This is a genomic window from Planosporangium thailandense (genome assembly GCF_011947195.1).
Taxonomy (GTDB): Bacteria; Actinomycetota; Actinomycetes; order Mycobacteriales; family Micromonosporaceae; genus Planosporangium; species Planosporangium thailandense.
The window spans coordinates 113,749-226,658 of sequence record NZ_JAATVY010000003.1 but is presented as its reverse complement, the minus strand read 5'-3'; the positions used below and the strand labels follow the sequence as shown (position 1 = coordinate 226,658).

Genomic DNA, 112,910 nt, shown 5'->3' with positions numbered 1-112,910 from the left:
CACGGCCTCGGCGCAGCCGTCAGCCGTCAGCCCGAGCGCGGCGAGGTCGAGCCGCTGCCACGCCTCGACCCGGGCCGGCGTACGGATATGACGCTCGATGAAGCCGGCGCACGACGAGCAGAAGGCGCAGTCACCGTCGTAGACGAAGGTCGGTCGCACGGATCCATTGTGGGGCGGTTTAGCCGGTCGGGTGGGGGTACGGCTGACGTGACGATCCGCACGCTGAGGAATCACACCGACCAGACGGTTGTTGCCGATGAACAGACCCGCAGGACGCAGATCGGAGACGAGACAATGGCGACCGTAGCGCTCACCGCTGAAAACTTCGCCGAGACGGTATCGGGCGAGGGCATCGTGCTCGTCGACTTCTGGGCCAGCTGGTGTGGACCGTGCCGTACGTTCGCGCCGGTGTACGAGCGCGCCGCGGAGAAGCACCCCGACATCACCTTCGCGAAGGTCGATACGGAAGCCGAGCAGCTGCTCGCGAGCGAGTTCGAGATCCGTTCCATCCCGACGGTGATGGCGATCCGTGACGGAATCATGGTGTTCGCGCAGCCCGGCGCGCTGCCCGAGTCGGCGCTGGAGTCGCTCATCAGCCAGGTACGCGCGCTCGACATGGACGAGGTACGCCGCCAGGTCGCCGCGAACACCTCCGCGCCCTCGTCCTGACCCGCCCACGCTCCCGCCACCGGCGCGCCCACTGGACGCGCGCGTCGAACTGATGTTCGAATAGGCGGGTGCGTTGGGACAATCTTTCGACAGGCGAGGCCACCGAGGGAGCACCGGCACTGCCGATCCGGGTGGCCGGCGCCGTCGAGCGCACCTTCGACACCCCCGAGTTCCGGGGCATGACGTTCTACGAGGTGCGCGCCAAGTCCATCATCAACCGGGTGCCGGGCACCTCACGGGTGCCGTTCGAGTGGACGGTTAACCCGTACAGAGGGTGCAGTCACGCATGTAACTACTGTTATGCCCGCATAACGCACAAATACCTCGATTTGGACACCGGCCGGGACTTCGACACCCGCGTCGTCGTCAAGGTCAACGCCGGTGCGCTGCTGCGCAAGGAGTTGGCCTCCCCACGCTGGCGCGGCGACCAGATCGCGATGGGCACCAACGTCGACTGCTACCAGCGGGCCGAGGGCCGGTACCGGTTGATGCGTGACATCATCGCGGCCCTGCGGGACTTCGCGAACCCGTTCTCCATCCTCACCAAGGGCACCCTGATCCTGCGCGACCTCGACCTGCTCACGCAGGCCGCCGAGGTCACCCGGGTCGGCCTGTCCGTGTCGGTCGGCTTCGTCGACGAGGCGCTGTGGCGGTCGGTGGAGCCGGGCGCCCCGAGCCCGCGTCGGCGCCTGGACGCGGTGCGGCGCCTGTCCGACGCCGGGTTCGCCGTCGGGGTGCTGATGGCCCCGATCCTGCCGGGCATCACGGACACGGCCGAGTCCATCGACGAGACGGTCCACGCCATCGCGCAGGCGGGCGCGGCGAGCCTGGTCCCGCTGGGCCTGCATCTGCGACCGGGCGCCCGGGAGTGGTACCTGTCCTGGCTCGCCCGGGAGCGGCCGGACCTGCTGCCCCGCTATCGCGAGCTCTACGGGGACGGGTCCTACCTGGGCGCGGGCTACCAGCGGGAGCTGACCGCCCGGGTGCGCCAGGCGGCCCGCCGGTACGGACTGACCGCGGGCGGGGTCAACACCGCCCGGCAGGTGGTGGCCAGCCCGCAGGAGTCCCGGGTTCTCGGCACTCCCCCGGTGCGCAGCCGGCCGGCCGAGCCGGAGCAGCTTACGCTGCTGTAACCACCTATGACTCCATAGTGGAGCCTCGGCGATCGTGGGCGAATCGCGCTAACCTTTCCCTGGTGAGGAGCCCACGGCAGATTCTCGAGGAGTCGGTCACCATCGCGGTGGTCGGCGCCTCCCGCAACCCCGGCAAGCCGGCGCACAGCGTGCCGGCGCAGATGCTGCGACACGGCTGGCGTGTCATCCCGGTCAACCCCTACAGCGACGAACTCTGGGAGCAGCGCGCCTACCCGGTGCTCGCGGAGATTCCGGAGCCCGTCGACCTGGTCAATGTGTTCCGGCCGGCCGAGGAGGCCGCCGAGGTGGTCCGGGAGGCCGTCGAGATCGGCGCCCGGGCGGTGTGGCTGCAGTTGGGCATCGCCTCGCCGGAGGCGCGGGCGATCGCCGAGGAGGCCGGCATCGACTACGTGGAGGACGAGTGCATCGCCGTCGTCCGGGCCTCCGCCGGGCTGACCCGCAAGATCCAGGCGTCCTGATCAGGACTGCGGGCGGTGGTCAGCTCCGCCGCCCGCAGCCGCGACAAGCCGTTAACGCTGCTTGTACTCCTTGAGCAGCCCCCGCGAGATGATCGTCTTCTGGATCTCCGAGGTGCCCTCGCCGATGAGCAGGAACGGCGCCTCGCGCATGAGGCGCTCGATCTCGTACTCCTTGGAGTAGCCGTAACCGCCGTGGATGCGGAACGCCTCCTGCACCACCTCGGCGCAGTACTCGCTGGCCAGTAGCTTCGCCATGCCGGCCTCGACGTCGTTGCGCTTGCCCGAGTCCTTCAGGCGCGCGGCGTTGACCATGAGGGCGTGCGCCGCCTCGATCTTCGTACCCATCTCGGCGAGCTTGAAGGCGATGGCCTGGTGGCCGGTGAGCGGCTTGCCGAACGTCTGCCGCTGCTGCGCGTACGCCACGGCCAGTTCGAAGGCCCGGATCGAGATGCCGCAGGCGCGGGCGGCGACGTTGACCCGCCCGACCTCGATGCCGTCCATCATCTGGTAGAAGCCGCGCCCGAGACCGGCGTCCACGCCGCCGAGGACCGCCGAGGCCGGGACAGTGTGGCCCTCGAGCACCATCTCGGTCGTCTCGACGCCCTTGTACCCCATCTTTTCGATCTTGCCGGGGATGGTCAGGCCGGGCGCGGTCTCGCCGAAGCCGGGCTCCTTCTCCAGCAGGAACGTCGTCATGTTGCCGTACACGGTGTCGGCGCCGACGTCGGTCTTGACCAGCGTGGCAACGACCGACGAGTACCCGCCGTTGGTCAGCCACATCTTCTGGCCGTCGATGGTGAACTGGTCGCCGTTGCGGACGGCCTTCGTACGGATCGCCGAGACGTCCGATCCGCAGCCGGGCTCGGACATCGAGAAGGCGCCCCGGATGCTCCCCTCGGCCATCTTGGGCAGGAAGTGCTGCTTCTGCTCGGGCGAGCCGTGGTGGGAGATGAGGTAGGCGACGATGAAGTGCGTGTTGACGATCCCGGAGATCGACATCCAACCGCGCGAAAGCTCCTCGACGACCAGGGCGTACGTCAGCAGCGACTCGCCGAGACCGCCGTACTCCTCGCTGATCGTGAGCCCGAACAGGCCCATCTCCCGCATCCCGTCGACGATGTCGGCCGGGTACTCGTCGGCGTGCTCGAGGTGCTGAGCGTGCGGGATGACCTCCTTGTCCACGAACTCCCGGACGGTCTCCAGGATCGATTGCTGGACGTCGGTCAGGCCGGGCGTCTGGGCAAGGCGTGCCATGGTGACCTCCGAGGCGTTATAGGTAAACGCAGATTAAGTTACTGACGAGTACCCTGCGACCGCATGCGGTGTGAAAACCCTCACCGGAAAGACCGTCACCCGCAATGATGCGCCGCCACAGCGGTGCCGCTCAGCGGTACTGCGCCTCCTGCACGCTGTTGCCGCCGTCGACGACGAGCATCTGCCCGGTGATGTACGACGCGGCCGGCGAACACAGGAACGCGATGGTCGCGGCGACCTCGTCGGGAGTGCCCGGCCGCCCCATCGGGGTGCTGTACCCCTGCTTGAGCTCCACGAGCGTGGACGCCCCGGTATGGATGATCCCCGGAGCCACCGCGTTGACGGTGATCCCGTCGGCCACCAGTTCCATGGCCAGCGCCCGGGTGAGCCCCACGACGCCCGCCTTCGCGGCCGCGTAACCGGCCTCGGCCGGCAGCGCGTTCACCGGCCCGGCGGTCGCGGCGAGGTTGACGATGCGCCCCCAGCCGTGCTCGGCCATCCCACCGACGAAGGCGCGGCTGACCAGGAACGCCGTGCTGAGGTTGCGGTCGATCTCCGCGCGCCACTCGTCGTAGGTCAGCTGGGCCACCGGCCGCAGCACCTCCGGGCTCGCCTTGCTCGCGAGCCCGGCATTGTTGACGACGATGTCCACCGGGCCCAGCTGGTCACCGATGGCGTCGGCCAGCGCGCCGACCTCCGCCTCCACCGTGAGATCCGCGACGAACCCGGTGACGCCGAGCTCGCTCGCCCGCTCGTGGATACGGCGCGTGGTGGACACGATCGCGACGCTCGCGCCGAGCGCGCGCAGCCGCCGGGCCGTCGCGTATCCGATCCCGTCCGGGCTGCCGGCGCCGGTGACCAACGCGACCCTGCCGTCGAGGCGGTCGTCACTGAGCGGGGAGGACTGCTCGGACACGATCGGCTCACCGTCGGGTAGCTCGCCGCTCGGGACCGCCCGGAGGGTACGCCGGACGTGACCGGGTCGGCTCGTGTCTCGTCGACTGCTCTTCGCGCCGGCCGCGGCGCCGCGTCGCGACTCAGGTGCCATGCAAGCGATCCTGCCTGTTGGCGATGTGGCGGGCAACGACAACGCGAATGTTGGCCGGGAAATAGGTCCTGATTGCCGACACCGGAGCCGGACCTTGATCGCTACCCTGGTGAAGCCGTCGTCGACGGACGATGGGCCGCGGCCGTTCGCCGCGCCATGTGACCGTACGGAGCGCACACGATGACCAACCCGCCGCAGCAGCCAGACAGTTGGCAGCAGCCATCCTGGCCGCCGGCCGAGCAGCAGCCGCAGCAGCCGTCCTACCCGGATCCGTACGCGAGCACGTCCGCGCCTCCCGGCTACCCCGCGCCGCCCGGCTATCCGGTGCCCACCGGCTACACCGTCCCGCCCGGTAGCCAGGCCGGCTACCCCGGGTACGGCTACGGCACCCCGCCGCCGGCTGCCGCCCCCAACAACGGCATGGCCATCGCCTCGCTGGTCGTGTCGATCGTCGGCGCGCTCGGCCTGTGCGGGTACGGCCTCGGCGGCTACATCGGCATCGTCGGCGCGATCCTCGGCCACGTGGCGCGCCGGCAGATCAAGGAGCGGGGCGAGGCCGGCGCGGGCATGGCGCTCGCCGGCGTCATCGTCGGCTGGATCGCCGGCGCCATCGCCGTGATCGCCACGATCATCATCGTCATCGTCATCGTCGCCGCCGTCCAGCACAGCAACACGACGACGTTCTGACGCCCGCTTCGAAGACCAGCGAACGCCCGCCGGATCTTCCGGCGGGCGTTCGTCGTCCCCGAGTGGGATCAGCCCTTGTCGGGCGGAGTGAACGTGCTGGTGCGCGACATTCCGGCGGCCCGGCCCTTGCCGGCGACCACCAGCGCCATCTTGCGGGACGCCTCGTCGATCATCTCGTCGCCGAGCATCACCGCGCCGAGCTTGCCGCCGGCCTCCGAGGTGTAGTACTCGTACGCGTCGAGGATCAGCTCGGCGTGGTCGTAGTCGGCCTGACTCGGCGAGTAGACGTCGTTGGCCGCGTCGATCTGGCCGGGGTGCAGCACCCACTTGCCGTCGAAGCCGAGCGCCGCCGACCGCTTCGCGACCTCGGTGAACCCGTCGACGTCGCGGATCTGCAGGAACGGCCCGTCGATGGCCTGCAGGTCGTGCATCCGGGCGGCCATCAGGATGCGCATGAGGATGTAGTGGTACGGATCGGCCGGGTACTCGGGGATCAACTGCCCGACGACGAGGGACTTCATGTTGATCGAGGCCATGAAGTCGGCCGGCCCGAAGATGATGGTCTCCACGCGCGGCGAGGCGGCGGCGATTTCGTCCACATTGACCAGGCCGGCGGCGTTCTCGATCTGCGCCTCGATGCCGATACCGCCGACCGGCAGCCCGACGGTCTTCTCGATCTGGGTGAGCAGGAGATCCAACCAGTGCACCTGGGCCGCGTTCTGCACCTTCGGCAGCATGATCGCGTCGAGGTTGGCGCCCGCCCCCTCGACTACCTCGATCACGTCACGGTAGGTCCACGGCGTGGTGAGGTCGTTGACGCGTACGACCCGTACCTTGCCTTCCCAGCCCCCGTCGTTGAGTGCTGCCACCACGTTCTTGCGCGCGTCCGGCTTGGCCAGCGGGGCGACCGCGTCTTCGAGGTCGAGGAAGACCTGGTCGGCCGGTAGCCCCTGCGCTTTGCCCAGCATCTTGACGCTCGAGCCGGGTACGGCCAGGCAGGACCGCCGAGGCCGTCCGAGAGCACCCATACGAGGCTCCTTAGGAGTCGGTAAGTTGTTTACCCAACGGTAACTGCGCCGCCGGATCGGGGAGAACACAGCTGTGGAAGATCTCACCGTCGTTGTGACAGGTGCCAGTTCGGGTGTCGGCCTCGCGGCCGCGACGGCGTTCGCGCGGGGCGGCGCCCGGGTCGTCCTGGTCGGGCGCGATCCCGGCCGGCTCGACGCCGCGGTCGACCAGGTACGGGCGACCGGCGGCCCGGCGCCGGACAGCTTCCGGGCCGACTTCGCCCGCCTGGCCGAGGTACGGGCGCTGGCTTCCTACCTGCTCGACCGGTACCCGACGATCGACGTGCTGGCCAACAACGCCGGCGGCATCGTCTCGTCGTACGCGCGGACCGTCGACGGCTTCGAGATGACGATCCAGACCAACCACCTCGCTCCGTTCCTGCTGACCAACCTGCTCCGGGACCGGCTGCGGGGCGGTCGGGTCGTCAACACCGCCTCCGACGCCCACCGCCGGGGCCTGGTCGACCCCGACGACCTGGTCGGCGGAGCCGGACGTTACGACCGGTGGTCGGCGTACGGGGCCAGCAAGGGCGCCAACATCCTGTTCGCCGCCGAGGCGGGCCGCCGCTGGCCGGACGTGCTGTCGACCTCCTACCACCCGGGGGTCGTCCGTACCCGCTTCGGCTCGGACTCCCCACTGCTCGCGGCGTTCTACCGGGTCGCGCCGTTCCTCACCACGCCCGAGGGCGGCGCCGACACGATGGTCTGGCTCGCCACCGCTCCGGCCGCCGACATCGCCCAGGGCGGCTACTACGTGAAGCGGCGGCCGCGCCGGCCGGCCCCCAAGGTCGCGGACCCGCAGTTCGCCGCCCGCCTGTGGGAGGCGAGCGCCAAGGCCGTCGGTCTCTAGCGCGATCTTGGACAGTTGTGCGAGCTATAGGTCGCACAACTGTCCAAGATCGTTAGCGTTTCCGCACGCGGTGCAGCCGGAACGGCCGCCGCGGCGTCCGGGCCGCGGGCGTCGGCGGTGGCGGCGCGGCCAGCGACGCGTCGGGCAGGGTCGACCCCGCCTCGGTGGGCGCCCCGGCCGGCGCCAGGCGGCTCACCACACACTCGGCCGCCCACCGGGTCACGATCTCCTCGGTGGCACCCCTCGCGTTGAGCCGCTTGCCGGCCAGCTGAGTCGCTACGGCGTCCCACTCGTCCGTGCCGAACGTGATCCGGGAGACCTCCGCCGGCCAGGTGACGATCCGACCGCCGTGGTCACCGCGCGCCGTCACGTACGCGGTGGTCGCCTCGGCCAGCCCGGGCGCCACCTGCTCACCCGGTCCGCTGACGACGTACAGCGCGCCGTCGATCCACACGCACCAGACGGCGTAGGCCGGCCCGGCGCCCGGCACCGTCAGCCACGCCACGGCGGCCTTCTTCATCGCCTCGTCGACGAGCGGCACCTGCTCCATGCCTGAAATTATGCTGCCGCCGCGGCGTCCACCATCGCGAGCACCTCGGTCAGCGACCCGATCACCGGGCCGCTGAAGTCCGGATCGCCGCGGAAGACCAGGTGGCCGGCGAGGTCGGGGGCGGCCAGCCGGACGGCCGCCATGCCGACCGCGTGGGCGCCGGACAGCTCCCGGCTGCCGCCGTCGCCGACGTAGAGGCACTCGTCCGGGTCGACGCGCAGCTGCCGGCAGGCCTCCAGGTACATGGCCGGGTGCGGCTTGCACCTGCCGACCCGCACCGAGAACACGTGGGCGTCGAGGTACGGCGCGACCGCCAGCCGGGACAGGAACGCCGGCAGCTCGTACCAGCAGTCGCTCACCACGGCGACCGGCAGGCCCCGCCGGCGCAGGCCGGACAGGACGGGTACGGCTTCCGGGCGCAGCACGGTGTCGGCGTACACCGCCTCGATCCGCGCGGCCACCGCCTCGGTGAGCTGGCCGAGGGTCGGCCGGCCACCGGCGGCGTACGCCACCCGCCGCAGCCCGTCGAGCTCCGACCCGTACCCGCCGGCGGCGCGCAGGTAGAAGGTCCGGTCGAGCTCGGCGACGAAGGCGTCCGGGTCGCAGCCGAGCTGGCGCGCGATCTCGGCGTGCCGTGGGCCGCGCCGGACGGCGGCCGTGAGGGTACCGAAGAAGTCGAACACCACCGCGCGCATGAGCTGGTCTCCCGGGAGGAAACGGACCCGAAAGAGCGTAACGAGCCCGACACTGCGGGTAGGTCGGCCGATCGGCCACGCCCCGCATGGCAGCATGATCATCCGTGCGCACGCCAGGCCTACCGACCACCGCGGCACTCGCCGTCGCGCTGCTCGCCGTCTCCTCCTCGGCTCCGCTGATCGCGTACGCGGCGGCCCCGGCCCTGGCGATCGCCTTCTGGCGCAACGCCCTCGCCGTCGGGGCGCTGGCGCCGGTCGCGCTCACCCGGCGCCGCCACGAACTGCGCGGCCTCGACCGGCGTACCGCCGTGACGTGCGTACTGGCCGGCGTCGCGCTCGCCGCGCACTTCGCCACCTGGGTACCGAGCGCGAAACTGACCACGGCCGCCACGGCGACCGCGCTGGTCGCCACCCAGCCGGTGTGGGCCGCGCTGATCGCGGTCGCCACCCGCATCAAGGTCGCGGGCACCACCTGGGCCGGCATCCTCGTCGCGGTGGCCGGCGCGGCCCTTGCGACCGGCGCGGACCTGGCCGCCTCCCGCCGCGCCGTCACCGGCGACCTGCTGGCGATCGTCGGCGGGGCGGCGGCGGCCGTGTACACGACGCTGGGCGAGCGGGCCCGGGCGCGGGCGAGCACGACCGCGTACACGACGGTCTGCTACGCCGTCTGCGCGGTGCTGCTCGGCGCGGTCTGTCTGGTCGGGGGCGTACCCCTGCACGGGTTCGACGGGCGCACCTGGCTCGCGATCGCCGCGCTGACCGTGGGTGCGCAACTGCTCGGCCACTCGCTCGTCTCGTACGCGCTGCACCGGGTGTCGGCGACCACCGTCTCGGTGCTGTTGCTGATGGAGGTACCGGGCGCCGCGCTGCTGGCGTGGGGCTGGCTGGGGCAGACGCCGCCGGTGCGCAGCCTGCCCGGGTTGGCGCTGCTGGTCGCCGGGGTCTTCGTGGTCGTCATCGGCGCGGCCCGCCGCGGCGCGGCGACGACGGCGGCGGACGCCGCGGTCGGCCCCTGACTCCCACCTGAAGAAGCGCGCTCCCCCCGGAAGAAGCGCGGTCAGCCGACGAAGGGCGGGACGGCGATCTCGCCGGCCGCGACCGGAACGACGTGTCCGCTGACGGTCGCGGACACGGCCGCCCCCGCGGCAGCGGTCACCGTGCAGTCCATGCGCGACGGCCGGTGGATCTCGGCGCCCTGCAGCACCCGGTACGCCGATTCGCCGTCGCCGGGCAGCAGTCCCGCGGCGACCAGCCACACCCCCAGCCCGAGCGCGGCGGACCCGGTCGCGGGATCCTCGGGAATGCCCATACCGGGACCGAACATCCGGGCGTGCGCCGTCGCCGTGCCGGGATCCCAGGCGAAGACCTCCACGTCGGTGAAGCCGGCCGCCGCCAGCGCGCTCGCGTCACAGGCCGCCCGGGCGACCGCCGACGGCTTCACCGACAGGTACGGGAACTCCAGCCCGCAGCCCGCCACCCGGGGCGCCGGACCCGCGAAGTCGTCCGGCCCGAGCCCGACCGCCGCGAGTAGCGGCCCCGGATCGATCTCGGCGCCGATTGTCGGGGTGCCCCCGGTCACCATCGCGGCCCCGGTCGGCTCGACCACGATGGGCAGCAGGCCCGCGCCGCACTCCTGGACGACCGTGCCGGCCGCGTACCAGCCGGCGCGCTGGAGCGTGACCGCCGCGCCCACGCTGGGATGGCCGGCGAACGGGATCTCACCGCCGGGTGTGAAGATCCGTACCCGGTACGTCGCACCCTCGGCCGTCGGGGGCAGCACGAAGATCGTTTCCGACAGGTTGAACTCACGCGCGATGGTGTGCATCTGCTCGCCGGCGAGATCCTCCGCGCCGTACACTACGGCGAGCGGGTTGCCGGCAAATGGCCGGTCGGTGAACACATCGACAACCTCGTACCGCAACGTGGTCATGACCCTGAGCCTAGAACCGGCGACCGCGCTTTCGAAGGCACCGACTCGGCATGCGGACGATCGAACCCGACTACTCTGCTGTACGTGACAACCGCGACCAGGGTTTACGTCGCCCGCCTCGCCGGTCTGCCCATGTTCGATCCGAACGGCGACCAGGTCGGGCGGGTTCGCGATGCGGTCGTCCGGGTGCGCCCCGGCCAACTGCCGCCCCGGGTGGTGGGGCTGGTCGCGGAGATCCCCATGAGACGACGCATCTTCGTACCCATCACGCGGGTGACGGGTGTCGAGGCCGAAACCGTCATGCTCAACACCGGCACGCTCAACCTGCGGCGCTTCGAAAAGCGCCTGGGCGAGCTGCTCGTGCTGGAGGACCTGCTGGACCGGCGGGTCACGATCCAGCCCACCGGCCGGCAGGGCACCGTGGTGGACCTGGCCATGGAGAGCGACCGCACCGGCGAGTGGTCACTGGCCCGGGTCGCGGTCCGCGAGCTCACCGGCCGGCTGACCCGCCGCGGCCACCTGCATCAGCTCGACTGGAACGAGGTCCGCGGCCTGGTCGGCGCGCCCGACACCCAGGGCACCGCCGGCCTGCTTGCCGTCCTCGACAACATGCGCCCCGCCGACCTGGCCAACGCGCTCCAGGAGCTGTCGGACGCGCGCCGGGTGGAGGTCGCCACGGCCCTGGACGACGAGCGCCTCGCCGACGTGCTGGAGGAGCTGCCCGAGCACGACCAGGTCGAGATCATCGCGGCGCTGGGCCGGGAGCGCGCCGCGGACGTCCTCGAGGAGATGGACCCCGACGACGCCGCCGACCTGCTCGCCGAGCTGCCCAAGCCGGACCAGGAGGCGCTGCTCGACCTGATGGAGCCGGACGAGGCGTCGAAGGTCAGCCAGCTGCTCGACTACAAGCCCGGTACGGCGGGCAGCCTCATGACGTCCGAGCCGATCATTCTGACCCCGGACGCCACGGTCGCCGAGGCCCTGGCGCGCATCCGGGAGCCGCAGCTGTCCCCGGCCGTGGCCGCCGGGGTGTTCGTGACGCGGGCGCCCAACGCGACACCGACCGGGCGATACCTGGGCGTCGTGCACTTCCAGCGGCTGCTGCGCGAGATGCCCTCGGCGCTGCTGGGCGGCGTCGTCGACAACGACATCGACCCGCTCGACCCGGCCACGCCGCTGTCGGAGATCACCCGCCGGATGGCGACGTACAACCTGGTCTGCATGCCGGTCGTCGACAGCAACAACCGGCTGGTGGGCGCGGTCACCGTCGACGACGTGCTCGACCATCTGCTGCCGCCGGACTGGCGCGACCGCGACCAGGCGGAGCCGATCGCGGCCGGGTACGGCCTGTCGCGATCGGGCCAGCTGACCGGGCGGCCGGGCGCGACCACGAGGCGGGAGGGCCGTGGCCATGACTGAACCTCGCCGCGCCGGCCGGCTCGACCAGCCGCGCGAGCCGGGCCGGATCATCCTGCCGCGCCTGGACAAGGAGGCCTTCGGGCGCTTCGCCGAGACGTTCGCGCGGTTCATGGGCACGGCCCGGTTCATCGTGTACATGACGATCTTCGTCATCGTCTGGGTGGCCCTGAACCTGATCGGGCTCTTCGGCCTGCGCTGGGACCCTTACCCGTTCATCCTGCTCAACCTGTTCTTCAGTACCCAGGCGTCGTACGCCGCACCGCTGATCCTGCTCGCGCAGAACCGCCAGGCCGACCGCGACAGGGTGTCTCTGGATGAGGACCGGCGGCGGGCCCAGATGCAGAAGGCCGACACCGAGTACCTGTCCCGCGAGATCGCCTCGCTGCGCATCGCCCTCGGCGAGGTGGCCACCCGCGACTTCATCCGCTCGGAGCTGACCCGGCTCGTCGAGGAGGTCGACGAGGCGACGCACCGCCGCCTCAAGGCCGAACGCGCCGACCGCGCCGAACGCAAGGACGAGCGCAAGGAGCAGCGCAAGGACGCCAAACGCGCCGCCCGCCGGGCGGAGGAGGCCGGGTACGAGTACGAGCTCGAACCCGACGACCAGCCGGAGGCGATCGGCCCGGGTCCGGAGATGCAGGCGCCGCGCGCCTCAAGGGGCTAGGCGCGCGGCGTTACCTGCACCGATGTTCGCACCGGGAAACGCCCAACGTCCACCCCTGATCCGGGGACGACCGGGCAGGACCGTAGCCACCCGGGCACCCGGCCCGCCCGGCCGGCCGGCAGTGGCCAGCCCCACGCCCCCGGCCCCGGTGGGCAATATCGGGTCGGACGTAGCATTGGCACCATGTCTGCCCCCGCCACGACGAGTGAGGCCGCGCTCCAGTCGGCCCTCGCGACCGTCAACGATCCCGAGATCCGCCGCCCGATCACCGAGCTGGGCATGGTCAAGTCCGCGAGCGTGCGCGCCGACGGCATCGCCGAGATCGCGATCCTGCTGACGGTTGCCGGCTGTCCCCTGCGCGACAAGCTCCGCAGCGACATCACCGAAGCGGTGGCCCGGGTGCCCGGCGTACAGGGCGTCGAGATCGACTTTGGCGTGATGTCCGACGAGCAGCGCCGTAACCTCCAGACCAGCCTGCGTGGCGCGGGCGGCGCCGAGCCGGTCATCCCGTTCGCGCAGCCCGGGTCGCGCACCCGGGTGTACGCGGTGGCCAGCGGCAAGGGTGGCGTGGGCAAGTCGAGCGTCACGGTCAACCTGGCGGCGGCCCTCGCCGCCAAGGGGCTGTCGGTCGGCGTGGTCGACGCCGACATCTACGGGCACTCGGTGCCACGCATGCTCGGCGCCGACGGCCGCCCGACCCAGGTCGAGCAGATGATCATGCCGCCGCAGGCGCACGGCGTGAAGGTGATCTCGATCGGGATGTTCACCGCGGGCAACGCGGCGGTCGTGTGGCGCGGTCCGATGCTGCACCGCGCGCTGCAGCAGTTCCTCGCCGACGTGTACTGGGGCGACCTCGACGTGCTGCTGCTCGACCTGCCGCCCGGCACCGGTGACGTGGCGATCTCCCTGGCCCAGCTGCTGCCGAGCGCGGAGATCCTGGTCGTCACGACGCCGCAGGCGGCCGCCGCCGAGGTGGCCGAGCGGGCCGGCGCGATCTCGTTGCAGACGCACCAGCGGCTGGTCGGCGTCGTGGAGAACATGTCCTGGCTGGAGCTGCCGAACGGCGAGCGGATGGAGGTCTTCGGCGCCGGCGGTGGCCAGACGGTCGCCGACTCGCTGACCCGCCTCACCGGCGCCCAGGTGCCGCTGCTCGGGCAGATCCCGCTGGACACCCGGGTACGGGAGGCCGGCGACGCCGGGCATCCGATCGTCCTGGACGCGCCGGAGGCCCCGGCCGCGAAGGCGCTCACGGCGGTGGCGGACCGGCTCGCGGTCCGCCGGGAGAGCCTCGTCGGCAAGCCCCTCAACCTGCGCCCAGCGGGCCGCTGAACGCCCACGGAGCCACCTGGCCGGCCGGCAGCCGGCTCAGGTGGCTTCGTCGTACGTGTGCGGGCTGAGCGCGGGCTTGGCGGCGGGGGCCGCGGGGCCGGGCTGGTGCACGTCGAGGGTGGTCGCCGTCGCGCTCAGATCGCCCTTGATCTCGTCGGCGGTGCCGCGCAGGTCGTCGTAGATGCCCTGCAGCGGCTTGCGGAGGGCGGCCTCGTCCTCCTCGCTGAGCACGTGCTTGCGCAGGAACGTCTTGGGGTTGAGGTCTTCCAGCGCGATGTCGGTGCCCAGTTCGCGGCTGAGGTCACTGGTGGCGTTGCGCGCCATGGCGCGTAGCTGCCGCAGCACGCGGACGCCGTCGCTGATCGCCTTGGGCAGCTTGTCCGGGCCGAAAATGAACAGGCCGACCAGGATTATGACGATCAGCTCCCAGCCGCCGATGTTTTCCAGCCCCATGCCGTCCTCCCTGCGTCAGGGCCAGCGTACTTACCCGGCCGGACCGACCGGGAGGCCCGGCCGGCTGCTTCGTGCCGTCCGCTTGCCTGCCGTCCGGCTGCTTCGTGCCGTCCGCCTACTTGCCGTCCGCCTACTTGCCGTCCGCCGCGAGGACGACCTGCGCGTTCCGCTTGGCGCCGTCGCGCGTGTACTCGACGCTGACCCCGGCACCGGGGGCGTACTTGCGGACGAGGGCGATCAGATCTCCCGGGTCTTCGAGCTGGGCGCCGCCGAACCTGGTCAGCACGTCCCCCGGGCGCAGCCCGGCGTTGGCAGCCGGCCCGCCGTCGGCGACCGTCTGGAACCGGACGCCGCCGCTCGCGCCGTGGTACGTGGTGTCCAGCTCGGCACCGATCACCGTACGCCGTGCCTTGCCGGTACTGATGATGTCCTGGGCGACGCGCTTCGCCTGGTTGATCGGGATCGCGAAGGCGAGCCCCACGTTGCCCGCCTGCTCCTGGTCGGTGGCCAGCGACTTGATCACGGCGTTGATGCCGATGACCCGGCCGGCCGCGTCGACGAGCGGGCCGCCCGAGTTGCCGTGGTTGACCGCCGCGTCGGTCTGGATCGCGGCGTAGTACCTCGTCGGGCCGCCCGCCTCGCCGGCCGCGATCGGGCGGTCGACGGCGCTGACGATCCCGTAGGTCACGGTGTTGGCCAGCGCCAGCGGCGATCCGATCGCCAGCACCGGGTCACCGACCTGTGCGGAGTCGGAGTCGCCGAACTGGATCGGGGTCAGGTTGCCGGCGTCGAGCTTGAGCACCGCCACGTCCGACTCGGGATCGCTGCCGACGACCTTGGCCGACACGGTGTTCCCGTCGCTGAACGTCGCCAGCGCCGATCCGGACGACCCGGCCACGACGTGGTCGTTGGTGATGGCGTACCCGTCGGTGGAGACGATGAAGCCGGAGCCGAGGCTGGTGCCGCCGCTGGCCTGGACCTTGACCGTGATGACGCTGGGCAGCACCTTCTTGACGACACCGGCGAGGGAGTCGGGCGCGCGCTGGGTCAGCGGCGCCGGCTTGTCCGCCCCGAGCGCGGGCCCGCGACCGGCCCCGCTCCGGGTGGCGAAGACGAAGCCGAGCGTGCCGCCGAGCGCACCGGCCAGCAAGGCGGTGATCACCGATACGAGGACGACCAGCCCGAGTCCGCGCCGCACCCCGTCGCCGGCCGATGCGCCGACCTGTTCGAGCGGGGGCGCGCCGGAGGTCGGGGGCGTGATCACGACGGCGGCGGGCGCCGCCGGGTCGCGCCACGGATCGGCAAGCGCATCGGACCACCAGGGAGAACCGGCTCCGTTCACCGCGTTGACGGGGCCTCCCGCGCCCGGCGGAGGCGTCGGCGCGGCAGGTCCGGATTCGGGGCGGACCCACGAGCCGGACGCTCCGGCAGCGGGCGTCTGCCGCCGCGTGCCCCAGTCACTCACGATCGGCTCTCCTTCATTCATCCGTTCCCAAGGATTACACGGACCGACATCCCCCACACCGGCCCGCCGTTCCCTAGGCTCGTACAAGACTTGACATCGAACGCAAGGAGGTGCGCCATCGCCGCGTCCACAAGGATTCCCCAGCAACACGCCGCCCACGCCCACGAGTTCGCCGAGGCGTACGTGGCGGAGGACCCCGTCCTGGCCGTGGCCCGCGCACAGGCGAAGGAGGTAGGGCTCACCCCGGTCGGTCCGGCCGCCGGCGCCGCCCTGCGCTTCATCGCCGCGGCCAGCAACGCCCGCGCGGTGGTCGAGGTGGGGACCGGCACCGGGGTCAGCAGCGTGTGGCTGCTGCGTGGCATGCGGTCGGACGGCGTTCTGACCACGATCGACATCGAGGCCGAGCACCAGCGGGTCGCCCGCCGGATCTTCGCCGAGGCCGGGTTCGCGCCGTCGCGTACCCGCATCATCACCGGGCGCGCCCTCGACGTGCTCCCCCGGCTCGCGGACGGCGTCTACGACCTGGTCTTCGTCGACCATGAGGCCGCCGAGTACGCGTCCGCCGTCGACGCGGCGGCCCGACTGCTGCGCCCCGGCGGGGTCCTCGTGCTCGGCGCCGCGCTCGCCGACGGCAAGGTGGCCGACCCGGCCGCCCGGGACCATGGCACGGTGGCGCTGCGTGAGGTACTCAAGGCCATCCGTGACGCCGAGGAGTGGACACCCGCGCTGCTTCCGACCGGCGGCGGGCTCCTGTGCGCCGTGAAGCGAGGGTGAACCCCGACAGAAGATCGACGATGGGAATTGTCATACCCGGACACGAGGCTTGCCGGCATGACGAACTCCCTTCGCGAACGGCACCGCGCCGTGCTGACCGCCGCCGCTCCCTACGCGCTGTCCCGGACGCTGCGCGCCCTCACCGGCTTCGCCCCGTGCGCCGGCGACCAGACGATCACCGACGGGCGCGTGCGCAAGGCGCTCCTGCGGCCCGGCGCCCGGCCGGACGAGGCGGTCGTGGTCGAGGTCGGACCTCCCCCTGAAGGGCAGCCGGGTGTCAGCCTGATCGTGTACGCGGGGAGCCCGCTGACCCGGCAGGAGGAGGCCGGTGTGCGGCAGGCGGTCAGCCGCTGGCTCGGCCTCGACGACGACCTCAACGGCTTCCTCGCCGCCGCCCGCGCCGACCCGGCGATGGCGGCGGTGCTCGCCGTCACCACCGGCCTGCACCAGGTGCGGTTCGCGTCGCTGGCCGAGGGCGCCGCGTATTTCACACTTACCCAGCGCAGCACCCAGTGGTTCGCCGCCGCCCGCAAGCGCCGGATAGCCGCCGAACTGGGTGCGCGCGGCGAGCTCGACGGCCAGGTTCACGTCGCCTTCCCGTCGATGGCCACCCTGGTCGCGCTCGACGAGGACGCGCTGGTCCGCTTCGCCGGCAACCGCCAGCGGGCCGGGCGCCTGCATGAGGTGCTGACCGGGATCGCCGCGCTGGACGAGGAGTGGCTGCGCACGGCGCCTTACGAGGAGGCCAGGGCGGCGCTGCTGGCGGTGCGCGGCGTGGGGGCGTTCACCGCCGACGCGATCCTGCTGCGGGCGCTCGGCCGCCCCGACGACGTGCCGTTGGAGATGGCGCAGTTCACCCGGATCGCCGAGGCGCTCTACGGCGACCGGCCGCCGACCGCCGCGCAGCTACGCGAGCGCTACGGGCGCCACATCGGCTGGTGGTCCTACCTGAGCCGGATGGGCCTGAGCTGGATCGACAGCGACCGTCAGTCGGGTGAGGCCGCGGCGACGCGATCCAGCCAGCGCACCAGCGTGCGCACTCCCCAGCCGGTGGCTCCCTTCGCCAGCTCCCCGTCGGGCGAGTCCGACCACGCCGGCGCCGACATGTCCACGTGCGCCCAGCGGTCGCGGACGGCTCCGGCAAACTCGCGCAGGTACATCGCGGCCAGCACCGACCCCGCGCCGATCGACGTGGAGTTGACCAGGTCCGCCACCTCGCTGTCGAGCGCATCGCGGTAGTCGTCGGGCATCGGCATCCGCCAGACCCGCTCGCCGGCGGCGTTCGCCGCCTCGGCCAGCCCCCGGGCGAGCGCATCGCTGTCGCTGTAGAGGGCGGCGGTGCGCTTGCCCAGGGCGACGCCCTGGGCACCGGTCAGCGTGGCGAGGTCGACCAGGAGGTCCGGATCGAGCCGGCGCACCGCGTACGCCATGGCGTCCGCCAGCACCAGCCGCCCCTCGGCGTCGGTGTTGAGCACCTCGGTGGTCATCCCGCCGTAGTGCCGCACGACGTCGCCGGGCCGGTACGCGCTGCCGCTGGCCATGTTCTCGGCGAGCGGCGCCAGCGCGGTCACCCGCACCGGCAGGCGCAGCGCCGCGGCCGCGATCGTCGCCGCGGTCACCGCGGCTGCTCCGCCCATGTCCTTGCGCATCAGCTTCATGCCGCTCGTCGGCTTGATGCAGATGCCGCCGGTGTCGAACGTGATGCCCTTGCCGACCAGGACGATGTGGGTCCGCGCGTTCTCCGGCTGCCACGACAGCTCGACCAGCCTGGGTGGACGGGTCGAGCCCCCGCCGACCGCCAGGACGGCGCCGAACCCCTCGCCGGCCAACTCCTCCGGCTCCCGGATCGCGACGGTGAGGCCGGGGCGGCCGGCGGCGGCCTCCCGGATCCGCTCGGCCAGCCAGGCGGGCGACTTCTGGTCGCTCGGCATGTTCGTCAGGTCGCGGGCCAGGATGGTCGCCTCGGCAACGGTGCGGGCGACGTCGAGGCTCGCCGCGTACCGCTCGGGCGCGTCGACCACGATCGTGACGCTCGCCAGCCGGGGTGCCCGGTCGGAGTCGTCGGGGGCCAGCCGGAACCGGTACGCGGCCAGCCACAGCCCCTCGGCCAGGCCGCGGACCGCGTCCGGATCCGCGCCCGCGGGCAGCCCGACCGTCACGTCGCTCTGCATCCGGGCGGACCGGGCGATCGCTGCCCCCGCGGCGCGCCAGCCGGCCTCGTCGGCGGCGCCCACGCCGGCGAGGATCACCCGGCGCGGCGTGGCCAGTGGGCGGGTCAGTGTCTGCACGGCGCCAGCCGTCCCGCTGTGCTGGACGTCGGCGATGAAGGCGAGCGCCTCGTCGCGTACCGCCGCCTCGGCGGCGCATGCGGTCGGCAGCGGTTCGCCGACGGCGCCGCCGGGGCGCGTGCCGTTGCCGGTGGCGGCCCGGGCCGGTTCGGCGCCCGGGTCGGATCCGGCGGCGGGGGTCGGGGATACCAGCGGCAGCGCCAGCGTCTCCGGCGCCGCCCCGTCGACCGCGAGCCGGATCTCGATCACGGCCGCCTCCTCACGTCGTCACCACCCGCCCGCCGCACCGATCGGCGCGGGGCACCCACAGCCGGCTCCACGCGGGGCACGTGGAGCTCTTCACCTGAGGTGCCGAGGCGGGCGTCACCCACTGCCATGCGGGCGCCACCCCATGCTATGAAGGCCGCCAAGGTCGCCGTTCAGCAGCCCGCCGCACGGCTTCGTCGAGCGTGCGGCGGGCGTCGGTGACCCGAAACCGCGATCAGCCCGTGGCCGACTTCAGCGCTTCGCTCAGCGCGTTGGCCTCGTCGGGAGTCATCTCCACGACGAGCCGGCCACCACCCTCAAGCGGGACCCGCATGACGATGCCGCGGCCCTCCTTGGTGACCTCAAGCGGACCGTCACCCGTCCGCGGCTTCATGGCCGCCATGTTGTCTCCCCTCACACTTTATGGTCTTCAGATCCCGGGCACGCCGGCCGCGCCCGGGAGCTGCGCAGGCCCCGCCGGGGCGGCCGCTCGTGTGAACGGACGCCCTGAAACGGCGCCGACCAATGATTTTCCCTGATGATGGCCTCAAGACCCAAACTGGGGCTGATTTGTTGTGACAGCGTCTGGTGGCCGCCACGCAGAACCTGTCACAATATGCGGCCATGCAGGCACGGTCGGCGCTCTTCGACCTGTACGGCGACTACCTCCGGCCGAGAGGTGGGCGGGCGCCCGTTGCTGCGCTCGTACGCCTGCTCGCACCCCTCGGGATCGCCGCCCCGGCCGTACGTACCGCGGTGTCCCGGATGGTGCGGCAGGGCTGGCTGCACCCTCTGCGGCTGGCCGGCGGCCCGGGGTACCTGCTGACCCCCAAGGCCGCCCGCCGGCTCGACGAGGCGGCCAGCCGCATCTACCGCACCCGCACCAACGCCTGGGACGGCCGGTTCGACCTGATTGTGCTGGAGGCGCCGGCGCACCGCGCCGACCGGGGACGACTGTCGGCCAACCTGTCGTTTCTCGGGTACGGGGCGATCGACGCCACCACCTGGGTGGCCACCCGCCCCGCGGACGAGGCCGAGACGCTGCTGACCGAGGCCGGCATCCGGTTCGAGCGGTTCACCGCCAGCCACTCCGGGGGCATCGACGGCGCCGGCGCGATGGTGCGCCGCGCATGGAACCTGGCCGAGATCGGCGCGGCGTACGAGCAGTTCGTACGGGAACTGGAGCCGATCGTCTCGGCCGCCGGCCCCCACAGCGCCGACGAGCAGGCGTACGCGGCGCGCTTCATGCTCGTACACGCGTGGCGGACGTTCCTGTTCCGCGACCCGCAGCTACCCGCCCAGCTGCTGCCCGAGCCGTGGCCGGGCAGTGCCGCCGCGGACTTCTTCGACAGCCACGCCGCCCGGCTGCGCCCGGCCGCCGACCGGTTCGTGGACCGGTGCCTGGAGAGCTCCGCCGCCCGGGTGGCGGTCCCCACGCCCTGACCCGCGCGGCCGGTTGCCGTGCCCGCCCATCCCAGACCGAAAGAGGCCTACCGTGACGGATGTCCTGCTCGTCGAGCGTGTCGACGGGATCGCGACGCTGACCCTCAACCGGCCCGACTCACTCAACTCGCTCGACGTGGCCCTCAAGGTGGCGCTGCGCGAGACCCTCGGCGAGCTCGCCGCCGACCCGTCGTGCCGCGCGATCCTGCTCACCGGCGCCGGCCGGGCCTTCTGCGTCGGGCAGGACCTGCGCCAGCACGTCGAGACCCTCCAGTCCGGTACGAGCGACCCGCTCGGGACCGTGCGCGAGCACTACAACCCCGTCGCGACGCTGCTGGCCGAGATGCCCAAGCCGGTCGTGGCCGCGGTCCGCGGGATGGCGGCCGGCGCCGGCGCGTCGCTGGCGATGCTCGCCGACTTCCGCATCGGCGGCCCGGGCACCGGGTTCCTGATGGCGTTCGCCAACGTCGGCCTCGCCGGTGACACGGGCGCGTCCTGGGCGCTACCCCGGCTGGTCGGCCACGCCAGGGCCACCGAGCTGATGCTGCTCGCCGAGCCGGTGAGGGCCGAGGAGGCGCTGCGGCTCGGGCTGCTGACGAAGCTCGTCGAGGACGACGAGGAGGTGCTGCCGGCCGCGCGGGCGCTGGCCGCCCGGCTGGCCAGCGGCCCGACCGTCGCGTACGCCCAGATCAAGCGCCAGCTGCGGATCGGCGGCACCGGCACGCTGGCGGAGGCCCTGGAGGCCGAGTACGAGGCGCAGAAGGTCTCCGGCGCCACCGCCGACCACCGCAACGCCACGTACGCGTTCGTCAACAAGCAGCGGCCGGTCTTCGAAGGCCGGTAGACCCGCGCCGACGGCCAAGATCCGCACCGACGGCCAAGATCCACGCAATGTCGCGCACATTGCGGTCTCCGCGCGCTCGGAGGCCGCAATGTGCGCGACATTGCGGTCCAGGGAAGCCCTGGTCAGTCCTCGTCGTCGTCTTCCTCGGGGTCGAGGTTGGTGACCTCGCCCAGCACGTACGCCTGCATGGCCAGCTCGTCGCCGAGCGGTGACACGTACGCCGGCAGCTCGCGCGGGCCGAGCTGCTGCACGTAGGTCCAGAACGCCCGCACCGCCTCGCCGGGCGAGGCGGCCTCGATGGGCAGGTACACGCCGACCAGCCACTCCCGGTCGGCAACGGGCACCGCGCCCGCTTTCTCGACGAAGGCGGCGAACCGGTCGGGGTCGATCGGATGAGCTCCGGTCCGGGCGCCGGTTACGCCGTCGGCCGGCAGCGGCGCGTCGAACAGCCGGTGCGTGTACGCGATCTCGAGCGTCGTCCCGGCACCGCCGGCGCCGGGGTCGTCGGGATCCCGCGCGTCGGCGCCGACCGACACCACCCGGCCCAGCGCGAACACCACCGGCTCGGCCTCCGCCACCAGCGCGACCCGGTCGCCGACTGCCGGCAGCGGCTCGTCCAGCCCGGTCAGCTCGAGCGTGTCGTGCCGGAACAGCCGCTCCGCCTCGTACCGCTCGTCGGGTACCACCACAGCCCAGTGCGCCATGCCCTCATCACATCACGGCACCCGGCAGCCGGTACGCGGCCGGGTCAGCGCGGACGGCCGAAGGCGACGTGACAGTCCGTCAGGTGGTCGTCGACCATGCCGGTCGCCTGCATCAGGGCGTACGCGGTGGTGGGGCCGACGAACCGGAAGCCGCGCCGGCGCAGGTCCTTCGCCATCGCGGTCGACTCCGGGGTGACCGCCGGCACCTCGGCGAACGTCCGGGGACGCCGGCTGCGCGGCGGCGGCGCGTACGACCACAACAGGGCGCTCAGGCCCCCGGCGAGGTCGGCGGCGACCCGCGCGTTGTGCACGGCGGCTTCGATCTTCATCCGGTTGCGGACGATCCCCGGATCGGCCAGCAGTCGCGCGACATCCGACTCGTCGAACTCCGCGACCTCGGCGATCACGAAATCCTTGAACGCGGCCCGGAACGCGGGGCGCTTGCGCAGGATGGTCAGCCACGACAGCCCGGACTGGAACGCCTCGAGGGTCAGCCGCTCGTACAGGCCGTCGTCGTCGCGTACGGGCCGGCCCCACTCGTCGTCGTGGTAGGCCATGTAGTCGGGGGTCGTGCCGGCCCACCGGCAGCGGGCCAGGCCGTCGGGCCCGATGACGAGATCGGTCACGGCAGCGTCGGTCACGGGAGTTGCCCCGCTTCCACCAGCCGGGCGAAGCGGCGCAGCGCCTGGGTCAGGCTGACCTTCGAACCGGGCCAGAGCACCGGCCAAGCGATCTTGCCGGTCGCGCCGCCGGGCAGGTGGAACCATTCGTGCCAGACCACCTGGGTGCGCGCTCCGTCCAGCGGCGTGCAGCGCAGGACACCCGGGCCGCGCAGCATCTTGCCGTAGTGGACCACCCGGATCTCGTACGGCCGGTCCACCCTGATCACACGCATCTCGTCGCGCAGCATAGCCGGCCCGACCTGGGTGACGGCCTCGATGGAGCTGCCCTCCCCGCCGTCGCCGTCGACCAGCCGGACCCGCGTGAACGGGATCCAGTCGCTCTGCCGCTCCCAGGCCATGAGCGCGGCGAAGACCCGCGGGGCCGGTGCGTCGACGATGACGGTCGCGGTCACCTCGCCGGCGCCGGGCTGTACCGCGTCGCCCAGGCCCGCGTCGCCCAGGCCCGCCTCGGCCGCGCCCGGCTCTTCGAGCGGATCGGGCTGCGGGGGTGCCGTTTCGGCGGCCCGATCCCCCGGCGACCGGGGCTCCGGGACCGTCACGGCAGCCTCATCTCCTCGGCCCGGTGCGACCGCGTGCGGTCGCCGGTGTCGGCCCGCCCGGCGGCGTCCGGATCCGCCTGCGTCGGCTCCGCCGGCGTCACGGTCACCTCCGTAGCGGCGTCCTCCCGGTCGGGCGTTTCCCGGGCCACACCCGCCGTACCCGGGTCGGTGTCCGCCGCGGGTTCCCCGCTGGCGGCCGGCTGCGCGCCGGGTGAGGTGAGGTTCAGCGCCGCCGCCCGCGCGGCGCGCAGCTTGTCCGCGTCGCCGTGGCGGCCGGCGCGCAGCGCCTCGACCTCCGCCTCGAGTACGCCGACCAGCTCCCCTTTGTACCCGAGGTCGTACGCGGCCCGCCGGAGCGCCGCGTCGACCTGGTCCATCCGGTATCCCCGGACGGCGGTGTCGAAGCGCACGCGGGCGAGATCGCTCTCCACGAGCGGGCGGTCGGCGGGCAGCGGCAGCGCCCGGCCGTCCGGATCAACGGGCGTGAGGCCCGGGTCGGAGCCGGTGACGAGCACCGCGACGCCGAACCCGATCGCGCCGACAATGAGCGCGCCTATCGTCAGGAGCAGGAGCTGACCCATGCCCTGATCGTGGCACGACCGCCGGGACGAGGCGAGCCTGGCACCCCGGAGGCGGTGACAGCCTGCGCAGATGTCCGACCGGGCCGTACCCGGAGTCGATGGGCACGTCGGCGGGCGCGGTCAGCTCCAGCGGAGGACCCGCTTGCGCCACGCGTACAGCAGGCCGAGCGCGAGCAGGCCGATGAACACACCCATCTCGACCACGGTCGCCGCCCCGAAACCGGGCCGGTCGAAGATGACGGCCCACGGGAACAGGAAGACGCTCTCCACCGCGAACAGGACGTATAGGTACGCGTACACGTAGTAGCGGATCTGCGCCTGCGCCCAGTCGCCGCCGACCGGGTCGACCCCGCACTCGTAGCTCTCCCACTTGCCCGGCGCGTCGACGGGGTGTCGGGGCCGCAGCACCCGGTTGGCCCCGAAAGCCCCCACGAACAGCAGCGCGCCGCCGAGGAGGAGCAGCCCGAGCGTCGCGTACGAGCCGAGATAACCGGTCACGCCCGCAGCCTAGTCGCTCACGCTGCGCACGGGGCCCACCGTCGGCAGTGCACGCGTTGGCGGCCCGACCGATAATTGAGTGCCTTTGGCGAGCCTTCTCCTGCCGGCTCAACCAAGGGCGGCCGGCGTGCGTACCACTACATCGGGGACGCGTTACCGACCAGAAACGTGTCTTCACCCACTCATCGACACCAGACGAAGATCCATTACACCCGCCGACGTAGGCTCGGGGTGTATGTAGTAGCGGGTCCTCCAGGGCCCGTCGCCCGATGCTGCGCGACGGCGACTACCCCAACCCGCCGTCACCAAGGAGGTCAGCCACGTGACCAAACAGGTCCGTCAACTGGATCGAGTGGTCATTCGTTTCGCCGGGGACTCCGGGGACGGCATGCAGCTGACCGGCGACCGGTTCACATCGGAGACCGCTCAGCTGGGCAACGACATCTCCACCCTGCCCAACTTCCCGGCCGAGATCCGCGCGCCCGCCGGCACGCTGCCCGGCGTCTCCAGCTTCCAGGTCCACTTCGCGGATTACGACATCCTCACGCCCGGTGACACCCCGGACATCCTGGTGGCGATGAACCCCGCGGCGCTGAAGGCCAACCTGGGCGACCTACGCCCCGGCGCGGACATCATCGTCAACACCGACGAGTTCACCAAGCGCAACCTCACCAAAGTCGGCTACGACGCCAACCCGCTGGAGGACGGCTCGCTGGACGGGTACGTACTGCACCCCGTCGCGCTGACCTCCATGACCGTCCGGGCCCTCGAGAGCTTCGAGATCTCCAAGAAGGACGCCGAGCGGGCCAAGAACATGTTCGCCCTCGGCCTGCTCTCCTGGATGTACTCGCGGCCCAGCGAGTCGACGCTGCGGTTCCTGGAGCGCAAGTTCGCCGCCCGCCCCGAGGTCGCGGCCGCCAACATCGCCGCCTTCAAGGCGGGCTTCAACTTCGGCGAGACCACCGAGGACTTCGTGGTCCGGTACGAGGTGAGCCCGGCGAAGATGGCCCCCGGCGAGTACCGCAACGTCACCGGCAACACCGCCCTGGCGTACGGCGTCGTGGCGGCCGGGGTCCGCTCGGGCCTGCCGGTCTTCCTCGGCGCGTACCCGATCACGCCGGCGAGCGACATCCTGCACGAGCTGTCCAAGCACAAGAAGTTCGGCGTGACGACCGTGCAGGCCGAGGACGAGATCGCCGCCGTCGGGCTGGCGCTCGGCGCCTCGTACGGTGGGGCGCTCGGCGTGACCAGCACGAGCGGGCCCGGCGTAGCGCTCAAGAGCGAGACCATCAGCCTCGCGGTGGCCCTCGAGCTGCCGCTGCTGATCATCGACGTGCAGCGCGCCGGACCCTCCACGGGCATGCCCACCAAGACCGAGCAGGCCGACCTCAACCTGGCGCTGTTCGGCCGGCACGGTGAGGCGCCGGTCGCGGTCATCGCGCCGCGCTCGCCCGCCGACTGCTTCGACGCGGCCCTGGAGGCGGCGCGGATCGCGCTGACCTACCGGACCCCGGTGATCCTGCTCTCCGACGGGTACATCGCCAACGGCTCGGAGCCGTGGCGGCTGCCCGACGTGTCCACGCTGCCGGATCTGCGGGTGGAGTTCGCGTCCGAGCCCAACGGCCCGGACGGCCGGTTCCTGCCCTACCTGCGCGACCCCGAGACGCTCGCCCGGCCGTGGGCGGTGCCGGGCACCCCCGGGCTGGAGCACCGCATCGGCGGCCTGGAGAAGGCCGACAAGACCGGTGACATCTCGTACGACCCGGCCAACCACGACTACATGGTCCGCACCCGCGCCGCCCGCATCGAGGGCATCCAGGTGCCCGACCTCGAGGTGGACGATCCGGACGGCGACGCCCGGGTGCTGGTGCTGGGCTGGGGCTCCACGTACGGGCCGATCGGCGCCGCCTGCCGGGCGCTGCGCCAGCGGGGCCTGCCGGTCGCCCAGGCGCACCTGCGGTATCTCAACCCGATGCCGCGCAACCTCGGCGAGGTGCTGCGCCGCTACGACCGGGTGGTCATCCCCGAGATGAACCTCGGCCAGCTCGCCAGCGTCGTCCGCTCGAAGTACCTGATCGACGCGATCGCCTACAACCAGGTCCGCGGCCTGCCGTTCACGGCCGCCGAGCTGGAGAACATGCTCGAGGATGTGGTCAAGAATGCCTGAGGCAGGTCTCTCCGCTGGCGCGACGCCGCTCAAGCTGACCGCGAAGGACTTCAAGTCCGACCAGGAGGTGCGCTGGTGCCCGGGCTGTGGCGACTACGCGATCCTGGCCGCCATGCAGTCCTTCCTTCCGGACCTGGGCATCCCGCGTGAGCGGATCGCGTTCGTCTCCGGCATCGGCTGCTCGTCGCGCTTCCCGTACTACCTCAACACGTACGGCATGCACTCGATCCACGGGCGCGCGCCGGCGATCGCGACCGGCCTGTCGGTGTCGCGGCCGGACCTGTCCGTGTGGGTGGTCACCGGTGACGGCGACGCCCTCTCGATCGGCGGCAACCACCTCATCCACGCGTTGCGGCGCAACGTCAACCTGAAGATCCTGCTGTTCAACAACAAGATCTACGGGCTGACGAAGGGGCAGTACTCCCCGACCTCGGAGCTCGGCAAGATCACCAAGTCGACGCCGGTCGGGTCCACCGACTCCCCGTTCAACCCGCTGTCGCTGGCGCTGGGCGCGGAGGCGTCGTTCGTCGCCCGTACGATCGACTCCGACCGCAAGCACCTCCAGTCGGTGCTGCGGCAGGCCGCGGAGCACCAGGGCTCGGCGTTCGTGGAGATCTACCAGAACTGCAACATCTTCAACGACGGCGCGTTCGAGGTGCTCAAGGACCCGCAGACCCGGGACGAGTACGTCATCCGCCTCGAGCACGGCCAGCCGATCACGTTCGGCAAGGACGGCGAGTTCTGCGTGACCCACCCGCCGGGCGCGTTCGGCCTGCGGGTACGCCCGACCGCCGAGGTTTCTCCGGACGAGATCGTCGTACACGACGAGACCGTGGCCGAGCCGGCGTACGCGTTCGCCCTGTCCCGCCTGCCCGAGTCGGACCTGCGCCACACTCCGATCGGGGTGTTCCGCGACGTAGCGCGGCCGGTGTACGACGACCTCGTGCGCGCCCAGCTCGACAGCGCCAAGGAGAAGGTCACCCGCAGCGCCGACGAGGAGCTCGCCGCCCTGCTCGGCTCCGGCGACACCTGGACGATCCTGTAAAACGGTTCCGGACACGAGACGAGCCCCGGTGGGTCACCCACCGGGGCTCGTTTACATGTGATTACAAAGCGTCGCCGTTCACAGGGAATCCGTAGCTGGGGCATAGCTGGACGCGCCGGATCCATAGCCGGGGCCGCGACTGTTTAGGCACGGCAACGACGGCCGTACCCCGCGTCTCGCCTGGTAGCCATCGACTCGGCGCACCTGTCGTAACCCCGCCCCGACGCCCCGCAGCGCGTGGGTCGCACCGAACATGGGCCTGCCGATCAGCATCCACCCGCACGGCGCCGACCTCGACGGGTACGAGGCGCTGCCGGTCGCCCCCTGAACGGGTGGACCGATGGTGTGGACCGATGAGTCCTGCGTCCGGCGCGGGTCATGTCTGAGATGAGGACAGCGGAAAGGCAGCTCCGCAGTCACGATCTATATGTCTGACCTTCGATACCGAGCAGAGGACCGCAGATGCCGAAGAGCGTGACGTTCGAGACCACCGTGGCCGCCAACGGCAACAACACCGGGATCGTCGTACCGGACGAGGTCATCGAACAGTTGGCCGCGGGGCGGCGCCCACCAGTGATCGTCGACGTGAACGGTTACGAGTACCGCAACACCGTGGGCGTGATGGGCGGCAAGCACATGATCAGCATCAGCGCCGCCGTCCGGAACGCCACCGGACTGAAAGGCGGGGATCCGATCCGGGTGACGCTGACCGTCGCGGACGCCCCTAGGGAGGTCGACGTCCCGGCCGACTTCGCCGCCGCTCTCGCGGCCGACGAGCAGGTGGAAGCCTTCTTCCAGAAGCTGTCCAACAGCATGCGGCGGTACCACGTCGACAACGTCAACGGCGCCAAGAGCGCCGAGACGCGCCAGCGGCGCATCGAGAAGGCGATCTCCCTGTTCCGGGACGGCAAGCAGCGGTGACCACCGTCAGGACGAGTGGCTGAAGCGGTCCGAGCCGGCCACCAGGTCCGGGTGCTCCACGGTCAGCGCCACGGCCGCCGCGTCCTCCAGCGTCAGCGTCGCGCCCTCGGCGTACGCCGCGTCGAAGACCACGTCGCCGAGCACCGCCCGGGCGACGGCCTGCTGCTCGTGCCAGTAGGCACCGTTCAGGCCGGCCGCCAGCCGCAACCGGGCCCGCACCGCCTGCGCCGCACCGAAGAGCCGGGCCGCGGTCAGCGGATCCTCCGCGGTCAGGCAGCGGACCGCGACGGCGTTGAGGGTCTCGCAGGCGCACGCGTGGAAGCCGAACCCCATCCGGGACCGGAGCGCCACCGTGAGGTGGTCGTGCGCGGCCACGACGTCGCCGCGCCGCAGCGCGACCAGGCCCAGCAGCATGTCGACCGTACGCCGACCGCGCTCGGCCGGCCGGGACGCCTCCAGTGGCCGGGCGGTGGCCAGCAGGTCGGCCGCCTCGTCGAGCGCGCCGCGGCGCATGAGGATGTGCGCGAGCGTGTACACGGCGGACAGCGCGTCGCCCGGCACACCTTCCCGGCGGGCCCAGGCGGCCACCTGCCGGCAGCTCCGCTCCGCGTCGCCCGTCCGCTCCATCGCGACCAGCGGGGCGCCCCGGCCAGCCAGTACCCGTACCAGCAGCCCGACGTCGTCGGCCCGGCGGGCGGCGGCCTCCGCCCGCTGCGCGAAGCGCAACTGCTCGGCGTGGTCCCCGTCGACGCCCGCCGCCAGCGCGTGGACGTGGTACGCCGTCGCCAGCTCCGCGTCGGTGAGCCGCTCGGCGGTGTCCCGGATCCGCCCGTACAGCCGGAGCATCCACACCCGCGCCTCACGCGCCAGGCCGCGCTCGCACCACCACTGGTCCAGCGCGGCGGCGACACCGAGACCGGCGCGCCCGAGGCCGTGGGTGGACGTCCACCGCAGCGCCCCGCGCACCTCCTCCGCGAGCGGGTCGAGGGCGTACAGCGAGAGGGTGACCGCCCGCCCGTTGGGGTCGGTGTGGGCGGCCTGGATCTGCCGCAGGCACCACTCCACGTGCCGGTCGCGGACGACCTCCTCCTCACCGGTGTCGCGCAGCGCCCCCGCCGCGTACGCCCGGACCGGGCCGAGCATCCGGTAGGTCGCCGCGTCCGCCCGCGGCTCGGCCTGGACCAGCGACCTGTCGACAAGGCTGGCCAGCGGGTCGAGTGGATCGCCGCCGCCCAGCCACTCGATGGCCGGCAGCGTGACGGGGCCGGCGAACACCGACATGCGGCGAAGGAGCCGGGCCGCCGGGCGGTCGAGCGCGCGGTACGACCAGTCCAGCGCGGCCCGCAGGGTGCGGTTCCGGTCGGCCGCTTCCGCCTGGCCGGCGGGTGTCGATCGACGGCCGGCGTCGAGGGCCGCGAACAGTCCGGCCGGCCCCGAGCCGTCGTCTACGCGGGCCGCGAGCTCACCGGCCGACAGCGTCCCCAGGACGCTCGCCGCCAGCTCCAGCGCCAGCGGCAACCCGGACAGCGCCCGTGCGATCCGGTCGAGGTACGGCAGCTCTCCGCCGGTCGCCGGCTGCCCGCCGCGCGCCGCCGCGGTCCGGTCGAGCAGCAGCGACACCGCCTCGCTCGGAGCGCCGTCGCCGCCTCCGTCCACGCCCAGCGGCGCGAGCCGCCAGACCAGCTCCCCGGGCAGGCCGAGCGGTTCGCGGGTGGTCGCGATGACCTGCGTGCCGGGCCCGGCGCCCAGCAGCCGGGCGACCAGCCCGGACGCGGCGGTCAGGTGTGCGTCGCAGGTGTCGAGGATGAGCAGCAGCCGGTGCCCGACCGCATGGTCGGCGATGGTCTGTACGAGCGGGCGACCCGGCTCCGGCCGCACCCCCAGCGCGGCGGCGACCGTGGCGCCGACCCGCTGCGTGTCGTCGACGCCGGCGAGGTCGACGAACCAGACCCCGTCCGGGTACTCGCCGGCTAGGTCACGGGCCACCTGTACGGCGAGCCGGGTCTTGCCGGCACCGGCCGCGCCGGCGACGGTGACGAGGCGGTGGGCCTGGAGCAGTTCGCGCAGCCGCTCCTGCTCGCCGACCCGCCCCACGAACGAGGTGACCGGGGTCGGCAGGTTGTGCGGCGGGCAGTCGACCGTACGGGGGCGCGGGAAGTCCCGGTCGAGTCCGGGCGAGACCAGCTGGAACAGCCGCTCCCTGCCGTCGAAGCCACGCAGCCGGTAGAGGCCGAGATCGCAGAGCACGGTGTCGCCGGGCAGGTCGCCGGCGGACGCGGCGGTCGCCGCCGAACACAGGATCTGGCCGCCGTGGGCGGCGGCCGCCACCCTGGCCGCCCGGTGCACCTCGGGGCTGGCGTACTCGCCGGCGACCGGTTCGGCGAAGCCGGTGTGCAGGCCCATCCGTACTCTCGGCCGGACCTGCGGCCGGGGCCAACGGTGCTCCGACAGCGCGCGCTGCGCCGCAGCGCAGGCGCAGAGCGCGGCATTGGCGTCGGCGAACGCGACGAACAGCGAGTCGCCCTCGGTGAACAGCTCGACTCCGTCGCCTGTGGACAGTGCGCGTCGCAGCACCCGCCGGTGCTCCGTGAGTACCGAGCGGTAGTCAGCACCGAGCATCTGGGCCAACCGGGTCGAACCCTCGATGTCGGTGAACAGAAAGGTCACCAGCCCGCCGGGCAGGTGCATCCGTGCCGACACGCGTGAACCTCCGCCCTGCCAGTCGCCCTCATGCTGCCCGCACGCCGGTCGCGTGCACATCGTAGGAACGGCTCGGCTCGGTCCACCCGGGTTGCAGCCCGATACTGCCCGAGCAGGCCAGTGACGCGGCGTCGCCGACTGGGATAGTGGGGAACGCCCGAACCGCGCGACCGACGCCGACCGAGGTCGACCGGTCGCGCGGCGTCGATCAGCAGCCGCAGGCGCCTCCACAGCAGCCACCACCGGCGGCCGGCTGGCCGGACCGGCCGGAAACGGCCACTGTGGACAGAAGTTTGACGGTGTCGTCGTGACCGTCGGGGCACCGTGCGGGGTCGCCCGACTCGCGCATCGGACGGTTCAGCTCGAAAGTGGAGCCGCAGCTGCGGCAGCGGTACTCGTAGCGGGGCATGGCACCAGGTTACCTACCTTCCCCGCAGCCCTTCCGGTACAACAGAGATCTGAGCATGGGCCATACTCGATGGCGTGGCACAGGGGGACCGGGTGGCTAATCCGACGGCAACGCCGCTACGACCGGCGGCCCCCTCCACCGTGCCCGCGGTGGGCGTTTCTCCCGATTCGGGGGTGGCGGCCGCCGGGATGCTGGACGTCCTGACGCCGGCGGACCCGGCGACGGCGCCGGATCCGCCGGCGCCGCCCGAACCGACGCCAGCGCCCGAACCGACGGCAGCGACAACCCCGGTGCCAGCGACCGACCCGGCGACACCGGCGGCCGGACGAAGGGCCGGTTGGCGGGCCCTGCCCACCCGTGCCGTCGGGTGGTCGCGCGCCGCCGCGACCACGATCGCCGGGTGGCCCCGACGCCGCTACGGCCGGGTGGTCACGCCCGGCATCCTGATCTTCGCTGTGGTCGGCGCCGCCCTGCTGGCCGGCACGTACGTGGTGCCGGCGCTGCCGACGACCACGCACCGGACCTTCACGCTGATCGAGCCGACCGGCGAGGGGGTGCCGAGCCCTCCCGCTGACGAGGTTCCCGGCACCGACCCGAGCGCCGCCGCCGACGGCGCGACGGCGGCTCCGACCGCCGATCCAGCGGCGGTGACCAGGCCGTCCGATCTCGCCGCCTGGGCCGGCCCGCTGTCGGCGAAGCTAGGCATCCCCCTGCCCGCGATGGAGGCCTACGGGTACGCCGAACTGGTCACCTCCGCCACGTCACCCGGCTGCCAACTGCGGTGGACGACGCTCGCCGGCATCGGCAAGGTCGAGTCGGCACACGGCCAGGACCACGCGATCCTCGGCGCGGACGGGACCGCGATGCCGCCGATCGTCGGCGCGCCCCTCGACGGCAGGGACGGGCGCATGAAGATCGCAGACACCGACGGCGGCCGACTCGATCACGACCCGACCTGGGACCACGCCGTCGGCCCGATGCAGTTCATCCCGTCCACCTGGGCCACCTACGGGGCCGACGCCGACGGCAACGGCGTACCCGACATCAACAACGTCTACGACGCGGCCCTCGCGGCGGCGCGGTACCTGTGCGCCGGCAACCGCAACCTGTCGCTCCCCGGCGACTGGTGGGCGTCGATCATGTCCTACAACGCGGTGCAGAAGTACGTGCAGGACGTCTTCGGCGCCGCCAACGACTACGGCGTGCGCAGCCGCTGACCGGGCGGCCGACCGGGCGGCAAAAAATTCGAAAAGAAGAAGCTTAGTTAGCACTAAGGCCTTCCGTCGCGCGCGGAACATCGGCAAGCTATGACCCGTGCAGGTGCGCGAGTGGGACCCGGCCGCCGCTCCCGCCGAGGGGCTGAAAGCTCTGCTGCGCGCCGCCAACCTGGCCGTCGCGGCCGACGTGCCCGAAGATCCGCCATGGCGGCCCGACTCGTTCCGGGAGTATCTGTCGGTCACCATGCCCGACGAGCGGCGCGTCTCGTGGCTCGCGCTGGACGGCGACGACCTCCTCGGATACGTGAGCATCCTGCTCGTCGGCGACGTCGCCGTTCTCGAACTGCTGGTGCGGCCGGACGTGCGCCGGACCGGGGTCGGCACCGCCCTGCTCGGCGCGGCCGCGACGCGCGCCCGCGCCGAGGGGTACGGGTCGATCGGGGTCGAGGTCATCGGCGACACCCCGGCCGGCGACTTCTTCGAAGCGCAGGGCTTCCGCTGCGCCTTCGTGGAGATGCGCAACCTGCTCGACCTCTCGACCGTGGACTGGACGCAGCTCGCGACGATGGCCGAAAGCGTCGGCTCCGGGTACCGGCTCGAATACCACCCGGGTGGCCCGGCGGAGTCGATCCTCGACGAGTACGCCAAGGCGAAGGCCACGATGCGCCTCAACCCGGCGTACGACCTGGAGCTGCGCCCCAGCTCGTACGACAGCGAGCGGCTGCGGGCGAGCCTGGCCACCCTGCATGCGCGGGGCCTGAAACCGTACGTCGTGCTGGCGGTCCACGAGCCGTCCGGCACGGTGGCCGGGCTGACCGAGGTGGTCGTCCCGGCGCAGCGGCCGACCCGGGCCGACCAGTACGACACGGTCGTGGTGCAGGCCCATCGCGGCTACGGGCTGGGCCGCGCGCTGAAGGCCCGGATGCTGTCCGAGCTGCGCGCCGCCGAGCCGCAGCTACTCGATGTGCAGACCTGGAACGCGGTCGGCGCGAAGGCAGTGACCCGGATCAACGACGAGCTGGGTTTCCGGCCCAACCGGGAGTGGCGCGAGTACGAGGCCGATGTCGACGAGGTGCTGCGCCGCCTCGGCGCGCCCGCCGACCAGGCTCCCTGATCAGGCGCCGACCTTCTCCCGGCGGCGCACCCGCGGCATGACCTCCTTGGCGTACAGGTCGCACAGCTCGCGGTAGTGCGGGCCGATGTTGGCCACGTACACCTCGTCGTAGCCGGCCTGTTCGTACTTCTCGATCATGGACAGGTGCCGGGCCGGGTCGGGGCCGAGCGCGAACAACTCCTTGAGCATTTCGGGCTGGACCAGCGTGCTCGCCTGTTCGATGTGGCGCGGCGACGGCAGCACCTGGTTCAGCTCACCGGGCACCGCTTCGCTACGCCACTTCTCGTGCGCCAACCGCAGGGCCTCGCCCTCGCTCTGGGCGTAGCAGGCCTTGAAGCCGCCCTGCACGACCTTGTCGCCGCCGCCGCTCTCGCGGAACTGGCGCACCTTGTCGGCGTCGGGCATCACGCACATGAACCCGTCGCCGATGCGGGCGGCGAGCTCGATCGATTTCTTCCCGAAGCCGGAGATATAGATCTTGGGCGGCTGGTCCGGCAGCGTGTAGATCCTGGCCTGCTCGACCTGGTAGTGCTCGCCGTAGTGGTTGACGAACTTCCCGCGCCACAGCTCCCGGATCACCTCGACGGCCTCTTCGAGCATGTCGAGCCGCATGCCGGCCGACGGCCAGGGGTCACCGAGGATGTGCTCGTTGAGGTACTCGCCGGAGCCGACCCCGAGGACGAACTTCCCTCCGGTCAGCACGCCGCTGGTCGCCGCGGCCTGCGCGATGATCGCCGGGTGCATCCGCACGGTGGGGCAGGTCACCGCCGTGGTGATCGGCAGCGAGCAGACCTGGCTGAGCGCGCCGATCATGGACCAGACGAACGCGGACTGGCCCTGCTCCTCCAGCCAGGGGTGGAAATGGTCAGAGATCCACAGCGCCTCGAAGCCCGCCTGCTCGGCCGCCTTGGCCTGCTCGATCAGCTCAGCGGGTGCGTACTCTTCGCATGACAGGAAGTATCCGAGTTTCATACGACTCGAATACCCGGCGACCGGGGTCAGTATCCCCGGCGGAGCAGCTCCGCTGCTCAGTATTCCTGGCGAAGCTGCTCAGTATCCCTGGCGAAGCAGCCGCGCGGCCTCGATCGCCCAGTACGTGAGGATGATCTGCGCCCCGGCCCGGCGGATCGAGGTGAGCTGCTCCAGGATGACCCGCTCCCGGTCGATCCAGCCGTTGGCGGCGGCCGCCTCGACCATCGCGTACTCACCGGAGACCTGGTACGCGGCGACCGGGACGTCCACGTTGGCGGCCACCGACGCGACCACGTCGAGGTACGGCAGCGCGGGCTTGACCATCACCATGTCGGCGCCCTCGGCGAGGTCGAGCGCCACCTCGCGCATCGCCTCCCGCAGGTTGGCCGGGTCCTGCTGGTAGGTCTTGCGGTCGCCCTGCAGGGTCGACTCGACCGCCTCCCGGAACGGGCCGTAGAAGGCCGAGGCGTACTTCGCGGCGTAGGCCAGCAGCGCGGTGTCGGTGTGGCCGGCCTGGTCGAGCGCCTCGCGGATCACGCCGATCTGGCCGTCCATCATCCCGGACGGCCCGAGCACGTGCGCACCGGCTTCCGCCTGCGCGAGCGCCATGTCGGCGTACCTGGCCAGGGTGGCGTCGTTGTCCACGGAGCCGTCGGGCCGCAGCACGCCGCAGTGGCCGTGCGAGGTGAACTCGTCCAGGCAGAGGTCGCTCATCACGACGGTCGCGTCGCCGACCTCGCTGACGACGTCGCGGATGGCGACGTTGAGGATGCCGTCCGGGTCGGTACCGGCGGAGCCGACCTCGTCGCGGGTCAGGGGGACGCCGAAGAGCATGAGGCCCCCGATGCCGGCCTGTACGGCCTCGACGGCGGCCTTGCGCAGTGAGTCACGGGAGTGCTGGACCACGCCGGGCAGCGAGGCGATCGGCCGGGGCTCGGTCAACCCCTCCCGTACGAACATCGGCAGCACGAGTTCGGCGGGGGCGGGCCGGGTCTCGGCGACGAGCCGCCGGATGGCGGGGTTGCGGCGTAGCCGTCGGGGGCGAACAACCGGAAACACGATTCTCCTCCGATCTTGGACAGTTGTGCGACCTATAGCTCGCACAACTGTCCAAGATCCAGGTAGTTAGCGGTAGCGCAGAGCGGTCGGGCCCTGCACCTTGGAGCCGCGGCGCTGCTTGGCCGGCATGGCCGCGAGCTTCTCGCGCAGCTCGACCGCGTACTGTGCGAGCGCCTCGACCAGGTCCGGGACGCTGGCGTGCTGCGGCCGTACGTCGACGCGCAGCCCGAACTCGGTCGCGGTCTCGGCCGTCTTGGGCCCGATCACCGCGACAACGGTGCGGGCGTGCGGCTTGCCGGCGATGCCGACCAGGTTGCGCACGGTCGACGATGACGTGAAGAGCACCGCGTCGAAGCCACCCGACTTGATCGCGTCGCGGATCTCGGCCGGCGGCGGCGCGGCGCGCACCGTCCGGTACGCCGTCACGTCGTCGACCTCCCAACCGAGCTCGGTGAGCCCGGCGGCGAGCGTCTCGGTGGCGATGTCGGCGCGCGGCAGGAGGATCCGGCCAACCGGATCGAGAATCTCGTCGTGCGGCGAGAACTCGGCCAGCAGCCCCTCGGAGGACTGCTCCCCCGACGGGATCAGCTCGGGCTGTACGCCGAACGCGCGGACCGCGTCCGCGGTCGCCTCACCGATGCAGGCGATCTTGACGCCGCCGAAGTGGCGGGCGTCCAGGCCGTGCTCGGCGAACTTCTCCCACACGGCGCGGACCGCGTTGGTCGAGGTGAAGACGACCCAGGCGTACCGGCCGTCGACCAGACCCTTGATCGCCCGCTCCATCTGGGCCGGCGTACGCGGCGGCTCGACCGCGATCGTCGGCACCTCGCACGGGATCGCACCGTAGGCGCGCAGCCGCTCGCTCATCGCGCCGGCCTGCTCCTTGGTACGCGGGACGAGCACCTTCCAGCCGTACAGCGGCCGGTTCTCCCACCAGCCCAGCTTCTCCCGGTGCGCGACGCCCTCGCCGAGGCTGACCACGACCCGGCCGGCGAAGCCGATCACGGCGGTGACCATGCTGTCGACGCTGGACGAGGTCGTGTACTGCGTCTCGCCGGTGCCCTCGCCGGTCACGGCGACCGGCGTGCCCGGGTCGACGCCGGCGGCGAGCAGCCCATCACGTACGGTGGCGAGATCGCCGGCGTCCACCGCGACCGCGGCGGACGAGCCACGACTCAGCGCGGCGGCGAGCAGGTCGAAGTCGAGACTGTGCACGTCGTCGACGTCGGCGACGGTACGGACGCCCGGCAGCGGAACGCCGGCGTAGGTCGCGACGCCGGCGGCGGTGCCGACACCGGGAACGACCTCGAACGGCACGTTGGTGCGGGCGACGGCCTGCACCTCCTTGAGGACCGACTCGTGGCCCAGCGGGTCGCCGCCGACGAGGTGGACGGCCTTCAGCCCGGAACGGGCCGCCGACAGCAGCACCTTCGCCACGTCGCCGGGCACACCCTCGGCCGGCGAGAACTCGGCCTCGGGCGCGGCGTCCGCCCGGATCGCGGCGAGCATCTGCTCGGGTACGTACCGGTCGTACACGACATGGTCGGCCGTCGTCACGGCGTCGTATGCGCGACGGGTGAGCAGGCCGGGGTCACCTGGGCCGGCACCGACGAAAACGATGCGGCCTGCGGTCTTACGGGTACGGGTCATGCTGTACTCCCAGTACAGAGTCAGCGCCTTCGGCGAGCAGGTCGGCGGCCAGCAGCCGCCCCACCTGTACGGCGTCAGCGAGCGTTCCGGTGCGCGACAGCCGGACGCCGAAACGGCCGTCCGGGCTGAGCACCGCACCGCGCAAGTAGATCTCCGGACCGTCGTCGCCTTCGGCGATTTCAGCCAGAGCGGCGACCGGCGCGGAGCAGCCGGCCTCCAGCTTCGCGAGCAGCGCCCGCTCGGCGGTCACCGCGGCACGGGTGGCCGGGTCGTCGAGCACGGCGAGCAGCCCGAGCAGCTCGTCATCGTCTTCCCGGCACTCCACGGCCAGCGCACCCTGTGCAGGGGCGGGCAGCATGAGCATCGGGTCGAGGATCTCGGTTGCCTCGGCCGCCCGACCGAGTCGAGCCAGCCCAGCGCGGGCGAGGACGATGCCGTCCAGCTCACCCTGAGCTACCTTACGCAACCGAGTGTCAACATTACCTCGAATCGGAACACACTCGAGATTTCTTCCCAACGCGGCTATCTGGGCGATTCGCCGCAGCGCCCCGGTGCCCAGCCGGGCGCCCTCGGGCAGCTCGGTCAGGGTCAGGCCGTCCCGGGCGACGAGCACGTCGCGGGGGTCCTCGCGCGGCGGCACGGCCGCGATCCGCAGCCCCTCGCCGAACGTCCGGGGCTGCCCGGCCGCGCCCAGCGGCCCGGGACCCTCGCTGACCGAGGTCGGCAGGTCCTTGTACGAGTGCACCGCGAAGTCGATCTCTTTGGCGTTGAGCGCGTCCCGCAGCGCGGACACGAAGACGCCCACGCCCAGCCGAGCGATGGGGGCGCTGGAGCGGTCACCCGGCGTGGAGATCTCCACGAGCTCGACGTCCCGGCCGGTCTTCTCCCGGACCGCGTCGGCGACCATGCCCGACTGGGCGAGCGCCAGCGCGCTCGCCCGGGTACCCAACCGGAGCTTTCCGTGCACTGTCACGACTCCTCCGGCCCAGGCACCGTGACCTCACAGGCCCCCACAGGGTCGATGTCCTGTGGAACCTCCAGGTCGAACAGGGCGCGCAGCGCCACGGCGTACGCCTCGCCGCCCGGCTCGGCGGCCAGCTGGCGCACCCGCACCGAGGGCTCGTGCAGCAGCCGCTGCACGATCCGGTGCACCGTGCGGGCCACGTCCGAACGCTGGTCGTCGGTCAGATCCGGGCGGCGCTGCCGGAGCCGGCCCAGCTCGGCGACAACGACCTCATCGGCGCGCGCCCGCAGAGCCGCGACGGTCGGCGCCACGTCGGCGCTGCGCTGCCAGGTGCGGAACGCCTCCACCTCGTCGGCCACGATCGCCTCGGCGGCCCGTACGTCGGTGTCGGCCGGCAGCCCGAGGCGCTGCCCCTCCGGCAGGACGACGTCCTCGGCGACGCCGATGACGTCCGCGGCCTCGCCCGCCCGCCGGTCGGCGGCGAGCCCGAGGGTCTCCATGTCGACCACGATCACGCCGGGCAGGTCACCGACGCCGGGAGCCACGTCCCGGGGTACGGCCAGGTCCAGCACCAGCAGCGGGCGCGTACCGGCGCCCGGCCGGCGCGCGGCGGCGATCAGCTCCGTGGTGAGCACCGGCTCCGGCGAGGCCGTGGCGCAGACGACCAGGTCGACGCGGGCGAGCGCGGAGCCCAGCTCGTCGAAGGGCACGGTCTCGGCCTCGTAACCGGCCGCGAGCCGCTCCGCCCGCCCCGCGCTCCGGTTGGCCACGTAGAGCCGGCCGGCACCGGCCCGGCGCAGCGTCGCGAGGGCGAGCGCGCCCATCGCGCCCGCGCCGATGACGAGGGCGTCGGCGGAGGCGTCCGGCGGGAAGGTCTCGGTCTGCTCGCCGTACAGGCTTGACAGCCCCAGCCGCAGGGCGGCGGTGACGACGCTCTGCCCGGCCCGGTCGATCTCGGTCTCGGCGTGGGCGCGCTTGCCCACCCGCAGCGCCTGCTGGGTGAGTTCGTGCAGCAGGCGGCCGGCGGTGCCGTGCTCGATGGCCACGGCGTACGCGTCGCGCAGCTGACCGAGGATCTGGGCCTCACCGACGACCATGGAGTCGAGCCCGGCGGCCACCCGGAACGCGTGCCCGACGGCGTCGACGTCGTAGTTGACGTACAGGTGCGGAGCCAGGTCGGCCACGGAGCACCCGGCGCGCTCGGCGAGCACGGCGCCGATGTCGGCCAGGCCGCCGTGGAAGGCTGACACCGCGGCGTACACCTCCACCCGGTTACAGGTGGACAGCACGAGCGCCTCGCCCACGTACTCCTGGGCGAGCAGCCGGGTCAGCAACTGAGGAGTCTGGTCGGCGGTCACCGCGAGCCGCTCCAGCAGAGAGACTCCAGCGGTGCGGTGCGATACGCCGACGACGAGCAGGTTCACGTAGCGAGCGCCTCCCCGTTCAGGGTTGGACGGATTTTCATTCGCCCGTTGCCGGCAGGCGCGGGCAGGGTGGTCAGCGCCGACTTGCGGTGCTCGTGGAACGACAGTATCTGGAGTTCGATCGCGAGATCGACCTTCCGGACGTCGACGCCGTCGGGCACGCTGAGCACGCACGGCGCGAAGTTGAGAATGCTGGTGACCCCGGCCGCGACGAGCTGGTCGGCGACCAGTTGGGCGGCGTGGGCCGGCGTCGCGATCAGAGCGATGGAGATCGCCTCGGCGGCGACCACCTCGGGCAGGCGCGCGATGTCTTTCACGACCAGGCCGTTGATGCGCTCACCGATCCGGTCGGGATCGGCGTCGAAGAGCGCGGCGATGCGGAATCCGCGGGTGCTGAACCCGCCGTAGCCGGCCAGCGCGTGTCCAAGGTTACCCACGCCGACCAGAGCCACGGCCCGGCGCTGCGTGAGGCCGAGGACGTGTTCGATCTGCGCGATGAGCAGGGCGACGTCGTAGCCGACGCCGCGGGTGCCGTACGAGCCGAGGTGGGACAGGTCTTTGCGCAGCTTGGCCGAGTTGACCCCGGCCGCCGCGGCCAGCCCCTCGCTGGAGACCGTCTCGAACCCGGTCTCCGCGAGATGGTGCAGGGCGCGGAGGTATTCCGGCAGCCGGGCGACGGTGGCTTCGGGAAGGTCCGGGAACACTCCCCCATCGGATACACCGGCGGCTTGCCCGTTGCGCTGCTGACTCATCAGACTCCGAGACGTCGAACGTGTTGTGAACCCCAGGTGCGCAGCCCGTGTGCGGCTGTGCTATCTAGGCTCGACGTCGTAACAGAGTAGGCGTTTGTGAACGTTTGCACAAACTCACGATCTTGAAGAATCGACTCGCCGACACCCATCGCTCGGCCGACTCACGGGCGGTACCCTGCCGTTCATTGTCGGCCCGGGACGCCTCACGAGCGGGACAGCGGCGAAAGATACGACTTAATTCCGAATTGCCCGACCCAGGTCGTCTGAATAGTGGCCGTCCATTCGCATTCTGCCGGATGACCGCTCCCACGCATTCCCCGGCTGGCCGTGTGCGACGTCACGGGCACCGCGCACCGCGGGGTAGGGATAGCCTCACCCCTGAAACGCCAGCCGACCGGATGGGAGCCGACGGGCGCGATGCCTAGCGTTTCCGACATGACGCCGACCGCATCGCTGCCCACAAGCGCCGAACCGCCCGCCGTCCGCAGACTGATCAACCAGCTCGGAATCGACTCGGCGTACCTGCTCACCGGATTCCCGATCGCGCTGGCCGGCTTCGTGGTCTTCGTTACCGGGTTTTCCCTCGGCGTCGGCATGTTCATCACGCTGGCCGGCATCCCCATCCTGACCGCCACCCTCTTCGCGGCCAGGGGCTTCGCCGAGTTGGAACGCTGGCGGATCTCGCGGGTCCTCGACGTGCCGCACGTCGGCGGCACCTACAAGCGCGCGGCCCGGGACGCCGGTGTCTGGCGGCGCCTCTTCGCTCCGATCGCCGACGGCCAGTCCTGGCTGGACCTGCTCCATGGTGTGATCGGGTTCATAGTGGCCACCGTCACCTGGTCCATCGCGGTCGGCTGGTGGGCCGCCGCTGTCGGCGGCACCCTCACCGTCGTCTACGACTGGACGATTCCACACCCGCCCCACAAGGTCGATTCGCTGAACGAGCTGCTCGGAATGGGTGACAGCACGACCGCGCGGGTGACGCTCTACACCGCGATAGGGCTCTTCTTCCTGCTCACCCTTCCGATCGTCACCCGCTTGTGCGCGCAGCTACAGGCGAGCATCGCCAAGGCGCTGCTCACCGGCATGACCGACCTGCGCGCTCGCATCGCCGGGCTGGAGCGGGCGAACGCCGCCGCGGAGGCGGCCACGGCCACCGCCCGGTCGCAGCGCAGCGCCGCCGTATCCGCCGAGTCGACCGCGCTGCGCCGCCTCGAACGCGACATCCACGACGGCCCGCAGCAGCGGCTGGTCCGCCTCGCGATGGACCTCGGCCGCGCCGAGCACCAGCTCGACACCGACCCGGAGGCCGCCCGCCGGACCGTTGCCGAAGCGCTGCTCCAGACCCGCGAAACCCTCGACGAGCTGCGCGCGCTGTCCCGCGGCATCGCCCCGCCGATCCTGGTCGACCGCGGGCTGGTCGCCGCCGTCGCGGCGCTCGCCGGCCGGTCCACCGTCCCGGTCGAGCTGGACGCGCCCGACCCGGGCCGGCTCGATCCGAGCGTCGAGTCGACCGCGTACTTCGTACTGGCCGAGGCGCTGACCAACGTCGCGAAGCACAGCCGGGCCGACGAGTGCCAGGCGATCGTCCGTCGCGACAACGACCACCTGCTCGTGAGCGTCGTCGACAACGGGGTCGGCGGCGCGGAGCTGTCGAAGGGGCACGGCCTGGCCGGGCTGGCCGACCGGGTCCACGCCGCGGGTGGTGAGCTGACCCTGACCAGCCCGCCCGGCGGCCCGACCGTCGTCAGCGCGCGGCTGCCCTGCCAGTGAGGACTCGAAGAGATGCGCGTGGTGGTCGCTGACGACGCGGTACTGCTCCGCGAAGGCCTGGTACGCCTGCTCGCCGAGAACGGCCACGTCGTCGCCGCCGCCGTCGGGGACGGCCCGGCGCTCGTGGAGGCGGTGACGGCGCACCGCCCCGACGTCTCCATCGTCGACGTCCGGATGCCGCCCAGCCACACCGACGAGGGGCTGCGGGCCGCGGTGGAAGCCCGGCAGCGGGTACCCGGCGCTCCGGTCCTCGTGCTCAGCCAGTACGTCGAGGTGTCGTACGCCGAAGACCTGCTGGCCGACCGGCACGGTGCGGTCGGGTACCTGCTCAAGGACCGGGTCGCGGAGGTCGGCGAGTTTCTGGACGCGCTGCGCCGGGTCGCCGCCGGCGCGACCGTGCTCGATCCCGAGGTCGTCGCCCAGCTCCTGGTACGGCGGCGCCGCGACGACCCGCTGCGGGCGCTCACCCCGCGCGAGCGCGAGGTGCTGGCGCTCATGGCCGAAGGGCGGTCCAACGCCGCGATCGCACGCCGGCTCGTCATCAGCGAAGGCGCCGTGGAGAAGCACATCGGAAACGTCTTCGCCAAGCTCGATCTGGCCCCCGACGACGAGCAGCACCGGCGGGTACGCGCCGTGCTGGCCTACCTGGGCGCCTGAGCGCACCCCTGGTCGGGAGCCTCGGCACCGACCGCCTCCCGGGCCAGCGCCACCGCCTCGAGCAGCGTCGAGGCCACCGGCACCCCGGCCGCCAGCAGGCGCTCCGGGTGGGTGAAGCCCCCGCCGTACAGGATGCAGGCGGCGCCGGCCGAGGCCGCGGCGTGCGCGTCGTCGACCGAGTCACCGATCAGGACGGCGTCCGCGCCGGCCACGCCGAGCGCGTCCAGGTGGGCGGCGAGGTGCTCCGCCTTGTGGCCGCCCGCGAGGACACCGGGGCGCAGCCCGTCGATGCGCTCGAACACCGCGTGCAGCCCGCGCCGCGTGACCTCGGGCACCAGCTCCTCGTGGAACCACATCGACAGCAGCGACTGCGTGCCCGGCCAGGCCCGCATCGCGGCCTCGGCATCGGCCGCCAGCGCGCAGTCGAGCAGCCCGTCGCGGTAGAAGTCGTGGTAGACGCGGTCGAGCTGGACGAACTCCTCCTGCGTCACCGACCGGCCGAGCACGTGGCCGTAGTAGTCGGCGACCGGGCGGCGGAAGTCCCGCCGGTGATCGTCAGCCGTGATCGGCGGGCCGTCGACCGCCGCGAGCGAGACGTTCGTCGCCGCAACCACGAGGGTCAGATCGTCGAGCAGCGTTCCGTTCCAGTCCCAGACAAGATGCGCCACGGCCGCAACCTTATCGGCCCAGGTCGCGCAGCAGTCGATCTTCTTCGACCCGCCAGTATCCGTGCTCCCTGCCATCGAGGAGCACGACCGGGATCCGGTCGCCGTACTCACCTTCCAGCTCCCGGTCACCCGAGATGTCGACCTCGTGCCAGGACTCGCCGGACGCCGCGGCGACCCGCGCCATCGCCTCCTTGGCGACCTCGCACAGGTGGCACCCGGGCCTCGTCAACAGTACGAGCCGGTCGCTCATGCGAGCTCCCCCTTACGCACCTTGCCCGTCGCCGACTTGGGCAGCTCGGACACGAACTCCACGGCCGTGGGGCACTTGAACCGGGCGAGGTTGCCCTCGCAGTACGCGATCAGCTCCTCGGCCGTGACGACGGCGTCCGGACGGCGTACGACGTAGGCCTTCACCGTCTGCTGGGTGTACGGGTGCGGCACCCCGACCACCGCGGACTCCACCACCGCCGGGTGGCTGTCGAGCACCAGCTCAACCTCGCGCGGGTACACGTTGAACCCGCTCACGATGATCAAGTCGCCGACCCGGTCGACCAGGAACAGGTCACCGTCGGCGTCGGAGTACGCGATGTCGGCCGTCGAAAACCATCCGTCCGCGTCGGGCCCGCCGTGGCCGTCGGGCCAGTACCCGGAGAACAGGTTGGGTCCGCGGACGACCATCACGCCCGGGTCGGTGCCGGGGCTGCCCGGCGCGTCGTAGTCGATGTCTTCGTCGTCGACGCCCTCGTCGTCGATCTCGCCGACGACGTTGCCGTCCGCGTCCACGAGCTTGATCTCGACGTCGGGCAGCGGGCGGCCGATCGAGCCGGCCTTCGGGCGTTCCTCGCCCATGGTCGTGGTGAGCACCGGTGCGGTCTCGGTCAGCCCGTACCCCTCGTACACCGGCGCGCCGGCCACCTCGCCGAACCGCTGCGCGGTCGCCGCGTCCAGCGGCGCGGCGCCGGAGACCGCCACCCGGACCCCACGGAACGCGGTGGCGAGCCGCTCACCCATGAGTGACCAGGCGACGAACATGGGCGGCACGCCGACGACGACCGTGACGCCGTCGCTGCGGATGCGCGCGAGCGTGTCCGCCGGGTCGAACCGCTCGACGAGGACGCCGCACGCACCGTGGTAGGCGATGGCGCCCAGGCCGGTGTTGAGCCCGTACGAGTGGAACAGCGGCAGCGTGAGCAGGACGACGTCGTCCTCGCCCACCGGCCGGGGCTCGATCGCGGCGAGCTGGGCGTGGTTGGCCAGCAGTGCCCGGTGCGACAGCATCGCGCCCTTGGGCAGACCGGACGTACCAGACGTGTAGAGCAGGACGGCGATGTCCTCGCCGCCGGTCGTCGCCTCGGTCGGGGCGGAGGGGGCGGCCAGGAGCTCGGCGAAGGGTCGCGCGCCGGCGGGGCCGCCGCCGGTGAGCTCACCAAGGCTGTACGCGTGCCGGGGCGCCGGCGCGTCGATGCCCGCCACGGCTTCCAGGACGGCCGGCGTGCCGACGATGATCTCGGCGCCGGTGTCGGCCAGCACGTGTTGCAGCTCACGGGCGGTGTACCCGGGGTTGACCGGCACGACCACGTACCCGGCGCGCAGCGCTCCGAAGTAGGCGGCCGCGAACTCGGGGACGTTGGGCAGCGCGATCGCCATCCGTGGTCCGACGTCGGCGCGGTGCGATTCGCGGTCGTCTGCGGCGTGGACGAGCCCTCGCAGGGCGGCGGCGACGGCATCGACCTGGGTGTCCAGCTCTCCCCAGGTGATCAGCCGATCATGCCAGCGCAGTGCGGGGCGCCCGGCGCCCATACCGGCGGCGCGGCGGACCAGATCCGCCACGTTTCGTACGTCCTGCACGACCGATCACACTAGCGCGCCCCACCGGTTGGAATCAGCCCGAGTCGGGTCCCCGATATGGGCGTTCCCGGTAGGTATCTACCCGATTGGCGGAGTTGTCGGTGCCATAACGGCCATCAATGACTGCCACACAATCGATCTTTCGGACTCTCAAGTACAAAACACAGCCATCTGACCCCGGTGCCGCACACCGTGTGCGACGGAGCGCACCCCGGGCGGGGAAATATTCATGCCCCGAGTAACTGACTGCCCACGCATGAGTGACGAACCCCCGACAAGCCAGCCGAGTCAGCTCACACCATTCAGGGTGGTTGATACCCCTCACCCCCGAGGAGACCGTAGTGCCCCATATTGCGCTGCATGAACGCTTCCCGGGCACGGGCCGGGGCGACGGACATGCCAGGCCGGCGCCCGTGGCTCCGCGGCCCGCCGTCGTGGCCCATCGGCTCGACCGGCTCGGGGATCTCCGCCGATTCGGGGACGCGCCGGCCCGGCGCGGCGAACGGACCGGCCACCGGACCGACGCGCTCGGGGGGTCCGCATGAGCGGGTACGAGCTGAGCTCCGGCCCGGACGTCCTCGCGGGGCACATCGAAGTCAACGACAGCCTGGACGTGATCCGGAAGATGATGGCGACCACGCTTCGCGCCGACGGCGGCGTCCCGCACACCCGGGAACGCCCGTACAGCGGCCCGCCCGCCACGCGCCACAGCCCGGGTACGAACACCCGGCCGGCCGACAACCGGAGCGCACCCGCCGGCCGGGTCTCCCCGGAAGGTCGGTCCGTGTCCCCGGAGGCTCGCGGGGAGGCCGCCGCGCCGGCGACGCACTCCTTCCGACTCCCCGCCGAGTCGGACCAGCAGGCCCACTCCGTGGCGCTCGACGCCGAGTCCGACGAGCGGACCGGAGGGTCCGACGGCCCGCCGCCCGGGTACCCCGACCGCCCCGAGGCGACCGAAGCGGCCACGGCGGTCTGGCTGCTGGTCGAGCGGGCGCAGGCGGGCGACGCCGAGGCGTTCGGCCTGATCTATGACCGGTACTTCGACACCGTCTTCCGGTTCGTGTACTTCCGGGTGGGCAACCGGCAACTGGCCGAGGACCTGACAGCCGACACCTTCCTGCGTGCGCTCAAGCGCATCGGCAGCTTCACCTGGCAGGGCCGCGACCTGGGCGCATGGCTGGTCACGATCGCCCGCAACCTGGTCGCCGACCACTTCAAGTCCGGCCGGTACCGGCTCGAGGTGACCACCGGTGACGTCCTCGACGCCGAACGCGCCGAGAGCGGCCCGGAAGGCAGCCCCGAGAGCGCCGTCGTCGACCACATCACGAACGTGGCGCTGCTGCGGGCCGTCAAGCAGCTCAACCCCGAGCAGCAGGAGTGCATCGTGCTGCGTTTCCTGCAGGGGTTCTCGGTGGCGGAGACCGCACAGGCCATGGGCAAGAACGAAGGTGCGATCAAGGCGCTCCAGTACCGCGCGGTCCGCACCCTCGCCCGACTGCTCCCGGACGGTTTCCAGCCCTAGGACGTGCGCGCACACGTTTTGACAAAAGAGTGTGCGAAATCACGTTTTCGGCGACCGTAACCGGACCGTAAGCGCCTCGTTGGAGGTGGTACGACTGGCGGCCAGGCGCCCGTCAGTCCCGATGGCGACCCGCGCCATCCCGTCGCGCCGCACAGCCGCGACGAGCGAAGGGAGGTGCTCCCGGTGAACCTGTTCCTTTTCCACCGGCGACGCGCCGAGCGCTTCGCGCAACTCCTCGACGAGGCTGCCGGGATCCGTCACCACGCCGCGCGCCCCGCCCCTGACGACGGGGAGCTGACCGACCTCGTCGACCTCGGTCACCGGTTGCGCGGCATCGACCTCACCCCGCAGGCGGACCCCGAGTTCCGGACCGGGCTGCGGGCGATGCTGATGGCGACGATCGAGCGGGAAGGGATCGGCGCCACCGCGCTGCCCGAGGCCAGCCCCGAGCCCGCGCGGCAGCCCGCCAACCGCCGGTTGGCGGCCGCATGGCTTCCGATACGCAGCCGTCGCGCCCGCGGCGCCGTCGCGGTCGGGCTGGCCGTCGGCACCCTCGCCGTCGCCGCATTGTCGACCATCAGCGTCGATGCCAGGCCCGGCGATCCGCTGTACGGGATGAAGCGGTCGGCCGAGCGCGCCCAGCTCGCGCTGTCCAGCTCCCAGCAGGGCCGTGGCGAGCTGTACCTCGAGTTCGCGAAGGCCCGCGGCAACGAGGCGGCCGCGGATCGCCACGACATCCTCGCGGTCCTCACCGACATGGACGACGAGACGCGCCAGGGCGTACGACTGCTCACGGCCGCCGCCGTCGACCGGCGCGATCCCGCCTCGCTGGACACCGTTGACGCGTTCGTGGCCGGGCAGCGCCACACGATCGCCGGCATGCTCGGCGCCCTCAGCGGCGACGCGCGCACCCGTACGGTCGACTCGCTGCAGCTTCTCGACCGCGTTCAGAAGCGCGTCGACGGGCTGCGCAAGAACCTCGACTGCGCCGACGCCGCGAACTGGACCGCTGACGACCTGGGTCCCGTTCCCGGTGCCTGCACGGCGCACAGCCCGGCCGCCGACAGCCTCAAGAAGGGTGCCGGCGGCCCAGCCGTCCGCAGCGAGCCGCCCGCCCGCACCGCCACCGTGACACCACCGGCGACCGGCGCATACGTCCGGCCGACCACCCCGACGCCCGGCGCCCCAGCTGTGACCTCGGGGACGGAGCGGCTCGCGTCCCCGATCAGCGCACCGCCGACCACGGTGCCGCAGGTCACCGGCGGCCTCCTGGACCGACTCGGACGCCTCCTGGGCGGCGGCTGAGGGCGCACCCGACCGGGTGCCCTTTCACCCGTGTTCACCGGTCCGTCGACCGGCCGCCGCACGTGATAGGTCCGTCATCAGCCCACGATCCGGTATTAGGCAGATACCCTCGCATTGGTGCCACCGACGGCCGTCGGGGTGTCCGGACAAGGGGGGCGAGAGCATGGCGGGCCGGATCCAGAGTCGCCGCAAGTCGCGCGCCGGTGGCGCGTCGACGAAGCTGGTGGACCCGCTCGCCGGCTGGGCGGCCGAGGAGGTCGAGGCGGCGCTCACCGTGCCGGCCGATCCCACGGCGGCCGCTTTCTTCGACGTCGACAACACGATGATGCAGGGCGCCTCCATCTACTACCTGGCCCGCGGCCTGGCTTCCCGCAAGTACTTCACCACCGGCGACCTGCTGCGCTTCGGCCTGCAGCAGCTCAAGTTCCGGCTCCTGGCCTCCGAGAACGCCGGGGACATGTCCGCGGCGCGGGACGCCGCCCTCGCGTTCGTGGCCGACTGGCGCGTCGATGAGATGGAGCGGTTGAGCGAGGAGATCTTCGACGAGCTGATGGCCGAGCGCATCTGGGCGGGCAGCCGGGCGTTGGCCCAGATGCACCTGGACGCCGGCCAGCGGGTCTGGCTGGTGACCGCCGCCCCCGTCGAGCTGGGCCGGGTGATCGCCGAGCGGCTCGGCCTCACCGGCGCGATCGGCACCGTCGCCGAGGTACGCGACGGCGTCTACACCGGCCGCCTGGTCGGCGGCCTGATGCACGGCCCGGCCAAGGCCGACGCGATCAGGGCGCTCGCGGACGCCGAGGGGCTGGACCTGGAGCGGTGCTCGGCCTACAGCGACTCGGTCAACGACGTGCCCATGCTGTCGGCCGTCGGACACGCGGTGGCGGTGAATCCGGATTCCGCGCTGCGCGCCGAGGCCCGCCGGCGCGGATGGGAGATCCGGGACTTCCGCACCGGCCGCAAGGCCGCGAAGGTCGCCGTGCCCACCGCGATGGGTACGGCGGTGGCCGCCGGGGCGCTCGTGGCGGGCGTCGCCCTGGCGAAGCGACGCCGCGGCACGCACTCCGCCAGGTGACGCGGCCGTCGGCTAGGCCGACCAGGGGTCGGGACGCAGCTCCAACAGCCGGTGCAGGGTCTGCTGGATCGTCTCGCGTACCTGGTCGGCGAGGTTGAACACGGCCATCGGGTCGTCGGCGGAGTCGGCCATGCCCTCCGTCACGATGGGCTCGCCGAACTCGATCAGCCACTTGCTCGGCAGCGGGACCATGCCCAGCGGCCCGAGCCACGGAAACAGCGGTGTCACCGGAAAGTAGGGCGCGCCCAACAGGCGCGCCAACGGTCGGATGTTGCCGAGCAGCGGATAGGTCTCCTCGGCGCCGACGATCGACACCGGGATGATCGGCGTACCCGTACGCAGGGCGGCGGAGACGAATCCGCCCCGGCCGAAACGCTGCAGCTTGTAGCGCTCGGCGAACGGCTTGCCGACGCCCTTGAACCCCTCCGGGAACACCCCGACCAACTCGCCGCTGCGCAACAGCCGCTCGGCATCGGGGTTGCAGGCGAGGGTACTGCCGGACTTGCGCGCCACCTCCGACAGTCCCGGCATGCGGAAGACGAAGTCGGCGCCGAGCAGGCGGAGAAAACGCCTGGCGGGGTGCTCGTCATGGACCGCGACGCACAGCATCGCCGCGTCGAGCGCGATCGTGCCGGAGTGGTTCGCCACGATCAACGCCGGGCCGTCGTCGGGCAGGTGCTTGATCCCGTACGTCTCGACCCGGAACCAGGTGCGGTAGAACGGCCGCATCAGCGGCAGGAAGACCGACTCGGTGAGCTGCCGGTCGAAACCGAACTCATCGACCTCGTAGTCGCCCGTCAGCCGGTGGCGTAGCAGTGCCAGCAGCCGGGCGACCCGCCCGTCCCAGACATCCGCCTCCGCCGTCTCGTCGGCATCCCCAGCCAGCTGGTGGGCGTCCGCAGCCATCTGGTGGGCGTCCGCAGCCATCTGGTGGGCGTCCCCAGCCTCGAACCGACCGTCGCTCACCGGTCCCCCTCCGCCGTGTCGCGGACCCGCCGAATGCCGTCCAGGATCGCCCGCTCGGCCCTGCGCACGCGGTCTGGGCCCAACGGCCCGAAACCGGCTCCCCGGATGAAGTCGTCGAACGCGGCCGCGGTGGAGCGCGGCTCGAAGCCGAACTCCTCGACCAGGCGGGTGGTGTCGACCACCCGGCCGTGTACGAACAGGTCCAGCTGGTCGAGGGAGAAGTCGAGCGCCCCCGAACTCTTGGCGAACCCCGCCACCGCCGAAAGGCCAGGCTCGATCACGGGCAGCGTGACCCGGCCGGCCCGCCGGATCGCCTGCGACAACGTGAGCACGCCGCGGCCGGCGACGTTGTACGTGCCGGGGTGGCGCTCCACGGTCGCGCGGTGCAGCACCTCGACCGCGTCGTCGACGTGGACGAACTGCAACCGCGGGTCGCGGCCCAGGACGGTAGGCACGACGGGCAGCGAGAAGTACCGCTTGAGCCTCGTGTCGGCGTGCTCCCCGATGAACGGTGCGAACCGCAGCACCGTCGCCACGACGTCGGGGCAGCGACGGCGGAAGCCCCGCACGTACCCCTCGACGTCGAGTACGTCGCGGGCGAAGCCGCCGCGCGGCGTCTCACGCGGCTCGGTGTCCTCGGTGAAGACCGCCGGGTCGCGGAAGGACGCGCCGTAGGCCGCCGTTGACGAGCGGATCACCAGCTTCCGCAGCTCCGGCGCCTGCTGGCAGGCGGCCAGCAGCTGCATCGTGCCGATGACGTTGAGCTCCTTGGTCGCGCCCCGACCGCCCGACTGGTAGTCGACCGCGGTCGTGATCGCCAGGTGCGCCACCGCCTGCACGCCCTCGTCGCCGAGCAGCCGGGCGATCTCCGGGTTGCGCAGGTCGACCCGGTGCAGTTCGACGCCGTCGAGCAGGCGTGCCAGCTCGGTGGACGGCGCGGCGAGATCGACGCCGATGACCCGTTCGACCCGCGGGTCGGCCACGAGCCGGGCGGCCACCTGCGCGCCGAGGCGTCGGGCCACGCCGGTGACCAGGACGACCTTGGGCGCGCTCCCACGAGACGTCGAGCTGCTAGACCGCGCACGACGCGCCGAACTCCCGCTGCGCTCGTCCCGCTGAGCACCCCGCACACGACGCACTGAGCCGCTGGTTCGCTCGCTCATACGATCGCCTCGCTTCGCTCGGCGACGAATGGCCTGGGCCGCCGGGCGAAGCTGCGCGGGCCAAGCCATTCGCAGCATTCGCGACGCACTGAGCCGCTGGTTCGCTCGCTTCGCTCGCTCATACGATCGCCTCGCTTCGCTCGGCGATGCATTCGCGACGCACTGAGCCGCTGGTTCGCTCGCTTCGCTCGCTCACGAGTCCCTCCGGCTGTGCCTGGTGCAGTGGGCCCGCGCCGCGCGGCTCGTGCGGGGGCGGAACGTCTATGACTTACCCACGCGGCGTGGGCACGTACCGAAAGGTTACGCGCCCATGCACCGCACGGAGGTCATTTGCCGAGACGACGACGCTGGACCCTGGTCTTGCGCAGCAGCTTGCGGTGCTTCTTCTTGGCCATGCGCTTGCGGCGCTTCTTGACCACTGAGCCCATACGAGTGTCCCCTTGTCAGGTACGTGATGGTGTCGGCCGCCGCCGGGAGGCGCCGGTGACACGTGGAAATAATGGCGCATCCAGGGTAGCCGGCCTCCGAGGAGATCGGAAAACAGGCTCAAGCTGTCGTTCCCCCGGTCACGGTCGCCCGCGTCTCCCCCGGGTCGGCGGGACGGGTTTCAATCGAGATTCTGGCGCACGTACGCCGCACACTCGTCCGCGACGCTCGCCCACTTGACGCCGAGCTCAATGGTCATGGCGTACTCCGGCGATTGGCCCCGGCGAACGACCGCGTCGAAGAAGCGCAGCATCCGGTCCTCGCCGAACCGCTCGGCCAGCCAGCGCACGGACAGGAACGCCACCCCGTACCGGCCGCTCGCGTCCTCGGTCGACGCGCTCGCCGGCGGCTCGGTCAGCTCCATCACATTGGTGGTGTTTCCGGCCTGTACGTAGCGGCGGGAGGCGGCCAGCAGCTCGTACTCGCTCAGCGGCCGCCCGACCATCCGCACGTACTCTGCGATGCCCTCGACCAGCCACCACTGCTTCGAGTAGTCGCGGCGTACGTCCGCGAGCGTCACCACATGCGTGAACTCGTGACGCAAGGTGTCGACCACCTCGTTGGTGGTGACGCGCTGGCCGTTCAGCACGATCTCGGTGTGGCGGTCGGTGATCGGCATGGCGTACCCGGCGACCCATTCCGCCTGATGCACCCCGTACCAGCGGCCCCACTCCTCCGGGCCGGCGAGGAACACCAGGTACCGGCCGGGCGGTGGGGACCAGCGGGCGTACCGGTCGGCGACCCCGGCGGCCTCCTCGGCCGCGGCGAGCACCTCGGCCACCCGGTCGGCGTACCGGGGCGCCGCGGCGACCACCACCCGCGGGCCCACCGCCACCCGAAGGTCGGTCACCTCCCATGGGCGGGGACCAAGATCGGACGTTCCGGAGGTGCCGAACTCGACCAGGGTCGGCGACCCGGTGTGCTCGGCCCAGCGCGTGCTCACCGGCACCGTCACCGGTTGGCAGCCGGAGACGACGAAGCAGTACCCGAGCCGTACCTGCGCCCGCCAACCACCCTCGACCGGTTCGGGCTCACCGTCGAGCTTCTCCGTCCAGCCCGCCACGCTCATCGCCCGCAGGGTGGTGAACCGCTGGCGCAGGTCGTCGACGAGCGCCATTCTGGCGGGGTCGGCCGGCGCGAGGAACGCCTTCTCGTCACCGCGTAACAGTGCCGCCGCCTGGGTATCGAGGACCGCCTGGATCCGGCCGTACACCCGCGAGGAGCCGGCCCTGGCGGCGACCGTGCCCGACGCCCGCTGGTACCCGGTAGGGCCGCCGTCACCGGAGCCGTCCGACGGCGCCTGCGCGGCCACCGCCGCAGCCCGGTGATCGAGCGGTCGCCGCCAGTCGTGGCCGGCCGTCGGCACAGCCGAACCGCCGAGCAGCCCGGACAGGGCCGCCAGTCCGAGCCCGATCCGGATCAGTCGGGTCCGCGCCGGTCGGCGCGCGGGATCGAGCTCCTCCTCGGTCACGCTTGGACGCTACGCGATACTTACACGTCTCGCTCTGTAGAACGCGAAAGCCGACGCCGTATCAGCCCCGGGAACGCAGCGCCCTGGCGAAGAACGCGAGATTGGCCGGGCGCTCGGCGAGCCGGCGCATCATGTACCCGTACCACTGCGTGCCGTACGGCACGTAGACCCGGACGGTGTACCCCTCCTTGGCCAGCCGTCGCTGCTCTTCCGGGCGCACCCCGTAGAGCATCTGGAATTCGAATTCGTCGCATGACCGGTCGAACCACTTCGCCCGGTCCTCGGCGATGGCCACGACCCGCGGGTCGTGACTTGCGATCATCGGGTAGCCGTCGCCGGCCATCAGGATGTTCATGCAGCGGACGTACGACTTGTCGACGTCGAGGCGGGTCTGGTAGGCGACCGACTCCGGCTCGGCGTACGCGCCCTTGCACAGTCGGATGCGCGACCCGCCTCCGGCCAGCTCACGGCAGTCCGCCTCGGTACGCCGCAGGTACGCCTGGAGCGCGACCCCGACGGTCGGGAAGTCCTCCCGCAGCCGCGCCAGCACCTCCAGGGTCGAATCGGTCGTGGTGTGGTCCTCCATGTCGAGGGTGACCGTGGTGCCGGCCTCGGTCGCCTTGACGCAGATGGCCCGGGCGTACTCCTCGGCGCGCTCGACGTCGAAGGCCTGGCCGAGGGCGGACAGCTTCACGCTCACCTCGGCCGCCGGGGTCAGCTCCGCGGTGGCCAGCCCGTCGAGCAGCCGCAGATACTCGTCCCGCGCCGCCTCCGCGTCGGCCGGCGTCGTGGTGTCCTCGCCGAGATAGTCGAGCGTCACCGCGAGCCCGTCACCGATGAGTTCGCCCGTGACGCGGAGCGCGTCGTCGAGACCGGACCCGGCGATGAACCGGTTGACGACGCCGCGACTGATGGGCGCGCGCTGGACGAGCCGCTCCGCCCGGGAAGACCCGGCAGCGGCGAGGATCACCGATCGGAACATGAGCAGAGCGTATCGCCCACGCCGCTTCGACCGCGCCCGACAGGCTGCCCGTCGCCCGGCCGGATAGCACCCGATACGCCCGTTTTCCGGCGCGGTTGCCGAGGCTGGACTAGGGCTCGACGCTTTTCTTGTCTACCTTTGTCGCGTGGACTTCGACGCGTACGCCCGGACGGCGGTCGACCTCGTCAACGCGCCGCTGACGGAGCTGACCGACCTGACCGAGCTGTTCGGCGAACAGGAATGGATGGCTGCGGAAGCCACCGACCGTGACTTCAACGCGCTCAAGCGAGCCCAGCGCCGGCTGCGGGACGTGTTCGAACACGGCGCGGCCGGCCGGGACGCCGAAGCGGTGGCGGAGCTGAACGCGCTGCTCGAGGCGTACCCGATCCGCCCGCGGATCTCGGGTCACGACGCCCATGACTGGCACATGCACGTGACCGGTCGGGGCTCGGCGGTCAGCTCCGAGTTCCTGGCCGGCGCGGCCTGGGGCCTCGCGGTCTGGCTGTGTGAACACGGCAGTTCGCGGTTCGGCATCTGCGCCGACGAGCGCTGCGGCAACGTGTACCTCGACACCTCGTCGAACTGCTGCCGCCGCTTCTGCTCGGAGCGCTGCGCCACCCGCTCGCACGTCGCCGCCCACCGGGCGCGCAAGCGGGCCGCGGAATCGGAGCCGGCGCCCGTAGCCTGAGGCGTCCCCGCCGGTCTGGCGCCTCAGGCGTCCACGGTGGATGGGGTGCCCAGGTGCTGGCGGGCGAACGCGAGCGACTCGGCGAGGTCCGCTTCCCGCTCGGCGCGGCTGGCCGCTCGACGGGTGGAGACCTCGACCGCGACCGACCCGCGGAAGCCGCGCGGCACGAGCGACTGCAGCAGCTCGGCGCACGGCTGGCCGCCCCGGCCGGGCACCAGATGCTCGTCGCGGCCCTCGCCGGTGCCGTCGCCGAGATGCACGTGGGTCAACCGGCCGGCCATGGCATCGGCCATGGCGAGGGCGTTCGTGTGCGAAGCGGCGCAGTGCGACAGGTCGAGCGTGTAGTCGTCGAACCCGGCGGCGGTCGGGTCCCAGCCCGGCGAGTAGGGCACGAACTCGCGCCCGGCCATCCGCACCGGATACATGTTCTCGACGGCGAACCGGATCTTCGGGTAGCTCTCCGCGATGCGGCTGATCCCCGGCTTGAACCCGCGGGCGTACTCGCGCTGCCACGTGAACGGCGGATGCACGACGACGGTCGGCGCACCGAGGTTCTCGGCCAGGTCGGCGGCCCGGCGCAGCCGCTCCCACGGGTCCGCGCTCCACACCCGCTGGGTGACCAGCAGGCACGGGGCGTGCACGGACAGGACCGGGACCCCGTAGTGCTCGGACAGCCCGCGCAGCGCCCCCGCGTCCTGGCTCACGGCGTCGTTCCACACCATGATCTCCAGCCCGTCGTAGCCGAGCGTCGCCGCGACCTCGAAGGCCGCCGCGGTGGGCTCGGGAAACACGGACGAACTGGAGAGCAGGACGGGCGTCACCGCTTCAGCCTAGCCGCCGTATCGGCGTCGAAGCCCGGACGCACCCACTAATGGCTGACCCCGGACGGGCATCGCGCGCTCAGGTTCCGAGCACGTCGAGCCGGCGTAAAATCACTCCTTCGCGCAGCGCCCACGGGCACACGTCAACCGCTTCGAGGTCCAATCTCCGCATCACGGTCTCGGCGACCACCGCTCCGGCGAGCAGCTGATGCGCCCGACCCGCGCTGACGCCATCCATCTCGGCGAGCGCGGCGGACGGCATCCGGCGGATGAAGCCGAGCATCTGGTGCAGGCCGGTCAGGGTGAGTCGCCTGGGCACCCGCAGCCCGGCGCTCGACGGTGCCGCACCGGCGAGGCGGGCCAGCGTACGGAGCGTCTTGGAGGTCGCGACCGGCCGGTCCCAGCCGTCCCGGAGCATCCCCACCGCCTTGCCGACCTGCTCGTCGACGTATTCGCGCAACTGCTCGACCTGGGCCGCGGACGGCGGATCGGCGCTCAACCGCTCCCGGGTGAGCCGGCCGGCGCCGAGCGGCAGCGAGAGCGCCACGTCGGGCTCCTCGTCGATACCGGCGGCCAGTTCGAGCGAGCCGCCGCCGATGTCGACGACCAGCAGCCGCCCCGCCGACCATCCGAACCAGCGCCGCACGGCCAGAAACGTCATGATCGCCTCGTCCTCGCCGCAGAGCACCTGGAGGTCGACGCCGGTCTCGTCGCGTACCCGTCGCAGGACCGCCGCCGAGTTCGTCGCGTCGCGGACGGCGGAGGTGGCGAAGGCGAGCAGGTCCTCGGTCTCGTGCGCCGCGGCCGAGTCGCGGGCCTTGGCCACGGTCTCCACCAGCGCGTCCGCGCCCGCACGGCTCAGCTTGCCGTCCTCGCCGATCTTCTCGGCGAGCCGCAGCTCCGCCTTCTCGGAGTACGCCGGCCACGGGTGCGCACCGTGATGTGCGTCCACGACGAGCAGGTGGACGGTGTTGGAACCCACGTCAAGTACGCCGAGCCGCATCCGCATACCGTAGATCCCGCCGGGTAGCCGCGTAACGTAGGTGACGTGGTGGTGGAGATCATGATCCAGATGGAAGGCGCCGACGATCCGCGCAGCCGCGAGGTCGGGCTGGACTTCCCGCGCGAATGGATCGAATTCCTGGATCCGGCCGATCCGAAGCATCTGATCCGCGCCGACCTGACCTGGCTGCTGTCGAAGTGGACGTGCATCTTCGCGCGCGGCTGCCACGGCATCGTGGCCGGCCGCGCCGGCGACGGCTGCTGCTCACACGGCGCGTTCTTCACCGATTCGGATGACGAGAAGCGGGTCCGGGCGGCCGCGAAGAAGCTCACGCCGGAGACCTGGCAGCACTTCCGTCGCGGTTTCAAGAACTACACCGAGATGGACACCGTCGACGGCGAGACGCCGGCCCGCCGCACCGCCACCCGCGGGCCGGACCAGCCGTGCGTGTTCCTCAACGACCCGTCGTTCCCGGGCGGCGGCGGTTGCGCGCTGCACGCGCAGGCGCTGCGGGACGGGGTGCACCCACTGGAGTACAAGCCGGACGTGTGCTGGCAGCTGCCGATCCGCCGGGAACAGGAGTGGGTCAAGCGCCCGGACGGGTCGAAGGTGCTGCTGTCGGTGCTGAGCGAGTTCGACCGCCGGGGCTGGGGCGAGGGCGGCCACGACCTGCACTGGTGGTGCACGTCCTCACCGGAGGCGCACGTCGGGACCCAGCCGATGTACCTCGAGTACGGGCCGGAGCTGACCGCGCTGATCGGTAAGGCGGCGTACGAGAAGCTGGCCGAGATCTGTGCCCACCGTCTGGAGCTGGGCCTGGTCGCCAGGCACCCGGCGGACCCGGACCCGTCGGCATGATCCGGTAGAGAAAGGGGGCCTATTGCCCCCTCAACCCTTCAGGATCATGGGAAACCGCGTCACGGCTCGAACTTGTACCCGAGCCCGCGCACGGTGACGATGTAGCGCGGCGTCGACGGCTCCGGCTCGATCTTGGAGCGCAACCGCTTGACGTGCACATCCAGCGTCTTGGTGTCCCCGACGTAGTCGGCGCCCCACACCCGGTCGATGAGCTGGCCGCGGGTGAGCACCCGGCCCGCGTTGCGCAGCAGCAGTTCGAGCAGCTCGAACTCCTTGAGCGGAAGCTGCACCGCCTCGCCGTTGACGGTCACCACGTGACGGTCGACGTCCATGCGTACCGGCCCGGCGGACAGGGACGGCGGGACGAGGTCGGTCGCGTCCCCGGCGTGTCGACGCAGCACCGCGCGGATCCGGGCCACCAGCTCACGGGGCGAGTACGGCTTCGTGACGTAGTCGTCGGCGCCGATCTCCAGCCCGACCACCTTGTCGATCTCGCTGTCCCGGGCGGTCACCATGATGATCGGTACGTGTGACCTCGCGCGCAGCTGCCGGCAGACCTCCGTACCGGACATCTCGGGCAGCATCACGTCCAGCAGCACGATGTCGGCACCGGTGCGGTCGAACTCGGTCATCGCCTCCGTGCCGGTCGCCGCCACGGAGACCTCGAAGCCCTCCTTGCGCAGCATGTAGGAGAGGGCGTCGGAGAACGACTCCTCGTCTTCCACCACAAGCACTCGTGACAACGGCCGGTCCTTCCTAAACAACCGAATTCGGGTTGATCTCAACCGACTGCGGTAGCGGCGTGGAGACCTCCGGTGGACGTCCAGGAAGCCGCAAGGTGAACGTCGATCCAACGCCGACGGTGCTGTGCACCTCGACGCGCCCGGCGTGGTTGGTCGCGATGTGCTTGACGATCGCCAGACCCAGACCGGTACCGCCGGTGGCGCGCGAGCGCGCCTTGTCCGCCCGGTAGAACCGCTCGAAGATCCGGTCCAGGTCCCGCGGCTCGATGCCGATCCCCTGGTCGATGACCGAGATCTCGACACCGTCGTCGGTCCGCTGGGCACGCACCGTGACCCGGGTGTGCTCCGGCGAGTACGCGACGGCGTTCTCGACCAGGTTGGTCACGGCCGTCACCAGCTGACTCTCGCTGCCGTACACGGTCAGCTCCCGCTCACCGTCGAACAGCACCTCGATGTCCTTGGCCGACGCGGGCGTACGCGTACGGTCGACGACCTCCGCGACGATCCGGTCGACCGAGACCGGCTGCGGCTCGGGTAGCGGCTCGGCGCCCTGCAGGCGCGACAGCTCCAGCAGCTCGCTCACCAGCCGTCCGAGCCGGGTCGACTCCTTCTGGATGCGCTCGGCGAAGCGGCGGGCCGCCGCCGGGTCCCGCGCGGCGTCGCCGTCGTCCGGGTCGGTTGCCTCCAGGAGCGCCTCGGCCAGCAGCTGCAGCGCGCCGACCGGCGTCTTCAGCTCGTGGCTGACGTTGGCGACGAAGTCACGGCGCACCCGGGCCACGCGGTGCGCCTCGGTGACGTCGGCGGCCTCCACCACGACGTGGCCCTCGTCGAGGGCGGATGCGCGTACGTGCACGCCGAACTGTCCGCCACCGCCGCCCCCGACGCCGTGCGGCCGCGCGAGATCCAGCTCGACCTCACGGCTCTCACCCGACCGGCGCACCTGCCCGGCCAGGGTGCGGACGATGCTGTGCGCGTCGGTCGCCGCGTCGCCCCGGCCACGCACCAGGCCCATGTCCCGGGCCGCCGGGTTGGCCAGTACGGGGATGTCGTCGGCGTCGAGTACGAGCACGCCCACCCGCAGGGCCTCCATGGCCGCCCTGGCCGGCGGAGCGTCGGCCGCGCGCGCGAGCGAACCAGGGTCGGCGCCGGGTGGGTCCGTCAGTGGTCCGCCGTCTGAACCCGGATAACCCGGGTATCCGCCCTCCGCCGGTGATGACACGACCACGAGGTTACGCCGGGAGCGCATGACCGCCACGACCGCAACGCCTGTGACCAGGCAAAGTAGCGCAGCACACACGGCGAGCAGGTAACCGGACGGCACGTGTCGATCGTAGGTCCCGGCACCCCGCCGGTCAGGACCGATACGGCGAACCGGACACCGTTTCGCCGAGTGTTCACCGGCCGGTCCGACCCAGTTCATTCATCGATACCATCCCCGTGCCCGGGGGTCATAGTCTGGACGGCCAGCCCACTGTCAGGAGTGTCATGCGCGAAGAGTTCCGAGCCGACCTGCTCCAGGTCGGCCGCACGCTGGTGGCGATGGCCGAAGCCATCCAGGCGGCCATGCAGCGTGCCACCCATGCTCTACTCAAGGCCGATCAGACCGATGCCGAGCAGGTCTGCGACCGGGACGCCGAGATCGACGCGCTGTACCGGATCGTCGAGGACAAGGTGTACGACGTCATCGCCCGGCAGGCGCCGGTGGCGTCCGACCTGCGCATGGTGCTGACCGCCCTGCATGTGGCCGGGGACCTGGAGCGGATGGGCGACCTGGCCAAGCACGTGGCCCGGGCCGCGCTGCGGCGGCACCCGGCCCCGGTGATCCCCTCGGAGCTCACCGAGGTCGTGGAGCGCATGGGTGAGGTGGCCGACCAGCTGGCCGGCAAGATCGCGATTGCGCTGATCAACCTGGACGCGGTGGTGGCCGCGCAGCTCGAGCGCGACGACGACGTCATGGACGAGCTGCACCGCCAGCTGCTCAACACGATTCTCAAGCCGGACTGGCCGCACGGCGTGGAGACCGCCGTGGACGCCGCGCTGCTGGGCCGCTTCTACGAGCGGTACGCCGACCACGCGGTGAACGTCAGCCGGCACGTCATCTTCCTGGTGACGGGCGAGAACGCGGCGTAGTTCCTCATCGGATCTTGGACACTTGGCGGGCCCATGACACCGCCAAGTGTCCAAGATCGCCGAAACTTAGCGGCCCTGGTTGGCGACCGCGGCCGCCGCTTCGCGAGCGGCGTCGGGGTCGAGGTAGACGCCGCCGGGCGTGATCGGACGCAGGTCGGAGTCCAGGTCGTAGCGCAGCGGGATGCCGGTCGGGATGTTGAGGCCGGCGATCGCCTCGTCCGAGATCCGGTCGAGGTGCTTGACGAGCGCGCGCAGCGAGTTGCCGTGCGCGGCGACGAGCACGGTCTTGCCGTCGAGCAACTGCGGCACGATGTTGTCGTACCAGTACGGCAGCATCCGCCCCACGACGTCCTTGAGGCACTCGGTCTTCGGCATCAACTCCGGCGGCAGGGTCGCGTACCGGGGGTCGCCGAACTGTGACCACTCGTCGTCGGAGGCGATCGGCGGCGGCGGGGTGTCGTAGGAGCGGCGCCACAGCATGAACTGCTCTTCGCCGTACTGCTCGAGGGTCTGCTTCTTGTTCTTGCCCTGCAGGGCCCCGTAGTGGCGCTCGTTGAGCCGCCAGGTCCGGTGCACCGGGATCCACAGCCGGTCAGCGGCGTTGAGGGCGATCTCAGCCGTACGAATTGCGCGGCGCAGCACCGACGTGTGCACCAGATCGGGCAGCAGGTCGTGTTCGCGCAACAGTTCGCCGCCGCGACGCGCCTCCGCCTCTCCCTTTGCGCTGAGGTCCACGTCGACCCAGCCGGTGAACAGATTCTTGGCGTTCCACTCGCTTTCGCCGTGGCGCAGCAGCACCAGTGTCCCGACTTCGCTCATGCCCCACATCTTCGCGTACGCGCCCGAAGCGCCGCCGGGCACCCGCCATGGTGATCACCAACACCGGTAAATCGCTGTCGGCCACGGATCGGGCCTTCTAAGGTGTAAGGCGCGCGAGCCATTGTGGGCATTACGGGAGGCGGGGGACATGGATCGGTCACGGGCGGTGGGATCAGGACGGGCCGGCCGGCTCCCCGGCCGGTTCTGGGCACTGTGGACCGCGACGCTGATCAACCGGGCTGGCAGCTTCGTCATCCTCTTCCTGGCCTTCTACCTCACCGGCCAGCGACACTTCTCCCCGTCGGCCGCGGGCCTGGTCGTCGGCCTGTACGGGGCCGGCGGCGCGGTCGGCGTCACCGTCGGCGGGTACCTGACCGACCGGTGGGGCCGCCGCCCGACCGCGCTGACGGCGCTCGGCAGCGCCTCGGTCCTCATGCTGCTGCTCGGGCTCGCGACCGCACCCCCGTTGATCGCCGTCGCGGCGGCCGCGCTCGGCCTGGCCGCCGAGTCGGCCCGCCCACCGCTCGGCGCGATGATCGCCGACATCGTTCCCGACGCCGACCGGATGCGCGCCTTCTCCGTCTGGTACTGGGCGGTCAACCTGGGCTTCAGCGCGTCCGCCATCCTCGCCGGGTTCGCCGCGCAGGCGGGTTACCTGCTGCTGTTCGCGCTCGACGCGGCGACCACCGCGGCGGCCGCGGTCCTGATCGCGGTGAAGGTGCCGGAGACGCGGCCCGCCGTACCCGCGGACGCCACCGAGCAGCGCGGCAGCCTCCGGACCGCCCTGAGCGACCGGGTCTTCCTCGGCTTCGTCGTCTGCAACCTGCTGATCGCGCTCATCATGCTGCAGCACATGTCCATGCTGCCGATCGCGATGCGCGCGGACGGCCTGTCGAGCCGGACCTTCGGACTCGTGATCGCGGTCAACGGCATCCTCATCGTCGCCGGCCAGTTCGCCGTCACCCGCCTGCTACGCGACCGTCGCCCGACCCGCGTCATCGCCGGGTCGGCCGTCGTGATCGGCCTCGGGTTCGGCCTGACCGCCTTCGCGCACACCCCGATCTGGTACGCGGCGACGGTCGTGGTCTGGACCCTCGGCGAGATGCTCAACGCGCCCTCCAACTCGGCGCTCCTCGCCTCGCTGTCACCCGTCTCGATGCGCGGGCGCTACCAGGGCCTGTACAGCCTCTCGTGGCAACTGGCGAGCTTCGCGGCGCCCGTACTCGGCGGTTTCGTGCAACAGGAGGCGGGCGGCACGGCGCTCTGGCTGGGCTGCCTCGCGCTCGGCCTGGTGGCGGGTGGCTGGAACCTGCTCGCCGGGCCGGCCCGCGATCGGCGCATCGCCGATCTGAAGCCGGAGTCGGCGCCGGTGACTCCACCCGCGCCGGCGGTTGCCACCGAGCCGGCGGAGGAGAAGCTGGTTAGGATCTAGCTGTTAATAGCCCTAACTGATCGGGAGCGCCGTTGCGGACCTGGTACCGGGCGAACCTGGGCGGCCTACCCGGTGCCTACTGGTACCTGTGGGCCGGGACCCTGATCAACCGGCTCGGCGGCTTCGCGGTGCTGTTCCTGTCGCTGTACCTGACCAGCGCGCGGGGCCTGTCCCCCGCGGCCGCCGGCCTCGTCGTCGGGGCGCACGGCGTCGGCGGGGCGCTCGGCGTGCTGGCCGGCGGCGTCCTCGCCGACCGGTGGGGCCGCCGCTCGACGCTGCTCGCCTGCCACGCCGCCGCGACCGTCCTGATGCTCGCCCTCGCCTTCTCCCCCTGGCTGCCGGTCATCACGGTGGTCACGGCCCTGATCGGGTTCGCGCAACAGATGGCTCCGCCCGCGTTCGTGGCCGCGATCGTCGACGTCGTGCCCGAGCCCGACCGTACCCGCGCGTTCAACCTCCAGTTCTGGGCGGTCAACCTCGGGATGGCCGGCGCCTCGCTGCTCGCCGGCATGGTGGCCGAGGTCAGCTTCACCCTGCTGTTCACGCTCGACGCGACGGCCACGTTCATCACGTTCGTGATCCTGCTGCTGCGGGTGCCGGAGACCGGGGCCGCGCGAGAATCCGGTACCGCGCCGAACGAGCCCCGGGGAGGACTGCACACCGCGCTCACCGACCGGACCTTCCTGACCTTCGTGGGGCTCACGTTCGTCCTGGCCGTGCTGACGCTGCAGACCTCGACGATCCTCCCGCTCGCCATGCGCGCCGACGGGCTGCGCCCGTCGGCGTACGGGCTCGTGACGGCGTTCGCGGGCGTGCTGATCGTCCTGGGGCAGTTGTTCGTGCCCCGCCTGATCACCGGCCGGGTGAAGGGTCGCGTGCTGGCCGTGGCGGTCGCGCTGCTCGGCCTCGGCATCGGGATGGTCGGCGGCGCGGACACGCTGCCGGTGTACCTCGTGGCCGCGGCGGTCTGGACCGCCGGTTCGATGCTCGCCGCCCCGCCGAACGCGGAGATCAACGCCGAACTGTCCCCGCCTGAGCTGCGCGGGCGCTACCAGAGCGTGTTCTACCTGACCTTCCCGGCGGCCGGGTTCGTTGCCCCGGCTGTCGGCGGGTGGAGCCTGGAACACCTGGGCAACTGGCACTGGGCGCTGTGCGGACTGGTCGGCGTCCTGGCCGCGGTGGGCCATCTGCTCGCCTCACCGGCGCGCGAACGCCGCGTCGCCGCCACCATCGCTACCCCGCCCAGGGTATCTGCGGCGAGCGGTAGAAGGTGATGCCCTGGGTCGTCCATCGCGGCCCCTGCGCGCCCAGCCGGACCCGGAACGCGTTCCAGTCGTGGGTCGACGTCGGCGACCACCCCAGTTCGGCGATGGCCGGCAGGCGCGGAAACGCCATGTACTCGATGTCGCGCAACGCCACGATCGTTTCGGTCCAGAGTGGAGCGTCGACGCCCAGCACCGACGACGCGCCGACCCCGTCGAGGTAGGTCCCGGGGTCCCAGTCGTAGGCGTCCTTCACCTCGACGTACCCCGCCCAGTCCTGCCCCAGCGGGGTGCTCGCGTCGTACTTCATGTCGAGGTACGCCTTGTTGGCCGGCGAGAGCAGCAGCTTCGTCCCGCGCCCGGCGGCCGCGGCGACGTCCGGCGCCGAGCGGGTGGTGCCCCAGTACTGCGCGACCGTGGAAGGCAGCGGCGTCGCCGTCACCACCTGATGCCAGGCGAGCACCGCCTTGCCGTGGGCCGCCACGATCTCCTGCACCCGGTTCATGAAGCTGGCGTAGTCGGCCGGCTTGGTGGCGTACGCCTCGTCCCCGCCGATGTGCAGGTACGGCCCCGGCGTCAGCGCGGCCACCTCGCCGATGACGTCGTCGACGAACCGGTATGTGACGTCCCTGGTCATGCACAGGGAGCTGAAGCCCACACCGGTTCCGGTGTACAGCGGCGGCGCCTTGCCGTCGCAGTTCAACTCCGCGTACGAGGCGAGCGCGGCGTTGACGTGGCCCGGCATGTCGACCTCAGGGACGACGGTGATGTAGCGGGCCTCCGCGTACGCGACGATCGCGCGGTAGTCGGCCTTGGTGAAGTATCCGCCCGCACCGCCACCGACCTGGGTGCTGCCGCCGTACGTGGCCAGCCGTGGCCAACTGTCGATCGCGATCCGCCAGCCCTGGTCGTCGGTCAGGTGCAGGTGCAGGTAGTTCACTTTGTACAGAGCGAGCTCGTCGAGGTAACGCTCGACGGTGGCCACGGTGAAGAAGTGCCGGGCCACGTCGAGCATCGCCGCGCGGTACGCCAGGCGCGGACGGTCGACGATCTGCCCGCCGGCGACGGCCCAGGGACCCGGGCGCGCGGTCGGGCTCTCGATCGCCGCGGGGAAGAGTTGACGCAGCGTCTGCACCCCGGCGAAGAGACCGGCCCCGCTCTGCGCCCGGATCACCACGCTCGCCCGCGTGACGTCGAGTCGGTAGCCCTGGTCGCCCACGTCGGGATCGGCGCCGGTGAGCAGCAGCGACACGCCGACGCCGGAGCCCTCGACCACCGGTAGCCGGTAGCCGGTCGAGCGGCGCAGGATGCCCGCGAGATAGCCGGCGACCTCACGGGCACCGGGTGAGGTGAAGATCCTCGTACCGGCCGTCAGCGTGAACGTCGTACCGGCGGCGGGCTTGACCATCAACGGCGCCGGCACCACGTCCCGCATCGATGACACGTCGGTGGCGGCGGTGGCCGCCTGCGGCCCGACCAGAACCGAAGCCGCCGAGGTGACGGCGAGAAGCACTCCGGCAAGCGCCGTGCGCAACCGTGAGCCAGCCATCGCGCCTCCCCAGCCGCCACTGCGAATGACGTGTGCCGGGACGCTATGGGCCGCCGGTCAGAGCAGCAAGCGCTCACACCCTTAGTTGCCACGTGACGCTCAATCACGTCCGAGCGGTGGACACCGTCGGCGGGTGGCGCGCACCCCCACGTGCGTGCCACCCGCCCTGCCCGCCCAGCCCCCGTTTCACCCGGCGCGAGCCGGCCTCCATCGACCCGTCCCCCCGAGATCCCCCCAGCAGGCGGGTCGATCGATGCGGATCACCGCTGGACCGAGCATCCACCGCTTCCCACCACCTGTCTGTCACGCCGCTCACAGCGCACCTGACAGCTAGCGGACACCGTGATGGTGATCACCAACGGTCAGTCGAAGTGCTGGAACGCGGGCCACAGTCGCGGCCACGGCGCGCGCGGATCCCGGCAAACCCGGATCGGGATCCCCTGCTCCTCGTTGTCGACACCGACCCCGTTGTCGAGGTGGCCGACCTGTCGGCACGAGCCGAACCGGGCGTCGAGGAATGCGTCCATCCGGTAGCCGACGACGAGCACGGCGTTCGCCGTGGCGGGCGGTGCGCCCTCGTAGTACAGCTCGTTGTGGCCGCTGTACGTGTGCGGCAGCCCGTACCGCCCCCCGTACCGGTTGAGCGCGCCCGCCTCACCGTAGTTCGCGGCGATGATCACCGCGCCGGCGCGCTCGCCGGCCGGCAGCGCCCGGTACGCGTCGGCCACCTGGCGCACGTACATCTGCCAGCCGACCTGGTCGCGCGCGGTCTGGTTCATGGCCGGGATCGGGGTCTTGCCGAGGACGCCCACGGGCAGAACCGGCAGCGCGATCACCACGGAGCAGGCGATGTTGAACACGACCGCCGCCGCCACCCAGGCCCGCCGCGCGGGTCGGCCGGACAGCCACCGCACGGTGGCGATGCAGCCCGCCGCGTACGGCGCGAGCAGTGCCCCCATCGTGTAGTACGGCTGCCCGGCGGTGCCGAGCACGAGGACACAGATCACCGGGTACGCGACGCCGAGCGCGCGTACGGCGCGCAGGGCAGGGTTGCGCAGCAACGACACCAGGCCCGCGACCCAGATCGGCACGAGCCCCAGTCCGAGCAGGACCAGTTGCAGCGGTACGAACATCACGCGGGCGTCGTCGCCCTTGTTGCGCTGGATCGCCCGCGCCATCTGCAGCTGCGGCCAGTCGTGGCTGACCTGGTAGACGAGGTTGGGTGAGCCGACCAGCAGCGCGATCGCGACGCCCGCCCACAGCCAGCCGGACAGCAGGACCCGGCGCGGCCCGACGAGCAGCAGCCCGACGGCCAGGGCGAGCAGCATCAGCACGATCAGGTGCTTGTTGTACAGGCCCAGGCCGGTGACCAGGCCGGCGGCCAGCCACCAGCGCGGGTGGCCACCGCGCAGGACCCGGATCACGCACAGGATCACCACCGCCCAGACGACGAGATCGACGCTCGACGTGAGCAGGATGTGCCCGCTGATCAGCGGGAACACCGAGACGACGCCGACCGCGGCCAGCGCCTGGGCGCCCCGGCCGCCGCCGAGCGCACGCGCGATCAGAGCCAGCAGGAAGACGGCCGCCACCGCGCTCAGCAGGGCGGGCAGGCGCAGCGCCCAGACCGAGTCGCCGAAGACCGCCGTCGACGCGCGGGCCAGCAACGGGGTCAGCGGCGGCTGGTCGACGTACCCCCAGGCGGGGTGCGCGCCCAGCTCGCGGAAGTACAGCTCGTCACGGTGGTAGTCGTAACGGGTGGAGGTCGCCGCGAGCAGTGCGGCGAGGCCGACGGCCACGGCCGCCACCGGCCGCCAGGCGAAGAGCGGCGCGGCTGTCCCCGTGGTGACCGGGTCGACTCGGGTGGGGGCGTGGACCGTCGACTCGGTCACCGGCACTTACCTCAATCCGTACGTTTGACGAAGTGTTCGAACGCGCGCAGGTTGTCCAGCGGCTCGCCGCGCTTGACCCGCCACTCCCATTCGCGCCGGATCGCCGTGCCGAATCCGATCTCGAGCATCGGGTTGAAGCTCTCGTCCGCGTAGGTGAGCACCGAGCCGAGCAGTCGGTCGAGCTCGTCGGGTGTGATCGCGGTCAGCGGCGCCCGACCGGTCAGGTATACGTCACCGGCGTCGTCGATCGAGAACGCCACGCCAAACATCCGGGCATTTCGCTTCAAAAGCCACGCCCACAGCTGCTCGCGGTTCTCATCCGGCTGGCGCATCACGAACGCCTCGATCCGCAGCGCGTGCTCGCCGACGATGAGGTTGCAGTTCGTCTTCAACTTGTGCGTGCCGGGCAGCGTCACCACGAAGGAGTGGTCGCCCGTACGCTCGACCGGCACCTCCCGGTCGGCGCAGACCGACTCGATCAGCGCGCCGACCCGGTCGCGTTCCTCGCTCATGAGCACGCTCCCGTCGCCGACGCGGCCGCATGGCGCTCCCGGTGCTCGCTCATCGCCTCCCGGTAGACGGCGAGCAGTCCGCAGGCGGTGCGGTTCCAGGAGAAGTTGCGGGCGTGCGCCGCGGCGGCCAGCCGGTATCGGGCCCGCTCGCCCGGAGAGCGCAGCAGGCGCCCGATGGCGCGGGCCCAGTCGACCGGGTCGTGGCCGTCGACCAGCACACCCGACACGCCGTCCCGTACGGCCGTGACCAGACCGCCCACGGCCGCGGCGACGACCGGCGTGCCGCACGCCTGCGCCTCGAGCGCCACCAGGCCGAACGACTCGTTGTGGCTGGGCACCGCCACGAGATCGGCGGCGCGGTACAGGTCGGCGAGCGCGTCGGCCGGCTGCGGCGGGAGGAACCGCACGGAGTCGGAGATGCCAAGCTCGGCGGCGAGCTCGATGAGGGCCGTCGGACGCTCCAAGCCGGTGCCGCTCGGGCCGCCGCAGACCGCGACCACGAGCTTGCGCGCCGTCTCCGGGTCGAGCGCGCGCAGCTCGGCGGCGGCGCGCAGCAGCACGTCAGGGGCCTTGAGGGGCTGGATGCGACCGACGAACGCCACCACATACGCGTCGGGCGGCAGCCCGAACCGGCTGCGGGCGACGAGCTTCACGGCGTCCTCCCGGCCGACCGCCGGAGGACAGAACCGGTCAAGGTCGACACCGGGCTCGACGACGGCGACCCGACGGAGGTCGGCGGCGTACAGGTCGATCAGTTCACGGGCCTCGGTCGGGGTGTTCGCGACCAGCCGGTCGGCCTCGGCGACGACCTGTTCCTCGCCGATCACCCGCGCCTTCGGCTCAGGGGTGTCGCCGGCGGCCAGCATCAGGTTCTTCACCTTCGCCAGGGTGTGCGCGGTGTGCACCAGCGGCACCCCCCAGCGGTCCTTGGCCAGCCAGCCGACCTGCCCGGACAGCCAGTAGTGGGAGTGCACCAGGTCGTACCATCCCGGCGCCTGGGCCGCCTCGGCCCGCAGCACACCGGTCGTGAACGCGCACAGCTGCGCCGGCAGCTCCTCCTTGGCCAGCCCCTCGAAGGGGCCGGAGACCACGTGCCGGACCAGCACGCCGGGCGCCATCTCCACCACGGGCGGCAGGTCGCTCGCTGTCGCGCGGGTGAAGATCTCGACCTCGACACCGGCCTCGGCGACCCGCTTGGCCACCTCGACGATGTAGACGTTCATCCCGCCCGCGTCGCCGGTGCCGGGCTGGTCGAGCGGCGAGGTGTGCACCGACAGCGTCGCGACCCGCCGGGGCAGCCCCGAACGCGCGGGTCGGCGGCATGGACCGAAGTTGTGCAGCGAACCTACCCGCGCCACATTCACTCCCCCTGTCGTCGCCGTGCCGCTCGACACAATTTTCCCGATCAACACGCCGGGCGGGCTCCATCATCCCAGGGTCTGCGGGCGACAAATCTTCGAGTACCCCCGGTGCGGTCGACGATGCGGTCGCCGGGGAGGATCGGTGCATGTCTGTCAGCATCGCCGTGGTCACCGGAGCTTCCAGCGGAATCGGGGCGGCCACCGCCCGCACGCTCGCCGCCGCCGGATTCCATGTCGTGGCGGCCGCCCGCCGCGCCGACCGACTCGACGCGGTCGTGAAACAGATCACAGCAGACGGCCACCGCGCCACCGCCGCGTACGTGGATGTCACCGACGACGCGCAGGTGGCCGCGCTCGCCGAGACGGTCGCCGGCCTACCGGGACGGTTGGAACTGCTGGTCAACAACGCCGGCGGCGCGCTCGGCAGCGACTACGTGGAGGCGGCCGACCTTGCCGACTGGCGGTGGATGTACGAGGTGAACGTCCTCGGCACCGTACGTGTCACGAAGGCGCTCCTGCCGGCCCTCGAGGCGTCCGGCGCCGGCACGATCGTCATCATCAGCTCGACGGCCGGACTCGTCGTGTACGAGGGCGGCGGCGGGTACACCGCCGCCAAGCACGGCACCACCGCCGTCGCCGAGACGCTGCGCCTCGAGCTGTGCGGTCGGCCCGTCCGCGTCATCGAGATCGATCCCGGGATGGTGAAGACCGACGAGTTCGCGCTGGTCCGCTTCGGCGGCGACGCCGAGAAGGCCGCGGCGGTCTACCGCGGCGTCGCCGAGCCCCTGGTGGCCGACGACATCGCCGAGTGCGTCCGGTGGAGCGCCACCCTCCCCCACCACGTCAACGTCGACCGGCTCGTCGTCCGGCCGCTCGCCCAGGCCGCGCAGCACAAGGTGCACCGGGTGGAATGAAGCCGCTGGCGCGCAGCGCGAGGACCGCAGCTTGCGAGGACCGCAGTCGCAAGCCAAGGCCAGTCGGGTCCGTCACGCGGGGCACGACCAACCCCAACCGGCTGCGCCGCGTCGACAACTGGATCGCGGTACACCTGGGCGGTCTGTTGCGCCGCGCCGACGATCCGCTCGTGGTGGATCTGGGGTACGGGGCCACTCCGGTGACGGCGGTCGAACTGCGGTCGCGGCTGGCCGCCGTCCGGCCCGACGTCCGCGTCGTCGGACTGGAGATCGATCCGGCGCGGGTCGCCGCCGCGGCTCCGGCCGCCGATCCGCCCGGACTGGAGTTCCGGCGCGGCGGCTTCGAACTGGCCGGCCTGCGGCCGGTGGTCGTACGCGCGATGAACGTGCTCCGCCAGTACGACGAGTCCGAAGTGGACGAGGCCTGGTCGGTGATGCGGCAGCGGCTGGCGCCGGGCGGGGTGCTGGTCGAGGGTACGTGTGACGAACTGGGGCGCCTGGCCTCCTGGGTGGCGCTTGACGCCGCCGGGCCGCGCAGTCTGACGCTGGCCGCCTCGCTGTCCACGCTGGACACTCCGGGCACCCTCGCCGAACGGTTACCCAAGGCGCTCATCCACCACAACGTGCCCGGCGAGCCGGTGCACGCCCTGCTGGAGGCGCTGGACGAGGCGTGGCGGGCCAACGCCCCGTACTCGACGTTCGGACCTCGGCAGCGGTGGCGGCGCAGCGTGGAGGCGGTACGCGCGGCCGGCTGGCCGGTGCTCGACCGGCCGGCCCGCTGGCGCCTCGGCGAGCTGACGGTCGCCTGGGCCGCGGTATCTCCTCCATGATCCGGAAGGATTTTCCGTGCCCGGGCACGGAAAATCCTTAAGGATCATGAGAGGGAACAGTTGATCAACACCGGCTCGGGGTGCAGGTCGACGCCGAACCGGTCGCGCACGCCGGCCCGGATCTCGCGCGCCAGCGCCAGCAGCGCGGACGTGGTGCCGGTGCCGCGGTTGGTCAGCGCGAGCGTGTGCTTGGTGGAGATGCCGACACCGGCGGCGGGATCCCCGTAGCCGCGCGCGAAGCCCGCGTGCTCGATGAGCCAGGCCGCGCTCACCTTGACGTGGCCGTCGCCGGCCGGGAAGGCGGGCGGCTCGACGCCGCCGGTACGGTCGCGCAGCGCTGCGAACCCGTCAGCGGTCACGACCGGGTTGGTGAAGAACGAGCCGACCGAGTACGTGTCCGGGTCGGCCGCGTCGAGCACCATGCCCTTGCCCGCGCGCAGGGCCAGCACGGCTTCCCGTACCCGGCCGGACTCGACCCGGTCACCCGGCGCGACCCCGAGGCGCCGGGCCAGTTCGGCGTACCGGATCGGCATCGACCGCGTGGAGACGGCGAGCGAGAAATCAACCGAGAGTACGACGAAGCGGTCATTGTGCTTGAACACGCTGGCCCGGTAACCGAAGCGGCACTCGTCGGGCGACATCACCACGGTGTCGCCGGTGCGGCGGTCGTACACCCGCACGGCCGTTATCGTCTCGGCGACCTCCTGCCCGTACGCGCCGACGTTCTGGATCGGCGTGGCGCCGGCCGACCCGGGAATCCCGGAAAGGCACTCCAGCCCGGTCAGGCCCTCGGCGACGGTCGCCGCGACCAGGTCGTCCCAGGGCTGACCGGCCTCGACCCGTACCACCGCGCGCTCACCCTCGCGGCGCACGCTGTAGCCGCGGTTGCGCACGAGCACGACGGTGCCCGGAAATCCGCTGTCGGCGACCACGACGTTGCTGCCGCCGGCGAGCACGAACGCGGATGTGACGGCATCATCATGGGCGGGGCCGGCGGCGTCCACCTTGCGGAGCGCGGCGACGATCTCCTCGGCGCTCGCCGCCTCGATGAGCTCCCCGGCAGGTCCGCCCAGGCGCAGCGTGGTATACGCGTCGAGCATGGCGTGATGGGTACGTTCGGGCACGTGTTTCACCCTAGGCTGGAACCCGCGGGGACATCCCACCGGCGCGGGACGAAACGTTCGTGAGGAGGGGATGGGGATGGGCAAGGCGCACTTCAACAAGGAGTTCTGGGTGGCGGGCCTGCGCGCCGAGGGCGTCGCCTTCCGCGCCGCCGTGGGCCAGGAGGACGTGCTCACGGCACCGGTACCGAGCTGTCCCGATTGGACCGTCGAGGACCTCGTACGCCACCTGGCGAGCCTGTACCGCTGGGTCACCGGCCACGTCGGTCGCGGGGTAACCGACAATCCGGACGCGATGGACAGCAGCGGCTCACCCACCGGCCGTGCCGTGCTGGGCTGGTGGGACGAGCAGTACGCGGAGCTGCTCAAGACGCTCGACTGGCTCGACCCCGCCCTTCCCGCCTGGAACCCGGCGCCACAGAGTAAACGCGCGGAGTTCTGGCACCGCCGGATGGCGCACGAGACCGCCGTACACCGGTGGGACGCCCAGATGGCGGTCGGTCTCGCCGAACCCGTCGAAGCCAAGCTGGCCGCCGACGGCGTCACCGAGGTGCTCGACACACTGCTGCCGATGGGCAGGCGACGCGGTCCAACCGATCGTTACGGCGTGGTCGCGCTGCGCGCCACGGACCTCGGCGGGGTGTGGGACGTGCGGCTGCGCGGCGAGGGCATCGCGCTCCTGGACACCGACACCCTCCTCGACCACGACCACCACAACGAGCGCGTCGTCGCCAGCGGCACCGCCAGCGACCTGCTGCTCGCGCTCTACGGTCGGGTGCCCTTCGACATACTCGACATCGTCGGCGACGAGAGCCTGCTCACAGCCCTCCTCACCGCGTGAGTCGGCCGGACCGGCACCAACCGGCTCAGCCGCCCAGCTCCGCGTACACCTCGTCGGCGATCGTCCGGGTCGCGTCGTCGAACAGCACCAGCCGGACGTCGTCCACGCCCGCGGCCGCCGTGCGGATCGTGTCCAACGCCTGCACCACGGCGTCCCGCTTGGGCCACCGGTAGACCCCGGCCGAGATCAGCGGGAACGCCACCGACCCGGTGCCCAGTTCGGCGGCCACCCGCAGCGAGTTGGCGTAGCAGGCGCGCAACAGCGGTGTCCGGTCGACGCCGGCGGCCCAGACCGGCCCGACGGTGTGGATGACCCACCGGGCGGGCAGCCGTCCGGCCGTGGTCGCGACCGCTTCCCCGGTCGGCAGGCCCTTGCCGTACCGGCTCGCGCGCAGCGCCCGGCACTCCTCGAGAATCGCCGGGCCGCCCCGCCGATGGATCGCGCCGTCCACGCCTCCCCCGCCGAGCAGCGACGAGTTGGCGGCGTTGACGATCGCGTCGACCTCCTGCGCGGTGATGTCGCCGGTGACCAGCGTGATGCGCCTACTCATACGGCTGTCCTAACACCCGGCGGGCCAGCAGGGTCGAGCCGGCCACCGCCCCGGGCATCACGAGTACCGAGACGAAGGGCACCAGAAACACCAGGAACACGGGCACCCCGAAGCCGAGCGCGAGCGCCCGGTTGGCGCGCAGCAGCCGCCGCCGGTCACGCAGGCGCAGGCCACGGCGGTTGAACGGCACCCCGGAGATCTCGACCGCGAGCAGCCAGCCCCCGGTCACCGCGCCGATCACGGGTCCGGCGGTCTGGCCGACCACCGGTACGAGGCCGAGCGCGAACAGCGCCACACTGGTCGCCACCGACAGCGCGAGCAGGCGCAGCGAGTCGACCAGGTTCCAGGCGAAGGTGCGGTGCCACGGGGCGTCGGACTCGCGGGCGCCGCCGGTGGCGTCGTCGATCCGCTTCGAAATGGCCTCGTAGAACGGGTCGCCGATGGTGAGCGTCAGCGCGGTGAACGTCATCACGGCGAGGATCAAAGCCCCCGCCACGACCGCGACGGCGACGACGATCCGCAGCGCCCGGCGGGCGTCCGCCGACCAGCCGTCGGCGAACCAGGTCAGGAACGTGGCGACGTCGGTGCTGAAGACGAGCAGCGTCACCAGCGCGGCCACCACGATGACGAACGAGATGACCCCCGGGACGATGCCGAGCAGCAGGAGGCGGGGGCTGCGCAGCACCAGGCCCGTTCCACGCAGGAGCAGCCCCGTACCGGCGAAGAACTCCGACACCGCGTTGCGCTGCCGATCGATGGTCACCACGGCGGAAGCCTAGTCGGTGAGGCGCACCCGTACCCTCCGGTTGGCCTTGCCCTTGCTCTCCACCTTGACCACCTGGACGCCGCCGATCTGCCGGGTCGAGGCGACGTGCGTGCCGCCGTCGGCCTGCACGTCCAGGCCGACAATGTCGACGATGCGGATCTCGGCCTCGTCGGCCGGAATCAGGTTGGACTGCGTACGGATGATGTCGGGCAGCGCCAGTGCCTCGTCGCGGGACAGCACCCTGGTGACGACCTGCCGGTCGGCGGTCACCTCGGCGTTGACCAGCTCTTCCAGCCGGGCCTTGAAGTCGGGCGGCACCTCGGGCAGGTTGAAGTCCATCCGGGCCTCGCCGGGCTCCATGTTGCCGCCGGTGACGAGCGCGCCGAAGTCCCGGAAGACGACCCCGCACAGTACGTGCAGGCCCGAGTGGGTGCGCATCAGCCTGGTCCGGCGGTCGTCCTCGACCGCTCCGGTGACCTCGGTGCCGACCGGCGGGATCGGGTCGCCCTCGGCCGGGATCAGGTACAGCTCGTCGCCCTTGCGGGTGCCCACGATGCGCGTCTGTACGCCCTGCCAGAGCAGGACGCCGTGGTCCGGCGGCTGACCGCCGCCACCGGGGTAGAAGGCCGACCGGTCGAGCACGATGCCCTGCTCGGCGTCGGCGGCGAGCACCGTGCACGTCCACTCACGCAGCGTCGGGTCGGCCAGGTCCAGCCGGTACGTGCGGCCGTGATGTGTGACACCCATGGCTGGTCAGCCTAGTCGTTTCGCCCTAGTCGTCGAGGAACCCCGCGATGCGTTCACGGACGTCGGCGCGGTCGGTCCACAGCATGCCCGGCCGGTCGTACACGTGCAGGGTCGCGTCGGGGAGCGCGGCCGCGAGGTCCTCGGCGACGGAGACCGGGTGCAGGTCGTCACCCCGGCAGGCGAGTACGAGCGCGGACGCGGTGACCTCCCCCAGCGCGGCGCGGTCGACGATCGCCGTCTGCGCCGGTAGGTCGGCCAGGCCGTCGGCGAGGCCGTCGCGCATGAGCTGCTCGATGCGCTGTCGCAGGTAGGCCCATGCCGCCGGGGTGTTGCGCAGCTGGGCCGGTATCTCCAGGGCGACGACCTCGGCGACCGCGGCCGCGTCCCCGTCCTCGATCGCGGCGAGCAGGTCGGTCAGCCGCTTCGTGGCGATCTGCGGGCGGGGCCGGTCGAGCACGGCGGGCAGGTAGAAGACCGCCTTCTCGAAACGGTTGGGGTTGTCGGCCAGCAGCCGGCACAGCGCACCGGCGCCGAGGCTGACGCCGAGGGCCCGGGTGGCGCCGTACAGGTCGGCGACCGCCCTGAGGTCGCGGGCCAGGTCGAGGTAGGTCCACTGTCCGGGCGGCGCGGCGGAGCGGCCGTGGCCGCGGAACTGGAAGAACACCCGACGGCCGGGTACGCCGCTGCCCAGCGGGCGGGTCTCGGGGATGCCGGCCGCCAGGCCGTGGGCGAACACCGTGACCGGATGGCCCGCGCCGGTGGCCAGGCACTCCAGCTCGACGCCGTGCGGCGTGGCGAGCAGTTCGGTCGGCGGGGTGGGCAACGTCGGACGGCCGGTCTGCGGCCCGCGGTTGACCGGCGGCCGGTATCGCTCGGGGCGCCCATCAGGCGGCGGCGGCCAGCGGAAATCCATCACCAGGATCCGCGGCCGTCGACCACGTCGCGGATCGCCGGACGAACGTCGAGCAGATAGACCAGTCCGATGGTGATGGCGACCAGTCCGAGGATGTAGGTGGGGCCCAACAGCAGCGTCACCAGCACTGAGCCGCCGAGCATCGCCAGCCAGGCGCCCTTGGGGAGCGTGCCGATCGCGGAGAACGCGTCAGGTCGCTGCAGGAGGCAGTGTCCGAAGGCTCCGACCTCGACAAGCAGGGCGAGGATCAGTAACAGCAGATCCAGCCAGGCGATGATCGACTTGTAGAAGAGTGGTGCGGCGATGGCCATGCACTGAGCTTAACTGCGGCGATCCCGTTTCTCGGGCGCACCGGCTCTTCCCGACCGGCCCGACCAGGAGCTCGACCGGGGCCCGGCCAGAAGTCGGCGCCGGTAAACGCCCGGGTCCCCGGCGCCGAGATCGGCGCCGGGGACCCGGCGTGTGAGCTGTTGCTCGCTTACTTGCTGGCGGCCGAGCGGGTCCGCTTGGTGGGCTTCGCCGGCACCGACGGCAGCGGCTGCTGCGCGTCTTCGGCGTGCTTGGCGATCAGGGTCTCCGCCTCGACCTTGGCCTCGGTCTTCTCCGCGTCCTTGATCTCGGCCTTGGCCGTGGCGAGCTGCGCCTTGGCCTGCTCGGTGCGGGCACCGGCCACGATCCGCTCGCCGCGGGCCACCAGCTCCTCGTAGACGGCGGCGGCCTGCCGCTGGGCGACCTGCGCGCTGGCGACGAACACCTGGGCGTTGCGCCGGGCGCTGTCTCGTAGCTTGTCGAGATCGGCGCGTAGGTTGCGCTCCGACACGCGCTCGGTCACCGCCTCGGTCACCACGGGACGCAGCTCGGCCACGCGCCCGCGCAGCTCGGCCACGCGCTCCGGCAGCCGGCGCAGCTGCTCGTAGGCGAGCTCCCCGGCGCCGGCAGCGGCGTACAGCGGGGCGGGAATCTTCCTGGGCTCGGTCTTCGCGTTCATGCTTTCTCCTCGGTCCTTTCCTTCGCGTTCTGCGCGCCGGAGCCCTCCGCGCTGGGGGCCTCGGAGCTCGACTGGGATCGCGTGGTGCGTGGCTGCCGCTTGACGGCCTTGCGCGGCTTGCGGGCCGGGGCGGTCGTTTCGTCCGTGCCGGCGGCCGGCTCAGCCTGACCGGTCGCGGCGGTCTTGCGCGCCGCGGTCGCCCGGCGGGTCGCGGTCTTACGGGTGGTCGCGGCGGTTTCTTCGTGAGTACCCGGCTCCACCGGCGGGTCAAACGTGGACGAATCCACATCATTCACCTCGGCGCTCCGCAGGTTCTCACGCCGGAACGTCTCATAGATCTGCGTCAGCGACTGCTTCTGCGCGATGGTCAGGTCCGGATCCGCGGCGATCGCCGCGAGCACCCCCTCCTGCCCGCCGCTGGCATCGAGCAGGCCCGCACGCAGGTACATCACCGGGGTGGAGACCCGCAGCGCATGGGCCAGTTGCGCGAGCACCTCCGCGCTCGGCTTGCGTAGGCCGCGCTCGATCTGGCTGAGGTACGGGTTGCTGACCCCGGCCTGCTCGGCAAGCTGGCGCAGCGAGATCTGCGCGTTGCGGCGCAGATCGCGGATGAAGCCACCGATGTCGCGTGGAGCGGTCACGATTCGAACGTACGCCGCTCTGCTTGCTCTTGCAAGCAAAGCGCTTGCTGGAGTTAGCGTGACTCCCCGCACACGTCAATTGCAACGCGCCCACGTTCCGGGCGCATTACGACGCGATGTCTGGCGGAAAGAAACCCTCACCTACCAGACGGAACGGACCGCGCCGACGGGTCTGCCACCGCCGAGGACGGGCGCCTGCGCGTACCCGTCCAGGACGTCCGCGCGCACCCCGAGCCGGCGCAGCGCCGACGCGAGGACCGGCATCCGCGCCCGCTGAGCACCATCATCGATCTTGACGGCCACCGCGCCGACGCCGGCCAGCGCCACCGCCTGTACGCCCTCGGCGCCAACCTTCGACAGCAGTCCCGGCACGGCGCGCATGAGCCGGGCGTCCTCCGCCCCGGTACCGGACATCAGCTCCGGGTGGGCGCGCATGGCATCCGCCACCCGCCGCTCGGGGGTGCCCGGGGCCGCCGAGACCAGCCGCAGGAACGCCTCCGCGAGAGCGCGCAGCGACAGCGCGAACACCGGCGCTCCGCAGCCGTCCACCCCGGTCGCCGCGATCTGCTCGCCGGCGAGCTCCGCCACGGTCTCCGCCAGCCGCTGCTGCAACGGATGTCCGGACGAGCGGTAGTCGTCGTACGGCCAGCCGTTGGCCGCACACGTCAGCAACATCCCGGTGTGCTTGCCGGAGCAGTTCATCAGGATCGGCTCGCGGCCGCCGCCGGCCCGGACGATATCGTCGCGCGCCGAATCGGACAGCGGATAGTCCGGCGGGGTCCGCAACTGCGCCTCGTCGATCCCGGCCGCGGCGAGCATCGCACGGGCCCGCGCCACGTGGAACGGCTCACCGTGGTGGCTGGCGCAGACCAGCGCCAGGTCGGCGTCGTCGGCGAGCTCCAGCCCGGCGCGAAGCATCCCGACCGCCTGCATGGGCTTGTTGGACGAGCGCGGGAAAACCGGGCCGGTCACGTCGCCGGCCCAGGTCGTCACCTCCCCGTCCGCCCCGAGCACCACGACGGAGCCGTAGTGGCGGCTCTCCACGAAGCCCGAGCGGGCCACCTCGACGAGCACCTCGCCGCCCGCGTACAGGTCCGTCAACTCTTGACTCCGAGGAGCGCGCGGGCCTCCGCGACCGACATCGGGGGGCGCTGTGCGAGCCGTGCGAACCCGGCCGCACGGGCCACCAGCTGCGCGTTGCTCTCCACCGGCTGACCCTTGGCGTACGTGATCGTGTCCTCCATGCCCACCCGCAGGTGGCCACCGGCCGACAGCGACGCCATCAGCACCGGCAGCGTGCTGCGCCCGATGCCGGTCGCCGAGAACGTGGTGTCCTCCGGCAGGTCGCGCAGCGCGTGCTTGAACGCGACCAGCGTCTCGGTCGTACCCGCCGCCCCTCCCGGCACCCCGAGGACGAAGTCGACGTGCACGTGCCCACCGAAGGGCAGCCCGTGCCGGTCCAGCAGGCGCTGGAGGGAGGTCAGGTGGCCGAGGTCGAAGATCTCGTACTCCGGGACGATCCCCCGGTCACGCATCGACTCGTGCAGCTCGACGATGAACTCCCACCGGTTGAGGAAGACGTCGTCGCCGAAGTTGACCGTACCCATCGTGCAGGAGGCCATGTCGGGCGCCGCCTCCAGCACCCGCAGCCGGTCGGCCTCCGGGTCGGTCACCGCGCCGCCGCTGGAGAGCTGGACGATCAGCCCCGTCTCGGAGCGCAGCGCGTCGACGGTGTCGCGCAGCCGGCCGAGATCGAGTGTGGGCCGGGCGTCGTCGTCGCGGATGTGCACGTGGATGACGCTCGCGCCGACCGCCTCACACTCCTTGGCGGTAGCGACCAGCTCGTCCAGGGTCACCGGCAGCGCCGGTACATCGGTCTTGCTCGACTCGGCTCCGGTCGGCGCGACCGTGATCAACGTCGTTGTCGTCACGCCGGTCATCCTCGCACGCCATGACCAGGTCCCGTACGACCGGCGGCCGGCGATCAGGCGAGTGTCCGCGCCCGCTGCGTGGCGTCCGTATACTCGCGCGACCGGAAGAAGCCGGGCACCAGCAGCGTGGCGGTCGTGGCGAGGTCGCGGGCCAGCGCCTCGTCAGGGGGCAGGAAGACCATCGCCTGCCCCTCGCCGAGCACCACGTCGTCCTGGGTCGCCGCGGTCACCCCGTGGAACGCCCAGACCTCCACGGACGGCGACCCCGGCCGCCGGCCCCGCCAGTACAGATCGAGCCGATCGACCGTCAGGCCGGTCTCCTCCAGCAGCTCGCGGTGCGCGGCGGCCAGCGGCTCCTCGCCCGGCTCGACGTGCCCACCGGGCAGCCCCCACTGGTTGGGCGAGACGGGCGCGTCGGCCGACCGGTGCTGCATCAGCAACCGCCCGTACCGGTCCACCAGCAGGACCACGGCGACCTGGTCAACCGACATCGCTCACTCCCCGGGATCGATGGCCGCCGCCGCCTCGCCCACCCGCAGCGCAGCGTCGTCGGCCACGTTGTGCCGGACGAGCGCGAGCGCGATCATGCCGAGTTCGAAATGGCGCGCCGCCGTACCCACGAACCCCACCTGCCGGCCCTCCGGCGTGGTCACCGCCGTACCCGGTGCCGGCAGCTCCTCGGTGGTGATGCCGTCCAGGTGCAGCAGGACGAGCCGGCGCGGCGGGCGACCGAGGTGGTGCACCCGGGCGATCGTCTCCTGGCCCCGGTAGCAGCCCTTCTCCAGGTGCACCGCCGGGGCGGTCCAGCCGACCTCCGCCGGCAGGGTGCGGTGGTCGGTCTCGAAGCCGAACCGCGGGCGGCGGTCGGCCACCCGGAGCGCCTCGAACGCCCACATCCCCGCCAGCGGCACCCCGGCCGCCGCGACCAGGTCGGCTTCGGCGCCGCGGGGCAGGAGCAGATCCGCTCCGTACGGCATGCGGCGCGCCCAGCCGCCCAGGTCCGGCAGCGCGCCGACCGAGTACCGGGTGGTCGGCCGCGCCGGCACGGAGCCGGCGGCGAACTTCGGACCGGGCACGGCCACCGCGTCGGGCGGCAGCAGCGGGCCGACCCCCAGCGCGATGAGCGCCTCGTCGGCGTCCGGCCCGACCAGCGACAGCAGCGAGAAGTCGGCGCTCACGTCGGTCGGCTCGACCCGCAGCAGGAAGCGCATGCGGGTCAGGAAGTCCAGCAGCGGCTGCGCCTGCCCGGGCTCGACGTCCAGCCAGGTCGTCGCGCCGTCGTCGGTGACCACGGCGTGCTGCTCCACGTGCCCGTGCGGCGACAGCACGAGCAGCTCGGTGCCGGTCATGGGCGGCAGGTCCGTCAGGTACTGGGTGGTGAGGCTGTGCAGCCAGCCCAGCCGGTCCTCGCCCGGCACCGCCAGCACGCCCCGGTTGGACCGGTCGACCAGCCCGACCGAGGTCGCCAACGTGCGCTGCTCGCGCATCGGGTCGCCGTAGTGGGCGACGATCCCGCTGTCGGGACTGTCGGGGTCGAGCGCGGCGACAGGTACCGCGCCGGATGCCATGATCACAGGTTCTCGCTCTCCCTCGCGGGCTGTCCCGCGCACCGCCGGCAGGTGCCGAACAGCGCGACGTGGCCGACGTCGACGCTGAACCCGCGGCTGCTCTCCAGGCCCTGCACCAGCCCGTCCAGTACGGACGGCGACACCTCGTCCACCTCGCCGCACCCCCGGCAGACCAGGTGTACGTGCTGGTCCTCGCCGACCGCGTGGTAGGTGGGCGAGCCGTGTGACAGGTGGGTGTGCCGCACCAGGCCCAGGTCCTCGAGCAGCTCCAGCGTCCGGTACACGGTGGTGATGTTGACGCCGGCCGCGGTGCGGGACACCGCCTCGTGGACCTGGTCCGGGGTCGCGTGGCCGAGCGTGTAGACCGCCTCCAGCACGAGTTGGCGCTGCGCGGTCAGCCGCAGCCCACGCGCGCGCAGCACCTCGGCCAGCGAGGTGTCCGGCCCGCGCGGATCGCTTACCCCAGATGACGGCACAAAGTCGATCCTAGGGGACGTTAGGCTCGCCAACATGGCCCGTGTACTCGCCCTTCTCGGCGTCGGGGTGGTCCCCGCCGACACGCCCGTCCTGCGCGCCGACGACCTCGGCGTCCTGCGCGGCGACGGGGTCTTCGAGACCATGCACGTCCGGGGCGGTCAGCCATGGCTCCTGGACCGGCACCTGGACCGGATGAGCCGCTCAGCGGCGCTGCTGGCGATCCCGTTGCCGGACCGCGCCGCGCTCGTCGAGCTGGCGGGCCAGGCCTGCGCGGCGTGGCCGGCCGCCGACGAGGCGGCGCTGCGGCTGGTCTGCACCCGAGGGCCGGAGGACGGCGGCCCGGTCACCGTGTACGCCACCGTCGCGCCGCTCGCGCCCGCCGCCGTCGAGGCCCGGCACACCGGCGTCAGTGTGGCGACGGCGACCCTGGCGGTGCCGGCCGAGGCCCGCCCGGGCGCGCCGTGGCTGCTCGGCGGCGCCAAGACCCTGTCGTACGCGGTCAACATGGCCAGCCTGCGCTGGGCGGCCGAGCAGGGCGTGAACGAGGTGCTGTGGACCTCCGCCGACGGGTACGCCCTGGAGGCGCCCACGGCGACGCTGGTGTGGCTCGCGGGTGGCGTCCTGTACACGGTCCCCGCCGCCACGACCGGGATCCTGGCCGGCACGACCGCCGCCTACCTGCTGGAGCACGCCGGCGAACTCGGGATGCGGGCGGCCGAGCGGCTGGTCCGCCCGGCGGAGCTGCACAGCGCCGACGGGGTCTGGCTCGCGTCGTCGGTGCGCGGGCTGACCGAGGTCCGCACCCTGGACGGCGTCGCCCTCGGCCCGTCACCGGAGACCGAGCGGATGCAGAAGCTGCTGGGCTACCTGTGATCGCGGCGGCGTACGAGCGGATCAGCGACGCGGTCACGCCCCTGTCCGACGACGACCTGATCCGGCCGACCCGCTGCCGTGGCTGGACGGTCGCGGATCTGCTGTTCCACGTTCTGCTCGACGCGCAGCGGGCCCTGGTCGCCTTCGCGAGCCCGGCGCCCGGGCCGGCCGACGTCGACTTCGCCACGTACTGGCGGCCGTTCCGACCCGGGACCGGCGAGGGCGCCCGGCGGCGGCACGCCCGTTGGACCCGGATTCAGGCGTCGGCGTACGAGGAGCCCAGCGGCGTGGTGCGGCACTGGCTCGACACCGCCCCGGCAGCGGTACGGGCGGCCGCCGCGGCACCGGTCGACGGGTACGTGACGACCCAGGGCCACGTGCTGTCCGTGCCCGACTTCGTCACCACGCTCGCCGTCGAAGCGGCCGTGCACCACCTCGACCTCGTGGTGGACCTGCCGAACGCCCCGCCACCGGCCGCCGAGCCGCTGGCCGCCGCCTGCGCGACGCTGGACGCGCTGCTCGACGGTCCCCGGCCGCCATCCTGGGACGACGAGACGTACGTGCTCAAGGGCACCGGCCGGCTGCCGCTCACGGCTGACGAGCGGTCGGCGCTCGGCCCGGTCGCCGACCGCTTCCCCCTGCTCGGCTGAGGTTTCTACTCGGCTGACGTTTCCGCTCGGCTGAGGTTTCCGCTCAGCCGGCGACCCGCTCCAGGCGCGCCGAGATGTGCGGCGCCATCGGCTGGCCGACGGCGGCCATGTCGTACGCGTACAGCAGCGCGCCCTCGACGATGCCGTACAGGCGCTTGCCCGACCGCACCTCCTTGGCCGTGGCCGTACGCACGATCGCGTCGGTCGCCATCTCCACCCGGGTGCCGCCCGCCTCCACCTTCCCCAGGTAGAGCTCCAGGAAGCCGGTCGGGTGGGTCAGCAGCACCTCGATCTCGTCGCTCTTCGTCGGCACGGCCTCGGCCGCGTGCTCGGCACCCGGGTCGGTCTGGACCGGTCGCCACCAGCCGACCTCGCGGGCGGACGGGCGGATCGCCTTGCCGTCGGGCTCGATGAGCCAGGTCCTCGACTCGTAGAACAGGAACGGCCGGCCGTCGTGGCTGAAGCGGACCTCCTGGGCGAACTCGAAGTCCTGCTCCAGGCTCGGGTAGCCACCCTGGCCACGGCCCCGCCACACGCCCACGAACGGCAGCAGCCCCAGCAGCGCCGGGTGCAGGTCCGGCCCCGTACGCAGGTCGTGGGTCTCCTCGAAGGGGTACGGGTCAACCGGGATCTGGCCCATCCACACCGGGTTGACCTGACTCTCCTCGCTCACTCTTACCAACGTCCCCTCGACACGCGTACCGCCACATAGCCCAGCCCGCCGGCGAGCGCGCCGAAGCCGGCGACCAGCAGGCTGACGAATCCGATCTCGGTCACCACGGCATCGCTACCCTGACACCCGCCGCAGAACCGTGGTCATAACCGAGATCCTATGCTGCCTCCATGGGACGCACTCTCGTCGTCAAGGTCACCGCCGGGCTGGACGCGCCGGAGCGCTGCGCGCAGGCCTTCACCGTCGCCGCGACCGCCGTCACGGCCGGAGTGCCGACCTCGCTGTGGCTCACCGGCGAATCGACCTGGTTCGCCCTGCCCGGCCGGGCGGCCGAGTTCGAACTGCCGCACTCGGCGCCCCTTGAGGTCCTGCTGGCGACCATCCTGGCCGGCGGCCAGGTGACCGCCTGCACCCAGTGCGCGGCGCGCCGGAACATCGGGGAGGCCGACGTCATCGAAGGGGTGCGCATCGCGGGCGCGGCGGTCTTCGTCGAGGAGTGCATGACCGAGGGTGCCCAGGCGCTGGTCTACTGACCGCAGCGCTTGGTCTGCTGATCGCCGCAGCACCGGTCTACTGACCGCCGCAACCGGTCGTCGCGGTCACCGTCGATACGCCGTCCGCGGTACGCACCACGACCCCGGCCGGGCCACTGCGGTACACGTACAGGTCGGGCCGCACCACGACGGCGTCGGGCGCGACCGCGCGCAGCGCGCCGGCCAGCGGCGGCAGGACGGTTCCGGGCGGCCCGTCCGCGCGTACGGTGCGCACCGCGCCGCCGCGCGCGCAGTCGACGCGGTGCGCCTGCCAGCGCACGGCGCTGAGCTTCAGGGCCGACAGCGCCACCTCGACGGGCGCCCGGTCGGCCGCGCTCGGCGTGGGCGCGTGCTCGCTGACCGGACGCGTGAGCGGCCGGCAGCCGGTGTCGGCGGTGAGCCGCACCTCCCCCGGCCCGGAGATGCCACCCTCGAGCGTGACGAAGTCGCCCGCGTCCGCGGTCAGCGCGTGGGCGCCTGACCCACTGACCCGCGCGTCGTAGCCGCGCGGCAGCCGCGCGGCGATCCCGTCGAGCAGCGCGGGCTCCCGACCGACCGGCACGTACAGGTACGCGGCCCGCTGGTACCGGGCGCCCGCGCGCGCGGTGGTGATCATGCAATGGCCGCTCACTTCGCGGTACCCGTCGATCTCGGCAACGGCGCCGGCGGGCCCGGCCGCGGTGACCGCCTCGGCGATCGCCCGATCGACGGTGGGCAGCGCGTGGGCGACGCTCGTCTGTTCCCGTACGGTCGATCCGCCTCGATGGACCGCATAGATCGCGAACGCGATCACGAGTACGGCCCAGACCCCGGCCGCGACCACCAGCCAGCGCCGGCGGACGGCCGGCCGCTGCGGCGCGGGAGCGGGCTGGACTGCAGGACCGTCGGTCGTCACGTGCCACATGGTGGCAGGGCCTTCGAGCGGGGCGCGCACGAGGCCGGGCAAAAGGCGAACGGCCCGCCTCTCGTCAGAGGCGGGCCGTTCAATGATCCTGGGGAGGATCCGAAATCAGGGTAATCAGGCGGCGACAGACACCGCAACCTGGTTGATGCCACGATCCACGGACACCGTGGCATCGCCGTTGCCCGCGCGGGAAAGCGCGCGCAGCGTCCACGTGCCCGGCGCCGCGAAGAAGCGGAACTCGCCGGCCGGCGACGTCACGACCTCGGCGGTGAACTCGCCGGTCGAGTCGAGCAGCCGCACGTACGCTCCTTCGACCGGCGCGTCGCCCGCGCGGACCACGCCACTGATCACGGTCTCCTTCGCCACGTCCACGCTGGCGGGCAGGGGTGCGCCCTGCTCCGGCGCGCCGCAACCGTCAATGCTCATGTCGCGTCTCCTCTCAGCCTGTCAGGCCGCTCAGGCCTCGCCGGGCTCGTCGCCGAGCGCCACCGGGACGCCGACGAGCGAGCCGTACTCGGTCCAGGAACCGTCGTAGTTGCGCACGTCGGAGTAGCCGAGCAGCTCGTGCAGCGCGAACCAGGTGTGCGAGGAGCGCTCACCGATACGGCAGTACGCGATGGTCGGCTTGCTCTCGTCGATGCCCGCGTCGAGGTAGAGCTTGCGCAGCTCCTCGTCGGACTTGAAGGTGCCGTCCTCGTTGGCGGCCTTGCTCCACGGCACGCTGATCGCGGTGGGGACGTGGCCCGGGCGCTGCGACTGCTCCTGCGGCAGGTGGGCCGGGGCGTTCAGCCGGCCGGCGTACTCGTCGGGCGAGCGCACGTCGACCAGGTTGTGCGAGCCGATGGCGGCGAGGACGTCGTCGCGGAAGGCCCGGATCGAGCCGTCCTGCTCCTTGGCGACGTAGTTGGTGGCGGGCCGCGCCGGGACGTCCTTGGTGTACGGACGCCCGTCGAGCTCCCACTTCTTGCGGCCACCGTCGAGCAGCCGGACCTGCTCGTGGCCGTAGAGCTTGAAGTACCAGTACGCGTACGCCGCGAACCAGTTGTTGTTGCCGCCGTACAGGACGACGAGGTCGTCGCCCGCGATGCCCTTGCGGGACAGCAGCGCCTCGAACTGCTGCTTGTTGACGAAGTCCCGGCGGACCGGGTCCTGCAGCTCGGTCTTCCAGTCAATCTTCACCGCGCCGGGGATGTGGCCCCCGTCGTACGCGGTGGTGTCCTCGTCGACCTCGACGAACACCACGTTGTCAGCGCCGATGTTCTTTTCGGCCCAGTCGGCTGTGACGAGTACGGAGTCACGACTCATGTTTGAGCTCCCTCGAATGACAATTCGGGTTGAGAGCCGCCGTACGCGCTGACGTTTCGCACGGCACGCCACGGACGACCCAGAAGGACGGATCACGGGGCGGGTTCGCAAGGCGCGATGCGGGGTCTGGCCCGCGTCAGGCGGTGCCCCCGTCAGCGGCCTGGGCGCAGGAGAGCACGCGCGATCGACCCGCCGTCAGGCGAGGCGACACAGACAGGCGGCCACGCGGCATAGATCAACCGCGCGCCTCTTCGTGAGCAACGTGCCCATGGCCAGGGAGCCTAGCATCACAAAATCCGCGGAGGCAGGGTTGCCCGATTGGCGAGACAGGGCTCACCTGGCCACCGGCCCCGTTACCCCGATAGCTCCTCATTCGACTCATTCTGAGCAATATGCCCGGGCAGGGCTGGTTGAACCATGAACGTCAGGACTGACCCGACAGCACGACGTCGGCGGCGGTGGCGGTGATCAGCACCCCGGTGTCGCTGGTAGCGACCTTGTTGACGACCAGGCTGTACGGCAGGTTCGGTACGGCGATCCGGGCGGCGAGCTGGTCGCGGTACTGGCCGATGAACGAGCTGATGACCGACTGCGGGATCAGCGTGGCCGCCCCGCCCGAATCCGCGGCGCGCACGTCGTCCAACTGCAGGCGCACCTCGCCCTTGTTGACGGCAAGCGTGCCGGTGGCCTGCAACTGCAGCGTGAAGCCGGCGATCGAGATCGGCGCGGTGAGGTTCACGTGATCGTTCTTCACGCCGAGCTTGAGCTGCGAGACGTCCAGACCCGGAATCTGACGCAGCGGCGTCAGGTCGATCAGATCGCGGATCGCGCTCCAGCCGACGGTGGCCGTGCCCTGGACGGCGTCCGCCTTCACCTGTCCGTGACCGGAGGTGATCGCGTCGAGCGGGGCGTGGATGTTCGTGGCGACGAGAGTCATCTTGTCCAACGCCCCCTGGTCGTTACGGGGGTGGTCGACGGTGATCGTCACCTTCTGGTACGTGCCGCCCATCACCTGGGTCAGGAACGGGAATCCCGCGATGTCGGCCGTGGGCTTCCCGTCCGAGGTGATGCCCCGGTTGCGCATCTCGGTGGCGGCCTGGTCCGCGATCCGCTGCTCGGCCATGTTCGCCGCGACCCGGTCGGCCACGACAAACAGACCGGCCAGCACCACCACGACCGTCACCAGTCCGATCAGCGATCGACGTCCGCGAACCGCCACACCATCCTCCTTGACGGGTGTCTTCGAACCGGGCTTGCCGGGTCACCGGGCTACAGGTAGTCCAACAGCAGCAGTGCGCTGGCCGCGTACATGACCGGGGCGGCCAGCGCGAACGCCCCGAGCGGGCCCTGTGCCAACCGGGCTGGAGACGGGGCCGTGGCCATCCCGGCCAACCGGCGGCCGGCCTCGACGTAGCTCACCGACAGGTCGACCACCACCGCGATCAGCGCGGTGGCGAGCCCCGCGGCAGCCACCGCACCGATGGTCACACCGGTGTCGAGCGAGCCCGCGGCGGCCGCCGCGCCGGTTCCTACCAGCACGCCGAGCAGCACGCCGACCCTACCGCGCGGAACGTCCGGCACGAAGCGCGGCCGCGGCGCCACGGCATCCGTGAGCCGCGCCACGGCGACCGCCGCGCCGGCGGCAAGTAGACAGGCCACGATGGCTTGGGTACCCCGCGGATGGCGCGCCAACACCACGAGGCTCGCCAGCGACACCGCGCCGACCACGACCACGAGGGTGGAGCCGAGCGACTCGGTCACCCGGTCCCGGCCGGCCCGCCGCGCGAGCTGGCCCACCACGCCGGCCACGAATCCGGCGGCCACCACGTACGCCAGCGGCGCGAGCGAGGCGGGATCGGCCAGCGTCGCGGCGACGTCGGCGGCGACCGCCGCGGCCAGCCCCACCCCGGCCACGATCCGCGGCGCGGGCGGCCGCGCCGCGGTCGCCCAGGCGGCCACGTACAGGGCCTGCACGGCGAACACCACCGCCGCGTACGCCCCGGCCGGGGCCAGCGCGCCGAGCACCAGGACGAGCGTGAGCAGGGCGGCACAGCCGGCCACCGCGAGCGTCGAGGTCCGCGACACCGGGACGGCCGCCGCCTCGCCGGGACCGTCGTCCATCACCGGAATCTGCCCGGTCGGGTCGTCACCGGCGAGGACGGCAGCGGCCGCGTCGGGCCACCGCTCCGTCGGCCGCGTGTCGCCCGCACCGGCCCGCCGGCGTCCCCGGCGCGTCTCCCGATGCCTCCGCCGGCCCTCGTACCCTGATTGATCATCGGGGTACCCACCCGGACCGCCCACCGACCGCCCAGGTGACGGGTCGTCGAGCGGGTCGTCAGGGGAGAAGGTCGCAGGCACGCCACGAATCGTGCCAGAGGCCCGCTCGTGGGGCGAACCGTGCCACGCATTGATCCACTGCATTCATCAGATGTCTGTTTTTGCAGGTTCTCCGGTATTCTCTGAAACGACCCGCCCGTCAGCGACGCCGGACGATGGCGCAAGAGCCCGTGGCGCCGGAAGCTGGTGCGTCGCGGCGACGGAGGTGACTGCGTGGAGATCCTGTTACTGACCGCGGCCCCTGCCGGCCAACTGGTGCTACCAGGGCTCGACCTGCTGCCGCACACCGTACGGACCGCGCCGCGCGACGTCCGCACCCTGGTCGGCGGCCCCAGCCCCGATGTCGTCCTCGTCGACGCGCGCACCGAGCTCGCCGAGGCCCGCGCCACCTGCCGGATGCTGCGGGCCACCGGCCTGGGCATGCCGCTCATGGCGGTGCTGACCGAGGCCGGGCTGGTGGCGGTGCACGCCGACTGGGGCCTCGACGACCTGTTGCTGGCGACCGCCGGCCCGGCCGAGGTCGAGGCCCGCCTGCGGGTGGCCGTCGGCAGGGCCACCCAGGCCGCCAGCGGCCGGGCGGACGCCCTGGTCAAAGCCGGTGAGCTGACGATCGACCCGGACACGTACGCCGCGAAGCTCAAGGGACGGCCGCTCGACCTGACATACAAGGAGTTCGAGCTGCTGAAGTTCCTGGCGCAGCACCCGGGCCGGGTGTTCACCCGCGACCAGCTGCTGCGCGAGGTGTGGGGCTACGACTACTTCGGCGGCACCCGTACGGTCGACGTCCACGTCCGGCGGCTGCGCGCCAAGCTGGGCTCGGAGTACGAGTCGATGATCGGCACCGTGCGCCAGGTCGGGTACAAGTTCGTCGTCCCGTCGGCGCGCCCGCTCCCCGAGCCGGCGACCGAGAGTGTTGCCGAGTTCACACACAGTCCCCGCGCTTGATCGGTGATCGCTGGCCGCTACCGTAGCGGCGTGGCAGCGGTGGCACGTGTACAGCGAAAAGACCGGCTGACAGCCGGTGAGGTGGCTGAAGTTCTCGATCTGATGCGGGCCGCGGACGACGCCGACGGCGCGTACCCGCTGTCCGAGCACGTCGTGCTGCATCTGCGCGCCGCCGGTGACACCCACGCCGTACACCTGCTGGCACGACACGACGGTGACCTCGTCGGCTATGCGTACGTCGACGTCACCGACCCGGCGGAGGGCGCGACGGCCGAACTGGCCGTCCACCCGCTGCGCCGGCGGCACGGCCTGGGACGGACCCTGATGACCGAGGTGATGGCGGCCGCCGACAAGGGCCCGCTGTGGGTGTGGGCCCACGGTGACCACCCCTCGGCGTCCGCGCTGTCGCTGTCGCTGGGCTTCGAGCGCTCCCGGGTGCTGTTCCAGATGCGCCGGTCGCTGTCCACCCCGGTGCCCGAGCCGACCCTTCCCGACGGGGTGAGCATCCGGCCGTTCCGCCCCGGCACCGATGACACGGCCTGGCTCGCGCTGAACGCCGCCGCGTTCGCCGACCACCCCGAGCAGGGCAGGTGGACGATCGAGGATCTGCGCCTGCGCATGAAGGAGCCGTGGTTCGACCCGGCCGGGTTCCTGCTCGCCCAGCGGGACCCCGACGGCGAGCTGCTCGGCTTCCACTGGACCAAGATCCACGCTGGCGTGGGTGAACCGATCGGCGAGGTGTACGTGCTCGGCGTGGCGCCGGCGGCGCACGGCACCGGGCTCGGCACCACGCTGACCCTGGCGGGCCTGCACCACCTCGGCACTCAGGGCCTCGACCACGTGATGCTGTACGTGGACGAGTCGAACACCAAGGCTGTGCGGCTGTACGAGAAGCTGGGCTTCGCCCGCTGGACGGCCCACGTGTGCTTCCGCCGCCTGGGCTGAGCCACACCGCTCGTCACGCTCCGCTCCACCGACCGTCACGTACGGCTGCATCGATCGTGACGCACAGCTGCATCGATCGTCACGTTTGTCAAGTGACCACCCTTACCCGCCCTCCGTGCGCGATAACCGGACAAGGCGGGCGTGACCTGGGCTGTTCACCTGGGCGCCATCCCGTACCCGACGAGCTGTTATTCGAGTCGGGCCTGGTGTTCACCCTTCGTTCATGTGAGACCGGACGGCCGGCAACCTCGCTCTCCTAACGTTCGGCATCGGTTGATGAGGAACGTCAACTTCGCAAACTCGTTCCGACCAGACCAGGAACGAGACGAACGTACCCCCGAAGGGACAGCAGTGAAGCTGAAGCGTCACGGCATACTGGTCGCGATCGCGGCCTCGACGCTCGCGCTCGCCGCGTGCGGCTCGGACAACACGAGCAAGACTCCGTCAGGTGACACGAGCAGTGCCGCGAAGCCGACCATCGATTGCAAGACCGGCTCGCTGACCGCGCAGGGCTCGACCGCCCAGCAGAACGCCATGGCCGAGTGGGTCAAGCAGTACGGCCAGTCCTGCAACGGTGCGCAGATCAACTACCAGGGCACCGGCTCCGGCGCGGGCATCCAGGCCTTCACCGCCAACACGGCCGACTTCGCCGGCTCCGACTCGGCGCTCAAGGCGGGCGACGAGAAGACCAAGGCGGACGCCCGCTGCACCGGCGGCCAGGCGATCGACCTGCCGATGGTCGTGGGCCCGATCGCCGTGGCGTACAACGTCGACGGCGTCAAGGACCTCCAGCTCAAGCCCGCCACCCTGGCGAAGATCTTCTCGGGCGCCGTCAAGACCTGGGACGACCCGGCGATCAAGGCGGACAACCCGAGCGCCACCCTGCCGTCCGCCCCGATCGCGCCGATCCACCGGTCGGACTCCTCGGGTACGACCGACAACTTCACCAAGTACCTGGCCGCCTCCGCCGCCTCCGACTGGACCTTCGGCAACGACAAGGTCTGGAAGGCCCCGGGTGGACAGGCCGCCAAGGGCTCCGACGGCGTCTCCGCCCTGGTGAAGCAGACCCCTGGCTCGATCGCCTACGTCGAGTACTCGTTCGTGCAGGCCGGCGGCCTCACCGCCGCGAAGGTCCAGAACGGCGCCGGTGAGTACGTGGCGCTCGACCCGACGTCGGCGGGTAAGGCGGTCGCCGGCGCTCAGGTGGTGGGCACCAACGGCGACCTGAGCCTCAAGATCGACTACGCCACCAAGGAGTCGGGCGCCTACCCGATCGTCCTGGTGACCTACGAGATCGCGTGCAGCAAGGGCAACCCGGCCGACAAGCTGTCGCTACTGAAGTCCTTCCTCGGCTTCGTCGCGAGCAAGGACGGGCAGGCCAAGCTCGGCGACATCGGCTACGCGCCGCTGCCCGACACGCTGCAGACCAAGGTCGCGGCGGCCATCAACGACATGGCCTGACAAGACAGGGACACAAACCGTGAGCCACACATCGCTCACCACCACCCCCGTCGACGCCCAGGGCGCCGGCGGGGGTGGTGCGTTGCCAAGGGGCCGGCGTTTCGGCGCTGAGACGGTCTTCCGCGGAGCCGCCACCGCTGCCGGCTCCATGGTTCTCGTCATCATCGTCGCCATCGCGATCTTCCTGATCGTGAAGGCGATCCCGTCGCTGCGCGCTGACCACGAGAGCTTCTTCACCTACCAGCAGTGGTTCGCCGACTCCAGCCCGGCGAAGTTCGGCATCGCGGCGATCGCGTTCGGCACGGTGCTGACGTCCGCGCTGGCCCTGCTGATGGCGGTGCCGGTCGCGCTCGGCATCGCGCTCTGTCTGACCCACTACGCGCACCGCCGGGTGGCCAGCGTCCTCGGCTTCTTCGTCGACCTGCTCGCCGCCGTGCCGAGCGTCGTCTTCGGCCTGTGGGGCCGGGACTACTTCTACCGGCCGGTCTCCGACTTCGCGAAGTGGCTGCACGACAACTTCGGCTGGATCCCGCTGTTCGGCAGCAACGGCCCGTACGGCCGGTCGATTCTGCTTGGGTCGATCGTGCTCGCGATCATGGTCCTGCCGATCGTGACGTCGCTGTCGCGCGAGGTCTTCCTGCAGACCCCCACGCAGAACGAAGAGGCGGCGCTGGCGCTTGGCGCCACGAAGTGGGAGATGATCCGCACCGCGGTCCTGCCGTACGGGCGGCCCGGCATCATCGCCGCGGTCATGCTCGGCCTCGGCCGCGCCCTCGGTGAGACGATCGCGCTGGCGCTGACGCTCGGCGCGGTCTACAACGTCTCCTTCGACCTGCTCGGTCCGGGCGGCAACACGATCGCCGCCAACATCGCCCTCAAGTTCGGCGAAGCCAACCCGACCGGACGCAGCGCACTGATCGCGTCCGGCCTGGTGCTCTTCGCCATCACCCTGGTGGTCAACATGACGGCACGCGCCATCGTCTACCGCCGCCGCGAGTTCACCGGAGGTGCCGCGTGAGCGAGCGAAGCGAGCGAATCGATTGGCTCAGCGCGTTGGAGCCTCATGGCAGCACCGAGCGCAGCGAGGTGCTGTCATGAGTGCGGAAGTTGTTTCGCACGCCGTCGGCGCCCGGTCGAGCCTGAAGACCAGGCGGCTGCCGAAGTGGACGCCGGCCGGTGTCGCCGGCGCCGCCGTCGTGATCGCGCTGCTGGCGGTCTACCTGCCCGGTGCGGGCGGACCGGTGCTCACCGGTATCGCCGCCGCGTTGATCTTCCTCATTGGACTGACCGTGCTGTCCGCCGCAGTCGAGAACGGCCGGGCGGCCCGCAACCGGCTTGCCACCTCCCTGGTGTACGCGGCGTTCGTGCTGGCCCTCGCACCTCTGCTGTCGGTGGCGTACACCCTGCTGGTCAAGGGCTCCGACCGGATGAGCCTGTACTTCCTCCAGGTGTCGATGAACAACGTCAGCGCGTTCGACAACGAGGGCGGCGCGTACCACGCGATCATCGGCACCCTGGAGCAGGCCGGCATCGCCACCCTCATCACGGTCCCGCTGGGTGTCCTCGGCGCGATCTACATCGTCGAGTACGGGCGGGGCCGGCTGTCCATGCTCATCCGCTTCTTCGTCGACGTCATGACCGGCATCCCGTCGATCGTGGCGGGCCTGTTCATCCTGGCGTTCTGGGTGCTGATCGTCTCGCCGTACTTCAACAACGGCCGGCCCCAGTACTCCGGCTTCGCGGCGGCGCTCGCGCTGTCGGTGCTCATGCTGCCGACGGTCGTGCGATCGACGGAGGAGATGCTGCGTCTCGTGCCCGGCGCGCTCCGCGAAGGCGCGTACGCGCTGGGGATACCGAAATGGAGGACGATCCTGCGGATCGTGCTTCCCACCGCGGCGCCCGGCATCGTGACCGGGGTCATGCTCGCGGTGGCCCGCGCCTGCGGCGAGACGGCGCCGGTGATCCTGGTGGCGTTCGGCAACCCGGCCATCAACTTCAACCCGTTCTCGGGCGGCCAGGAGTCCCTGTCGCTGTTCGTCTACGACCAGGCCGGCGCGGCCTCCAAGTACGCGCCCGGCCGGGCCTGGGCGGCGGCGCTGACCCTCGTCGTCCTCGTTCTCGCCCTGACCGTCGCCGCAAAACTGCTGGCCCGACGCAACAAGCTGGGTCGATAGGAGTGCCCACCATGGCCAAGCGCATCGAAGCCGTCAACGTGTCGGCGTACTACGGCTCGTTCCGCGCCATCGACAACATCACGATGGCGATCGAGCCCAAGTCGGTCACGGCCCTGATCGGGCCGTCCGGCTGCGGGAAGTCGACCTTCCTGCGCTCCATCAACCGGATGCACGAGGTGCTGCCGGGTGCGAAGGTCGGCGGCCAGCTGCTCATCGACGGTCAGAACATCTACGACCGCGACATCGACGTGACGGCCGTCCGCCGGATGATCGGCATGGTCTTCCAGCGGCCCAACCCCTTCCCGACCATGTCCATCTACGAGAACGTGGTCGCCGGCCTGCGGCTCAACGGGGTGCGCAAGAAGTCCCTCCTGGACGCGGCGTGCGAGAAGGCGCTCCGTGGCGCCAACCTCTGGAACGAGGTCAAGGACCGCCTCAACCGGCCGGGCGCGGGCCTGTCCGGCGGTCAGCAGCAGCGGCTGTGCATCGCCCGGACCATCGCGGTGGAGCCGCAGGTCGTGCTGATGGACGAGCCCTGCTCGGCGCTCGACCCGATCTCGACCCTGGCCATCGAGGACCTGATCGCCGAGCTCAAGAACGAGTACACGATCGTGATCGTGACCCACAACATGCAGCAGGCGGCGCGGGTCTCCGACCGGACCGGCTTCTTCTCGATCGACAAGACCGGCGAGCCGGGGCGCCTGATCGAGTACGACGACACCGCGAAGATCTTCACCAACCCGTCGGTGAAGCGCACCGAGGACTACATCACCGGCCGCTTCGGCTGACCGGTACGGCCCGGTCCGGCGCGTCCTCAGTCGATGAGCAGCCGGACCGGGTCGCTGTCCAGATCCGCGCGCGGCATGACCGCCGTCGTCACGTCGCGCTCCGCGGCCATGGCCGCGTCGACACTCCGGTACGCGGTGAGCCCGCGTAGCGCCGCGACCGTCGGCGGCAGCATCCGCAGGTTCACCAGGTCTTCCGGCCGCCCCCAGACGACGTGCTCCGCCTCGCCGCCGACGTCGCGGGTCACCTGCCGCTCGGGCAGCCGGGCCAGGAAGAAGTACGTGTCGTAGCGGCGGGGCTCGAACTCGGGCGTCAGCCATCGCGCCCACGGGGTCAGCAGATCGCTCCGTACGACCAGGCCCCGCTCGGCGAGCAGTTCGGCAAAGCCGACCTCCCGGGCGATCAGCGCCAGGCGCGCCGACTCCCACTCCTCGCCGGAGACGTCGCCGACCACGGTGCCGGCGTCGGGGCCGGCCAGCAGCACCCCGCACTCCTCGAACACCTCGCGGACGGCAGCGCTGACCACCGCCCGGGCCAGCGGCTCGGAAAGGCCCAGCCGGGTCGCCCACTCGGCCGGGGTCGGCCCCGTCCATGCGGGCTGCACCTCGGTGTCGCGCGGGTCGACCGTACCGCCGGGGAAGGCGTGCATGCCGGCGGCGAACGCCATCGTGCTGGCCCGGCGGATCAGGTAGACCTCCAGGCCCGGTTCGCCCTCCCGCAGCAGCAGGACGGTGCTCGCGTACTTCGGAGTCACGGGTGCTGCGCCGGAGGCGTAGAACCGCCGGACGTGCTCGAGCAGCCCGTCGGGCATCGGAACGGCCTCAGTCAACGCGCACCACCATCGCGGTCCCCTGGCCGACGCCCACACAGGCGGCGGCGACGGCGTACCCACCACCGCGACGGCGCAGCTCCCGGCAGGCGTCGACGACGACCCGGGGCACCGACGCGCCGAGCGGATGGCCGATCGCGATCGCGCCCCCGTTCGGGTTGACCAGTTCACGGTCGATCTCCGGCAGCTCCTGCAGGCAGGACAGGACCATCGCGGCGAACGCCTCGTTGATCTCCCACACCGCGATGTCGCCGAACGCCAGGCCGGCGCGGGCCAGTACCTTGCGGATCGCGCCGACGGGCGCCAACGTGAACCGGTGCGGCTCGAGCGCGACGGTGGCCGCCGCCACGATCCGGCCGAGCGGCTGGGCCTCCAGCACGGTCGTCTGCGCTTCGGACGCGACGAGGACCGCGATCGCACCGTCGTTGATCGGGGACGCGTTGCCGGCCGTCACCGACCCGGATTCGCTGAACGCCGGTTTGAGTCCGGCGAGCTTGTCGAGCGTCGTGTCCGGCCGGATCGACTCGTCGCGCCTGACGTCGGCGACCGGCATCACGTACTCGTCGTGCAGGCCCGCCTCCCACGCCGCCGCGGCGAGATGGTGCGAGCGCATCGCCCAGTCGTCCTGCTCGTTACGGGTGATGCCGAGGTCGTGCGCGACCGCTTCCGCGCAGGCGCCGAGGCTGGCCGTCCACTCCCGGGGAAAGCGTGGGTTGACCATCCGCCAGCCGACCTGGGTGTGGTACAGCTTCGCCTCGGTCGGGAACGGCACATCCGGCTTGGGCAGCACGAACGGTGCCCGGGTCATGCTCTCCACGCCGCCGGCGATCACCAGGTCCGCGTCGCCGGCCCGGATCGCCCGGGTCGCCTGGACGATGGCCTCGCCGCCGGAGGCGCACAACCGGTTGACGGTGACCGCGGGTACGGACGGCGGCAGGCCGGCGAGCAGGGCTGCCATCCGGGCGACGTTGCGGTTGTCCTCACCGGCGCCATTGGTGTCACCGAGGATCACGTCGTCGATCGTGGCCGGGTTCAGCGCCGGCTGGCGGCGGACCAGCTCCGCCAGCGGCAGGGCGGCGAGGTCATCGGTGCGGATCCCGGCCAGGCCGCCCCGGTGCTTGCCGAACGGAGTCCGTACAGCGTCGATGAGATACGCGTCCACGGAGCCGAGCCTAACCCTCGCGGTGATCAATGCCGACCGGCACACAGATCGGCAAGACGGCGATAGATCGGCAAGATGGCGATCTTGGAGGGCTTAGGGTTGGAACATGACGGACCCGATCCGGTGGGGCATCCTCGCTACCGGCGCCATCGCGCGCTCCTTCGTCGCCGACCTGTCGCTGGTACCCGATGCCGAGGTCCTCGCCGTCGGCTCGCGCAGCCAGGACGCGGCCGACCGGTTCGCGGCAGCGCACGGCATTCCCCGCGCGTACGGCAGCTGGGCGGAGCTCGCCGCGGACCCGGACCTCGACGTCATCTACGTGGCCACGCCGCACGCGGCGCACCACGAGGCCAGCCTGACCTGCCTGCGCGCGGGCAAGGCCGTGCTGTGCGAGAAGCCGCTCACCCTCACCCTCGCCCAGGCCGAAGAGCTGGTCGAGGCCGCCCGTACCGGCGGCGTCTTCCTCATGGAGGCCATGTGGATGCGCTGCTTCCCGGCGCTCCACACGATCTGCGGCCTCGTCGCGGACGGCGCGATCGGCGACGTGACCACCGTGAGCGCGGACTTCGGCCTGTCCGCGCCGCCCGACGTCACGCACCGGCTCCGCGCGCCGGAACTGGGCGGCGGCGCCCTGCTGGACGTCGGCGTCTACCCGGTCACACTCGCGCACCTCATGCTCGGCGCCCCGGACCGGATCGAGGCCTGGGCGCGGCTGACACCCGAGGGCGTCGACGAGAACACAGGCATGATCTTCGGGTACGCCTCCGGCGCACTCGCCGCCCTGACCTGCTCCCTCGTCGGCGACACGCCCCACACGGCGGCCATCACCGGCACCCTGGGCCGCATCGAACTGGCCCGCGACTTCTACCGGCCCAGCGGCTTCACGCTCGTACGGGTCGGGGCGGAGCCGGAGTACGTCCCCACGCCGTTCGAGGGCGTCGGCTACCACTTCGAGGCGGCCGAGGTGCAGCGCTGCCTGCGCGAGGGGCTGCCGGAGAGCCCCGTCGCTCCGCTGGCCGAAACCCTCGCCGTGATGGCGACCCTCGACGCCGTCCGCGAGCGGATCGGCGTCGAGTACCTCAGCTGAGACCTCAGTTGAACAGCGGCCGGATCACGAAGTACGCCACGGCGGCGACCGCGGCCGCCGCCGGGAAGGTCAGCACCCACGCCACCACGATGTTGCCGGCGACGTTCCAGCGCACGGCGGTCACCCGCTTCGTCGAACCGACACCCATGATCGATGACGTGATCGTGTGCGTGGTCGAGATCGGCAGGCCCTTCCAGGCCGCCAGGTACAGGACGGCACTCGCCGTGGCCTCGGCCGCGAAGCCCTGCGGCGGGTCGAGGTCGATGACCTTCCGGCCGAGGGTACGGATGATCCGCCAGCCGCCGCCGTAGGTGCCCAACGCCATCACGCCGGCGGTCAGGAAGTACACCCACACCGGGATCGAGGCGCCCTTGTGAAAGCCGCCGGTCACCAGCGCCAGCACGACGATGCCCATCGTCTTGGCCGCGTCCTGCATGCCGTGGCCGAGCGCCATCGCGGTCGCCGAGAGCGTCTGGGCGTGCCGGAAGCCGCGGCTGAGGATCCCCGGGTTCCCCCGGCGGAACAGCCACATCACCGCGAGCATCACGATGAACCCGAGGATGAGGCCGACGATCGGCGAGACGACCATCGGAACGACGACCTTCTCGTAGATGCCCTTCCAGAAGATCTGGCTGTGCGGCGCGAAGAACGTGGCCCCGACCAGGCCGCCGACGAGGGCGTGCGACGACGAGGAGGGGATACCGAAGTACCAGGTGATCAGGTTCCAGACGATGGCGCCGACGAGGGCCGCGAGCACCACGCCGAGACCCTTCGTACCGGTCGGCGGGTCGATGATCCCCTTGCCGACCGTACTCGCCACCTTGGCGCCGAAGAACGAGCCGACCAGGTTTCCGACCGCCGCGACGCCGAGCGCCACGCGGGGCGTGAGCGCCCGGGTGGAGACCGAGGTCGCGATGGCGTTTGCCGCGTCGTGGAAACCGTTGGTGTAGTTGAAGCCCATCGCGAAGATGATCACGATGGCGACCGCGAGAAATTCCACCTCGGTCAGGACTCCTTGACCGCGATGGTCTCGACGGTGTTGGCCACGTGCTCGAACGCGTCGCAGGCCGCCTCCAGCTCGTCGGCGACCTCCTTCATCTTCAGCACGGTGAGCGCGTCGAACTCACCCGAGAACAGGCGCACCAGCAGCATCCGGTAGGCGCGGTCGCCGTCGTTCTCCAGCCGGTTGCACTCGACCCAGTAGTCGCGCAGGTCCTTCATGCTCTTCAGGCGCGGCATCGCGTCCGCGGTCAGCTTGGCCTGCTGGTCGAGCACGTCGAAGATCTCGTGCATCTCACGGGGCAGCGCCGGCATCTTGGTCAGGCCGTACAGGTAGAGCAGGTTGCCGACCGCCTCGATGTGGTCCATGACGTCGTCGAGCAGGGAGCCGAGCCGGTAGATGTCCTCCCGGTCGAACGGCGTGATGAACGTGGTATTGATCTTGTTGTACAGCTCGTGGGTGACCGCGTCGCTGTCGTGCTCGACCTCGGTCAGCCGCTCGCTGATCGACTGCACGTCGGCGTCGGGCAGGGCAAGCTCGTTGAGCAGCGCGGTACCCCGGACCAGGTTCGCCGCGGCCTTGCTGAAGTACTCGTAGAACGCGTCATCGCTCGGACGCAACTTGAATCGCACGACTGACCTCGTCACGGGGGCTGGGGGATGCAGTAGTTCGCGTTGAACCTGCACGAATGGTAGGCAACGCCGGGGCGGCTCCTGCGCCGGCCTACGCGGATACGCTCCGAAGATTGACGGATTCGGCTGATCGCGTCACATTGCAGGGCGCGAACGCGTCCTGTCGGAGGACGCCGTGACGCCGCGAGGAGGGGGCCCCGTGGACGAGGTCGACGACCGGGCCGGGGCGGCTCGGCCCGCCGGGTACGGGGACGGGTTCGACGCGCACCGCGCCCACCTGGAGGCGGTGGCGTACCGGCTGCTCGGCAGCCGTGCCGAGGCGGAGGACGCCGTCCAGGAGGCGTGGCTGCGCTACGCCGCGGCCGACCGGTCCGACATCGCCGACCTGCGCGGGTGGCTCACCACCGTCACCACCCGGATCTGCCTGGACGTGCTGCGGTCCGCCCGGGTACGCCGGGAGGCGTACGTCGGCTCCTGGCTGCCCGAGCCGATCGTCACCCGGCTGCCGTCGGACTGGCCGGACCCGGCGGACGCGGTCGCCCGTACCGACGAGGTGAGCCTGGCCCTGCTCACCGTCCTCGAACGGCTCAGCCCCGAGCAGCGGGTCGCGTTCGTCCTGCACGACGTGTTCGCGGTGCCGTTCGACGAGATCGCCACCACGCTCGACACCACCGTGGCCGCCGCCCGTCAGCTCGCCTCGCGGGCCCGCCGGGCCGTGGCCGACTCCGGCGTGCGGCGGCACAGCGCGGACCGTGCCGAGCAGCAGCGGGTGCTGGCCGCCTTCATGGCGGCGGCCGGCAGCGGCGACCTCGACGGGCTGCTCGCGGTGCTCGCCCCGGAGGTGGTCGTCACCGGCGACGGCGGCGGGGTGGGCCCGGCCACCCGCACACCGGTCACCGGCCGGCTGCGGGTCGCGCGGTTCCTGCTGGGGCTGTTCCGCCAGGCCGCGCGCAACGAGACGGTGGCCGAGCCCGTGCTCGTCAACGGAGATCTGGGCCTGCTGGCCGAGACGACGTACCCCAACGGGCAGACGCTCCGGCTGGTCATGGCCTTCACGGTCGCGGACGGCCGGATCACGGCCGTCTACGACCAGCTCAACCCGGCGAAGCTGGCTCGGGTACCGCGGACCGAGCCGGCCCGCGCCGCGCTCACGCCCCCGCCGGGGCCGCCCGCCTGATCTGCTCGTCGAACGGCAGCGGGCAGGCGTCGCCGCTGGTGTACCCCTGTGCCGTGAGCCCCAGCGCGTGGTTGGTACGCGCGCGCATGTTCTCCAACGCGATCAGGTACGTCAGCTCGACCAGGCCGGGGTCGCCGACGTGGGCGCGGACGCGTTCGACGAGTTCGTCGGTGACGTCCATGGGCTGGGCGGTCATGGCGTCGGCGTACTCCAGGGCCACCTTCTCCGCCGCGGTGAAAGCCGACGACTCGCGGTAGTGATCCAACTCACGGTGCCGCTCCACGGACAGCCCCCGGTGCAGCGCGAGCATCGTGCCGAAATCGACGCACCACGAGCATCCGACGCGGGTGGCCACGCGGTGCACGACGATGTCGTGCAGGGCCGGATCGAGCCGCCGGGCCACCCGGTCGACCATCAGTTCGTGCACCGCATAGGTCCACATCAGGCCGCGGTGGTTGGCCGCGGCGCGCAGCGGTTCGGGCACCTCGCGGAAGCGGCGACGGGCGGCACGGAAGATGAAGGCGCGGGTGACCCACCCGACCTGCGCGTCGGTCAACAGCGGTATGCGGGGCATCACAGTCCTCCCGGTGGATGGTCTCTCCCTCGGAGGACGCGGACGCACGCCGCAGTGTGACGTGTCCTACGTCACGCCACGTTGATCTGTCCGAAATCTCTCGCCACGACGTCGAGCCAGCGCTGATAGACCGTGTCGAACGGCTCGATGCGATCGGTCAGCGCGGTGGCCAGCCACTCGGCGGCGGCCCACGCCTCGTTGATGACCTCCGGCGGGTATCCGTACCGCACCTGGTGGACGGCGAACTCGTCCTCGTCGAGGATCTGGACCACTCCGGTCCGGCGGCGCCGCACGTCCAGGTCGAGATCGACCATGGTGACCACGTCGGGCGTGGGCCAGGTCGGCACGGTGGTGATGTCGCAGTAGACGTCGGTGCGGTGCGGTGCGGCGTTGAACAGCCCGGTCCACCAGCCGTTGCGCGGGAACAGCATGACGTGGTCGTGCTCGGCCGGATTGACGCGCTGCTCCCCCCGCGACACCGGCGTGCCGGCCGCGCCACCGACCCACACCCCGAACTCGTCCTCACCCAGCAGACGACCCGGCTGGTTCCAGTGCAACGAGCCGTCGTACTTGCGATACACCACCCGTACGAGATCGCCTGTCACGAGTCCACCTTATCGATCAGCATGGCTGGAGGAACATGCCGTGAAGCACACATCGACCGACATCTACGGATTGTGCACGATCCGGTTAACACGCGTTCCGCGAACACGACCGGAAGTCACCATGCCAAGCGTACGCGGAGCGCACAACCTGACACGGAATGTTGATCTGTCCTGTGGATAACTACCGCCACGCTGTGGATAGGCCGGGATCAGTCACAGCAACCGGGTAGCCTGCGTTCCCGTGACCGCCGCGACCGCAAGCCCCTCCGCCCGCCGCACCCGCCGCGACGGGCCCGGCGTAACCGAACTGCTGGCCGCCGCTGTCGGTGCGGTGCCCGGCGGGATCGATCGCCCCGGCCAGCGGTCGATGGCCGAAGCGGTGGCGCGCGCCGCGGAGTCCGGCGAACACCTGCTGGTGCAGGCCGGCACGGGCACCGGCAAGTCCCTGGGCTATCTGGTCCCGGCCCTGCTCGTCGACGGACCGGTGGTCGTGTCCACCGCGACGCTCGCGCTGCAGTCGCAGCTCGTCGACCACGATCTGCCCCGGCTGGCGGAGGCCGTCGAGCCGTTGCTGGGCCGTCGGCCCACGTTCGCGGTCCTCAAGGGCCGTCACCACTACGTGTGCATGGCCCGGTTGGACAACAGTTCGGCCGACGAGCCCGGGGACACCCTCTTCGATTCGGAAGGTGGCGGCACCCGATGGCTCGGCGAGGCGGGCCGGCTGGGCAAACAGATCCAGCGCCTGCGCGAGTGGGCGATGGAGACCGACACCGGCGACCGCGACGAGCTCGATCCGGGCGTCGACGATTCGGCATGGCGACTGGCGTCGATGCCGGCGCGCGAGTGCGTCGGGGCCGCCCGCTGCCCGTACGGGGCGGAGTGCTTCGCCGAGGCGGCCCGGCAGCGGGCGCGGGAAGCCGACATCGTCATCACCAACCACAGCCTGCTCGCCATCGACATGCTGGCCGGTCGCAACATCCTCCCCCCACACAAGCTGCTCGTCATCGACGAGGCTCACGAGCTGGCCGACCGGGTCTCCTCGGCGGCCCAGGCCGAGCTGACGCCCGACGCGCTGGACCGGGCGGCCCGGCGCACCCGGACCCATATCGACGACGCGAGCTACGAGTCGCTGGTCGAAGCGGGCGACGCGCTCACGGTCGGCCTCGCCGACGTGCCCGCGGGGCGGCTCACCGCCGGCCTTCCCACGCCGCTCGCCGAGGCGCTGACGCTGCTCGACCGGGCGACCCGGCGCTGCCTCGACGGCATCGGCGAGGTCAAGGCCGACGATCCGGACCCGGTCCGCAAGCAGCAGGCGAAGACGGTGCTCACCGACCTGTCCAACACCGCACAGCGGCTGCTCGAGTTCTCCCCGCACGACGTCGCGTGGGTCGAGAAGGACGAGCGCGGTCGGCGCGCCGCCGTGGTCGCCCCGCTGTCGGTCGCCGGCACCCTCGCCACGCACCTTTACGACGAGCGGACCGTCGTCGCCGCGTCCGCGACGCTCGCGCTGGGCGGCAAGTTCGACACCGTCGCCAAGTCCCTGGGCCTTGATGAAGAAACCGAGTGGACCTCGCTCGACGTCGGTTCCCCGTTCGACTACGCCCGCCAGGGCATCCTGTACGTCGCCGCCCACCTGCCGCGCCCGACCACCTCCGGCCTGTCGGAGGCGGCGGCCGAGGAGATGGTCGGCCTGGTCGAGGCTCTCGGCGGGCGCACCCTCGGCCTCTTCTCCAGCCGCCGGGCGGCCGAACGGGCGGCGGAGGTCCTGCGCGACCGGACCGACCTGACCGTCCTGTTGCAGGGCGACGAGGCGCTGCCGCTGCTCGTCCGCCGCTTCCGGTCCGACCGCAACAGCTGCCTGCTCGGCGTCATGTCGCTGTGGCAGGGCGTCGACGTGCCGGGGGACGCCTGCCAGCTGGTCATCATCGACCGGCTGCCGTTCCCGCGGCCGGACGAGCCGCTCGCGGCGGCCCGGTCCGCGGCCGTCGACGCGGCCGGCGGCTCGGGCTTCGCGTCGGTCAGCGTGCCGATCGCCGCCGTACGCCTGGCCCAGGGCGCCGGTCGGCTGATCCGGGCGGCGGATGACCGAGGTGTGGTGGCGGTCCTGGACTCCCGCCTGGAGACGGCGAAGGGCTACGGCGGGTTCCTGCGGCGAACGCTCCCCCCGTTCTGGTACACGACCAAGCCGGACGTGGTGCGGGCCGCCCTCAAACGGCTCGGCTCCGCCTAGCGCGCCGCCCCCGGGGCTTATCGGCCGCGCGAGCGTCCGAGCTCCTTACGGTGCCTGCTCACCGTGATGGTGGTGGTGGTGGCCGAGAAGGCTGCGAATGCCGGTGTTGAGAACGGCAACGAGCGGCACCGCCACCAGTGCGCCGATGATGCCGGCGAGGATCAGGCCGGTCGCGATCGCGACGATGACCGCGAGCGGGTGGATCGCCACCGCCCGCCCCATGATCAGCGGCTGGAGCACGTGGCCCTCCAACTGCTGCACGCCCACGACGACGGCCAGCACGACGACGGCGCTCACCCAACCGTCGGTGACCAGGGCCACCAGCACGGCCACCGCACCGGACACGGTCGCGCCGACGATCGGCACGAACGCGCCGAGGAAGACCAGCGCGGCGAGGGGAAACGCCAACTGCACCCGCAGGATGGCCAGTCCGAGGCCGATCCCGACCGCGTCGATGAACGCCACGAGGACGGTGGCGCGCACGTACGACACCAGGGTGCCCCAGCCCGCCTCGCCGGCCGTACCCAGCGAGCTGCGCGCGACCGGGGGCAGCAGGCCGACCACGAACTCCCAGATCCGCCGGCCGTCGCGCAGGAAGAAGAAGGTGCTGAACAGCACCAGCAGCGCGGACGCCAGGACGTCCACCGCGGTGGTGGCCGTCGTCAGCGCCCCGGTCGTCAGCGTGTCCCGGTGGGTGTCCAGCCACCGCTGCGCCGTGTCCGCGATGCCGTTGAACTGGTCGTTGGACAGGTGCAGCGGGCCGTTGCGCAGACTGCTCTGAATGGTCCGGATCCCGGCGGTGGCGCTGCCCGCCAGCGCCGGGAAGGAGCTGACGAACTGCGTCACCACCAGGGTCAGCACACCCCCGACGGCCGCGATGCCGGCGATGAGCACGACGGCGACCGCGAGGGACCGGGGAAGCCGGACAGCCCGGCGCAGCCAGCTCACCGACGGCGCCAGCAGCGCCGACAACAACAGCGCGATGCTCAGCGGGATGAGGACGTCCCTCAGCTGGCTGACCAGCCACAACACCAGCGCCGCCGCGCCGGCCAGGACCAGGAGCCGCCAGGCCCAGGCGGTCGCGATCCGCAGGCCACGGGGCACGTCAGGGGCGCTGTCGGTGCCGACCGGCGTGGCCGGACCCGGCGGTGCGGCCGGGGTCACCGACGTAGCCTCGACCGACGGCGCGGTCCCGGCCGACGGCGCGGCCTCCACACGCTTCGCGGCGCCCGCGCGATGGTCGGCGGACTGCAGCTCACGAGTGGCGCGCATCGCCGTGTACGCCCGACGTACCCGCGCGCGTACGTGATCCATCTGCCCCACCGCAACCTCCTCCCGGTACACGGTAACGGTTGGAGGCACACCTGCCGGGCCGTGAAACACCCGCGGCGAGGTACCGTCCTCTTCGTGACTGCCGCGCCATCATCCACCGACACCGCCAACGGTCTGCCCATTCGACTGCTCCACGACCGCGTCCTCGTCCGCCTGGAAAACGGTGAGGGTGAGCGACGCTCGGCCGCGGGCATCGTCATCCCCGCCACCGCCGCCGTCGGGCGCCGGCTGGCGTGGGCCACGACCGTCGGGGTCGGGCCGCACGTGCGCTCGGTCGTCACCGGGGACCGGGTCCTGTTCGACCCCGACGACCGCTCCGAGGTCGAGCTGCAGGGCCAGGCGTACATGCTGCTGCGCGAGCGCGACGTGCACGCGGTGGCCGCTCGCCGCGTGGAGAACGACGGGACCGGCCTCTACCTGTAGAACGGCGCACCGGACGGACCGTAGCCGGCCGCCCCGGGCCCCGGATGGCCCGGGAGGGGCTGCCCCGGCGGCGGCCCGGCGGGCACGAGCACCACGGGCGCCGGCACGACCGGCTGCTCGGGCGCGTCCAGCGCGCGTACGGTGCCGTCGGGGAAGCTCACGTGATAGCGCCGGCCGTCCCAGACCGCGCGGGGCGCGTACGGGTCCCGGCCGGTGAAGACCCTGCGGTACGCCTCGATGGCGGCGAGCAGGCGGCGCTCTTCGGCCAGGGTCTCGGCGACCTCGTCCGGCTCCAGGCCGACGCCGCGGCGCATGCCGTCGCGCAGCAGTGCCAGCCGGGTCGCGTCGAACTGGTAGGCCCGCATGGCCTTGGCCCCGGCGTCGCCGGCGACCCGTCTGGCCCACCGCCGGGCGGCGAGCCGCCGGCCGAGTGTGCTCAGCGCGGCGGCCTCCGGCGGGGTGAACCAGCCCGCGCGGACGTACTCACCGACCTCCCGCTCGGTCAGCCGCCCCTCGGCGCCGCGCAGCCACAGGGCGAAGCCGACCATCCCGAGGAAGATCGGCATCATCACCGCGAAGTACCCGTACAGCATGATCAGCATCTGCTGCGACTGGGCGGCCAGCGTGGACATCAGGTTCCAGGTGCCGTGGAGCATCATCGCGACGATGAGCCCGGCGAGCGGGGCGAGCCAGCGCACGCGGCGGTCGGGGGCGCGGGAGGCGACGCCGAGCCCGATGCCGGTCATCGAGGTGAACAGCGGATGGGCGAAGCCGCTCATGAGGATCCGGGCGAAGAACACGGCGACGACGGCGGTCGCGCCGGCCAGCGGTCCGTTCTTGGAGGCGGCCTCGGCGTACCCGTGCCCGCCGAGGTACAGGATGTTCTCCACCATCGCGAAGCCGGTGGCTGACAGCCCACAGTAGACGATCGCGTCGATCATCCCCGAGTACGTGCGGCGCCGCACGGCGAACAGCAGGATGGGCCCGAGCGCCTTCATCGTCTCCTCGATGAACGGCGCCACCAGCACGGCGACGACGCCGTCCGGCAGGCCCCAGTGCGCGAACAGCCGGCTCGTCACGGTGTTGACGACGAGGGCGATCGCGGTTGCCACGCAGGCGCCCCAGCCGAAGCAGAAGGCGAGGTACCTGACCGGTTCCGGCTCGTAGCGGTCGAGCCAGAGGAAACAGAAGACCAGCACCGGTACCGGCAGGATCGCCGCCACGATGCCGATCGTGAGGGCGAGCGGGCCGATCTCCCAGCCGACGTACGTCAGCACGCCGAGGCCGCACACCGCGATCAGCGCGATCACGCCGGCGAGCGGCAGGCCACGGCGCCAGTTCAGCCGCCCGGGCGGCGGGGGCGCCGCGGCGAGGACCATTCCCGGATTCGGGTACGCCTGGGTGTGCTGGGGGTTCCCGGCAGGTGGGAGGTCACTCATGCCGTCAGCCTAGCCAGGACGGCTCCGCGTCATCCGCCCCGCGGCGCGAAGGGATCAACCGCCGACCGACCCGGCGGTCAGTCGGCGCCGCCCAGCGCCTCGCCCAGCTCGTCCTCGGTGCGCGGCAGCCCGACAGCGGCCAGCACGTTGAGCAACATGCCCCGGCCCAGGAATGCGACGACCTGTTGCTGGTCGACACCGGAGATCCGCTCGATCTGCTGCCACAGCTCCGACAGGCGCTGGCGGGCCAGCGCCCGCACGTCGGCGTCCTCGCAGGCGGTGGCCCACGTCTGCAGCTGCATCTGCAGGATCTCGCGGTTGTCGAGCAGTGAGTTGTAGGCCTGGCCGAGCGCGTCGAGCGCCTCGTCGCCGGTCCGGTCGTTCGCGGCCCGCTCGAACAGCTCCCGCAGGTAGGCGAAGCAGCGGTCGACGGTCGCCAGGAAGAGCGCCTTCTTCGACGGGAAGAGGCGGAAGAGGTACGGCTGGGAGACCCCGACCCGGCGGGCGATCGTTTCGGTGCTCGTGCCCGCGTACCCGCCGGCGCCGAACTCGATCTGCGCGGCGCGCAGTACCGCTTCGCGCCGTTCGGCGGCGCTCATGCGGCCGTTACCGGGACCCATGATCGTATAACGTAGTAATTGCGTACGAAACGGTCAAGTAGGCACACGGGGACCGGGCTCACACAGCGCCCCCATCAGGTCGCCGTACGTGTCGACGCGCGTGAGCACCGCCGCCGCGGTCAGCGTGGCCGGCACCACCTTCCCGGACTCGACCTCGGCCCAGCGCAGCGGAGCCGACACGGTCGGGGTCGGCTGGGCGCGCAGCGAGTACGGGGTGACCGTCGTCTTCGCCGCGTTGTTCTGGCTCCAGTCGATGAAGACCTTGCCGGGGCGCAGGCTGCGGGTCATCCGCGACACGATCAGTCCGGGCTCGGCGCGCTCCAGCTCCTGCGCGATCCGCCGGGCGTACGCGCTGACCTCGTCGGCCGGCTGCTCACCCGAGATGGGACAGGCCAGCTGCATGCCCTTCTTGCCGGAGGTCTTCGGGTACGCGTCGATGCCGTCGGCGGCCAGGCGCTCGCGCATGAGCAGCGCCACCGCGCAGCACTCCCGGATCCCGGCCGGCGGCCCCGGATCCAGGTCGACCACCAGCAGGTCCGGACCGGTGGCGCCGACCCGCCACTGCGGGGTGTGCAGCTCCAGCGCGGCGAGGTTGGCCAGCCACACCAGCGTCGGCAGGTCGTCGCAGATGACGTAGTCGATCATCGCGCGGCCCTTGCTGGAGCCGGGTGCGGGCAGGCGCTCCAGGTGTACCCAGTCGGGGGTGCCCTCGGGGGCGTTCTTCTCGAAGAATCCTTTGGCGGCGACTCCGTTGGGGTACCGGATGCGGGTCAACGCACGGTCCCGCAGATGCGGCAGGAGCACCGGCGCGATCCGCGTGTAATAGTCGATGATCTCGCCCTTGGTGAAGCCGGCCTCCGGATAGAGCACCTTGTCCAGGTTGGACAGCTCGAGCTCCCGACCGTCCACCTTGACCAGAACCCGCCTACTCATCGACCACATCTTCCGGGGCCTTGTCCGGACGCAGCCGGAGAAACCGGGGGAACCGCAGGCGCCCGTCGAGGGTACGCTGCGCAAACCTGATCTCCACCACCACCTGCGGTCGTACCCACATCGCGCCGCGCGAATCCTCGCGGGGCAGCGCCTGCGCGAACGGCGGATCGGCGACGACCAGGGGCCGCAGCACCTCGAGCAGCTGCCGGTGCGCCCCGTCGGAGATGCCACCGCCCACCCGGCCCCGGAAAATCACGCCATCCCGCCCCGGTACGCCGACCAGCAGGCCACCGATCGCGCGGACCCCCGGACGCCAGCCACCCACGACGAAGTCACCGGTCTGCTCGGCCTTGACCTTGACCCAGTCCGGCGAGCGCAGCCCCGGCCGGTACGGCGCCGCCAGCCGCTTGGCCACCACCCCTTCCAGCCCGTGCTCCCGGCTGGCCGCTTCGGTGGCCGGGCCGTCGTCGAACGCCGGTGGCACCAGCCACCGCTCACCCGCCGGGTCCAGCTCCTCCAGCAGGGCGCGGCGCTCCACGTACGGCACGTCGAGCAGGTCCACACCGCCCAGCCGCAGCACGTCGAAGATCAGAAAGGACACGGGCACCCTCGCGGCGAGCCGGGCGGCCTTGTGGTGGTTACGCACGTGCATCCGCTCCGCCAGGTCGCGGAACGACGGCCGACCGGCGGCGTCCATGACGACGATCTCACCGTCGAGGACCGCGTCGCCGACGTCGGCGAGGCCGGCGAGCTCCGGGTACCCTGCGGTGATGTCGTTGCCGCGGCGGCCGTAGAACCGGGCGGACGCGCCGCCGCAGACGGCGATCGCGCGAACACCGTCCCATTTGAGCTCATATCCCCAGCCCGGCCCCGTGGGCAGCGCCCCGGCGGTCGCGAGCATGGGCGCAAATGGCGAGCTGGACACCCTCAGATGTTACTGCCAACCGTCGATGTAGATCAGTGCGATGAATAGATCGCGCAAGGTGCCTTAACAATGCAATCCTGAACATGTTGCCTGCTCAGGGGACGTATGACGACCCGTCGGCAGGGTAGGTTGCCATCGACGGCCGCCACCGGGGGCGTTGCGGGCGGGTTGAAGGGGGTTTACGGCATGCGGTCCATCTGGAAGGGGGCGGTCTCTTTCGGGTTGGTGTCGATCTCGGTCAAGCTCTACTCGGCCACCGAGGAGAAGGACATCCGCTTCCATCAGGTCCACCGCGAGGACGGCGGCCGGATCCGGTACAAGCGGACCTGCTCGGTGTGCGGCAGGGAGGTCACCTACGACGACATCGCCAAGGGGTACGACCTCGGCGGCGGCGAACTGGTGATCCTGACCGACGAGGACTTCACCGACCTGCCGCTGTCCACCAGCCGCGCGATCGACGTGCTCGAGTTCGTACCCGCCGAGCAGGTCGACCCGATCCTGTACGCCAAGTCGTACTACCTGGAGCCCGACGGCTCCGCCATCAAGCCGTACGTGCTGCTGCGCGACGCCCTGACCCGCACCGACCGGGTGGCGATCGTCAAAGTGGCGCTGCGCCAGCGCGAGCAGCTCGCCACGCTGCGGGTACGCGACGACGTACTGGTCCTCAACACCATGCTGTGGCCCGACGAGGTGCGCAGGCCCGAGTTCGAATTCCTCGACGACGACGTGCAGGCCCGGCCGGCCGAGCTGGCGATGGCCGGCTCGCTGATCGAGTCCATGGCGGCGGACTTCGACCCCGACCAGTACACCGACAACTACCGGGTGGCGCTACAGGAGGTCATCGACGCCAAGGTCGCCGGTCGCGAGGTCGTCGCCCCCGAGGAGGAGGAGCCGGCGCCCAGCGGCGCCATCGACCTGATGGCCGCGCTGCGCGCCTCGGTGGAGCGCGCCCGCAGCGCCCGCGGCGAGACCGGTGCCGGTGCCGGCGAGCCGACCCCGATCAGCTCGGCCCGGTCGGCCACCAAGAAGGCCGCTCCGGCGAAAAAGGCGCCACCGGCAGGGAAGACCGCCGCCAAGAAGGCCGCGCCGGCAAAGCAGGCGGCAGCGAAGAAGGCGGAGCCGGCCAAGAAGGCCGAGCTGGCCAAGAAGGCCGAGCCCGCCGCGAAGAAGACGGCGGCCAAGAAGACCACGCGGGCGAAGAAGACCGCCTGACCCCCGCGCCGTGATCGTGAAGGATTTCCCGTGCTGGGACACGGAAAATCCTTCAGGATCACGAGGGGAGATCACTCGCTCAGCGTGCGCACCTCCAGCGCTCCGTCGGCGTACCGCGCCCGGACGACCTTCTTGTCGAACTTGCCCACGCTGGTCTTCGGCACCGCCTCGATGAACGCCCACCGTTCCGGCAGCTGCCAGCGGGCGACCCGGTCGGCGAGGAAGTCGCGCAGCTCATCGGCGGTCGCCGTGGCGCCCTCGCGGAGCACCACCGTCGCCAGCGGCCGCTCGCTCCACTTCTCGTCGGGTACGCCCACGACGCACGCCTCCAGTACCGCCGGGTGCGCCATCAGGGCGTTCTCCAGATCCACCGAGCTGATCCACTCGCCGCCGGACTTGATGACGTCCTTGGCCCGGTCGGTGAGGGTGAGGTAGCCGTCGGGCGACAGGGTGCCGACGTCACCGGTACGCAGCCAGCCGTCGCGGAACTTCTCCGGATCCGGCTCGCTGTCCCCCAGATACCGCGCGGTGATCCACGGCCCGCGCACCTCCAGCTCACCCACGGCCTTGCCGTCACTGGGCAACGGTTCGCCGAGCGGGTCGACGATGCGGGCCTCGACCGCGGCCGGGACGCGCCCCTGGGTGTACCGGTAGGACCAGCTCTCGTCCGAGTTCGCCCCGGCCGGTGGGCGGGCGACCGAGCCGAGCGGGGACATCTCGGTCATACCCCAGGCATGGATGATCTCGATGCCGTACCGCTCGGAGAACGCGTGCATGAGCGCGGGTGGGCAGGCCGCGCCGCCGACGACGACCTCCTGTATCGACGAGACGTCCGTCTGGTGGGCGTCGAGGTAGGCCAGCAGGTCGTTCCAGATGGTCGGGACGGCGCCGCCATGGGTCGGTCGTACCTGCTCGATCATCGCGGCGAGCGGCGCCGCCTGGAGGAACCGGTCCGGCATCAGCAGCGACGCACCGCCCATGAAGGACGCATACGGCAGGCCCCACGCCATGGCGTGGAACATCGGCACGATGACCAACTCCCGGTCGGCCGGGCCGAGCCCGAACGTCTCGGCCATGCACACCTCCATCGAGTGCAGCCAGATGGAGCGGTGCGAGTACGCGACGCCTTTGGGGTTGCCGGTGGTGCCCGAGGTGTAGCACAGCGCGGCCGCGTCGTCCTCGTCGAGG

General features: G+C 71.7%; 117 protein-coding genes and 1 pseudogene (2 of these 118 only partly in view). 44 read left to right on the top strand and 74 right to left on the bottom strand.

The window, feature by feature from the left end; translation table 11 throughout:
* Positions 1-159: the 5' end (the start) of a DCC1-like thiol-disulfide oxidoreductase family protein gene (locus HC031_RS06480; protein WP_167924249.1), read on the bottom strand. Its footprint begins 246 nt before the window's first position; only the first 159 of its 405 coding nucleotides appear in the window; it begins with the start codon at positions 157-159; its stop codon lies beyond the left edge, outside the window.
* A gap of 135 nt (positions 160-294) precedes the next feature.
* Between HC031_RS06480 and trxA the strand changes: the two genes are divergently transcribed.
* From trxA to HC031_RS06465, 3 genes are all read left to right on the top strand, one after another.
* A complete protein-coding gene (gene trxA, locus HC031_RS06475; RefSeq protein ID WP_167924248.1) occupies positions 295-669 on the top strand; it encodes a thioredoxin in 375 nt (124 codons plus the stop codon).
* A gap of 68 nt (positions 670-737) precedes the next feature.
* Complete coding sequence (locus tag HC031_RS06470; RefSeq protein WP_338090500.1) at positions 738-1,802, top strand: Rv2578c family radical SAM protein; 1,065 nt, start codon at positions 738-740, stop codon at positions 1,800-1,802.
* Between the two features lie 62 nt (positions 1,803-1,864).
* Entirely contained in the window at positions 1,865-2,281 is a 417-nt protein-coding gene (locus HC031_RS06465; RefSeq protein ID WP_167924247.1) for a CoA-binding protein, read from the top strand.
* Between the two features lie 51 nt (positions 2,282-2,332).
* On the opposite strand, the gene HC031_RS06460 is transcribed toward HC031_RS06465, so the two are convergent.
* The gene (locus HC031_RS06460) at positions 2,333-3,535 is read right to left on the bottom strand and encodes an acyl-CoA dehydrogenase family protein (RefSeq protein WP_167924246.1); all 1,203 of its coding nucleotides are present in this window, start codon (positions 3,533-3,535) and stop codon (positions 2,333-2,335) included.
* Positions 3,536-3,665: 130 nt separating this feature from the next.
* On the bottom strand, positions 3,666-4,583 hold the full coding sequence (locus tag HC031_RS06455; protein WP_167924245.1) for an SDR family NAD(P)-dependent oxidoreductase: 918 nt from the start codon (positions 4,581-4,583) through the stop codon (positions 3,666-3,668).
* A gap of 180 nt (positions 4,584-4,763) precedes the next feature.
* Between HC031_RS06455 and HC031_RS06450 the strand changes: the two genes are divergently transcribed.
* Complete coding sequence (locus tag HC031_RS06450) at positions 4,764-5,270, top strand: DUF4190 domain-containing protein (protein WP_167924244.1); 507 nt, start codon at positions 4,764-4,766, stop codon at positions 5,268-5,270.
* A gap of 68 nt (positions 5,271-5,338) precedes the next feature.
* Here HC031_RS06450 and HC031_RS06445 read toward each other — a convergent pair whose 3' ends face one another.
* Complete coding sequence (locus HC031_RS06445; RefSeq protein WP_167924243.1) at positions 5,339-6,298, bottom strand: HpcH/HpaI aldolase/citrate lyase family protein; 960 nt, start codon at positions 6,296-6,298, stop codon at positions 5,339-5,341.
* A gap of 94 nt (positions 6,299-6,392) precedes the next feature.
* Between HC031_RS06445 and HC031_RS06440 the strand changes: the two genes are divergently transcribed.
* Complete coding sequence (locus tag HC031_RS06440; RefSeq protein ID WP_338090499.1) at positions 6,393-7,187, top strand: SDR family NAD(P)-dependent oxidoreductase; 795 nt, start codon at positions 6,393-6,395, stop codon at positions 7,185-7,187.
* A gap of 52 nt (positions 7,188-7,239) precedes the next feature.
* Here HC031_RS06440 and HC031_RS06435 read toward each other — a convergent pair whose 3' ends face one another.
* Both HC031_RS06435 and HC031_RS06430 read right to left on the bottom strand, forming a co-directional pair.
* Positions 7,240-7,737 carry a hypothetical protein gene (locus HC031_RS06435; protein WP_167924241.1) on the bottom strand — a complete coding sequence of 166 codons (498 nt, stop codon included), beginning with the start codon at positions 7,735-7,737 and terminating at the stop codon, positions 7,240-7,242.
* 8 nt (positions 7,738-7,745) lie between these two features.
* Positions 7,746-8,432 (bottom strand): HAD family hydrolase, encoded by a 687-nt coding sequence (locus HC031_RS06430; protein ID WP_205862337.1) that lies wholly within the window; start codon positions 8,430-8,432, stop codon positions 7,746-7,748.
* A gap of 104 nt (positions 8,433-8,536) precedes the next feature.
* On the opposite strand from HC031_RS06430, the gene HC031_RS06425 reads away from it, so the two are divergent.
* Positions 8,537-9,448, top strand: a complete 912-nt coding sequence (locus tag HC031_RS06425; RefSeq protein WP_167924240.1) for an EamA family transporter — start codon at positions 8,537-8,539, stop codon at positions 9,446-9,448.
* Positions 9,449-9,489: 41 nt separating this feature from the next.
* On the opposite strand, the gene HC031_RS06420 is transcribed toward HC031_RS06425, so the two are convergent.
* A complete protein-coding gene (locus HC031_RS06420) occupies positions 9,490-10,362 on the bottom strand; it encodes a PhzF family phenazine biosynthesis protein (RefSeq protein WP_167924239.1) in 873 nt (290 codons plus the stop codon).
* Positions 10,363-10,446: 84 nt separating this feature from the next.
* Between HC031_RS06420 and HC031_RS06415 the strand changes: the two genes are divergently transcribed.
* From HC031_RS06415 to HC031_RS06405, 3 genes are all read left to right on the top strand, one after another.
* A complete protein-coding gene (locus tag HC031_RS06415; RefSeq protein WP_167924238.1) occupies positions 10,447-11,781 on the top strand; it encodes a magnesium transporter MgtE N-terminal domain-containing protein in 1,335 nt (444 codons plus the stop codon).
* Entirely contained in the window at positions 11,774-12,445 is a 672-nt protein-coding gene (locus HC031_RS06410) for a DUF1003 domain-containing protein (RefSeq protein ID WP_167924237.1), read from the top strand. The genes HC031_RS06415 and HC031_RS06410 overlap by 8 nt, the downstream gene beginning before the upstream one ends.
* Positions 12,446-12,628: 183 nt before the next feature.
* The gene (locus HC031_RS06405; protein WP_167924236.1) at positions 12,629-13,774 is read left to right on the top strand and encodes an Mrp/NBP35 family ATP-binding protein; all 1,146 of its coding nucleotides are present in this window, start codon (positions 12,629-12,631) and stop codon (positions 13,772-13,774) included.
* Positions 13,775-13,810: 36 nt separating this feature from the next.
* Here the strand turns inward: HC031_RS06405 and HC031_RS06400 are convergent, their stop codons facing one another.
* Both HC031_RS06400 and HC031_RS06395 read right to left on the bottom strand, forming a co-directional pair.
* The gene (locus HC031_RS06400; protein WP_167924235.1) at positions 13,811-14,227 is read right to left on the bottom strand and encodes a Sec-independent protein translocase subunit TatB; all 417 of its coding nucleotides are present in this window, start codon (positions 14,225-14,227) and stop codon (positions 13,811-13,813) included.
* Positions 14,228-14,357: 130 nt separating this feature from the next.
* Positions 14,358-15,713 carry a S1C family serine protease gene (locus HC031_RS06395; protein ID WP_167924234.1) on the bottom strand — a complete coding sequence of 452 codons (1,356 nt, stop codon included), beginning with the start codon at positions 15,711-15,713 and terminating at the stop codon, positions 14,358-14,360.
* Positions 15,714-15,875: 162 nt separating this feature from the next.
* On the opposite strand from HC031_RS06395, the gene HC031_RS06390 reads away from it, so the two are divergent.
* A complete protein-coding gene (locus tag HC031_RS06390) occupies positions 15,876-16,466 on the top strand; it encodes a class I SAM-dependent methyltransferase (RefSeq protein WP_167924469.1) in 591 nt (196 codons plus the stop codon).
* Positions 16,467-17,452: 986 nt separating this feature from the next.
* Here HC031_RS06390 and HC031_RS06385 read toward each other — a convergent pair.
* Both HC031_RS06385 and HC031_RS06380 read right to left on the bottom strand, forming a co-directional pair.
* The gene (locus HC031_RS06385) at positions 17,453-19,003 is read right to left on the bottom strand and encodes a leucyl aminopeptidase (RefSeq protein ID WP_167924233.1); all 1,551 of its coding nucleotides are present in this window, start codon (positions 19,001-19,003) and stop codon (positions 17,453-17,455) included.
* Between the two features lie 232 nt (positions 19,004-19,235).
* Positions 19,236-19,403, bottom strand: coding sequence for a DUF3117 domain-containing protein (locus HC031_RS06380; protein ID WP_167924232.1), 168 nt, complete (start codon positions 19,401-19,403; stop codon positions 19,236-19,238).
* A 221-nt stretch (positions 19,404-19,624) separates the two neighbouring features.
* Here HC031_RS06380 and HC031_RS06375 point away from each other — a divergent pair, with 221 nt between their 5' ends.
* Both HC031_RS06375 and HC031_RS06370 read left to right on the top strand, forming a co-directional pair.
* Positions 19,625-20,443 (top strand): PaaX family transcriptional regulator, encoded by an 819-nt coding sequence (locus HC031_RS06375; protein ID WP_167924231.1) that lies wholly within the window; start codon positions 19,625-19,627, stop codon positions 20,441-20,443.
* A gap of 52 nt (positions 20,444-20,495) precedes the next feature.
* Positions 20,496-21,287 carry an enoyl-CoA hydratase-related protein gene (locus HC031_RS06370; RefSeq protein ID WP_167924230.1) on the top strand — a complete coding sequence of 264 codons (792 nt, stop codon included), beginning with the start codon at positions 20,496-20,498 and terminating at the stop codon, positions 21,285-21,287.
* Between the two features lie 122 nt (positions 21,288-21,409).
* Here HC031_RS06370 and HC031_RS06365 read toward each other — a convergent pair whose 3' ends face one another.
* The 5 genes from HC031_RS06365 to ndhC all read right to left on the bottom strand — a co-directional run bounded on the left by HC031_RS06365 (position 21,410) and on the right by ndhC (position 24,292).
* The gene (locus tag HC031_RS06365; RefSeq protein WP_167924229.1) at positions 21,410-21,991 is read right to left on the bottom strand and encodes a hypothetical protein; all 582 of its coding nucleotides are present in this window, start codon (positions 21,989-21,991) and stop codon (positions 21,410-21,412) included.
* A gap of 44 nt (positions 21,992-22,035) precedes the next feature.
* Positions 22,036-22,617, bottom strand: coding sequence for a DNA-3-methyladenine glycosylase I (locus tag HC031_RS06360; protein WP_167924467.1), 582 nt, complete (start codon positions 22,615-22,617; stop codon positions 22,036-22,038).
* A gap of 11 nt (positions 22,618-22,628) precedes the next feature.
* A complete protein-coding gene (locus tag HC031_RS32900) occupies positions 22,629-23,114 on the bottom strand; it encodes an SRPBCC family protein (RefSeq protein ID WP_167924468.1) in 486 nt (161 codons plus the stop codon).
* A 95-nt stretch (positions 23,115-23,209) separates the two neighbouring features.
* Complete coding sequence (locus tag HC031_RS06350; RefSeq protein WP_167924228.1) at positions 23,210-23,794, bottom strand: DivIVA domain-containing protein; 585 nt, start codon at positions 23,792-23,794, stop codon at positions 23,210-23,212.
* A 120-nt stretch (positions 23,795-23,914) separates the two neighbouring features.
* Entirely contained in the window at positions 23,915-24,292 is a 378-nt protein-coding gene (gene ndhC, locus HC031_RS06345; protein ID WP_167924227.1) for an NADH-quinone oxidoreductase subunit A, read from the bottom strand.
* Positions 24,293-24,614: 322 nt separating this feature from the next.
* On the opposite strand from ndhC, the gene HC031_RS06340 reads away from it, so the two are divergent.
* From HC031_RS06340 to HC031_RS06330, 3 genes are all read left to right on the top strand, one after another.
* On the top strand, positions 24,615-26,459 hold the full coding sequence (locus HC031_RS06340) for a 2-oxoacid:acceptor oxidoreductase subunit alpha (protein WP_167924226.1): 1,845 nt from the start codon (positions 24,615-24,617) through the stop codon (positions 26,457-26,459).
* Positions 26,452-27,504 carry a 2-oxoacid:ferredoxin oxidoreductase subunit beta gene (locus HC031_RS06335; protein WP_167924225.1) on the top strand — a complete coding sequence of 351 codons (1,053 nt, stop codon included), beginning with the start codon at positions 26,452-26,454 and terminating at the stop codon, positions 27,502-27,504. Before HC031_RS06340 ends, HC031_RS06335 begins: the two co-directional genes overlap by 8 nt.
* A 462-nt stretch (positions 27,505-27,966) precedes the next feature.
* The gene (locus HC031_RS06330; RefSeq protein WP_167924224.1) at positions 27,967-28,425 is read left to right on the top strand and encodes a YdeI/OmpD-associated family protein; all 459 of its coding nucleotides are present in this window, start codon (positions 27,967-27,969) and stop codon (positions 28,423-28,425) included.
* Positions 28,426-28,431: 6 nt separating this feature from the next.
* On the opposite strand, the gene HC031_RS06325 is transcribed toward HC031_RS06330, so the two are convergent.
* Entirely contained in the window at positions 28,432-31,125 is a 2,694-nt protein-coding gene (locus HC031_RS06325) for a winged helix-turn-helix domain-containing protein (protein ID WP_167924223.1), read from the bottom strand.
* Positions 31,126-31,333: 208 nt separating this feature from the next.
* Positions 31,334-31,534, bottom strand: coding sequence for an FmdB family zinc ribbon protein (locus HC031_RS06320; protein WP_167924222.1), 201 nt, complete (start codon positions 31,532-31,534; stop codon positions 31,334-31,336).
* 149 nt (positions 31,535-31,683) lie between these two features.
* Here HC031_RS06320 and HC031_RS34270 point away from each other — a divergent pair, with 149 nt between their 5' ends.
* The gene (locus HC031_RS34270; RefSeq protein ID WP_167924221.1) at positions 31,684-32,751 is read left to right on the top strand and encodes a lytic murein transglycosylase; all 1,068 of its coding nucleotides are present in this window, start codon (positions 31,684-31,686) and stop codon (positions 32,749-32,751) included.
* Positions 32,752-32,848: 97 nt separating this feature from the next.
* The gene (locus HC031_RS06310; RefSeq protein ID WP_167924220.1) at positions 32,849-33,865 is read left to right on the top strand and encodes a GNAT family N-acetyltransferase; all 1,017 of its coding nucleotides are present in this window, start codon (positions 32,849-32,851) and stop codon (positions 33,863-33,865) included.
* Here the strand turns inward: HC031_RS06310 and HC031_RS06305 are convergent, their stop codons facing one another.
* From HC031_RS06305 to HC031_RS06280, 6 genes are all read right to left on the bottom strand, one after another.
* Positions 33,866-34,837, bottom strand: a complete 972-nt coding sequence (locus HC031_RS06305) for a TIGR03557 family F420-dependent LLM class oxidoreductase (RefSeq protein WP_167924219.1) — start codon at positions 34,835-34,837, stop codon at positions 33,866-33,868.
* Positions 34,838-34,915: 78 nt separating this feature from the next.
* Positions 34,916-35,899: a porphobilinogen synthase gene (hemB, locus tag HC031_RS06300; protein ID WP_167924466.1), complete on the bottom strand. Its 984-nt coding sequence runs from the start codon at positions 35,897-35,899 to the stop codon at positions 34,916-34,918.
* A 63-nt stretch (positions 35,900-35,962) separates the two neighbouring features.
* Entirely contained in the window at positions 35,963-37,546 is a 1,584-nt protein-coding gene (locus tag HC031_RS06295; protein WP_167924218.1) for a bifunctional uroporphyrinogen-III C-methyltransferase/uroporphyrinogen-III synthase, read from the bottom strand.
* Positions 37,530-38,513 (bottom strand): hydroxymethylbilane synthase, encoded by a 984-nt coding sequence (gene hemC / locus HC031_RS06290; protein WP_167924217.1) that lies wholly within the window; start codon positions 38,511-38,513, stop codon positions 37,530-37,532. The genes HC031_RS06295 and hemC overlap by 17 nt, the downstream gene beginning before the upstream one ends.
* 2 nt (positions 38,514-38,515) lie before the next feature.
* The gene (locus HC031_RS06285; protein WP_167924216.1) at positions 38,516-39,934 is read right to left on the bottom strand and encodes a glutamyl-tRNA reductase; all 1,419 of its coding nucleotides are present in this window, start codon (positions 39,932-39,934) and stop codon (positions 38,516-38,518) included.
* The gene (locus HC031_RS06280; RefSeq protein ID WP_167924215.1) at positions 39,931-40,686 is read right to left on the bottom strand and encodes a redox-sensing transcriptional repressor Rex; all 756 of its coding nucleotides are present in this window, start codon (positions 40,684-40,686) and stop codon (positions 39,931-39,933) included. The genes HC031_RS06285 and HC031_RS06280 overlap by 4 nt, the downstream gene beginning before the upstream one ends.
* Positions 40,687-41,121: 435 nt before the next feature.
* On the opposite strand from HC031_RS06280, the gene HC031_RS06275 reads away from it, so the two are divergent.
* Together HC031_RS06275 and HC031_RS06270 are read left to right on the top strand one after the other, a co-directional pair.
* Positions 41,122-42,459 (top strand): sensor histidine kinase, encoded by a 1,338-nt coding sequence (locus tag HC031_RS06275; RefSeq protein ID WP_167924214.1) that lies wholly within the window; start codon positions 41,122-41,124, stop codon positions 42,457-42,459.
* 12 nt (positions 42,460-42,471) lie between these two features.
* Positions 42,472-43,116: a response regulator gene (locus tag HC031_RS06270; RefSeq protein WP_167924213.1), complete on the top strand. Its 645-nt coding sequence runs from the start codon at positions 42,472-42,474 to the stop codon at positions 43,114-43,116.
* On the opposite strand, the gene HC031_RS06265 is transcribed toward HC031_RS06270, so the two are convergent.
* Genes HC031_RS06265 through HC031_RS06255 form a run of 3 tightly spaced genes read right to left on the bottom strand, consistent with a single transcriptional unit; the run spans position 43,101 to position 45,632 of the window.
* A complete protein-coding gene (locus HC031_RS06265) occupies positions 43,101-43,784 on the bottom strand; it encodes an HAD family hydrolase (RefSeq protein ID WP_338090498.1) in 684 nt (227 codons plus the stop codon). The two genes, HC031_RS06270 and HC031_RS06265, sit on opposite strands and share 16 nt — an antisense overlap.
* A gap of 10 nt (positions 43,785-43,794) precedes the next feature.
* Positions 43,795-44,034, bottom strand: coding sequence for a glutaredoxin family protein (locus tag HC031_RS06260; RefSeq protein ID WP_167924211.1), 240 nt, complete (start codon positions 44,032-44,034; stop codon positions 43,795-43,797).
* A complete protein-coding gene (locus tag HC031_RS06255; RefSeq protein ID WP_338090497.1) occupies positions 44,031-45,632 on the bottom strand; it encodes an AMP-binding protein in 1,602 nt (533 codons plus the stop codon). The genes HC031_RS06260 and HC031_RS06255 overlap by 4 nt, the downstream gene beginning before the upstream one ends.
* Positions 45,633-46,173: 541 nt before the next feature.
* Here HC031_RS06255 and HC031_RS06250 point away from each other — a divergent pair.
* The 3 genes and pseudogenes from HC031_RS06250 (at position 46,174) to HC031_RS06240 (ending at position 49,531) form a co-directional block, all read left to right on the top strand.
* Positions 46,174-47,154 carry an ECF subfamily RNA polymerase sigma factor, BldN family gene (locus HC031_RS06250; protein ID WP_167924210.1) on the top strand — a complete coding sequence of 327 codons (981 nt, stop codon included), beginning with the start codon at positions 46,174-46,176 and terminating at the stop codon, positions 47,152-47,154.
* Between the two features lie 183 nt (positions 47,155-47,337).
* Positions 47,338-48,201 (top strand): annotated as a pseudogene (locus tag HC031_RS06245) (DUF5667 domain-containing protein); the annotation flags it as partial.
* A 421-nt stretch (positions 48,202-48,622) separates the two neighbouring features.
* Positions 48,623-49,531 carry an HAD family hydrolase gene (locus HC031_RS06240; RefSeq protein WP_167924209.1) on the top strand — a complete coding sequence of 303 codons (909 nt, stop codon included), beginning with the start codon at positions 48,623-48,625 and terminating at the stop codon, positions 49,529-49,531.
* A 12-nt stretch (positions 49,532-49,543) separates the two neighbouring features.
* Here HC031_RS06240 and HC031_RS06235 read toward each other — a convergent pair whose 3' ends face one another.
* The 5 genes from HC031_RS06235 to HC031_RS06215 all read right to left on the bottom strand — a co-directional run bounded on the left by HC031_RS06235 (position 49,544) and on the right by HC031_RS06215 (position 54,599).
* Complete coding sequence (locus HC031_RS06235; RefSeq protein WP_167924464.1) at positions 49,544-50,437, bottom strand: lysophospholipid acyltransferase family protein; 894 nt, start codon at positions 50,435-50,437, stop codon at positions 49,544-49,546.
* Positions 50,438-50,493: 56 nt separating this feature from the next.
* Positions 50,494-51,531, bottom strand: a complete 1,038-nt coding sequence (locus HC031_RS06230; protein WP_240942196.1) for an NAD-dependent epimerase/dehydratase family protein — start codon at positions 51,529-51,531, stop codon at positions 50,494-50,496.
* Between the two features lie 455 nt (positions 51,532-51,986).
* Positions 51,987-52,088: a 30S ribosomal protein bS22 gene (locus tag HC031_RS06225; protein ID WP_007465623.1), complete on the bottom strand. Its 102-nt coding sequence runs from the start codon at positions 52,086-52,088 to the stop codon at positions 51,987-51,989.
* A 179-nt stretch (positions 52,089-52,267) separates the two neighbouring features.
* A complete protein-coding gene (locus tag HC031_RS06220) occupies positions 52,268-53,617 on the bottom strand; it encodes a hypothetical protein (protein ID WP_167924207.1) in 1,350 nt (449 codons plus the stop codon).
* A 61-nt stretch (positions 53,618-53,678) separates the two neighbouring features.
* Entirely contained in the window at positions 53,679-54,599 is a 921-nt protein-coding gene (locus HC031_RS06215; protein WP_167924206.1) for a proline dehydrogenase family protein, read from the bottom strand.
* 145 nt (positions 54,600-54,744) lie between these two features.
* Here HC031_RS06215 and HC031_RS06210 point away from each other — a divergent pair, with 145 nt between their 5' ends.
* Positions 54,745-55,287, top strand: a complete 543-nt coding sequence (locus tag HC031_RS06210; RefSeq protein WP_167924205.1) for a CGNR zinc finger domain-containing protein — start codon at positions 54,745-54,747, stop codon at positions 55,285-55,287.
* 23 nt (positions 55,288-55,310) lie between these two features.
* Here the strand turns inward: HC031_RS06210 and HC031_RS06205 are convergent, their stop codons facing one another.
* Entirely contained in the window at positions 55,311-56,108 is a 798-nt protein-coding gene (locus tag HC031_RS06205; protein ID WP_167924204.1) for a TIM barrel protein, read from the bottom strand.
* A 79-nt stretch (positions 56,109-56,187) separates the two neighbouring features.
* Positions 56,188-57,111 carry a Ppx/GppA phosphatase family protein gene (locus tag HC031_RS06200; protein WP_167924203.1) on the bottom strand — a complete coding sequence of 308 codons (924 nt, stop codon included), beginning with the start codon at positions 57,109-57,111 and terminating at the stop codon, positions 56,188-56,190.
* A 60-nt stretch (positions 57,112-57,171) separates the two neighbouring features.
* On the opposite strand from HC031_RS06200, the gene HC031_RS06195 reads away from it, so the two are divergent.
* A complete protein-coding gene (locus tag HC031_RS06195) occupies positions 57,172-57,969 on the top strand; it encodes a DUF3109 family protein (protein ID WP_167924463.1) in 798 nt (265 codons plus the stop codon).
* Positions 57,970-58,028: 59 nt separating this feature from the next.
* Here HC031_RS06195 and HC031_RS06190 read toward each other — a convergent pair whose 3' ends face one another.
* Both HC031_RS06190 and HC031_RS06185 read right to left on the bottom strand, forming a co-directional pair.
* Entirely contained in the window at positions 58,029-58,712 is a 684-nt protein-coding gene (locus tag HC031_RS06190) for a response regulator transcription factor (RefSeq protein ID WP_167924202.1), read from the bottom strand.
* 13 nt (positions 58,713-58,725) lie between these two features.
* A complete protein-coding gene (locus tag HC031_RS06185; RefSeq protein WP_167924462.1) occupies positions 58,726-59,958 on the bottom strand; it encodes a sensor histidine kinase in 1,233 nt (410 codons plus the stop codon).
* Between the two features lie 239 nt (positions 59,959-60,197).
* Here HC031_RS06185 and phoU point away from each other — a divergent pair, with 239 nt between their 5' ends.
* Complete coding sequence (gene phoU, locus HC031_RS06180; RefSeq protein WP_167924201.1) at positions 60,198-60,842, top strand: phosphate signaling complex protein PhoU; 645 nt, start codon at positions 60,198-60,200, stop codon at positions 60,840-60,842.
* A 66-nt stretch (positions 60,843-60,908) separates the two neighbouring features.
* On the opposite strand, the gene HC031_RS06175 is transcribed toward phoU, so the two are convergent.
* Entirely contained in the window at positions 60,909-61,661 is a 753-nt protein-coding gene (locus tag HC031_RS06175) for a phosphoglyceromutase (protein ID WP_205862332.1), read from the bottom strand.
* A 148-nt stretch (positions 61,662-61,809) separates the two neighbouring features.
* On the opposite strand from HC031_RS06175, the gene HC031_RS06170 reads away from it, so the two are divergent.
* Positions 61,810-63,093 (top strand): MDR family MFS transporter, encoded by a 1,284-nt coding sequence (locus HC031_RS06170; RefSeq protein WP_167924200.1) that lies wholly within the window; start codon positions 61,810-61,812, stop codon positions 63,091-63,093.
* Between the two features lie 32 nt (positions 63,094-63,125).
* Positions 63,126-64,367 carry an MFS transporter gene (locus tag HC031_RS06165; protein ID WP_167924199.1) on the top strand — a complete coding sequence of 414 codons (1,242 nt, stop codon included), beginning with the start codon at positions 63,126-63,128 and terminating at the stop codon, positions 64,365-64,367.
* On the opposite strand, the gene HC031_RS06160 is transcribed toward HC031_RS06165, so the two are convergent.
* The 4 genes from HC031_RS06160 to mshA all read right to left on the bottom strand — a co-directional run bounded on the left by HC031_RS06160 (position 64,327) and on the right by mshA (position 69,648).
* Entirely contained in the window at positions 64,327-65,904 is a 1,578-nt protein-coding gene (locus tag HC031_RS06160) for a beta-N-acetylhexosaminidase (protein WP_167924198.1), read from the bottom strand. The two genes, HC031_RS06165 and HC031_RS06160, sit on opposite strands and share 41 nt — an antisense overlap.
* 362 nt (positions 65,905-66,266) lie before the next feature.
* Positions 66,267-67,796 (bottom strand): glycosyltransferase family 39 protein, encoded by a 1,530-nt coding sequence (locus HC031_RS06155; protein WP_167924197.1) that lies wholly within the window; start codon positions 67,794-67,796, stop codon positions 66,267-66,269.
* Positions 67,797-67,807: 11 nt separating this feature from the next.
* Positions 67,808-68,308 carry a type III secretion system chaperone family protein gene (locus HC031_RS06150; RefSeq protein WP_167924196.1) on the bottom strand — a complete coding sequence of 167 codons (501 nt, stop codon included), beginning with the start codon at positions 68,306-68,308 and terminating at the stop codon, positions 67,808-67,810.
* The gene (gene mshA / locus HC031_RS06145) at positions 68,305-69,648 is read right to left on the bottom strand and encodes a D-inositol-3-phosphate glycosyltransferase (protein ID WP_240942195.1); all 1,344 of its coding nucleotides are present in this window, start codon (positions 69,646-69,648) and stop codon (positions 68,305-68,307) included. Before mshA ends, HC031_RS06150 begins: the two co-directional genes overlap by 4 nt.
* 167 nt (positions 69,649-69,815) lie before the next feature.
* Here mshA and HC031_RS06140 point away from each other — a divergent pair, with 167 nt between their 5' ends.
* Positions 69,816-70,583, top strand: a complete 768-nt coding sequence (locus tag HC031_RS06140; RefSeq protein ID WP_167924195.1) for an SDR family oxidoreductase — start codon at positions 69,816-69,818, stop codon at positions 70,581-70,583.
* Positions 70,580-71,413: a class I SAM-dependent methyltransferase gene (locus tag HC031_RS06135; protein WP_167924194.1), complete on the top strand. Its 834-nt coding sequence runs from the start codon at positions 70,580-70,582 to the stop codon at positions 71,411-71,413. The genes HC031_RS06140 and HC031_RS06135 overlap by 4 nt, the downstream gene beginning before the upstream one ends.
* A 44-nt stretch (positions 71,414-71,457) precedes the next feature.
* Here HC031_RS06135 and HC031_RS06130 read toward each other — a convergent pair whose 3' ends face one another.
* Entirely contained in the window at positions 71,458-72,546 is a 1,089-nt protein-coding gene (locus HC031_RS06130) for a UDP-N-acetylmuramate dehydrogenase (RefSeq protein ID WP_420813599.1), read from the bottom strand.
* Positions 72,547-72,613: 67 nt separating this feature from the next.
* Here HC031_RS06130 and HC031_RS06125 point away from each other — a divergent pair, with 67 nt between their 5' ends.
* Positions 72,614-73,375, top strand: coding sequence for a maleylpyruvate isomerase family mycothiol-dependent enzyme (locus HC031_RS06125; RefSeq protein WP_167924193.1), 762 nt, complete (start codon positions 72,614-72,616; stop codon positions 73,373-73,375).
* A gap of 25 nt (positions 73,376-73,400) precedes the next feature.
* Here HC031_RS06125 and HC031_RS06120 read toward each other — a convergent pair whose 3' ends face one another.
* The 12 genes from HC031_RS06120 to HC031_RS06065 form a co-directional block, all read right to left on the bottom strand.
* Complete coding sequence (locus tag HC031_RS06120; protein WP_167924192.1) at positions 73,401-73,925, bottom strand: O-acetyl-ADP-ribose deacetylase; 525 nt, start codon at positions 73,923-73,925, stop codon at positions 73,401-73,403.
* Positions 73,918-74,688 carry an EI24 domain-containing protein gene (locus HC031_RS06115; protein WP_420813607.1) on the bottom strand — a complete coding sequence of 257 codons (771 nt, stop codon included), beginning with the start codon at positions 74,686-74,688 and terminating at the stop codon, positions 73,918-73,920. Before HC031_RS06115 ends, HC031_RS06120 begins: the two co-directional genes overlap by 8 nt.
* A gap of 12 nt (positions 74,689-74,700) precedes the next feature.
* Positions 74,701-75,438 (bottom strand): alanyl-tRNA editing protein, encoded by a 738-nt coding sequence (locus HC031_RS06110; RefSeq protein ID WP_167924190.1) that lies wholly within the window; start codon positions 75,436-75,438, stop codon positions 74,701-74,703.
* Between the two features lie 25 nt (positions 75,439-75,463).
* Complete coding sequence (locus HC031_RS06105; protein WP_167924189.1) at positions 75,464-76,354, bottom strand: alpha/beta fold hydrolase; 891 nt, start codon at positions 76,352-76,354, stop codon at positions 75,464-75,466.
* A complete protein-coding gene (locus HC031_RS06100) occupies positions 76,351-76,662 on the bottom strand; it encodes a DUF2516 family protein (protein WP_167924188.1) in 312 nt (103 codons plus the stop codon). The genes HC031_RS06105 and HC031_RS06100 overlap by 4 nt, the downstream gene beginning before the upstream one ends.
* Before the next feature lie 167 nt (positions 76,663-76,829).
* Positions 76,830-77,339 carry a hypothetical protein gene (locus HC031_RS06095; protein ID WP_167924187.1) on the bottom strand — a complete coding sequence of 170 codons (510 nt, stop codon included), beginning with the start codon at positions 77,337-77,339 and terminating at the stop codon, positions 76,830-76,832.
* Positions 77,336-77,980: a helix-turn-helix domain-containing protein gene (locus HC031_RS06090; protein WP_338090495.1), complete on the bottom strand. Its 645-nt coding sequence runs from the start codon at positions 77,978-77,980 to the stop codon at positions 77,336-77,338. Before HC031_RS06090 ends, HC031_RS06095 begins: the two co-directional genes overlap by 4 nt.
* Positions 77,981-78,121: 141 nt before the next feature.
* Positions 78,122-79,081 carry an asparaginase gene (locus HC031_RS06085; RefSeq protein WP_167924186.1) on the bottom strand — a complete coding sequence of 320 codons (960 nt, stop codon included), beginning with the start codon at positions 79,079-79,081 and terminating at the stop codon, positions 78,122-78,124.
* A complete protein-coding gene (locus tag HC031_RS06080) occupies positions 79,078-79,911 on the bottom strand; it encodes a 3-keto-5-aminohexanoate cleavage protein (protein WP_167924185.1) in 834 nt (277 codons plus the stop codon). The genes HC031_RS06085 and HC031_RS06080 overlap by 4 nt, the downstream gene beginning before the upstream one ends.
* Positions 79,912-79,964: 53 nt before the next feature.
* Positions 79,965-80,402 (bottom strand): NUDIX hydrolase, encoded by a 438-nt coding sequence (locus HC031_RS06075; RefSeq protein WP_167924184.1) that lies wholly within the window; start codon positions 80,400-80,402, stop codon positions 79,965-79,967.
* A gap of 3 nt (positions 80,403-80,405) precedes the next feature.
* Entirely contained in the window at positions 80,406-81,479 is a 1,074-nt protein-coding gene (ygfZ, locus tag HC031_RS06070) for a CAF17-like 4Fe-4S cluster assembly/insertion protein YgfZ (protein WP_205862329.1), read from the bottom strand.
* 2 nt (positions 81,480-81,481) lie between these two features.
* Entirely contained in the window at positions 81,482-81,955 is a 474-nt protein-coding gene (locus HC031_RS06065; RefSeq protein ID WP_338090494.1) for a Fur family transcriptional regulator, read from the bottom strand.
* Between the two features lie 34 nt (positions 81,956-81,989).
* Here HC031_RS06065 and HC031_RS06060 point away from each other — a divergent pair, with 34 nt between their 5' ends.
* Both HC031_RS06060 and HC031_RS06055 read left to right on the top strand, forming a co-directional pair.
* Positions 81,990-82,829: an aminotransferase class IV gene (locus tag HC031_RS06060; protein WP_167924181.1), complete on the top strand. Its 840-nt coding sequence runs from the start codon at positions 81,990-81,992 to the stop codon at positions 82,827-82,829.
* Complete coding sequence (locus HC031_RS06055) at positions 82,826-83,479, top strand: maleylpyruvate isomerase N-terminal domain-containing protein (protein WP_167924180.1); 654 nt, start codon at positions 82,826-82,828, stop codon at positions 83,477-83,479. The genes HC031_RS06060 and HC031_RS06055 overlap by 4 nt, the downstream gene beginning before the upstream one ends.
* A 43-nt stretch (positions 83,480-83,522) precedes the next feature.
* Here the strand turns inward: HC031_RS06055 and HC031_RS06050 are convergent, their stop codons facing one another.
* Both HC031_RS06050 and mtfM read right to left on the bottom strand, forming a co-directional pair.
* The gene (locus HC031_RS06050; protein WP_167924179.1) at positions 83,523-84,152 is read right to left on the bottom strand and encodes a heme-binding beta-barrel domain-containing protein; all 630 of its coding nucleotides are present in this window, start codon (positions 84,150-84,152) and stop codon (positions 83,523-83,525) included.
* Positions 84,153-84,154: 2 nt separating this feature from the next.
* The gene (mtfM, locus tag HC031_RS33810) at positions 84,155-84,259 is read right to left on the bottom strand and encodes a small membrane protein MtfM (protein ID WP_338090493.1); all 105 of its coding nucleotides are present in this window, start codon (positions 84,257-84,259) and stop codon (positions 84,155-84,157) included.
* Positions 84,260-84,322: 63 nt separating this feature from the next.
* On the opposite strand from mtfM, the gene HC031_RS06045 reads away from it, so the two are divergent.
* Positions 84,323-84,685: a DsrE family protein gene (locus tag HC031_RS06045; RefSeq protein WP_167924178.1), complete on the top strand. Its 363-nt coding sequence runs from the start codon at positions 84,323-84,325 to the stop codon at positions 84,683-84,685.
* A gap of 37 nt (positions 84,686-84,722) precedes the next feature.
* On the opposite strand, the gene HC031_RS06040 is transcribed toward HC031_RS06045, so the two are convergent.
* The 6 genes from HC031_RS06040 to HC031_RS06020 all read right to left on the bottom strand — a co-directional run bounded on the left by HC031_RS06040 (position 84,723) and on the right by HC031_RS06020 (position 89,252).
* Positions 84,723-85,580: a hypothetical protein gene (locus HC031_RS06040; RefSeq protein ID WP_167924177.1), complete on the bottom strand. Its 858-nt coding sequence runs from the start codon at positions 85,578-85,580 to the stop codon at positions 84,723-84,725.
* Between the two features lie 123 nt (positions 85,581-85,703).
* Positions 85,704-86,015, bottom strand: a complete 312-nt coding sequence (locus tag HC031_RS06035; protein WP_167924176.1) for a DUF1416 domain-containing protein — start codon at positions 86,013-86,015, stop codon at positions 85,704-85,706.
* A 30-nt stretch (positions 86,016-86,045) separates the two neighbouring features.
* The gene (locus HC031_RS06030) at positions 86,046-86,894 is read right to left on the bottom strand and encodes a sulfurtransferase (RefSeq protein WP_167924175.1); all 849 of its coding nucleotides are present in this window, start codon (positions 86,892-86,894) and stop codon (positions 86,046-86,048) included.
* Positions 86,895-87,089: 195 nt separating this feature from the next.
* Positions 87,090-87,164: an Ms5788A family Cys-rich leader peptide gene (locus tag HC031_RS34265; RefSeq protein WP_338090527.1), complete on the bottom strand. Its 75-nt coding sequence runs from the start codon at positions 87,162-87,164 to the stop codon at positions 87,090-87,092.
* Between the two features lie 154 nt (positions 87,165-87,318).
* Positions 87,319-88,113 carry an LmeA family phospholipid-binding protein gene (locus tag HC031_RS06025; protein WP_167924174.1) on the bottom strand — a complete coding sequence of 265 codons (795 nt, stop codon included), beginning with the start codon at positions 88,111-88,113 and terminating at the stop codon, positions 87,319-87,321.
* Between the two features lie 50 nt (positions 88,114-88,163).
* The gene (locus HC031_RS06020; protein ID WP_240942169.1) at positions 88,164-89,252 is read right to left on the bottom strand and encodes a hypothetical protein; all 1,089 of its coding nucleotides are present in this window, start codon (positions 89,250-89,252) and stop codon (positions 88,164-88,166) included.
* Between the two features lie 192 nt (positions 89,253-89,444).
* On the opposite strand from HC031_RS06020, the gene HC031_RS06015 reads away from it, so the two are divergent.
* The 6 genes from HC031_RS06015 to pstB all read left to right on the top strand — a co-directional run bounded on the left by HC031_RS06015 (position 89,445) and on the right by pstB (position 95,544).
* The gene (locus tag HC031_RS06015; RefSeq protein WP_167924173.1) at positions 89,445-90,176 is read left to right on the top strand and encodes a winged helix-turn-helix domain-containing protein; all 732 of its coding nucleotides are present in this window, start codon (positions 89,445-89,447) and stop codon (positions 90,174-90,176) included.
* Positions 90,177-90,215: 39 nt separating this feature from the next.
* Positions 90,216-91,121, top strand: coding sequence for a mycothiol synthase (gene mshD / locus HC031_RS06010; RefSeq protein WP_338090526.1), 906 nt, complete (start codon positions 90,216-90,218; stop codon positions 91,119-91,121).
* Positions 91,122-91,472: 351 nt separating this feature from the next.
* Entirely contained in the window at positions 91,473-92,582 is a 1,110-nt protein-coding gene (gene pstS, locus HC031_RS06005; RefSeq protein WP_167924172.1) for a phosphate ABC transporter substrate-binding protein PstS, read from the top strand.
* A gap of 19 nt (positions 92,583-92,601) precedes the next feature.
* Complete coding sequence (gene pstC / locus HC031_RS06000; protein WP_167924171.1) at positions 92,602-93,600, top strand: phosphate ABC transporter permease subunit PstC; 999 nt, start codon at positions 92,602-92,604, stop codon at positions 93,598-93,600.
* 76 nt (positions 93,601-93,676) lie between these two features.
* The gene (gene pstA, locus HC031_RS05995) at positions 93,677-94,756 is read left to right on the top strand and encodes a phosphate ABC transporter permease PstA (RefSeq protein ID WP_167924170.1); all 1,080 of its coding nucleotides are present in this window, start codon (positions 93,677-93,679) and stop codon (positions 94,754-94,756) included.
* An 11-nt stretch (positions 94,757-94,767) separates the two neighbouring features.
* Complete coding sequence (pstB, locus tag HC031_RS05990; RefSeq protein ID WP_167924169.1) at positions 94,768-95,544, top strand: phosphate ABC transporter ATP-binding protein PstB; 777 nt, start codon at positions 94,768-94,770, stop codon at positions 95,542-95,544.
* Positions 95,545-95,570: 26 nt separating this feature from the next.
* Here the strand turns inward: pstB and HC031_RS05985 are convergent, their stop codons facing one another.
* Together HC031_RS05985 and HC031_RS05980 are read right to left on the bottom strand one after the other, a co-directional pair.
* The gene (locus HC031_RS05985; protein WP_167924455.1) at positions 95,571-96,353 is read right to left on the bottom strand and encodes an NUDIX hydrolase; all 783 of its coding nucleotides are present in this window, start codon (positions 96,351-96,353) and stop codon (positions 95,571-95,573) included.
* Between the two features lie 10 nt (positions 96,354-96,363).
* Positions 96,364-97,533, bottom strand: coding sequence for an acetyl-CoA C-acyltransferase (locus HC031_RS05980; RefSeq protein WP_167924168.1), 1,170 nt, complete (start codon positions 97,531-97,533; stop codon positions 96,364-96,366).
* Positions 97,534-97,639: 106 nt separating this feature from the next.
* Between HC031_RS05980 and HC031_RS05975 the strand changes: the two genes are divergently transcribed.
* Positions 97,640-98,620 carry a Gfo/Idh/MocA family protein gene (locus HC031_RS05975; RefSeq protein WP_167924167.1) on the top strand — a complete coding sequence of 327 codons (981 nt, stop codon included), beginning with the start codon at positions 97,640-97,642 and terminating at the stop codon, positions 98,618-98,620.
* 4 nt (positions 98,621-98,624) lie between these two features.
* On the opposite strand, the gene HC031_RS05970 is transcribed toward HC031_RS05975, so the two are convergent.
* Together HC031_RS05970 and HC031_RS05965 are read right to left on the bottom strand one after the other, a co-directional pair.
* The gene (locus tag HC031_RS05970; protein WP_167924454.1) at positions 98,625-99,581 is read right to left on the bottom strand and encodes an inorganic phosphate transporter; all 957 of its coding nucleotides are present in this window, start codon (positions 99,579-99,581) and stop codon (positions 98,625-98,627) included.
* Positions 99,582-99,625: 44 nt separating this feature from the next.
* Entirely contained in the window at positions 99,626-100,252 is a 627-nt protein-coding gene (locus HC031_RS05965; RefSeq protein ID WP_167924166.1) for a DUF47 family protein, read from the bottom strand.
* A gap of 199 nt (positions 100,253-100,451) precedes the next feature.
* On the opposite strand from HC031_RS05965, the gene sigJ reads away from it, so the two are divergent.
* Entirely contained in the window at positions 100,452-101,429 is a 978-nt protein-coding gene (sigJ, locus tag HC031_RS05960; protein ID WP_167924165.1) for an RNA polymerase sigma factor SigJ, read from the top strand.
* Here the strand turns inward: sigJ and HC031_RS05955 are convergent.
* Positions 101,401-102,003, bottom strand: a complete 603-nt coding sequence (locus HC031_RS05955; protein WP_167924164.1) for a carboxymuconolactone decarboxylase family protein — start codon at positions 102,001-102,003, stop codon at positions 101,401-101,403. The two genes, sigJ and HC031_RS05955, sit on opposite strands and share 29 nt — an antisense overlap.
* A gap of 71 nt (positions 102,004-102,074) precedes the next feature.
* Complete coding sequence (locus tag HC031_RS05950) at positions 102,075-102,608, bottom strand: DUF402 domain-containing protein (protein ID WP_167924163.1); 534 nt, start codon at positions 102,606-102,608, stop codon at positions 102,075-102,077.
* A 367-nt stretch (positions 102,609-102,975) separates the two neighbouring features.
* Between HC031_RS05950 and HC031_RS05945 the strand changes: the two genes are divergently transcribed.
* Complete coding sequence (locus HC031_RS05945; protein ID WP_240942185.1) at positions 102,976-104,838, top strand: ATP-dependent DNA helicase; 1,863 nt, start codon at positions 102,976-102,978, stop codon at positions 104,836-104,838.
* Positions 104,839-104,883: 45 nt separating this feature from the next.
* On the opposite strand, the gene HC031_RS05940 is transcribed toward HC031_RS05945, so the two are convergent.
* Positions 104,884-106,152, bottom strand: coding sequence for an AI-2E family transporter (locus HC031_RS05940; RefSeq protein ID WP_240942184.1), 1,269 nt, complete (start codon positions 106,150-106,152; stop codon positions 104,884-104,886).
* A gap of 93 nt (positions 106,153-106,245) precedes the next feature.
* On the opposite strand from HC031_RS05940, the gene HC031_RS05935 reads away from it, so the two are divergent.
* The gene (locus tag HC031_RS05935) at positions 106,246-106,593 is read left to right on the top strand and encodes a co-chaperone GroES (RefSeq protein WP_167924162.1); all 348 of its coding nucleotides are present in this window, start codon (positions 106,246-106,248) and stop codon (positions 106,591-106,593) included.
* Here the strand turns inward: HC031_RS05935 and HC031_RS05930 are convergent.
* From HC031_RS05930 to ligD (HC031_RS05915), 4 genes are all read right to left on the bottom strand, one after another.
* On the bottom strand, positions 106,584-108,032 hold the full coding sequence (locus HC031_RS05930; protein WP_167924161.1) for a PrsW family intramembrane metalloprotease: 1,449 nt from the start codon (positions 108,030-108,032) through the stop codon (positions 106,584-106,586). The two genes, HC031_RS05935 and HC031_RS05930, sit on opposite strands and share 10 nt — an antisense overlap.
* Before the next feature lie 77 nt (positions 108,033-108,109).
* Entirely contained in the window at positions 108,110-108,652 is a 543-nt protein-coding gene (locus HC031_RS05925; protein WP_205862326.1) for a TetR/AcrR family transcriptional regulator, read from the bottom strand.
* A 33-nt stretch (positions 108,653-108,685) separates the two neighbouring features.
* Complete coding sequence (gene ligD / locus HC031_RS05920; RefSeq protein ID WP_167924160.1) at positions 108,686-109,585, bottom strand: non-homologous end-joining DNA ligase; 900 nt, start codon at positions 109,583-109,585, stop codon at positions 108,686-108,688.
* Positions 109,578-110,510: a non-homologous end-joining DNA ligase gene (gene ligD, locus HC031_RS05915; protein ID WP_476704268.1), complete on the bottom strand. Its 933-nt coding sequence runs from the start codon at positions 110,508-110,510 to the stop codon at positions 109,578-109,580. The genes ligD (HC031_RS05920) and ligD (HC031_RS05915) overlap by 8 nt, the downstream gene beginning before the upstream one ends.
* Positions 110,511-110,696: 186 nt before the next feature.
* Here ligD (HC031_RS05915) and ku point away from each other — a divergent pair, with 186 nt between their 5' ends.
* The gene (gene ku / locus HC031_RS05910; RefSeq protein WP_167924159.1) at positions 110,697-111,722 is read left to right on the top strand and encodes a non-homologous end joining protein Ku; all 1,026 of its coding nucleotides are present in this window, start codon (positions 110,697-110,699) and stop codon (positions 111,720-111,722) included.
* A 71-nt stretch (positions 111,723-111,793) separates the two neighbouring features.
* Here the strand turns inward: ku and HC031_RS05905 are convergent, their stop codons facing one another.
* A protein-coding gene (locus tag HC031_RS05905; protein WP_167924158.1) for a fatty acid--CoA ligase crosses the window boundary here: on the bottom strand, positions 111,794-112,910 show its 3' portion. It continues 524 nt past the right edge of the window; the window shows 1,117 of its 1,641 coding nt (coding positions 525-1,641); its start codon lies off the right edge, out of view; its stop codon occupies positions 111,794-111,796.

Coding starts and splice junctions, on each gene's coding strand:
- trxA (WP_167924248.1), top strand. CDS start 295: ATGGCGACCGTAGCGCTCACCGCTGAAAACTTCGCCGAGACGGTATCG.
- HC031_RS06460 (WP_167924246.1), bottom strand. CDS start 3,535: ATGGCACGCCTTGCCCAGACGCCCGGCCTGACCGACGTCCAGCAATCG.
- HC031_RS06455 (WP_167924245.1), bottom strand. CDS start 4,583: ATGGCACCTGAGTCGCGACGCGGCGCCGCGGCCGGCGCGAAGAGCAGT.
- HC031_RS06450 (WP_167924244.1), top strand. CDS start 4,764: ATGACCAACCCGCCGCAGCAGCCAGACAGTTGGCAGCAGCCATCCTGG.
- HC031_RS06445 (WP_167924243.1), bottom strand. CDS start 6,298: ATGGGTGCTCTCGGACGGCCTCGGCGGTCCTGCCTGGCCGTACCCGGC.
- HC031_RS06435 (WP_167924241.1), bottom strand. CDS start 7,737: ATGGAGCAGGTGCCGCTCGTCGACGAGGCGATGAAGAAGGCCGCCGTG.
- HC031_RS06430 (WP_205862337.1), bottom strand. CDS start 8,432: ATGCGCGCGGTGGTGTTCGACTTCTTCGGTACCCTCACGGCCGCCGTC.
- HC031_RS06420 (WP_167924239.1), bottom strand. CDS start 10,362: ATGACCACGTTGCGGTACGAGGTTGTCGATGTGTTCACCGACCGGCCA.
- HC031_RS06410 (WP_167924237.1), top strand. CDS start 11,774: ATGACTGAACCTCGCCGCGCCGGCCGGCTCGACCAGCCGCGCGAGCCG.
- HC031_RS06405 (WP_167924236.1), top strand. CDS start 12,629: ATGTCTGCCCCCGCCACGACGAGTGAGGCCGCGCTCCAGTCGGCCCTC.
- HC031_RS06400 (WP_167924235.1), bottom strand. CDS start 14,227: ATGGGGCTGGAAAACATCGGCGGCTGGGAGCTGATCGTCATAATCCTG.
- HC031_RS06395 (WP_167924234.1), bottom strand. CDS start 15,713: ATGAATGAAGGAGAGCCGATCGTGAGTGACTGGGGCACGCGGCGGCAG.
- HC031_RS06380 (WP_167924232.1), bottom strand. CDS start 19,403: ATGGCGGCCATGAAGCCGCGGACGGGTGACGGTCCGCTTGAGGTCACC.
- HC031_RS06375 (WP_167924231.1), top strand. CDS start 19,625: ATGCAGGCACGGTCGGCGCTCTTCGACCTGTACGGCGACTACCTCCGG.
- HC031_RS06365 (WP_167924229.1), bottom strand. CDS start 21,991: ATGGCGCACTGGGCTGTGGTGGTACCCGACGAGCGGTACGAGGCGGAG.
- HC031_RS06350 (WP_167924228.1), bottom strand. CDS start 23,794: ATGGGTCAGCTCCTGCTCCTGACGATAGGCGCGCTCATTGTCGGCGCG.
- HC031_RS06335 (WP_167924225.1), top strand. CDS start 26,452: ATGCCTGAGGCAGGTCTCTCCGCTGGCGCGACGCCGCTCAAGCTGACC.
- HC031_RS06330 (WP_167924224.1), top strand. CDS start 27,967: ATGCCGAAGAGCGTGACGTTCGAGACCACCGTGGCCGCCAACGGCAAC.
- HC031_RS06320 (WP_167924222.1), bottom strand. CDS start 31,534: ATGCCCCGCTACGAGTACCGCTGCCGCAGCTGCGGCTCCACTTTCGAG.
- HC031_RS06305 (WP_167924219.1), bottom strand. CDS start 34,837: ATGAAACTCGGATACTTCCTGTCATGCGAAGAGTACGCACCCGCTGAG.
- HC031_RS06295 (WP_167924218.1), bottom strand. CDS start 37,546: ATGACCCGTACCCGTAAGACCGCAGGCCGCATCGTTTTCGTCGGTGCC.
- HC031_RS06280 (WP_167924215.1), bottom strand. CDS start 40,686: ATGAGTCAGCAGCGCAACGGGCAAGCCGCCGGTGTATCCGATGGGGGA.
- HC031_RS06275 (WP_167924214.1), top strand. CDS start 41,122: ATGACGCCGACCGCATCGCTGCCCACAAGCGCCGAACCGCCCGCCGTC.
- HC031_RS06270 (WP_167924213.1), top strand. CDS start 42,472: ATGCGCGTGGTGGTCGCTGACGACGCGGTACTGCTCCGCGAAGGCCTG.
- HC031_RS06260 (WP_167924211.1), bottom strand. CDS start 44,034: ATGAGCGACCGGCTCGTACTGTTGACGAGGCCCGGGTGCCACCTGTGC.
- HC031_RS06250 (WP_167924210.1), top strand. CDS start 46,174: ATGAGCGGGTACGAGCTGAGCTCCGGCCCGGACGTCCTCGCGGGGCAC.
- HC031_RS06240 (WP_167924209.1), top strand. CDS start 48,623: ATGGCGGGCCGGATCCAGAGTCGCCGCAAGTCGCGCGCCGGTGGCGCG.
- HC031_RS06235 (WP_167924464.1), bottom strand. CDS start 50,437: ATGGCTGCGGACGCCCACCAGCTGGCTGGGGATGCCGACGAGACGGCG.
- HC031_RS06225 (WP_007465623.1), bottom strand. CDS start 52,088: ATGGGCTCAGTGGTCAAGAAGCGCCGCAAGCGCATGGCCAAGAAGAAG.
- HC031_RS06215 (WP_167924206.1), bottom strand. CDS start 54,599: ATGTTCCGATCGGTGATCCTCGCCGCTGCCGGGTCTTCCCGGGCGGAG.
- HC031_RS06200 (WP_167924203.1), bottom strand. CDS start 57,111: ATGCGGCTCGGCGTACTTGACGTGGGTTCCAACACCGTCCACCTGCTC.
- HC031_RS06195 (WP_167924463.1), top strand. CDS start 57,172: ATGATCCAGATGGAAGGCGCCGACGATCCGCGCAGCCGCGAGGTCGGG.
- HC031_RS06185 (WP_167924462.1), bottom strand. CDS start 59,958: ATGCGCTCCCGGCGTAACCTCGTGGTCGTGTCATCACCGGCGGAGGGC.
- phoU (WP_167924201.1), top strand. CDS start 60,198: ATGCGCGAAGAGTTCCGAGCCGACCTGCTCCAGGTCGGCCGCACGCTG.
- HC031_RS06175 (WP_205862332.1), bottom strand. CDS start 61,661: ATGAGCGAAGTCGGGACACTGGTGCTGCTGCGCCACGGCGAAAGCGAG.
- HC031_RS06170 (WP_167924200.1), top strand. CDS start 61,810: ATGGATCGGTCACGGGCGGTGGGATCAGGACGGGCCGGCCGGCTCCCC.
- HC031_RS06160 (WP_167924198.1), bottom strand. CDS start 65,904: ATGGCTGGCTCACGGTTGCGCACGGCGCTTGCCGGAGTGCTTCTCGCC.
- HC031_RS06150 (WP_167924196.1), bottom strand. CDS start 68,308: ATGAGCGAGGAACGCGACCGGGTCGGCGCGCTGATCGAGTCGGTCTGC.
- HC031_RS06140 (WP_167924195.1), top strand. CDS start 69,816: ATGTCTGTCAGCATCGCCGTGGTCACCGGAGCTTCCAGCGGAATCGGG.
- HC031_RS06135 (WP_167924194.1), top strand. CDS start 70,580: ATGAAGCCGCTGGCGCGCAGCGCGAGGACCGCAGCTTGCGAGGACCGC.
- HC031_RS06125 (WP_167924193.1), top strand. CDS start 72,614: ATGGGCAAGGCGCACTTCAACAAGGAGTTCTGGGTGGCGGGCCTGCGC.
- HC031_RS06120 (WP_167924192.1), bottom strand. CDS start 73,925: ATGAGTAGGCGCATCACGCTGGTCACCGGCGACATCACCGCGCAGGAG.
- HC031_RS06110 (WP_167924190.1), bottom strand. CDS start 75,438: ATGGGTGTCACACATCACGGCCGCACGTACCGGCTGGACCTGGCCGAC.
- HC031_RS06100 (WP_167924188.1), bottom strand. CDS start 76,662: ATGGCCATCGCCGCACCACTCTTCTACAAGTCGATCATCGCCTGGCTG.
- HC031_RS06095 (WP_167924187.1), bottom strand. CDS start 77,339: ATGAACGCGAAGACCGAGCCCAGGAAGATTCCCGCCCCGCTGTACGCC.
- HC031_RS06075 (WP_167924184.1), bottom strand. CDS start 80,402: ATGTCGGTTGACCAGGTCGCCGTGGTCCTGCTGGTGGACCGGTACGGG.
- ygfZ (WP_205862329.1), bottom strand. CDS start 81,479: ATGGCATCCGGCGCGGTACCTGTCGCCGCGCTCGACCCCGACAGTCCC.
- HC031_RS06060 (WP_167924181.1), top strand. CDS start 81,990: ATGGCCCGTGTACTCGCCCTTCTCGGCGTCGGGGTGGTCCCCGCCGAC.
- HC031_RS06045 (WP_167924178.1), top strand. CDS start 84,323: ATGGGACGCACTCTCGTCGTCAAGGTCACCGCCGGGCTGGACGCGCCG.
- HC031_RS06035 (WP_167924176.1), bottom strand. CDS start 86,015: ATGAGCATTGACGGTTGCGGCGCGCCGGAGCAGGGCGCACCCCTGCCC.
- HC031_RS06030 (WP_167924175.1), bottom strand. CDS start 86,894: ATGAGTCGTGACTCCGTACTCGTCACAGCCGACTGGGCCGAAAAGAAC.
- pstA (WP_167924170.1), top strand. CDS start 93,677: ATGAGTGCGGAAGTTGTTTCGCACGCCGTCGGCGCCCGGTCGAGCCTG.
- pstB (WP_167924169.1), top strand. CDS start 94,768: ATGGCCAAGCGCATCGAAGCCGTCAACGTGTCGGCGTACTACGGCTCG.
- HC031_RS05985 (WP_167924455.1), bottom strand. CDS start 96,353: ATGCCCGACGGGCTGCTCGAGCACGTCCGGCGGTTCTACGCCTCCGGC.
- HC031_RS05975 (WP_167924167.1), top strand. CDS start 97,640: ATGACGGACCCGATCCGGTGGGGCATCCTCGCTACCGGCGCCATCGCG.
- HC031_RS05970 (WP_167924454.1), bottom strand. CDS start 99,581: ATGGGCTTCAACTACACCAACGGTTTCCACGACGCGGCAAACGCCATC.
- HC031_RS05955 (WP_167924164.1), bottom strand. CDS start 102,003: ATGCCCCGCATACCGCTGTTGACCGACGCGCAGGTCGGGTGGGTCACC.
- HC031_RS05945 (WP_240942185.1), top strand. CDS start 102,976: ATGGCCGAAGCGGTGGCGCGCGCCGCGGAGTCCGGCGAACACCTGCTG.
- HC031_RS05940 (WP_240942184.1), bottom strand. CDS start 106,152: ATGGATCACGTACGCGCGCGGGTACGTCGGGCGTACACGGCGATGCGC.
- HC031_RS05930 (WP_167924161.1), bottom strand. CDS start 108,032: ATGAGTGACCTCCCACCTGCCGGGAACCCCCAGCACACCCAGGCGTAC.
- HC031_RS05925 (WP_205862326.1), bottom strand. CDS start 108,652: ATGGGTCCCGGTAACGGCCGCATGAGCGCCGCCGAACGGCGCGAAGCG.
- ligD (WP_167924160.1), bottom strand. CDS start 109,585: ATGAGTAGGCGGGTTCTGGTCAAGGTGGACGGTCGGGAGCTCGAGCTG.
- ku (WP_167924159.1), top strand. CDS start 110,697: ATGCGGTCCATCTGGAAGGGGGCGGTCTCTTTCGGGTTGGTGTCGATC.